Source organism: Smaragdicoccus niigatensis DSM 44881 = NBRC 103563 (assembly GCF_000380645.1).
In the GTDB taxonomy this organism is placed as follows: domain Bacteria; phylum Actinomycetota; class Actinomycetes; order Mycobacteriales; family Mycobacteriaceae; genus Smaragdicoccus; species Smaragdicoccus niigatensis.
The window spans coordinates 504,881-620,223 of the sequence record NZ_AQXZ01000018.1 but is presented as its reverse complement, the minus strand read 5'-3'; the positions used below and the strand labels follow the sequence as shown (position 1 = coordinate 620,223).

Below are 115,343 nucleotides of genomic sequence, written 5' to 3'. Positions count from 1 at the left end.
CATCGTCGGCGACCGCGATCCACACGCCCAGTTCGTCGAGGAGCCCGAGGATCTCTGGGCACAGGTGTACGCCGACGAGTATCTCGCCCGGTTTGCCTCCGCAGAACGCCAGCTCAACTGGGACAACACCACGAAGATGCTCCGCGTTGCCACGAAGGATTCGCAGTCTCCGATCGTCGACGCCGGCGGTGACGATCTCGAGGCGGGCCAGCGTTGGCGTCTCGCCGTCGCCGCGCGGGCGGAGATCGACCGACGCAAGCGACTCGGCGGAATTCGCGACTACTCGGATCTGCTGTCGCTGCTGGCGGAGACGCTTCGTGATGACGTTGCGGGCCCGATTGCGTGTGAACGCATTCGGGGAAAGTACGCCGTTGCGCTCATCGACGAATTCCAGGACACCGACCCGCTCCAATGGGAAATCGTGGAGCAGGTATTTCACGGGCACGTGACGTTACTGCTGGTGGGAGACCCGAAGCAGGCCATCTACGGGTTCCGTGGAGCCGATGTCTTCAGCTATCTGAACGCCAAGCACAAGGCACACAGCAGCTACCGCCTCGAGAAGAACTGGCGATCGGACGACCGGCTACTGAAGGCTCTGGATTTCATGTGGGGCGGCGCAGCGCTCGGTGACGAGGAAATCGTCGTGACGAGCGTCGAGGCCGAGCACCCAACGAGAATCACCACCGAACATCCCATCCGCGTGCGCTACCTGAGTCGGCTCGCCGCGGGGCCGGTCGTGGCGGGCCAATACACGGCACCTGAAGATGCGCTGCCCAAGGTGGACCAGGTTCGTCCGTTCATCGCGCGCGATGTGGCGGCGGACATTTTGCGGCTGTTGAATTCTGGGGCGACGATCAGCAACGAGCCTGTCACTCCCGGCGATATCGCCGTGCTCGTCCGCACGAACGAGCAGGCCGAGGACGTGGCGATCGAACTCGACCGACTCGGTGTGCCCTCGGTGCTGACCGGCAACTCGAGCATCTTCGCCACCGCTGCGGCGCGAAACTGGATGCGCGTCCTGCAGGCACTCGAATCGCCGTACCGCAGTGGTGTGGTTCGGCTGGCGGCGATGACGCCCCTACTCGGGTACACAGCGGAGAAGCTCGACACCGGGGGAGACGATCTCGCCGCCGATCTCGGCCTGGAGCTCCGAGTGCTCGCCGAACTCGTGACGACCAGCGGTTTCGCGGCGATGTTCGAGCGTCTCGTCACCACGTTCTCGCTCTTCGAACGACTCCTCGCAACCCAGTCCGGCGAACGTGACCTGACCGATCTACGGCACCTCGCCGAGACTCTCAACCGGGCCGTCGTCGAGGAGGCGCGCGGAATCACCTCGCTGATCCGGTGGCTGTCGGACCGCATGAACGACGTCAACACGAAGAAGACGATCCGCGACAAGAGTCGCCGCCTCGAGAGTGATGCCGCCGCAGTTCAGATCGGCACGATTCACGTCAGCAAGGGTCTCGAATATCCGATCGTCTATGTGCCCTTTGCATGGGACACCTACGTCGGGTCGAGCCCGGACACTCTGACCTTTCATCAGGACGGATCGCGATGGCTCGATGTGGGTGGTCCAAGCGGGAAGGGATACGACGCCCGCCGGGTCGTGCACCAAGCGGAGAGTGTCGGCGAGCAACTGCGGTTGTTCTATGTGGCGTTGACCCGCGCGAAATGCCAGTTGGTTCTCTGGTGGGCGCCGACCTTCAACACACCCCATTCACCGCTCCAGCGCATGACCTTCGGGCGCGCCAATGCCCCCACCGGAATTCCGCCGGAAGCGAGTGTTGTTCAGGACGACAAGGTTTCCTCGTTCTTCGAACACTGGGCCAGCAGGTCTGGCGGGCTGATCGGCGTCGAGCGGGTAGCTGGCGAACCGATTGATCTCGAACGGTGGCAGCGTGACGCCGGCGCCGGAGCCGACCTCACACGCCGTGAATTCACCCGCGACCTCGACGTCGCTTGGCGCCGCACGTCGTACTCGGCGTTGACCGCACAGGCGCATGAGCACGCCTATGTCGCGAGTGAACCTGACCTCGATGTCACCGAGGATGAGCCGAACGAGCGGGTCGAGGGCACCGGTGGACCACTCCCGATGAATGTCTTTGCCGGTGGTACCGCGTTCGGAACGCTCGTGCACGAGATCCTCGAGTACGCCGACACCGACAGCAAGGATCTGCGAGCAGAACTCGTCGAACGCTGCCGTGAGGCGGTGTCCCTCCGCGGCGCCGGTCTCGATGTGGAGACCCTGGCGAATTGCCTGTTCGCCGTGATGCAGACACCGCTCGGATTCGGTTCGCTCGCGAAGATTCCGACGAAGGATCGACTCGCGGAACTCGACTTCGAACTTCCGTTGCAGGGCGGCTCGATCGCGGCGATTGCCGACCTGTTCGCTCGGCATGCCGACGGACCGCTTGCCAACTACGCCGACCAGTTGCGAACCGTGGAGTCGAACCCGCTGCGCGGCTTCCTGACGGGAAGTATCGACGCCGTCATCCGCACGCCCGCGGGGAAGTTTCTCGTGGTCGATTACAAGACCAACCGCATCGGCAGCGGCGAACTGACGATCGACGACTATGCGCCGGGGCCGATGGCGACCGCGATGATGCAGTCGCACTACCCGCTGCAGGCAATCCTGTATTGCGTTGCGCTGCACCGCTATCTGCGATGGCGATTGCCCGGCTACTCGGCTCAGGAACATCTCGCGGGAGTCCAGTACCACTTCGTGCGCGGGATGATCGGGCCCGAGACGCCAGCTGGCCACGGCGTCTTCGAATGGCATCCACCGGCCCGAATGGTCGAGGAATTGTCGGAATTGCTGGGAGGTGTTCGATGATTGTCGCGACCCGATCGACGGGGCTGTTGCGGACGTTCAATGAGTCCGGCTTTCTCGATGTCGCCGACGTGCAGGCGGCGATGCGCTTCGGCAGACTTGGCGGAGAGTCCGACGAAGTCGCGTTGCTCGCCGTCGGCTTGTGCGTCGCCGCATTGCGTGCGGGTTCGGTGTGCCTTGAACTCGCCCGCATGCGAGAACTGCCGTGTGAGGACGAGATCGACGTCGATGCTCTGCCGTGGCCGTCCGTCGACGATCTGCTGGCGGCGATCAAGCGCAGTCCGCTCGTCCTCGGCAACGGCACCGATCCGTTGGCGCCCTTGCGATTGGTCGACGACGAACTGTTGTACCTCACGAAGTATTTCGATCAAGAACGGACGATTGCTCGGATTCTCGATGATCGGGCAGGCACGTCGATCGACGTCGGTGACTACTCCGAGGTGCTGGCCGAACTGTTCCCCACGCCGGCGCCGGACCGTCAACGGATCGCGGCCGGAGTGGCGGTCAGCAGTCTGGCCACGGTCGTCGCGGGCGGTCCGGGTACCGGCAAGACGCACACCGTGGCCCGAATTCTGGCGGCGCTGTATCGCGACAATCCAGGGCTGCGAGTCGCGTTGGCCGCGCCCACAGGTAAGGCGGCCGCCCAATTGGAGGACGCCGTACGCGGCCAGGCCAAAAAGGTTGGTCTGCCCGAACTGCCCGCGGTGACACTGCACCGACTGCTCGGGGGCACACCGTCGGCGGGATCGCGCTTCACGTTTGGTGCGGACAACCGGCTGCCCTACGACGTCGTGGTCGTGGACGAGTGTTCGATGGTCGCGATGACGATGATGTACCGACTCGTCGTCGCGCTGCGTCCGACGACGCGTCTGATCCTCGTCGGTGACCCGGAACAGCTCGCCTCGGTCGACGCCGGTGCTGTCCTGTCAGATCTCGTCGCGCGCGGGTTCGACGGCACGCTGCCGTCGTGGCTCGAGCGGGAGGTCAATGCCGCCGGAAATCCGGACGAATCTCCGCTCACCGAGCACGAACGTGCGCAGGTGGGCGGAGGCATCGTCCGACTGTCGGTGGGCCGTCGATTCAACGAGGACATCGCCGATCTGGCCGCCGCGGTGCGCGAAGGGGACGGCGATCGGACGATCGACATTCTGACCGCCGGCGGGAAGTCGATCAGCTTCGGAACTGACCGCGGCTCGGTCCAGGACGCCGTCCTCGACGTGTTCGCCCGAGCCCGTGCCGCCGCTGAGTCCGGCGATGCGGAAGAGGCGTTGCGTATCACCGACGAGCACCGAATCCTGTGCGCCCACCGTGACGGCGTGTTCGGTGTCGGCGGGTGGGAACGCGATGTGACCAGGTGGCTGGGTATCGGCCGGGATTGGGTGCCCGGTCAGCCGCTCATCGTCAACGCCAATGACTACGACGTGAACGTCTTCAACGGCGACACGGGCGTCATGGTGACTCACGAGGGAGTGCTCATGGCGGCGTTCACGCGGGCGTCTGGTTCGCAGCTCGTTCACCCGGCCCGGTTGGCGTCTGCGACCAGCGCGTTCGCGTTGACCATCCATCGCAGTCAGGGCAGTCAGTACGACACCGTGTCGGTGGTTCTCCCAGGGGAGAAGTCGTCACTTCTCACTCGAGAACTGCTCTACACAGCGATCACGCGAGCCAAGAAGCATGTCCGAATCATCGGCACCGAAGAGGGAGTCAAGACGGCGGTGAACAAGCGCGTTCTTCGCGCGAGTGGCCTGCGTCGAACCTAGGGCGTGTCTGGCAATTCCACGACCTACTGCGCGGCGGTCAGGCGCACGGCCTGCGGCGTTGTCCTCGTCGCATATAGCTCCGCTATGTGCTCCTCGTCCGCCTTGCACACCGCACACCTGACCACCGCTCGCTACGGCCAGGAATTGCCAGACACGCCCCGTTGTCAAATCCGTTGTCCCCGGAGTGATCCTTGTCCTGAATGGGTTACGAGATCCCACCTGGCTGGGTACTTTCGATGCATGGTCAATAAGATCCTGCTGGTCGGTCCGCCTGGCTCCGGGAAGGGCACCCAGGGTGTCCGGCTTTCGGAGATCCTCGGGCTCGAGCACGTGGCAATCGGTGATCTCCTGCGCGCGGAGATCAGCTCGGGTTCTGAGCTCGGCGAGACGATCAAGGCGAAGGTCGCAGCAGGTGAGCTGGTTGACGACGACCTCATCCTCGGACTCATCGAGACCCGGGTTGAGGAGGCCGCCGAAAAGGGGTACATCCTCGACGGATTCCCGCGCTCCGTGGACCAGGCCCAGAAGGGTCGCAAGCTCGCCGAGCCGGTGGGTGCCCGTCCGGAACTGGTGATCTACTTCGACGTACCCGACGACATCGTCGTCGACCGCTTGACTGCGCGCGCCGAGATCGAAGGCCGTGCCGACGATAACGAAGAGACCATTCGCCACCGTCTCGCGCTGTTCCACGAGACCACCAAGCCGCTGCTCGAGTTCTATGAGAAGCAGGGTAAGGCGCGGATGATCGACGCCACGGCGCCGGTCGACGAAGTCACCGAAAAGATCCTGGAGCTGATGCGCGGCTAGAACCGCCGCCCCGGCTTATCCATGTCGGTTGTGCACGTGCACAACCGAATCAGTGCCCGCAGCCGTATTGAGCTGCGTTTTTGATGGCAATGATCAGTGCTGTCGCCTAATCAATGAGGACGAGGCCGACACGTTCTGATCCGCCACCGAATTCTCGAGGCACACCATGAATCTCGCTTCCCTCCTTGTCCGCTCGGCTGCGGACCATCGCGACCGGCCCGCGATCCGGCTCGGCGATGCCATCACGACGTACCGCGAACTCGATGCGGCCAGTGCCCGGGTCGCCGCGCTGCTCAACAGTCGGGGAGTCGCACCGGGAGACCGGGTCGGCCTCATGCTGCCGAATGTCGCCGAGTTTCCGGCGGTCTATTACGGCATTCTTCGCGCCGGCGCGGTCGTGGTGCCGATGAATCCGCTGCTGAAGTCTCGTGAGGTCGGCTACTACCTGAGCGACTCCGGAGCCTCGGCACTCTTCGTCTGGGACACGGTCGCCGACGAAGCCACCGCTGGCGCGGACGGTGTCGAAACCTACACCGTTGCAGCGGGATTCACCGATGCGCTGCCGCCGGCCGACGGAACGCTTACCGAACGCGACGCCGACGACACGGCCGTCATCCTCTACACGTCGGGTACGACCGGCCGCCCGAAGGGTGCCGAACTCACGCATGACAACCTCATGCGCAACGTCGAGGTTGTTCTCTCCGATCTGATGGCCCTTACCCCGGAGGACGTCGTATTCGGCGGACTCCCGCTCTTCCACGCATTCGGGCAGACCGTCAGCCTCAACGCCTCGATTGCCGCCGGTGCATCGGTCAGCCTGATGACCCGATTTGAGCCAATTGCCGCACTCGAACAGTTGGCCACTCATAACGCAACCGTTTTCGCCGGTGTACCCACGATGTACAGCGCATTCCTCGCGGTGCCGAACGCACCGGAGCTTCCCGGCCTTCGCGTCTGCGTCTCCGGCGGTGCCGCCCTCCCGGTCGAGGTGCTCTACCAATTCGAGCGTGCGTTCGGCTGCATGATCCTCGAGGGCTACGGACTTTCCGAGACCTCGCCGGTGGCGTCGTTCAACATGCCAACCAAGGTGCGCAAGCCGGGCACGATCGGTACCCCGGTCACCGGCGTCGAGATGCGCGTCGTGGACGCTGACGGCCAACCCGTTGCGCAGGGTGAGATCGGCGAGATCGCGATCCGCGGCCACAACATCATGAAGGGCTACTACCAGCGCCCGGAGGCGACCGCGGAAGTGCTCGCCGCCGACGGCTGGTTCCGTACCGGAGACATGGGCCGGATGGATGCCGACGGCTACTTCGCGATCGTCGACCGCAAGAAGGACCTCATCATCCGGGGCGGCTTCAACATCTACCCGCGGGAGATCGAGGAAGTTCTCTACGAACACCCGGCGATCGCCGAGGCCGCCGTCGTCGGAGTGCCGCACGAGTCCCTCGGCGAGGAGGTCGGCGCTGCCGTTGCTCTCAAGGCGGGAGCGAACGCCACCCAAGACGAGCTCCGCGCCTACGTGAAAGCGCAGGTCGCGGCGTACAAGTACCCGCGCCACATCTGGATCGTCGACGCTCTGCCCAAGGGAGCCACCGGCAAGATCCTCAAGCGCGAGATCAGCATTCCCGACTTCATCGCAGCTCAGGCCAACTGACATGTTCGACAAGATCGGCCCTACGAGGGCACCTAAACAGCGTTTGTCCAAGAAGATTCTCCTGCTCGGAGCTCCCGGCTCCGGCAAGGGCACGCAGGGTGCGCGGCTCGCGCATCACCTGTCTGTCGAGCACCTCGCCGTCGGCGATCTGCTGCGGGCGGAGATCAGGTCCGGTTCCGAACTCGGCCAGACCATCAAGTCGAAGGTCGAGGCGGGGGAGTTGGTGTCCGACGATCTCGTGCTCGAACTCATCTCCGCGCGGGCCGCGCAGATGGGCGAACGGGGCTACATCCTCGACGGATTCCCGCGGTCGGTCGTGCAGGCCGAGCGCGGACGCGAGGTCGCGGAGTCGGCCGACGCGGTGCCCGATGTCGTCATCTACCTCGATGTTCCCGAGGACGTCGTGGTCGAGCGCCTGCTTGCCCGCGCCGAGATCGAAGGTCGGGCCGACGACAACGAGGAGACCATTCGGAACCGAATGCGGGTGTTCCGCGACAGCACGGCGCCGCTGCTCGCCCATTATGAGAAGCAGGGAAAGGTGCGAGTCGTCGACGCGGTCGGCAGTCCCGACGAAGTCACCATAGAGATCCTTCATATTGTGGGAATGAGTGACGGGAAATGACCACTCGGCTCCGGCGGCTCCCCGTTCTCGGGCACGACATCAGGGTTTCGGTTCGCTCGGGAACCAACGGTCGTCCCCTCCTGCTCTGCAACGGCATCGGTGCCAGCCTGGATCTGCTCGAGCCGTTCGTCGATGCGCTGGACCCGTCCATCGAAGTCGTGTCGTTCGACGTGCCTGGCGTCGGCGCGTCTGGTGATCCGAAGTTTCCCTACAACTTCGCGATGCTCGCGTACTTCGTGGGGAAGATGATGGACCAACTCGGCTACGAGGACTTCGACGTCCTCGGGATCTCGTGGGGTGGTGGGCTCGCACAGCAGTTGGCGTTCCAAAATCCCTGCCGGGTCAAAAGGTTGATCCTGGTGAGCACGGGCACCGGCATGCTCATGGTCCCGGCGCATCCCCGGGTGCTGTCGAAGATGGTCACTCCACGCCGATACCGGGACCCGGAGTACGCAAAGGCGATCGCGGCCGAGTTGTACGGCGGGCAGATGCGCGACCACCCGGAGTTGGCGAAGCCGTTGCTGCACAACCATTCCCGGGTCGGATCGAGACGTGGATACCTGTTCCAGCTGATGGCGGGTGCGGGTTGGACGAGCTTGCCGTTCCTGCCGTTCCTCCGGCAGAAGACGCTCATCCTGGCCGGCACCGATGACCCGATCATCCCGCTCGTCAACGCCAGGATCATGCATCGGTTGATTCCGAACAGTGCTCTGCATGTCTACGACGACGGGCATCTGGGCCTGGTGACGAAGGCCGACGAGCTGGCGCCGGTCGTCAGCCGATTCCTTCGGTAGAACGAAAATCCCCTGGAACCCGTCGGGTCCAGGGGATTTCACGGTCTGGTTGTCAGCTCAGTGAGGTGAGCAAATCGGTGAGTGCTTTCTGCTCATCCGCGGAGCTGGGACTGCTGGCACGCATCGCTTTGAGGACCGTGTCGATCTGACCATCGAGGAACGTCCACGCTGTCTCGTCCTTGGGTTCGAGGCTGTCTTGGTCGTCGTCCCACGCCGTCTCGAGATCCTTGATCCGCGCCGTTGCGCCCTTCTGATCTCCCGCCCGAAGCTTGTTCAAGGAGTCCTGGGCAATCATGCGGAACTTGGTGATCTCGGCGGGCGGGAAGTTTTTGGTGGCCTGTGCCGGCGTCAATTGCACCGATGACGACGAAGCGTTTTCGGACTCTCCAGCAGATTGCGCGTGTGGCTGGGCGTTGGCCCAGACCAGCACTCCGACGGTGACGGCAGCGACCACGGCGAAGTAGCCGAGTCCGATCCGTTCGCGCAGAAGGTTGGGTTGAACGGACGGAGCGGCGTGCGTCTTCTCGTACTCCTCGATGACGTCACGCCGCGACAGCGTCAGGTAGACCACTGTTACCAAGATGGCCCCGAGGAAGATGACGCTGGTCAGCGCGGTGCCCAGGTTGAGGCCGTGATCGCTGCTGGGTGAGGCGAACCAGTCGCCCAGGTTTGCGCCCAGCGGTCGGGTCAGGATGTACGCCAGCCAGAACGAAAGCACTGCGTTGGCACCCAGACGCCAGCCGAGGATGACCGCGACGATCAGACCGGCGGGCAACAGCACCGATACTCCGGCGCCCCACCCCGTCAATTCGAGCGTCCAGTCGCCAGTTGCGGTGCCGAGCGCGAAGGTCACCAACACGGCGAGCCAGTAGAAGGCTTCGCGGGGGAATGTGGTGATCGAGTGGATCGATAGCGTGCGTTCGCGGAAGTACCAGACCCCGAACACGGCAGCGAGCACGATGCTGAACGCGGTCGTGCTCAGCGCGAGCGGTACGCCGAGGCTGTCGGTCAGGATGTCGGTGTAGAGGGTCCCGGTGACGCTGACGACGACGACGGCCAACCAGTAGACGCCGGCTACATAGCGCGGCAGTCGCATCTGCCAGACGATCACGACCGCGAGGACCATCGTGAAGATGGCCGCCGTGGCTTCGAGTCCGACGCCGAGGGTCATATTTATCCAGTCGGCGAAGCTTTCGCCGACTGTCGTGCACAGGATCTTGATGATCCAGAACCAGATGGTGACTTCGGGGACTTTGTTGAGCGCGCTCGCTCCGGATCGTCGTGCATATTCAGCGGTCTGAACACTCGTCATAGCGTCGGAACCTAGCAATCTGATCCTTAAGGATCACTTAGTGCTGACGAGCAATCATTCAGACATATGTGGGTGAAACGGCGAATACGGACATTGCTTCAATTCGATTTCTTAATTCGGTCCCTCAGTTCAGAGACAGAAATAGACGGCGAGCGTCTGGAGCTGATTCCGTATCCCGTCCAACGGGTTGGCGATCCGGTCGCGAATAGTGTTCCCAATGCGGAGGTTTGTGGCCTCGGGCGTGGTTTCGGTCAAGGTGTCCATCTGGGCCAGGTACCTCTCGTGAGCGCAATTCTTGGTTTCGCGTAGTGTGCCGAACACACCCTGAAGGAACCCTGAAAGTTACGGGAACAGGAGCCTCCAAGCGTCTTTCCTCATGGCGCGATGATGTCCTCACGGAGGCGGTAGCCCGAGCCGCGGACGGTCATGATGGTCTCGACACCGAATGCTGCATCGACCTTTTTGCGCAGGTAGGCGATGTAGACCTCCACGACATTCTCATCGCCGTCGTAGTGGGCGTCCCAGACCGCACGCAGAATATCGCTTTTGCTGACCACGCTACCTTTGCTGCGGATGAGGCATTCCAGGACGCTGTACTCGCGAGGCGTCAACTGAATCTCGGTGCCACCGCGGGCGACTCGACGAAGTGCGGGGTCCATCGATAACGACCCCGCGGTCAAGACTGCGGGTCGTTCCGGCGCGGTGCGGCGCAGCAGGGCGCGTATCCGCGCCATGAGGATGACGTATGAAAACGGTTTGGTGAGGTAGTCGTCAGCACCGAGATCAAACGCGTCTGCCTGGTCGTATTCGCCGTCCTTGGCGGAAAGCATCAAAACGGGCGCCCACACTTGACGTCGACGCAATTCGCGAATGATTTCGTAGCCGTTCATTCCGGGTAGCATGATGTCGAGCACGATGGCGTCGAAAGCTCCGCTCGTCGCGTATTCCAGGCCAATATGACCATCGTGGGCAACCTCGACGACAAATCCCTCGGAGGTCAGGCCGCGTCGCAATGCCTCAGCAAGCCGAACTTCGTCGTCGATGACCAGAATGCGCACGGCCGGCCTCCTCGATGGACACTTCCTTCAAGTCGATTAGACGCCGTTGATCTCGCCGCTGCAGTTTCCTTCTCAGCGGTTTCAAAGCTGCGATGTCCCAATATCCACTACCTAGTGAAGGAGGACCCGTATGGGCCGCTGGCGGCGAGTCCCTCATCCCCGATTGTGGGGACTACGGGTGCGTGGTGCTCTGATTGTGGCGGTAACCTCAGCCGCCGCGGTGTTGCTCAGCGGACTCGCGCTCGGGTTCGCCCTCGATCATTCGCTGACGAACGCTTCCGATGCCGCAGCCGCCAAGCGACTTCGTGAGGTCATCGCGCAGTTGGCGCACGCTGCGCCGGGAGAGCTTGACCGCAGCGTCCTCGCCACGGGGCCCGGGCTGACAGCGGTGCAGGTCTTGGATCAGAGTGGACGTGTCGTGCACACCTCGTTCGAGGGGCCCAAAGAACCGCTGACGGACGTACGACCGGAACCCGAAGCAACGATTCATGACGCGCGTCCGGCGGTTCCGCCGGACCACGGGCTCAGACTCACCGCAGCAACAACAATCGCCGCAAGCGGTACGTACACGATTGTGGTTGCCACCAACCAGGACGCAATCGAGGACACGATCCGTCTGGTCGCCACACTCACTGCGGTCGGCGGGCTGTTCATCGTTGCGATCGCAACGTCGGTGACGTACCTGCTGATCGGCTGGTCGCTGCATTCGGTGGAACGTATCCGGCGGCGGGTTTCGGCCATTACGACCACCGATCTTGCCGAACACGTCCCAGTGCCGACACCGCGTGACGAAATCGCCTCTCTGGCCACCACGATGAATGACATGCTCGACCGAATCAGTGCTGGTCACGTCGCTCAGCAGCGGTTCGTTAGCAATGCGTCGCACGAACTTCGAAGCCCATTGACGACCATCACGACTTCGCTGGAGATGGGGGAGTTGCGTCCGGAACTGGTGACCGCCGACCTGATTTCGACGGTGCTGCTTCCAGAGGCGCAGCGCATGGGCCGACTGGTGGATGACCTGCTGCTCCTCGCGCGCGCCGACGAGTCCGGCATGACGCTGAGACTGACGGTCCTCGATCTCGACCACCTCATCGACGAGGAGGTGATCCGTGCCCGCAGCGGAACCGACAAGCGACTGGTGACGCAGGTTCGGCCAGTCCAAGTCACCGCAGATCGAGAAAAACTTGGGCGGGCCCTTCGGAACGTCATCGACAACGCGGTCCGGTACGCCGCCTCTCGGGTCACCATCGAGCTCAGCCAAACCCACGGAGAGATCGTGATCATCGTCCGGGACGATGGGCCCGGCATCGGGCTCGAACATCGGGAGAAGGTGTTCGACCGCTTCTACCGCATTGGTGATGACCGCTCCCGCGACAGTGGCGGATCCGGCCTCGGAATCCCGATCACGGCCGAGATCATCGGGGCCCATCATGGACGCATCCGCATCGCGGGGTCTGTCGGTACCGGAACAGCAGTCATCATCACCATTCCGGAAGATCCGAATCTGGCCTTGCCGTCGGATGACGGCAAGGCCAGCTAGATCACGCTGCTGCGTGCGCAGCCGAACTGTTCTCGAGCGCGTACTCAAGAATCTCGGCCACGTCGGCCACCGGACGAACGTCGAGTTGCTCGAGCACCTCAGCCGGCACGTCGTCGAGGTCGGGTTCATTGCGCTTCGGGATGAAGACGGTCTTGAGACCCGCCCGCTGCGCCGCGAGCAGCTTCTGCTTCACGCCGCCGATCGGCAGCACTCGCCCGTTCAGCGTGACCTCGCCCGTCATACCGACATCCGAGCGGACCGGTCGTCCGGTCGCGAGCGAGGCCAAAGCGGTGACCATCGTGACGCCCGCGGACGGCCCGTCCTTCGGCACCGCACCCGCCGGAACGTGCAGGTGGATCGCTCTATCCAGGGATGTGATGTCAAAGTCCGCATGCGCCCGGAGGTAGGAGAGCGCGATGTGCGCGGACTCCTTCATCACGTCGCCCAGTTGGCCGGTGAGGGTCAGGCTCCGATCGCCAGGTGACGCCGACGCTTCGATGAACAGGACATCTCCGCCCGCCCCGGTGACCGCGAGGCCGGTCGAGACGCCCGGCACGGCAGTACGTTCCGCCGACTCCGGAGTGAAGCGAGGTCGGCCGACGAAGTCGCGCAGGTTGTCGGCCGTCACCATGATCGGTCCGGGCTGCGTGGCCAGCTTCGTCGCCGCCTTTCTCAGCACCTTCGCCAGCAGACGTTCGAGCTGCCGAACTCCGGCCTCCCGCGTGTAATTGCCGGCGAGGAGGCGCAACGCGTCATCGCCGATCGTGACGTCATCCGCCGTGAGTGCGGCCCGATCGAGTTGGCGCTGCAGGAGGTGCGTGCGGGCGATCGCGATCTTGTCGTCCTCGGTGTAGCCGTCGAGGCTGACGACCTCCATCCGGTCGTACAACGCCGCCGGGATGGTGTCGGCGACGTTTGCCGTGGCGAGGAACACCACGTCGGACAGGTCGAGGTCCACCTCGAGGTAGTGGTCGCGGAACGTGTGGTTCTGCGCTGGATCAAGCACCTCGAGCAGGGCAGCCGCGGGGTCGCCGCGGTAATCCGAGCCGACCTTGTCGATCTCGTCGAGCAACACGACCGGGTTCATCGAACCGGCTTCGGAGATCGCGCGGACGATACGTCCGGGCAGGGCGCCGACATACGTGCGTCTGTGACCGCGGATCTCCGCCTCGTCACGCACGCCGCCGAGGGCAACCCGGACGAACTTCCGGTCGAGGGCCCGCGCGACGGACTCACCGAGGCTCGTCTTTCCGACTCCCGGCGGGCCGACGAGCGCGAGGACCGCGCCGGATCCACGTCCGCCGACGACTTCGAGTCCACGCTCGGCGCGGCGAGCACGCACCGCGAGGTACTCGACAATGCGGTCTTTGACGTCGTCGAGGCCGTGGTGGTCGGCGTCGAGAACGCGTCGCGCCTCGGTGACGTCGGTCGTGTCCGATGTCTTCACGTTCCATGGCAGATCCAGAACCGTGTCGAGCCATGTGCGAATCCAGCCGGCTTCGGGGCTTTGGTCGGATGCGCGTTCGAGCTTGCCGACCTCACGCAATGCGGCCTCCCGGACTTTGTCAGGCAAATTGGCCTGCTCGACGCGAGCTCGGTAATCCTCGGTGCCGTCGGGTTCGTCCTCGCCGAGTTCCTTCCGGATCGCCGCGAGCTGCTCGCGCAGCAGGAAGTCGCGCTGCCGCTTGTCCATGCCTTCGCGAACGTCGTCGCGGATCTTCTCCGTGACTTCGAGTTCAGCGAGTTGGCGACGGGCCCAGTCCGTCACGAGCGCCAGCCGGGCGACCAGATCCGGCGTCTCGAGAAGTTCACGCTTCTGCTCATTCGACAGGTACGAGGCATATCCGGCCAGGTCGGCGAGCTCAGAAGGATCGTTCACCCGCTGCACCGAATCGATGACCTGCCAGGCATTACGCCGCTGCAGGATCGCGATGACGAGTTGCTTGTATTCGGCTGCCTGAGCGCGAATCTCGCTCGTGACGGGCGTCGGTTCGATCAGTTCGGCTTCAACCCACAGTGCCGCCCCGGGCCCGGTGACGCCAGTACCGATGCGTGCTCGCCGACCGGCGCGCAGCACGACACCGCGAGCGCCGCCAGGGAGTTGGCCGATCTGCTCGACCGTCGCGACGACGCCGAACGTCGGGTATCGATCTGCGAGCCTGGGTGCCAGGAGCAGTTGATCGTCCGAACCGACGCGGGCCGCATCGACGACGGCCTGCGTGGCATCGTCGAGTTCGATCGGGACAACCATGCCCGGCAGCACCACGGCGTCGGGGAGCGACAGCATCGGCAGTTTCAAGGTCACGGACATGTGGCCACCTTTCTCTATGACTGGTAAAAGTCCGATGGCCGTGCCGATGTTCCGCCTGGGAGTTCGCCTATAGCGAACCGGTCGTGCGGTTGACAGCAGACCCACAGCGGGCTCGCGAGGAAACCAGGGGCAAGGCAGTGAGTCTGTAGTCATGCAAGCAGTGCTGAACCCTCCGATGCCGACCCTGGCGGTCGGCGGTTCCGCACTGCCTGCAGTCAACGTCCGGTCGAACACGGCGGCCGCTCAGTTCGTTCGATACGTTGTCATCGGGGTGGTCAGCAACGCGGTCTACTTCGCGGTCTTCGTGCTCGGCAGTGGTTCCGGAACGGCCGAAGCGGTCGTCGCGGCAGCCCTCTTGAGCACCGTGATCGCCAATGAATTGCATCGCCGGGTGACGTTCCGTGCCGCTGATCGCGTCAGTTGGTTCACGGCACAACGTGACGGTGGCGGGACCGCGCTGATTGGGCTTGCCGTCAACGAAGCCGTGGTGGAGATGTTGCAGAATCTGACGTCGCATCCGACCAGCGCAGCGCTCGCCGCGTGGTCCATCGCGATCAGCGCCGTGGTCGGTGGGCTGCGCTTCTTCGCGCTCCGCACCTGGGTGTTCGACTGGCCGTGAAATGCCGAAATCCCCTGCGACCGTTGGTCTCAGGGGATTTCGAAGAGTGCGCGAGGGGGGACTTGAACCCCCACGTCCGTTAGTAGGACACTAGCACCTCAAGCTAGCGCGTCTGCCATTCCGCCACTCGCGCATGCGCACTCTGTGCGGTTGAAAGAGTAACCGATGCGCGCCAGCTTTCCCTAATCCGCTGGTGGCGCGTCATCGCGATCACGCGGAAGCACAGTCAGGACGCGCACGATGTGGTCGCGGAACTCCTGCATGTAGTCCCGCAGAAAGGCTTTCGTGCCCTCGACGGTGACGTCGCCGTCGTCGGTCAGAAGATCCGGCTTGATCTGGATGTAAGCCTCGGGTGCCGTCATCTGGCGGGCGTTGCAGAAGCCCAAGACCCCGCGCAATGCCTGTTGCCCGAGGGCGGTGCCGATCCCGCCCGGGGAGCCGCCGATGACCGCGGCGGGGATGTGGTCGAACGAGTTCTGGCCCCACGGTCGGCTCGCCCAATCGATCGCGTTCTTGAGCGCGCCGGGGATCGAGCGGTTGTACTCGGGAGTGATGAAGAGGACGGCATCGCAGCAGGCGATCGCTTGTTTGAGCGCGCGACCTTCGGCCGGATAGTCGGCGTCGTAATCGGGCGAGTAGAGCGGCAGATCGCGGATGGGGATCTCGGTGAACTCGAGGTCCTTGGGTGCGAGCTTGATGAGTGCCTTGGACAGTTTCCGATTGATCGACGTCGACGACAGACTTCCGATGAAGTAGCCAACTTGGTACGCCATGTTTCCCCCTCATCTCCTACGGGAGACGTTAATTGCACGTTTGCTGCGCCGAAGCGCTTATCCGTGCGACGGGTACCCGCCGGTGGTAAGAAAGTCGCGTGTCGTCTGAAACCCGCGCAGTTGAATCTCGCGCTGAGGCTGAAGTCGTCGAGTTGGTCAGCAGTCTGATCCGGTTCGACACCAGCAATACCGGCGACCTCGCCACCACGAAGGGCGAACGGGAATGCGCCGAGTGGGTCGCGGAGCAACTCGCCGACGTCGGATACGAACCCGAGTACATCGAATCCGGTGCGCCCGGCCGCGGAAACGTATTCGTGCGACTTCCGGGCGCGGATTCGAGCCGCGGCGCGATGCTGCTGCACGGTCACCTCGACGTCGTTCCGGCCGAGCCTGCCGATTGGAGCGTGCACCCGTTCTCGGGCGCGGTGCAGGACGGTTATGTGTGGGGTCGCGGCGCCGTCGACATGAAAGACATGGACGGCATGATGTTGGCGCTCGCTCGCCAATACAAGGCCGAAGGCTATGTCCCGCCACGGGATCTCGTCTTCGCGTTCGTCGCCGATGAGGAGGCGGCCGGGGCCTATGGCGCGCAGTGGCTCGTCGACAATCGACCGGACCTGTTCGACGGTGTCACCGAAGCGGTTGGTGAGGTCGGGGGATTCAGCCTGACGGTACCGAGCACGGACGGCGGTGAGAAGCGCCTCTACCTCGTGGAAACCGCGGAGAAGGCCCTCGGCTGGATGCGCCTGACCGCAACAGCCAAAGCCGGACACGGCAGCTTTCTCCACGAGGACAACGCCGTCACGATCCTCAGCGAGGCGGTTGCGCGCGTCGGACGGCACGAATTCCCGCTCATTCTCACGGACACTCTCGAGCAGTTCCTGCAGGCGGTGTCAGAGGAGACCGGACTGCCCGCGAACGACGAACTCATCGCCAAGCTCGGAAGCATCGGACGGATCGTCGGCGCAACCGTCCGCGACACCGCAAACCCGACGATGCTCAGCGCGGGCTACAAAGCGAACGTCATTCCGCAGACCGCACACGCGACCATTGACTGTCGCTGGCTACCGGGCCGCAAGGACGCTTTCCTCGCGGAAATCGACCGTCTGCTCGGCCCGGACGTGCAGCGCGAGTGGATTGCCGAACTCGATGACTACGAAACGTCCTTCGATGGACATCTCGTCGACGCGATGAACGCCGCGATACTGTCCGAAGACCCCAACGCCCGAACCGTGCCCTACATGCTGTCCGGCGGCACGGACGCGAAAGCATTCAAGAAGCTCGGCATCCGCTGCTTCGGTTTTGCTCCGCTGAAGCTGCCGGCCGACCTGGATTTCGCCGCGCTGTTCCACGGCGTGGACGAACGAGTGCCCGTCGAGGCACTGAAATTCGGTACCCGCGTACTGGATCACTTCCTTCGACACTGCTGATTGATGAGGACACCCATGGCCCACAACCCATATGACCCGCCGATGAAGCAACTGCCGTCGTTCGAGCTGACGTCGACCGATATCAGCGATGGTCAGCCCGTTGCGCACGCACAGGTCGGCAGCCCGGCCGGTGGCGGCGATGTCTCTCCGCAGCTCAGCTGGTCCGGCTTTCCGGCGGAAACGAAGAGTTTCGTCGTGACGTGTTACGACCCGGACGCCCCGACGACGTCCGGCTTCTGGCACTGGCTCGTCATCAACATCCCGGCGTCGACCACATCGCTGGAATCGGGCGCCGGTGATCTGCCCGCCGAGGCACTCACCGTCAAGGCTGACACCTCAGCCGCCAAGTACGTCGGGCCGTTCCCGCCCGCCGGCCATGGCCCACATCGTTACTTCTATGCCGTCCATGCGCTCGACGTCGAGAAGCTCGACCTCAACGAGGACACTCCGCCGGCAGTTGTCGGATTCCACCTGTTCATGCACGCGATCGCGCGGGCGTACATCGTGGGTACGCACGAAGAGAACTGACCTAGTACGCGATCCCGATGGCGTGGCCGATGGTCGCGCCTTCGGAGATCGCGGCGAGCATGAACTGCGCGAGATCGGCACGCCCGATGCTTCGCCCGTGCCGGAGGTTGCGGTCGAACGCGGTGCGGTAAGTGCCGGTCAAGCGGTGGTTTGTGAGTCGCGGTGGACGAACGACGGTCCAATCGACCTGGGCTTCGCGCAGCACGGCCTCCATGTCCGCGGTGTCGCGGTAGACCTCGGCGAACGCGCGCTTGACGATCGGCATCATGAGGTACCGAGCAGTGAAGTCCTCCGCCGGAGCCAACGGGGCGGCGCTGATGCCGATGAAGCGGCGGACGCCCGCCTCCCACATCGCGCCGACGACGGTTTCGGCGGACCGGCCGAGGACCCCACGGTCCGATTTCGAGCGATGGCCGAGGGCGGACACGACGGCGTCGGTGCCGGCGACGGCAACAGCGAGTTCAGCGGAAGTGGCGATGCTGAGGTCGAGTCGGTGCGGGGTCACGGGCCAGCCCGTCGGGATTCGACGGACGTCTCGGCACACCACCGAGACGTCATGACCATTCGCGACTGCCTGCTCGACCAGATGGCGACCAACGCCGCCGGTTGCACCAAGAATGAGAATCTTCATGCTTGGACTGACGAGTTGGCGGCGAGAACTGTGACACCCAGCCCGGTCACACTTCGCGAGCGCAATTCGTCAGTAGAAACATGAGCACTCAATTCGAACAAGCCTGGAACGTCGAGCGTCGTCGGCTCATCGGGCTGGCCGAACATATCCTCGGTGATCCGGGGCAGGCCGAGGATGCCGTCCAGGAGGCATTCACGAGGCTCGCGCTGGCTCGTGACGTCGAGTCCCCCGCAGCGTGGCTGACCACCACGACGAGCCGAATCTGCTTCGACCACCTCAAGTCCGCAGCCACGCGGCGCGAGATTCCGGCCGCGGCGGACGTCCCCGAACGGTACGCGCCCGACCCCGCGGATCGGGTCACGTTGGACGAGTCCGTGCGGACGGCGCTGATCGTTCTCCTCGATCGACTCTCGCCCGAGGAACGGGTGAGCTTCCTCCTGCACGACGTCTTTGCGATGGGCTTCAAGGACATCGCCGAGGTCACCGGTCAGTCCCACGCCGCCGTGCGTCAGCTCGCGAGCCGCGGGCGACGACGGCTTGCGGCGGAGTCGCCCGTCATCGATCCAGGGGGCTCAGACGTCACCCGCGTCGTGGACTCGTTCCTCGCGGCATGTCGCACCGGAAACCTGCAGGCGCTGGTCACGACGCTGAATCCACAGGCCTGGGGAGCGGCGGTCTTCACCAACGGGCTCCCACCCATACGCAACAAGGGAGCCGATGACGTGGCTCGGACGCTGTTGCCGTTCCTCCGTGGTCAGTCGCTCATCGCCGCAGGTACGACGATCTTTGCGTTCCGCGATGGTCGCTGCTTTGCGACGTTGCGATTGACGATCATCGACGGTGGGGTGCAGTCGGTCGAGGCGACGGTGGAACCAGTCGGCTAGGACGCCGGCGCGTCGCCGACGCCGCCCGTTGTTCGGCTGAACCGCCGCAGCGGACCATTCGTCTCCGACAGTGCTCCAAGGAGCGTGACGACCAGACCCGGCACGATCACGACGGCAGCGGCCGCGGCGGTTTGGCCAATCGTGATGGACACGACGCCGAGCACGACGAGCAGAAGCCCGAAGACGATGACGACCGGCTTCCCCCACCGTTCGGCGCGGAAAAGCCCGAAGGCTCCGGCGATACCGATGACTCCGAGGATCACCCGAACAAAGCGCGACTCCGTCGTGGTGTCGTTCTCCGTGATGGAAAAGAGGAGGAGAAGCCCTAAGAACCCGGACGCGATTACCGCGCTCCATCGAATGATCTTCATCAGTAAGTCCTCTCGAGCTGGACGGCTGCTCAACTAAGAGGATTGCCCAACCCCGGCCGACTCAATCGTCGCGTTGATGAAGAATCAGGCGGGCACCCGCGCGCTGCCGACGGCCTCGCTGATGTTGGTGAAGCCGTGTTCCCGCAGCTTCGCTGCAATGCCACGGTGAATTCGGCGAGGCCAGAGCAGGCCGCCGTAGATCAGGCCGGTGTAGCCCTCGAGTAGGGAAGCGCCGTTGATGATCCGTTCCCATGCCTGGTCAGCGGTTTCGATACCGCCGACGGAGACCAGAACGAGCTTGTCGCCGACGCGGTCGAACAGGCGGCCGAGAACCTCGAGTGACCGATCATGCAACGGCGCTCCGGACAGCCCGCCCGCGCCGATCTCGGCAACCAGGACGGGGTCTGATGCGAGACCCGCGCGGCTGATCGTCGTGTTTGTCGCGACGATTCCGGCCAGCCCGAGTTCGACGGCGAGGTCGGCGACCGCGTCGATGTCGTCGTCGGTGAGGTCCGGCGCGATCTTGACGAGGACTGGCACGGCGACGACTTCCTGGATCGCCTGCAGAATCGGCCGCAGGCTTTCGACGGCCTGCAGGTCACGCAGGCCTGGCGTGTTCGGCGAGCTCACGTTGACGACGAGGAATTCACACAAGGGGCCGACCAGCACAGCCGACGCCCGATAGTCCGCGGCGGCGTCAGCCGGCTCGACGATCTTCGTCTTGCCGATATTCGCGGCGATCGGGATGTGCGTACCCCGACTGCGCAGATTGTTCGCCGCGTTGCCGGCGCCGTGGTTGTTGAAGCCCATGCGGTTGACGAGCGCGCGGTCGGCCGGCAGGCGGAACAGGCGCGGCTGCGGATTGCCTGGCTGCGCCTGGGCGGTGACCGTTCCAACTTCGGCGAAACCGAACCCGACTGCTTCCCAGGCGTCGACGCAGTGGGCGTCCTTGTCGAATCCCGCAGCCAGCCCCATCGGTGCCGGGAACTCGACGCCGAACACGGTGCTGTGCAGCTCGGGGGCATCGACACGACAGAGCTTCCCGACCGTCCAGCGGACCGGGGGAATCTTGGCCATGAGGAACAGCAGGGTCGACACCAGGTGATGAATTCGTTCCGCCGGGATGCGGAACATCAACCGCAGGAGCAGCTGGTACACCCGATCAATCCTCCTGTTCGAGCGCCGGCCGGACCGGCTTCTTCCTCTTTAAGAGCACCTTGCGGGTGCCGTCCGGATACCGCCGGACGCGGGAAATCTCCCAACCGCCGAATTCGGCCTGCAGCGCGAGGCGCAACGTTGCGCTCACTCGCGTGACGTCGGGCGGAAGCCGAAGCGGGAGCAGGTCGTACTCGCCGTCCCGGATCAGCTCGTCGGCGCTCTCGCGCCAACCTTCCGGAAGGCGTGCCAGCACTTCGCTCATACCGGCCTCCTTGCGTCACGCCGGAATGCGTTGAAGCCCTTCGCCCGCCACGAACAACTCGCCGGTTTTGGGGTCGACCGCAATCGCATTCGGCTGCCGAACCGTGGGGTAGCGGTGAACCTCGCGCGCCGTACCGGTCGAGAGGTCATAGCCGACTACCTCATTGGTTTCCGTCAAGGTTACCCACGCGATCTCGTGCACGTCGTCGTAGGTGACGGCATACGGCGCCGAACCGGTGGGGATTCGTTGCCGCATCATGAGCGGATTCGCGCTGTAGACGGTGAGTTCCCGCGTGCGGGGATCCGTAACGAGAACCCGGCCCCAATGGTCGGTCGCAAGCTGTGCGGCGCCCTGCCCCGTGCGCAAGGCGAGCCCGTGGGACTGGCTATCGACGTTGACTTCCACGAGCATCGACTGCCGGACGTCGAGGGCCAGCAGCGAATTCCCCACGGCAGCAAGCGCATCCACCGACGCGAAGCCGCCGATGCGAGCGACGACGCGGTCACCGTCGAACACCAGGACGCGGCCGTTTGCCGTTCCGACGGCCACGCGTCCGTTGGAAAGAACTGCTGCGGACAGCGCTGGGCCGTCTGCCGGATAGGTCGCGACCCGCTTCTCGGCCGCCAGGTCATACCGCTCGACCCGATCTCCGGTAGCGACGAAGATCTCACCCGGGTTGGCGGAAAACAGTGCCGTAACGCCGGAAATGGTGGCCTTGCCGAAGACGACGGTTCCGCCGGCGAGTGTAACGAGCTGGCCGGTCTTCGTACAGAACACCAGTTTGGTCGCCTGCGTCGCGGTCGGCTCGACGGTCCCCGCTGGTACGACTGCGGTGGCCGGTGAGACAGCAGCGGTGGCGGGTTCGACCGTTTGGATCCGGTCGGACGAGGCGTCCTTGGCGCAGCCGCTCGCAAGCGCCGCGGCGACCACCGCGATGACCAAGATCCGCTTCACACGTCCCCCTAGGACAACGACACGCGCTTTTCAGGTAGCAGCTTGACAGCTGTTACGCCACGGTTGGGTAGTGTCCAACTTGCCCACAGCTGCGCCACACAAGGCTACGGTTGTGTGCGTCCAAAGCTGTTCGTCGGGGTGGGGACGGCTGGGAACCTTCCGGGGGAGACTTTTGGTGACCACAGGAACACCTGAGTTCGCTGTCGACTACGTGACCGTTGGTCCGTACGCGAACGGCTTCGGCCACTTTGCCGGCAGTCGGTCCTTTGCGTTCCGCGTCGTGCGCCGCGACCTCATTGTCGAGCTGTATCGCGACGGACTCGCGTCTGCAGTGCCGACCGATGAAGACGTCGTTGCCCGCGCCCACACGCCGATCACCGACATCGATCTCGATGACGAGCGCAGCCTCGTCGCGACGGTTCGCGACCTCGTGAGCCACGCTGCGCCGGTCGTCGACCCTGCCGACCGCGGATTTCTCGGACGAATCAGCTCGGTGATCGGCTGACGTGACAGCGCCGCAGAAGGTTTTCACATCGATCGCCGCTGTGGCATTGGCCGCGGGACTAGCCGCGTGCGGCGGCCCGGACGTCACCTACAAGCCAAGCGGGACCTATACGACGAACCCGTCGTACGGAAAACTGCCGGCGCCGACGGCCCAGACGCTCGATCAGCGCTTCCATGCGGCCCTCGACCCGAAGGTGCCGGAGGCAGAACGTCTTGATCTGATTCAGGACGGCTACCTGTTCAAGGGTGACCTGCCCAGTTTCCAGGATGCGCGGAACAAGAACCCGAATGCCCAGTTCACGGTTGTCGATCCGGTTTTCGACAACCATGACGGCACGGTCACCGCGACCTTCCGGCTGGACAAGTCGGGCGATGGCCGTCAGGTCCACTCGATTCCGGTCCACTTCATTGCCATTGACGGCAAGTGGAAGCTCTCGCGCTCAGACTTGTGCGGAATCCTGACGAGCAACGACTACAAGTCCAAGGCGTGCGGGTGAAGAACCCGTTCGTCTGGCTCGCCGACACAGTCGTCCGATGGCCTTTCGTGGTCATCGCGCTGCTTGCGTCGGTCGCATTGTCGTTCGGCCTGTACGGCCACGATCTCGACAGCCGCCTGAGCCAAGAGGGCTGGTTCAACACCGCGAGTGACTCCGTGAAGGGCTCGCTGATTGCGGACAAGACGTTCGGGCGCGACACCGACGGCGACATCATCGCCCTGTACACGGCACCGCCCGGGCACACGGTCGACGAGCCGCAGTACCGCGACGCGGCGCAGAACCTTCTCGACAACCTCAAGCAGAAGTACCCCAAGCAGATTCTGAAGGTCGACAGCTACTGGGACTACGCCTTCTCAGCGCAATTCGCCGACCCGACCCGCCAGCACGCGTTCGCCAGCATCGGCCTCAACGGAGGCGGTGGAACGAAGACCCTCGAGTTCTTCCGTGACGTGCGTTCGGGCCTGGAAGTCCCGGGTCTGAAGGTTCAGCTGGCCGGCCTGCAACCGGTCGTCGATGCCCTCAACGTCGGCATGCAGGAGGACATCAAGCGCGCCGAGATGATCGCGATGCCGCTTGTCGCGATCCTGCTGTTCTTTGTCTTCGGCGGCGCAATCGCGGCGATCCTGCCGGTGATGGTCGGTGTGCTCACCGTTTTCGGAGCCCGCGGCATCATGCGGATCGCGACCGAGTTCACCGAGGTCAATGCGTTTGCCAATGCCGTTGTGACGCTCATCAGCATGGCCCTGGCGATCGACTACGGCCTCTTGATGGTCAGCCGATTCCGAGAGGAGATCGCCGAAGGCGCGACGCCCGCGGTGGCTGTTCAGCGGGCCGTGCGCGGCGCCGGCCGGACGATCCTGTTCTCCTCGTCGATCATCGCCGTGTGCATGGCCGGCCTGTTCATCTATCCGATGGGCGTCGCGCGTTCGATGCCCTACGGCACGATCAGCACCGTAGTTCTGGCTGCGATTTTCTCGGTGACGGTACTTCCGGCCGTGCTGTATCTCCTCGGGCCACGGATCGATTCGCTGAGCATCAAGAAGTTCTCTCGCACTCGGACGGCAGCCCAGATCGATGCCGGTATCTGGTCACGGATGGCTGTGTTCGCGATGAAGCGGCCGAAGTTGATGACTGTCGGACTCTCGGCGTTCCTGATCATCCTGGCCACACCGTTCTCCCATGTCACGTTCGGTGGCATCGGCGTGCAGTATCTGTCCGAGGGCAGTCCGACGCGCGTGGCGCAGGAGGACTTCGACCGGATCTTCCCGAACTTCCGAACCGAGCCGGTCAAGCTCGTCATTGTCGGCGCGAGTAACGAGCAGCTCAGCGAGATCCGTGCCGAAGCCAACGCCGTCGGCGGGATCTCCGGGGGATTCGAGGCGACCGAACCGACGAAGGATGGCGTCAACGTCCTGGCCGCCGGTCTCGTCGAGCGAGATGCAGCCGACTTTGTCGTACATGGACTTCGGGAGATTGCGGCTCCGCCTGGAGTGACGATCTACGTGGCCGGGGTGCCCACGCTCGAGCGCGACGCGATCAACGGACTCATCGACCGCCTGCCCTACCTCCTCGGGATCATGGTGCTCGCGTCGTTCGCGCTGATGATGGTGGCCTTCGGTTCGGTGTGGCTGGCGTTGCGCGCGATCATCATGAGTGGCTTGAGTCTGGGATCGGCGCTCGGCGTGCTGGCGTGGATATTCCACGACGGACATCTGTCCGGGCTCATCGGATTCACGCCTGGCCCATTGATGTTCCCCGTCGTCGTGATGATCGTGACGTGCGTGTTCGGTCTCTCGACGGACTACGAGCTGTTCCTGATGTCGCGGATGGTCGAGGCGCACGATGCCGGCGCGGACACTCGAGAAGCCATTCGGTACGGAACCGCGCACACCGGCGGGGTGATCGCGGCAGCTGCGGCGATCCTCATCGTCGTCACTGGCGCCTTCGCGTTCAGCGATCTCGTCATCATGAAGTGCATCGCGTATGGGCTTATTGCGGCACTGATTCTCGACGCGACGATCATCCGGATGCTGCTGGTCCCGGCGCTCATGATGGTGGTTGGTGACCGTACCTGGGGTAAGCGGCCGCTACCGGCTCACGTCGTCGAGGGCCGCGGCAATGGCCTTGGGCAGGTCGAGGGATTCGGCGGCGAGAGCGCCGGTGAGCTGGGCGGCATCCCGCGCCCCGACGATCGCGCTGGTGACACCACTGTGGTCGCGGGCCCAGGACAGAGCAACCGCTAGCGGCGAGGTCGCGAGACCGTCAGCTGCGGTGAGCACGGCATCGACCACTCGGTTGGTGCGTTCGTCGATGAGATCGATGTTCATCAGGGGGTCGACTGCGGCCCGGGCATCCTTCGGCACACCGGAGATGTATTTGCCGGTCAAAACGCCGCCGGCCAGCGGCATCGAGGCGAAGAAACCCAGTCCGAGGAACTCCGCGGCGGGTAGCAGGTCCGTCTCAGCACTGCGGTCGAGCAACGAAAACGGCTGCTGGGTGGCGGCCACTCCGCGCGAGCGGGCCTGGACGGTCGCCAGCTGCCAGCTGCGATGATCGCGCAGCGCGGCATAGCGGACGCGTCCCGAGGTGATCGCGTAGTCGAGCGTCTGGGCGAGTTCGTCGACGGGAGTGTGCGGATCCCAGCCCGCGACCTGCCAGATGTCGAGATAGTCGGTGCCCAGCGTCTCGAGCGTGTGATCGAGCTCGATGAGCAGTGCCCGCCGTGAGGAGTCCGGGTCGGCGTCGGTGAAGTCGCCCGAGCATGCGCTCAGGACGAGCGAGTCGCGCGGAACGACGTCGTCGAGGAGGTTCGCGAGGATCATTTGTGCCCGCCCACGGGCAAAAAGAGGGGAAGTGTCGACGAGATTGCCACCGGCCTCGGTGAACGCCGTCAACTGTGCGGAGGCTTCATCGGGGGAGGTCTCGCGGCCCCAGGTTTGCGTCCCGAGGCCCAGTCGGGAGACGCGAAGTCCGCTTCGTCCCAGTCGTCGCTGCTTCATGGTGCCTCGACCTTCACGCTGCCCACAGTAGTAGCGTGTGGCGACCTTGAACGGTGCCGCGCCGGTACAGTCATCGGGGTGCAGATGAGTTGGCTTGAAGCTGTCGTACTGGCTGTGGTGCAGGGTCTGACCGAATTCTTACCGGTGTCCTCTTCGGCGCATTTGCGCATTGTGTCGGCGGTTTTCTGGGACAACGACGCCGGTGCTTCGTTCACCGCGGTCACTCAGCTGGGCACCGAAACCGCCGTCTTGGTGTACTTCGCGAAGGACATTTTCCGGATCATCGCGTCGTGGTTCAAGGGCCTCGTGAATCCGGCGGAGCGCAACCTCGACTACCGCATCGGCTGGTCTGTCATCATCGCCACGATCCCGATCGGAGTGCTCGGTCTCCTGCTGTCGGACGTCATCGAATCGACGTTCCGGAATCTGTGGATCACCGGCACGACCTTGATCGTCTTCGCCCTCGTCATCGCCCTCGCTGAAAAGGTCGCGACGCAGGCCCGCCCGATCGAACAGTTCACGATGCGCGACGGCATCTTCATGGGTCTGGCGCAGTGCCTGGCGCTCATCCCCGGTGTCTCCCGTTCCGGTGCGACGTCGAGTGCTGGTCTGTTCATCGGTCTCACCCGTGAGACCGCGGTTCGGTTCTCGTTCCTGCTGGCGATCCCGGCCGTGACGGCGTCGGGTCTGTACGAACTCATGAAGGTCCTCAAGTCCGACGGCGAACTCGTCGGCAAGTCCGGTCAGGTCCTGGCGTCGGCCAGCCACGCGCAACTCGCGGTCGCGACCCTCATCGCGTTCTTCCTCGGCTATGCCGTCATCGCGTGGTTGCTGAAGTTCGTCATCGACCACTCGCTGAACTGGTTCGTGGGTTACCGCATCGCCCTGGGACTCGGTGTTTATGGCCTGTTGGCGGCCGGAGTGGTTCAGGCAGCGTGACAGTCGTTCTGCTGCGTCACGGCGAGTCCACCGCGAACGTGGGCGCGATCCTCGCCGGGCGCACCCCAGGTGTCGGGCTCACCGAGAAGGGGCAGATCCAAGCCGAGGCGGTGTCCGAGCGGCTGATGAAGGTGTCTGCCCTCGTGCGGTCGCCGATGCTGCGTTGCGAATTGACGCTGGCTCCACTCGTTGCCCGCACCGGTCTGACGCCGGTCGTCGAGGACGATCTGTCCGAGGTCGACTATGGCGATTGGACCGGCCGGCCACTGAGCGAACTCGTCCAAGAGCCGCTGTGGAAAGTGATTCAGCGACACCCGTCGGGCGCGGTGTTCCCGAATGGGGAATCGTTGCAATCGATGCAGCGTCGGGCCGTGGACGCAGTCAAACGGCTCGACCGGGAATTCGGTCGAGACACCGTGTGGGTCGCCTGTACGCATGCCGATGTCATCAAATCCATCCTCGCGGATGCACTCGGTTTGCACTTTGACGGGTACCAGCGTCTGCATGTCTCACCGGCCTCGATCAGCGTCATTCGATATTCCGAAGTCGGCCCACTTGTGTTGCGGATGAACGACGCCGGTGCTGATCTTGGATTCGGCAGCGATAATGGAACAGTTCGGCCTGGTGGATAGAACCGATAGGGAGGTGTGAAAGCTTGTCGCGATCGATTCACATTTTCCGCAACCCGGAAAGATTCATCGCTGGCACCGTGGGGGAGCCCGGAGACCGGATTTTCTACCTTCAGGCCATCCAACAGGCCCGAGTTGTCTCCGTTGTCTTGGAGAAGGCGCAGGTCAAGATCCTCGCCGACCGCATGGGTCTGTTGCTCGAAGAAGTTCGCCGCCGCTTCGGCGCCGAAGTCCCGGACGCCGAAGTCGAAGTCGGCGATTTGAATCCGCTGGTCACGCCGATCGATGCGGAATTCCGCGTGGGCACGATGGGGCTGGGTTGGGATGCCGAATCAGGCTCGGTGGTCGTCGAACTGCTCGAGCTCACCGAGGGCGAGCTCGATGAGTCCGTCGTGCTGGACGACACCGATGAGGGACCCGACGCGGTTCGCGTCTTCCTGACTCCGATCCAGGCCCGCCAGTTCGCCGCGCGTTCATCTCGGGTCGTCTCGGCTGGTCGCCCGCCGTGTCCGCTGTGCGGTGAGCCGCTCAGCCCCCAGGGTCATATGTGCGTGCGCCTCAACGGATACCGTCGCGGCCAGTTCGAGGTTCGAGTCGAACCCGAAGAAGACGACGACTCCGACGACGAATGATCTGCCGATGACCCAAGTGCTCGTCGCCGGCGAGCTCAATGTTCTGGGCCAGATCCGGACCGCCAGCAATGTCACGCTGGTGTGCGAAGCAGTGCTCGGCGACGAGCGAATGCGGTGTGTTTACAAGCCGATTCAGGGTGAGCAACCGCTGTGGGACTTCCCGGACGGGACACTCGCGGGTCGTGAGGTCGCGTCGTACCGCATCTCCGAGGCCCTTGGTTGGAACGCGATTCCCGAGACGATTCTGCGCGATGGCCCGTATGGCGAGGGAATGGTGCAGCGGTGGGTCACCTCGGCGGGACCCGAATTGGTCGACCTCACTCCGGTGGACGCGGTGCCCGACGGCTACCGCGAGGTACTGCGCGGCGAGGACACCGCCGGTAATCCGGTGTCCCTGAGTCACGCGGACGATCCGCGACTGTTTCGGCTGGCGGTTCTCGACATCGTCCTCAACAACGCCGACCGGAAGGGCGGTCATGCCCTGAACGGCGAGGACGGCTACGTCTACGGCGTCGATCATGGGATCTGCCTGCACTCGGAACCGAAGCTGCGCACGGTGCTGTGGGGTTGGGCGGGCGAGCGGATTCCCGAGGAATTGGTCGACGACCTCCGCCGGTTGATCAGTTCACCGCTCGAGTTGGGGGACTACCTCACGGCCACGGAGATTAGCGCACTGCGACAGCGTACGAAGCGACTGATCGATACGCCGGTGCTCCCTTTCCCGGGGACACGGCGGCCGATTCCGTGGCCGCCATTCTGATACCGGAACGACGAAAGCCGCAGGCGTACCTGCGGCTTTCGGGTCGGACCGGGACTACGGAGTTTCCGGAGCCTGGCTGTCCTTGGCGTTGGTGAGGCCGTACTCGAACGACGTGGTCACCGAGACGTTGTCGTTGATGTCGGTGGTGTGCGAGCCGTAGAGGCTCGAGCTGCCGTCGTTCGATGCGGTGACGCCGAGCGTGGTGTTCGCGTCCGGGTAGATCTCGCCGTAGACGCTGGCCTCACCGGTGGTGAGGTTCGCCTCGCCGCCGACGCTGTACTGGTCGGTCGTGTAGCTGGCGTTGACGGTCGTCTCGCCGGTCTTGAGGTCGTACGCGCCACCAAACGCGACCGTTCCGTCGTCGTAACCGGCGTAGACGCTCGCGTCGCCGGAGCTGTCGGCGGTGATGCCGACGGTGACGTTGTCCGCCGGGTACACCTCGGCGGTCACGGTGCTGAGGTTGTCTTCGACGTTGTACGTGTAGCCGAGGGAGTACGTGGGCTGCGTGTACGTCGCGTAGATGTTGGTTTCGGTTGCCGCTTCCGGGTCGTTCGAGAACACCGGGATCGAACCGTTGACGCCTGCCACGAAGCCGTTGCCGTCGTCATCCGTGTTGTCGATGACCGCGTAGTCGTAGTCGATGGTCGTGGTGACCAGAAGCTCACCGGCACTGACTGCGGTGGCCGGGCCGGCGGTCACGATCATCGCGGCGGCGACAGGAACGGAGAGGACAGCGGCAACGCGAGTAACTCGCTTCAAGGACTTCGTGTTCATGAGGGCAGCAACTTTCGAGCGCAACGACGATTCGGTAGGTTCATCCGATTTTGTGATCGGACTCACCGACCGTATCGACGCGCTGTGAGACGCGCGTTACTGCGACCTGGGGTTTGTGAGTTTGTCCTCATGCCCTTCTCAGGAACGAGAAAGTATGGTAAGCCAAGCCTAATCTTAAATCTGTGTACCGCCAGTGTAACCGGCATGTTGCCTGAGTGTGTGTGGCGCGAAAAAGCGCCGCAGGTGGGTTCTTCAAACCCGCCTGCGGCGCTCTGTGTCAGTTCTGAGCCGTCAGTCCTGAACTATCAGGGCTTGGTGTCGGCGATGACGTACGACGACTCGGTGGTCGGGGTCAGTGTGGCCGAGCCGGCCTCACCGGCGGTGCCGATCGTGTGGGTGTCGTCGACGTACTTGGTGTAAACGCTGACCTCACCGTTGGTGGTGTTGTACTGCACGCCGAGCTGGTCGCCAGCACGGTTCTGGTCCTGTGCGTACACGATGGTCTGCGGGGTGGTGTCGACGTTGGTCTGCTTGACGCCGACCTGGTACTGCTGGTCGGCCGGGTCGTTCTTGCCGGTCGGGCCGTTGACCTTGTTGTAGTCGGTCTTGTAGTAGAGCTCGTCACCGGTCACGGTGCCCTGGTCATTGGTGATGATGTTGCCACCGATGGCGGAACCGGTCGGCTTGCCCTTGTCGTCCTTGCCGAGGTTCAGCTCGCCGTAGTACTTGTTGGTGTCCTTGACGACGTCATGGGTGTAACCGATCTTGCCGTCGTTGCTCTTGCAGTAGCCGCCGACCTCTTCGGGCGGGGTCACGCTCTGGCCGTTCTTCGTCGCGTCGAGCGGAGCCTTGCCATTGAGGTCGCACTGGCTGCCGGTCGTCGCGTCCTTGTCGGTGAGTTCGTAGTCCCACGCGATGTAGGTCTTGGTGGTGTAGTCGCCAACCGCAGCGCTAGCAGGCGCCATGGAGGTTGCGATGGCGGCGGCAACCGGGATCGTCAGCACGGCAACGCGCTTGATGGACTTCAGATTCATATTCGTGAGCAACTTTCGAGCGAATTTCAAAAGGACGTGATCGGGTTGTGACTCCCGACTCACAGACGCTATCGGCCATTGCTGTGACCTGCGTTATCAGGAATTGCAGGTTGTGAATTTCCCCTCAGGGGCTATTTCCATTAGTGGCAATTGTGATATGAAATGCGTGTTGTTAACTTCCGTTCATCTTTAAGACGCTTTCGAGCTATCTAATTCAATCTTCAGTTACTAGGTGTGCACTAGAGCCCTCTGACGACTGTGAGACTTTGTCCGATTTCACTCCCGGGGCCCTCCGCTAGTCTCGAACCATGCAGTCGTGGTCGTGTGTCGATGTCCCTGTGATTCCGGGGCAAGGTCCCGCTTTACGGCTTTACGACACCTCCGATCGAGCCGTCCGTCCGGTCAGTCCCGGCAAGACCGCGACGATGTACGTCTGTGGAATCACTCCGTACGACGCAACGCACCTAGGACATGCCGCCACCTATGTGACGTTCGATCTCATCAACCGAGTTCTCCGGGACCAGGGCCACCAGGTTCATTACGTGCAGAACGTGACGGACGTCGACGATCCGTTGTTCGAGCGCGCCAACCGAGACAACGAAGACTGGGTCGTTCTCGGCCTTCGGGAGACCGCGCTCTTCCGCGAGGACATGGAGGCCCTCCGGGTGCTGCCTCCTCGCGACTACATCGGTGCGGTCGAGTCCATTCCGGAAGTTGTTGCGATGGCCGAAAAGCTCGTCGCTGCCGGCGCTGCCTATGTCGTCGACGACGCCGAGTTTCCGGACGTCTACTTCTCGATCGATGCGACCGAATCATTCGGCTACGAGTCCGGGTTCGATCGCTCGACCATGGAGCAGTTCTTCGCCGAGCGTGGGGGCGACCCCGACCGGCCGGGCAAGCGGGACCCGCTCGACGCGCTCATCTGGCGTGCGGCACGTCCGGGTGAGCCGTCGTGGCCGTCGCCGTTCGGCCCCGGCCGCCCCGGCTGGCACATTGAGTGCTCGGCTATCGCCGTGAACCGCATCGGCGTCGAATTCGACATCCAGGGTGGCGGTTCGGATCTCGTCTTCCCGCATCACGAATTCAGCGCCGCGCACGCGGAGGCGCTGCACCCGGGCGTCCGGTTCGCGCGCCACTATGTGCACACGGGGATGATCGGGCTCGACGGCGAGAAGATGTCGAAGAGCCGCGGCAATCTCGTGTTCGTTTCGAAGCTGCGGGGGACCGGCGTCGACCCCATGGCGGTCCGGCTCGGTTTGATGTCCCGTCACTACCGCGAGGACCGGGCATGGACGGCTACAGTCCTCTCTGATGCAGAGCAGAGACTCGCGTTGTGGCGCCGTGCGTGCGACCTTTCCGCCGGCCCGAACGCCGAAGATACGGTGGCCAGACTGCGCCAGCACCTCGCCGATGATCTTGATACGCCGAAAGCGCTTGCGGCCGTCGATGGTTGGTGCAAACACGCCCTTGACATCGGGGGCAACGACAGTGCTGCGCCCGACTTGGTGTTCCGCACAGTGGACGCCTTGCTGGGCATTTCCGTCTAAACCGTCATTTCGATACGGTGATCTTGGTCGCCGGGGCTTGGCATAATTTGCTGACCGGTTCCCGCTACTCGTCCGTGCCTGTCTACGCCCGATGGAGTCTTCTGCCCGTGTCTCGAGTGTTTTCGCGCATGCGCTGCGCGAGTTTTCTCGTCGCCGGCGCCGTCCTTCTTGCTGGCTGCTCGCAAACCGGCAGTGCGGCGGTTGTCGGCACGAGCGCTCCGACCGCTGATTCGTCGTCGATCCCGGCCGGGCCGGACCCGACGAAGTATCCGGGTGGGCGGGCGCTGCTCGAAGGACTGAATGTTCCCGCCCTGCCTCCGATCCCGTCGTTGGACAAGGTCGAGCAGGACTTCCCGCAGACCACGATCGACAAGGTGATCAGCGACTTCACCGAGTCCCAGATCAAGGTCGGCGTCTACGGTGATCGCCAGTCAAAGCGCACGATCGCGCTGGTCGGTGGCTCGCATGCCGAAATGTGGATCACAGCGCTCGACATTCTGGGCAAGCGCAACGGCTTCAAGGTCAAGACGTACCTGAAGATGGGCTGCCCGCTGTCGACTGATCCGAAGCCGCTCAAGACCGACTTCACGCCGTACCCCGAGTGCTACGACTGGGACCTGCGCGTGCTCGATCGGCTCAAGCACGAAAAGCCGTACGCGGTCTTCACGACGTCGACTCGGCCCGCGCCGAGCGGCATGGGGGACTGGCTGCCGCCGGGCTACGTCGATGCCTTCGATCAGCTCATGAGCGCCGGAATCACGGTCTACGGACTGCGGGATACGCCGTGGCCGCGCAGCACATCGGGGGACTGGGAGACGCCGACCTGTCTGTCGCAAGGCGGAGACGCGGATGCGTGCGGCAGCGTGCGTGACGTCGTCGTCGCGCCGGTGAACCCGGCGGTCGAATTCGCATCGTCGCGTCCGCTGTTCAAGTCGCTGGACCTGACTCCCGCGCTGTGCACGGCAACGGAATGCCCCGCCGTCGTCGGAAACATGATCGTCTACAAGGACTGGCACCACCTGAGCGCGACGTTCGTCCGCAGTCTCACCGATGAACTCGGTCGCCAGATGGGATTGGGCACGCCGGTCAAGGCGGCAAAGCCCAACTAAGGGCCGAACTACAGCCGACCCGGCCCGCGCCGGCGCAGGTAGCGTTCGAACTCGGCCGCGATCGCGTCGCCGTCGATCTTGCTGACCGCCTCCGAGAGATTGACCTCGGCGTCACCGCGCTCCTCGAGCGTGCGGACGTACTCGGTGATCTCCTCGTCGTCGGCGACCATCTCGTTGACGGTCTGCTCCCATTCCTCGGCCTGGGCCGGCAATTCGGCGAGCGGCACCTCGACGTCGAGAACCTCTTCCACGCGGTGCAGAAGCGCGAGCGTCGCCTTCGGGTTCGGCGGCTGCGAGACGTAATGCGGAACGGCCGCCCAGAAGGACAGCGCCGGTACGCCGGCCCGAACGCACGCATCCTGCAGAACACCGGCGATTCCGGTGGGGCCTTCGTACTTGGTCTGCTCGAGCGCGTACTGCTTGGCAGCCTCTTCGCTATACGCCGAGCCGGTGATCGGAACCGGGCGAGTGTGCGGAGTGTCCGCGAGCAGTGCGCCGAGGATGACGACCTTCGTGACGCCGAGTTCTTCGATGAAATCGAGGATGTCCGAGCAGAACGCACGCCAGCGCATGTTCGGCTCGATGCCGTGGAGAAGAACGACATCGCGGTTGGCGCCGGGCGGGGAAGCGATCGCGATGGTCGTCGAGGGCCACTGAATTTCGCGGGTCACACCGTCGACCTGGCGAACGGTCGGCCGATTCACCTGGTAGTCGTAGTAGTCCTCGGCGTCGAGTTCGGCGAGCGGTTCGGCGTCCCAGATGAGCTCGAGGTGTTCGAGAGCGGCACTGGCGGCATCACCGGCGTCGTTCCAACCTTCAAACGCCGCGACCAGCACCGGGTCTCGGAGAACCGGAATCTCGAGCTCGCTGTCGGACTGCTCGCTGGCGCTCATCTACCTACCTTCATCGGCGTCCGTGGACATTAGCTCGTGTCCGTTGGTTCTACTGCGACACTGCCGCGTGTCCTACGATCGGAGCACAACGTATTTGCAGGGACCACTAATGTGGAGTCTATGCCTCCCCTCCTGCAGTCGGCGTTCCTTGATGCCCTGAGCCAGCGCGTTCTCATCGGCGATGGCGCGATGGGCACGATGCTTCAGGCTGCAGATCTCACGTTGGACGACTTCGTCGGACTCGAGGGATGCAACGAAATCCTGAACGACACCCGTCCGGATGTCATCCGGAATATTCACCGCGCGTACTTCGAGGCCGGTGCGGACGCCGTCGAGACGAACACCTTCGGTTGCAATCTGCCCAACCTCGCGGACTACGACATTGCGGACCGCATTCGCGATCTGTCGGAGAAGGGCACGCGCCTCGCTCGTGAGGTCGCCGACGAATTCGGCGGTGGCCGTTTCGTTCTCGGATCTCTGGGACCGGGTACCAAGCTTCCGACGCTCGGCCATGCACCGTTCGCGTCGCTGCGGGATGCGTACACCGAGGCCGCGCTCGGCATGCTCGACGGTGGCGCCGACGCAATCCTCGTCGAGACGTGCCAGGACCTGCTGCAGGTCAAGGCCGCCGTCATCGGTAGCCAGCGGGCGATGGCGAAGGCGGGCCGCCGGATCCCGATCATCACCCACGTGACGGTCGAAACCACGGGCACGATGCTCGTCGGTTCGGAGATCGGCGCTGCCCTCACCGCGATCGAGCCGCTCGGTATCGACATGATCGGTCTCAACTGCGCGACCGGTCCCGCCGAGATGAGCGAGCACCTCCGCCACCTCTCGAAGCACGCCAAGATCCCGGTGTCGGTCATGCCGAATGCGGGTCTGCCGATTCTTGGCACACACGGCGCCGAATACCCGCTCGAGCCGGCCGAGCTTGCGGAGGCGTTGAGCGGTTTCGTCCGCGATTATGGACTCGCGTTCGTCGGTGGCTGCTGTGGAACGACGCCGGAACACATCCGCCAGGTCGCCGAAGCGATCCGCGAAACCGAGAAGAGCGCGCGCAAGCCGCTTCACGAGCCGTCGGTCGCCAGCCTTTACACGCAGGTTCCGTTCGCCCAGGACGCGAGCGTCATGATGATCGGCGAGCGCACGAACGCCAACGGCTCCAAGGCATTCCGCGATGCGATGCTCGCGCAGGACTGGGAGAAGTGCCTCGGCATCGCCAAGGAGCAGACGCGCGACGGCGCACACATGCTCGACCTCTGTGTTGACTACGTCGGCCGGGACGGCGCGGTGGACATGGCGGAACTGGCGTCTCGTCTGGCGACGGCGTCGACACTGCCGATCATGCTCGACTCGACCGAGACCCCGGTGCTCAAGGCCGGTCTCGAGCACCTCGGTGGTCGCTGCGCGATCAACTCCGTCAACTACGAAGACGGCGACGGTCCGGATTCGCGGTTCGTCAAGACGATGGAACTTGTCGCCGAGCACGGTGCCGCGGTCGTCGCGTTGACGATCGACGAGCACGGCCAGGCGCGTACGGCCCAGCACAAGATTCAGATCGCGGACCGGCTCATCAAGGACATCACCGAGAACTGGGGTGTCGACGAGAGCGACATCATCATCGACACCCTGACGTTCACCATCTGCACGGGTCAGGAGGAGAGCCGTCGCGACGGCCTCGAAACGATCGAGGCGATCCGGCTGCTCAAGGAGAAGCACCCGCGCGTCCAGACGACGCTCGGTCTGTCGAACATCTCCTTCGGTCTGAACCCGGCCGCTCGCCAGGTCCTGAACTCGGTGTTCCTGCATGAGTGCGTACAAGCCGGTCTGACGACTGCAATCGCGCACTCGTCGAAGATCCTGCCGATGGCGAAGATCCCGGACGATCGGCGCGAAGTCGCACTCGACCTCATCTACGACCGTCGCCGCGACGGGTACGACCCGCTGCAGAAGCTGCTCGAACTTTTCGACGGCGTGACGACGAGCGACGCCAAGCTGACTCGCCACAACGAGTTGCTCGCGCTGCCGCTCTTCGAGCGTCTGGCGCAGCGCATCGTCGATGGTGAAAAGGAAGGCCTGAGCGAGGACCTCGAAGAGGCCCTGACCCAGAAGCCGGCGCTCGAGATCATCAACGATGTGCTGCTCAACGGCATGAAGACTGTCGGTGAGCTGTTCGGTTCCGGAAAGATGCAGCTCCCGTTCGTACTGCAGTCGGCCGAGGTCATGAAGACCGCGGTCGCGTACCTCGAACCGCACATGCCCGTCACCGACGACAGTGGCAAGGGCCGCATTGTGCTTGCGACGGTCAAGGGCGACGTCCACGACATCGGCAAGAACCTCGTCGACATCATCCTCAGCAACAACGGCTACGAGGTCATCAACCTCGGGATCAAGCAGCCGATCTCGACGATTCTCGACGCCGCGATCGACAAGCGTGCCGACGTCATCGGCATGTCGGGTCTGCTCGTGAAGTCGACCGTGGTGATGAAGGAGAACCTGCAGGAACTCAACGCCCGCGGTGTGGCCGAGCAGTTCCCGGTCTTGCTCGGTGGCGCTGCCCTGACGCGCAAGTACGTCGAATTCGACTTGTCCGAGGTCTATGACGGCAAGGTGAGCTACGCCCGCGACGCGTTCGAGGGTCTCAAGCTCATGGACGTCATCATGTCCCGCAAGCGCGGCATCCTCGTCGAAGACGACGAAGAGGAGGAGCGTAAGCGCCAGGAACGGTTGGCCCGCCACCGGCGTTCGGAGGAGATCGCGGCCAAGCGGCGCGCGGCCGAGGTGCCGGTGGTGATTCCGGAGCGTTCCGATGTCGCCACCGATGTGCCGGTGCCGACGCCGCCCTTCTGGGGCACGCGGATCGTCAAGGGGATTCAGCTGCACGAATATTCGGCGTTGCTCGATGAGCGGGCACTGTTCCTCGGTCAGTGGGGACTGCGTGGTCAGCGTGGCGGCGAGGGTCCGTCGTACGAGGAGCTCGTCGAGACCGAGGGCCGGCCGCGGCTGCGCTACTGGCTCGACCGCTTCGCGACCGAGGGTGTCCTCCAGCAGGCCGCTGTCGTGTACGGCTACTTCCCAGTGGTGTCGGAGAAGGACGACGTCGTCGTGCTGGCGTCACCCGACCCGGATGCCGAAGAAGTTGCACGCTGGCACTTCCCGCGTCAGCACCGCGATCGATTCCTGTGCATCGCCGACTTCATCCGCTCGCGCGACATGGCTCGCGAGACCGGCAAGGTCGACGTGTGGCCGATGCAGCTCGTGACGATGGGCGCGAAGATCTCGGAGTTCGCCAACACGCTCTACGCGGCGAACAACTACCGCGACTACCTCGAGGTGCACGGATTGTCCGTGCAGCTCACCGAGGCGCTGGCCGAGTATTGGCACAAGCGCGTCCGTGAGGAAGTCGGCGTCGGCTCGGAGGACCCGTCGGACGTTCGGGACTACTTCGACCTGAAGTACCGCGGTGCGCGCTACTCGTTCGGCTACCCGGCGTGCCCGGACCTCGAGTCGCGTGTTCAGCTCGTCGAGTTGCTCAAGCCGGATCGCATCGGGGTCGAGCTTTCCGAGGAGTTGCAGCTGCACCCGGAGCAGTCGACCGACGCATTCGTGCTGTATCACCCGGAGGCCAAGTACTTCAGCGTCGGGCGCGATGAGGCCTAAGGCTGTCCTCTGGGACCTGGACGGCACTCTGCTCGACTCTGAAAAGCTCTGGACCATAGCGCTTTACGAGCTTGCCGAGCATCTCGGCGGCACGATGACGCATGAGGTCCGGGTGTCGCTGTACGGATCGTCGGGTGTCACGATGCAGCGCGTCGTGTTCGCGGCGCTCGGGCTCGAACCCGACCCTGAGGCGATGGCGACCTCGGACAAGTGGCTGAAGAACCGCATCGGCGAACTGTTCGACGCCGGTGCCGAGGCGCGCCCGGGCGCGTTCGAAGCGCTGCGACTTGTGCGCGAGGCGGGTTTTCCGACCGCCCTCGTGACGAACACCCAGCGTGCTCAGGTCGACCGGGTGATTCACAGCCTGCCCGGCGATTGGTTCGACGTCACGGTGTGCGGAGACGAAGTGGCGCACGGCAAGCCGGCTCCCGACCCGTACCTTCGGGGGGCGGAGTTGCTCGGTGTTGCCGCGACTGACTGCCTGGCGATCGAAGACTCACCGACGGGTGTGGCATCCGCCGAGGCCGCTGGCTGTCGGGTGCTCGTGATCCCGTGCGACGCTGTGGTTCCGGACAGTCCGTCACGTGTTTTCCGCGAGTCGTTGGTGGGGCTGGAGCTTAGCGATCTCGTCAACGCGATGCACTAATTCGTTTCCGGTATGAATGCCTGCGGCAATGGTCGTTCCGCGCCACAATTCGAGAATGACCTGGCTGCGGTTTGGCCGGCGGCTTCCGTCAATTGGCTTCGGCGCCTTCATTTCGTACAGCGGTGAACGTGACCGGGCGCTGATCGCCAAGCTGCAAAACGGAATCGAAAAGCTGGCCAAACGTTGGTATCGGCCGCCAGTCATGAAGGTATTCGTCGACAAAACGAGCATCGGCGCGGGTCCGAAACTGTGGGGCCGGATCGAAGGCGGTCTTCGTCAATCCACGTGGCTGATCCTGATGGCGTCGCCGGAGGCTGCGCAGTCCTGGTGGGTCGATCGAGAAGTCAGTTGGTGGATCCAAAACCGCCCGCTCGACAACCTCATCATCGTGAACACGGCGGGCGTCCTGAGATGGGACCGCGAAATCGGTGATTTCTCGTCTGATTCCAACGCGATCCCGCCGAGCCTGCGCGGGAAGTTCGCCGACGAACCTGTCTGGGTCAGCGTGCCACGGAGCGATCATGGGCCCAATGTCGATGCGGCCGTGTTGAGCATCGCGGCTGCGGTTCGGCAGATGCCCGTTCACGAACTGTCGTCCAAGGCTTACATCGAGCATCGCCGCACTTTGCGTTGGGCGGGCGGCGCGTTGGTGGGGCTCTCAGTTCTTCTTGTCGGGGCGCTGGTGGCCACCGTGGTCGCCGTGATTCAGAAGGGGCATGCAGACACACAGAGCCGAATTTCGCTGGCACGGCAGCTTGCGGCCACCTCGGTGACCGAACTGTCAACGAATCCGCGGGCGGCGATGCTCTTGGCTGTCAGTGCGTACAAGATCGATCCCAACCCGCAGACCCTGGCGGCGCTGATGCGGGTGAACACGGCGAATCCGTATCTCGTGCGCTACCTCGACGCAGGCGGGCGAATAGTTCAGCTCGTGGGAAGCAGCGACGGAACGGCGATCGTTGCGGGTCTCGCAGACGGCCGGGTGATGCGGTGGCACATCGGCGATCCAGCGCCGCGAACCCTGCTGAAGCTTCCCGATGCGGTGACGTCACTGGCGGTCAGCGCCGATGCGTCGGTTGTCGCGGCCGCGGGCCGGACCTCAGTTTTCCTGTGGCGATCCGGCGTACCCACGGCGAATCTGCCTGCTCTCCACGGCGACCGAATCAGCGCAGTTGCGGTGTCCCCGTCAGGTGAGTTTGTGGCCATAAATTCCTGTTGCACGTCGAGAACTAATGGAACCGTCGAAGTGCTGGACACCAGCCAGAAAACCCCGGAAGCGCAATTCTCGTATTCGTCCGAGGATATGAATTCAGGCCACCTCGTTGCGACCGATCACGATCTTCTGTCATTCGGAACGGGCGGCCGCTGGGAGCGTCGCCAGATCAGCGACGGGACTGTGATCGAAGCCGGCAGCCTCGGCTTGGGCGGCCACCAGATGGTGTCGCTTCCGTCTGGCAACGGTCAGTTTGTTGCCGCCACCCTGGGCTCGACGACGACCCAGGTGTGGCAGATGCGCGGACTCAATCTGCCGGACGGGTACAGATGGGACTTGGAGGCTCAGGTACCCACTCGCGGAACCTTCACCTCGGTCGTCTTGAGTTCGGATGGTACGACAGTCGCTATCGCGAACAATGGCTCGATATTCGTCGCCCCGGTTGTAGCAAGGGACAAAGAGAAAACTCTGTCGATGTCGGCGACCGAACAGTCGGTTGAGGTCTCCGGCGCTGAGAAAGTCACGTCGGGACTGCTCAGTTTCCTTGGAGACAACCATCATCTCGTGTCGGCGACGGGGAACCTCGTCGCACTGTGGGACTTGGACCAGGTCGACAGGCTTGCACACGCGGCCACCATCGGGTTTTCGTCGACGACGTGCTGGGCGTGCGGACCTGCGCTGGTCAGCGTGGCTCCAGACAGCAAGCGGATCGCAATATTCGGTGAAACGCCTGCAGCCGTGGAACCGCTTCCCAGTGCTGTCGATTCACCGCAATTGAAGACAAATGTGCCGGGCCAAGCGATGTGGCGAAAGAACGGCCGTTTGCTGATCGCCGCCACCAAGCCGACCCGCGCAGCGACAGGTATCGAAGAGAACCAACTCTTGATCGTGCCCGGGACCCGAGATCCTGTTGCGGCCGCTCTCGCCCCTGACAAGTCGACGGCGATCGTCGTCGGGGCGGACGGTGTCATCTTCGTTTACGACTCCGATACGGGTGAGATACGAGAGACCATTCCCAAACCCAGTCTGCCGGCGGATGAGGCTTCCCAAGTCCTGTACACAGATGCTGACGTCAGCTCTGCCGCCGACCTGGTCGCGATCGTTTCCAAGCCCTTCAGCAGCAGTGTGATCGCCGGGTCGGTGCAGATCTACGACCTCGCAAAACATCAGGTAGTGGGTGAAATTGCCGGTGAAGACGTGGTCTACGCCCGGTTCGCAGGCCCATTTCTGTTGATTCAGCGCGCTTCGGGAAAGCTCGAAGTCTGGGATAAACGCGGCTCCTCTCTGGTGCGCGTTATCGCCGGCGACGAGTCGTACTTCCGCGCGCCGGTCGCGGATGAGCAGGGGAACCTGGTTGTTCGGCGGCGAGACGAAAACACCTTGGACATCTTCGATCTGCGGACGGCGACCTTGCTGGGAACGTTGCCCGCTGTGCGAGACAGTGTGCTGACGGGGCCCGCCTTCTCGCCAGACGGCCGCCTGCTCGTCAACGACGTCGCCCGGTTGGCAGGCACCAACGACCTGGTCGTTACTCGGGAGATGGACCCGAACGTCTGGCTCGCGAAAGCGTGCGCAGCCGCAGGAACTGATCTCTCGGCCGAAGAATGGCGCGTTCTGACCGGAATCGCTCCCGACGGCATTCCCACCTGTCGATGAACGGCATCGGCGTTGCGACCGACCTAAACTGCAGCCATGGGTGACACGAGCGAGATTCGGATCGGGGACACCGAACGCGAGAAGGTGCTGAACGAACTCGGCGAGCACTTTGCCGCCGGGCGAATCGACATGTCAGAGTTCGAACAGCGTTCCTCCGCCGCGGGTGCGGCGCGATACCAGTCCGAACTCGACGCTCTGCTCACCGACCTGCCGCGTAAAGGCCAGCTCGTCCGCAAGGACGCCGTCGCGATTTGGCCGGCGAGTCAGGCGGATCTGGTGCCGGTTTCGAACCATCGGCCACTGATCCCGATCGCCTTGGTCGGAGTGGTGGCGGTCGTGATCGCGATTTTGCTGCTCCTGGCACTCTGATGGTCAACGGGACAACCGCGAATCAATCGTGGTTGTCCCGCGTCGGCGCGTCCTTCATCGCCGCGCTTCTCGGGATTGTGCTGATTCCGGGGTCGGTCATCGGTGTGTTCTGGAATGAAGGCCGTTCTGTCCAGACCGCGAAGTCGCTTGACGAAGGTGCGAGAGCGTTTGTCGCCGTGCCGGTTTCGGCGCTGGACGATCGCAACAACGGCAGACTCGTCTACTTCACCGGGCCGCTTCAGCTCGCCGGGGAAGCGTCCGATCCGGTGTTCGGAATCTCGGTCCCGATGGTTCAGCTGCGTCGAATCGTGCAGATGTACCAGTGGATCGAGGAGAGCCAGAGCAGTTCTCCGGGCTACGGCGACAACCGGGAGACGAGCGGCAAGTACGTCTATCGCACCGACTGGGACGACGACGTGCACGACTCGTCGCGCTTCCACGATCAGTGGGGGCATGAGAATCCAGCGAAACGGTTCGACAACGCGACCAACGTCGCGCCCCGTGGTGACGTCGGAGCCTTCCGGCTCGGACCCGAGGTACTGGGCAAGCTGGACGGCGCCCAAACCTTGCCTCTGGTGGACGAGTTTGCGGACAAGGTCATCGCGGTCACGGGTCCGCCCGCGCAGCGCCTGGGACAGGAGATCTACGTCGGTGCGAACCCGAACAATCCCGTTGTAGGCGACCTCCGTATTTCTTTCGAGGTCGTGGACGCCTCGTCCGTGAGCGTGATCGGTGAGCAATCCGCCGGTTCGGTCGCTGCCTATCAAACCGATGCGGGCGATCGCCTGCTCTTGATCGACAAAGGCACTCGACCACCCGCTGCGATGTTCGAGAAGGCACATGACGACAACCGCGTTCTCACCTGGATTCTCCGCGGCGTCGGGCTGCTGGTGATGTTCGTCGGATTCGTCATGCTGCTGTTTCCGCTGCCGACATTGGTCAGTTTCATCCCGATTGTGGGCAAAGCGGCGGGTTTCGGCGTCATGCTCATCGCGCTCGTGCTGACGGCTCTCCTGGGGGCCTCGGCGATCGCCCTTGCCTGGTTCTTCTACCGCCCGCTGCTCAGTGCCGGGCTGCTCACTGTGGTGGGAGCTGCTGTCGGCGGACTCATTTATCTACGTCGCCGCGCGGTGTAATACCGCAGGTAGTGGGGATATGAGGGTTAACGTAGAGGGATAGACAGTGCTGACCGGGAGTTGCGATGAAGATCGCAGACATTCTGAATCACAAGGGGACGGCCGTTGCGACCGTCACACCAGACGCGACGGTCGCCGAGCTGCTCGACGTCCTTTCTGACCAAAACATCGGTGCGGTCGTGGTCACCGATCGGTCCGGCGTCGTTGGCATCGTTTCGGAGCGCGACGTCGTGCGCAGGCTGCATGACCGCGGGGCTGCCATCCTCGACGCCAAGGTTGCCGAGATCATGACCACGTCCGTCGTCGTCTGTTCGAGCTTCGACACCGTCGACAGCCTGGCGGAGACGATGACTGAACGACACATTCGGCACATGCCGGTGGTGGACGACGGTGCGCTCGCGGGCATCGTCAGTATCGGCGACGTGGTCAAGAACCGCATCGCCCAACTCGAGGACGACCGGGGCTACCTGGAGGCGTACATCCAGCAGGGGTGACTAACCTTGATCGGGTGCGTATCGCTACGTGGAACGTGAATTCGATCAAGGTTCGACAGCCCCGGTTCCTGCCCTGGCTCGATCAGCGGCAGCCCGACGTCGTCTGTCTGCAGGAGCTGAAGGTCACGACGGACTGGTTCTGGAACTTCCTCGGCGATGAGCTGGAGTCGCGTGGTTACGAGCTCGCGGTCAACGGTGAGCCGCAGTGGAACGGCGTGGCGATCCTGTCGAAGGTCGGGCTCGAGAGTGTCGCTGTCGGGCTGCCTGACCAGCCCGGCTTCCCACACGTCGAGGCGCGAGCGATATCCGCGGTCTGCGGGGGCATCCGCGTTCATTCGCTGTATGTCCCGAACGGTCGAGAGCCAGATTCGGATCACTACAACTACAAGCTCGAATGGCTCGCGAAGCTGCGTGACGACGTCCAGGCCGGACCGGGGAACGCACTTGTTTGCGGCGACCTGAACATCGCGCCCACGGATGCCGACGTGTTCAATCCGAAGGCGTTCATCGGGCAGACGCACGTCACCGTGCCGGAGCGGAACGCGCTGCGTGATCTGCAGGCGCTCGGTCTGCATGACGTTGTTCGCGACCGGTGGCCGAATGAAAAAGTGTTCAGCTACTGGGACTACCGCGCCGGAATGTTTCACAAGAACCTCGGCATGCGGATTGACCTCATCCTCGCGAGTTCGCCGGTGGCGCAACGTGTCCAGGCCGCGTGGATCGACCGCGAAGCGCGCAAGGGGACCGGTCCGAGCGATCACGCACCCGTCATCGTCGACCTCGACACCGCACCCGACGGAGACATCGGACCGATGGTCCCGCCGCCGTCGGCCCCCGCCGCGCGAACCTCCGGCGTGAAGCTGCCGCAGTCCAAATAGCCCCGCGGTACTAACAGCTCAGGCGCCGTGCGCGGCGAGCCAGGGGATCGGGTCGACGGGGCCACTGCCGGCTGGTTCGACCTGGAAGTGCAGATGCGGGCCGGTGGACTCGCCACGGTTTCCGACCGTGCCGATCACCTGTCCTGCCGTGACGTGGTCGCCGACGGACACCAGGTTGGTGTCGTTGTGGCCGTAAGTCGTGATGGTGCCGTCCGCCGCCTTGACGCGAATCCACTCGCCGTAACCCTGTGCCGGGCCACTGTCGATGACTTCGCCTGACGTGGCGGCACGGATCGGACTGCCCTGATCAGCGCCGATGTCGATGCCCTGGTGGTTGCGTCCGTCGCCGAAGTCTGAGGTGATCGGGCCGTTCGCGGGCAGGTTGACGGCGCCGATCGACTGCCCGCCGAGAGATCCGCCGATGAGGCAGCCGACCGTGGACGTGAGGTTCGATGAGCCGAGCGACGAACCCATCGATGATCCGGTTCCGAGTACACAGCCGAGTAGTCCGCCCGCCTTGAGGACGGCCTGCTTGAGGGTCTGTTGCGTGCTTGGTTTCGCCAGGTTTGTGGCGACGGTCCCGGCGACAGCCCCGGCCGTGGACGTGACGGCGCCCGCTGCGTTCGTCACTGCGGAGATCGTGTCGGCACCGGCAGGTGCGGCGATGGCGAGGCACGAGACCACGCCGGCAGCCGCGCTGACCCCGATTCGGGTGAATGCACGCATTTCTTCCTCCTCGTTCAGGACACCGTTGGTAGAGCCGAGTTGACGTTCAGCCACGGGAACGGATCGATGGGGGTGACGCCGTCGGGTGCAGTGACGGCGAAGTGCAGGTGGGGGCCCGTGGATTCGCCGCGATTGCCGACCGTCGCGATTTCCTGCCCGGCCAGGACGTGGTCGCCGACCTTCACGAGGTTCGCGAGGTTGTGTCCATACGTCGTGACGGTGCCGTCGGTGTGCCGGATACGGACCCACAGGCCGAAGCCGGCAGCCGGCCCGGCATCGATGACATCGCCGTCCGCGACCGCGCGAATCGGGGTGCCCTCGTCGTTGGCGATGTCGATGCCCTTGTGCTCGCGGCCATCGCCCCACATCGAGCTGATGAAGCCCTTGGTCGGCGGTACGACGACACCGGGCAGCGCCTTTGGCTTCGGGGCCGGGGCGAGAGCCGCACGCGTGATGAGGACGTTGGCCGACGACGTCGGGACGGAGGAGACGCAGGCGTCGCCGGTCGCGCCCTTGGTAAGGCAGGAAATGACATCGCGGGCTTCGACGATCGCCGACGACAGTGAGTGTCCAACGCTGGGTTCCTCCGCCGCGTTGGCCGGGGAGATCGGAGCAAGCGCGAGTTCGGCCACGACGAAGCCGACGCTCATGGCGGTGCCTACCCAGGCCGCCCGGCGCAACTTAGACCGGCGAATCCGTCGCATCGAAGCCCTCCCGCGTCGCGAATGTCCTTGCAACGAGGGACGTTATTGGCGCACGGGTGGGCTTCGGGGGGCTTCAATCTGCCGGCTATGAGATCGTTAGCCCAGGTAGATGCATTTCGGGCCTGTTCGTTATGCACGAACAGGCCCGAAATCGGCATTTAGCCCGCGAAGGAGCGGGTCAGTTCGTCCGCGAGGAGCTTGGCGAACTGAGCAGGGTCGCGGAGTTCGCTGCCCTCGGCGAGCAACGCCATGCCGTAGATCAGCGCGGCCGTGTCCTTGAGCGCCTGGTCGTCCTTGCGGGTCGCGACGGCATCGCGAAGGCCCGTGACGAGCGGGTGCTTCGGGTTGAGTTCGAGCGTCCGCTTGGTGACCGGAAGCTCCTGTCCGGCGCTGCGGTACATCTTCTCGAGCATTGGCGTGAGGTCGAACGTTTCGCCGACGACGCACGCGGGGGAGGTCGTCAGGCGAGCCGACAGGCGCACGGATTTGACCTGCTCAGTGAGGGTTTCGGTCATCCAGGTGAGCAGCTCGGCGTACTGCTTTTCCTGCTCTTCGCGGTCAGCCTCGGCGGCCTTTCGCTCTTCCTCGCTGTCGAGATCGACGTCGCCCTTGGCGATCGACTGGAAGGTCTTGCCGTCGAACTCGGGAATCGATCCAGTCCACATTTCATCGACCGGGTCGGTGAGGATCAGGACTTCGAGACCGCGCGCGGTGAATGCCTCCAGGTGTGGCGAGTTCTCGACTGCTTCCCGCGTTTCACCGGTCATGTAGAAGATGCGGTCCTGGCCGTCCTTCATGCGGGCGATGTAGTCGCCCAAGGTCGTCAGGTCTTCTGCAGAATGCGTCGACTGGAACGACGAGACCTGCAGGATCGTCTTCTGGTTGTCGAAGTCGTTGACGAGACCCTCCTTGAGGACTCGCCCGAATTCACGCCAGAAGGTCTGGTACTTCTCGGCGTGGTTGTTCTGCAGGTCCTTGACCGTCGAGAGGACCTTCTTGACGAGACGCTTGCGAATCGCCTGGAGGTGCCGGTCCTGTTGCAGGATCTCGCGCGAGACGTTGAGTGACAGGTCCTGTGCGTCGACGATGCCTTTGACGAACCGCATGTACTCGGGCATGAGTTCTTCGCAGTCGTCCATGATGAAGACGCGCTTGACGTACAGGTCCACGCCGGCCTTGCGCTCGCGCATGAAGAGGTCGAACGGTGCCATCGTCGGGATGAAAAGCAGCGCTTGGTATTCGAACGAACCCTCAGCGCGGAATGGGATGACCTCGAGCGGCTCGTCCCAGGCGTGCGCCACGTGACGATAGAACTCGGTGTATTCCTCGTCGGAGACCTCGCTGCGCGGGCGGGTCCACAGTGCCTTCTGCGAGTTGATGACGTCGTCGCCGAGTCGGATCGGGAAGTTGATGAAGTCCGAATAGCGCTTGACGATCTCGCGGATCTTCGACTCGGACGTGTAGTCGAAGAGGTGGTTTTCGGCGTCCTCCGGCATGAGGTGCAGCGTGACCGCCGTCCCCTGCGGTGCTTCGTCGAGGTTTTCGATCGTGTACTTGCCGTCGCCTTCGGAGACCCAGCGTGTCGCGTGGGTCTCGCCGGCCTTGCGGGTCACGAGGGTGACCTTGTCGGCAACCATGAACGACGAGTAGAAGCCGATGCCGAACTGGCCGATCAGCTCCTCGGAGGCAGCGGAGTCCTTGGCCTCGCGCAGCTTGCGGCGAAGCTCACCGGTGCCGGACTTGGCCAGCGTGCCGATGAGATCGATGACTTCGTGGCGGGACATACCGATGCCGTTGTCGGCGATCGTGAGTGTGCGCGCTTCCGCGTCGACGGTCAGTTGAATGTGGAGGTCGGACGTGTCGGCGCCAAGGTCTTTGTCGATGTACGACTCGAGGCGCAGCTTGTCAAGGGCGTCGGAGGCATTCGAAACGAGTTCACGAAGGAACGTGTCCTTGTTCGAGTACACCGAATGAATCATCAGATCCAGTAGCTGGCGGGTTTCGGCCTGAAACTCCAGTTCGGTAACCTGACTCACTTGCACCAATCCTTCCCGGACGATTTTTCGACGCACGTGAGTCTAAAGCCGTGCCGCCCGGGGGTGTCACCTGGCCCAGACGGCAGCCTGCCTGACGTAAATGTCCGAAATCGGTGCATTATCACGTCTGCACAGTGATTGCACGCTGGGTTTGTGTATGTCCCGTTTCGTATTGCTATCGATGTGATCTCGAAATCTTTTCGCTGAAGTGGTCCAGATTACTGTCAGATTCGCCATCCGAAAGCGCGGGAATCTATCTCCGACATGGCAATTCATTCGGAAATCGCGCCGAGCCGGGCTCCCACAACCTGGTAGGAAAGAGAAGCGATATGAAGCTGCCACAAACGGCGGCAGGGATTGCGTCAACCTGGACCCTTGTATTTCTCGCTGGGATTCCCGGAGTTGGCGCGGCGACGGCGACACCAACACCAACACCACCGAAATATGTCGCAATGGGTGATTCTTTCGCGTCCGGCGAAGGGACCGGAGACTACTATCCCGGCACCGACACAGGTGCGGATACGTGCCATCGCAGTCCACATGCGTATGGTCCACAGGTCGCACAGACGAACGGTTTGGATCTCACATTCGTTGCCTGTAGTGGCGCGGCAACCTGGGACATCGTGCATCCCAATCAGTCCGATCCCGAGCCGGCGCAGATCAGTCAGCTGTCGTCCGACACCAAGTTGGTCACCCTGACTGTCGGCGGAAACGACGTCGGATTCACGCAGGTCCTGGGTGCGTGCCTGCACGGTACGGGCATTCCGAACTTCGACAAGAACGCCAACGGAACGGACTACGGATACGGCTGCAAAGGCAACCTGAAGTTGCGGGCGGTCGTGACGACCCGCGAACGCGCACTTGGCGGTGGGGCAGGCGCCAGCGCGCCCGGTCCGGTCACTCGGTCGATCGTCGCGCTGAAGAACGTGCTGGGCCAGATTCACGCGGCGGCGCCGTCGGCAAAGATCACCGTTGTCGGCTACCCGAAATTGTTTGGCACCTCGAAAAGCAATTACTTCACAAAGAAGTACAGCCCGGCACCGGGCGCGAGTGTCAGCGGAAGTTTCTGCGATGTCGGTAATACGCCCGGTGTGTGGAGTGTTCAGTACGAAGATGCCTTGTGGATGGACAGCGAAACGCAGAATGTGAACGCAATTCTCGCCAAGAGCGTTTCCGACGCCGGCCGGGCCGGCAATTTCTCGGCGGTATTCGCGGACCCGACACCGGTTTTCGATGGGCATTCTTTCTGTGGCGGTAAATCGAACTGGATAAATCCGATTCATCTCGACGGCTCGACGCCGTGGAGCGGAAGCTTCCACCCGACGATCGATGGCCAGTCGGCTTACGCCCAGCTGCTCACACCAACGGTCACGGGATAGAACGTCCCCGACACCGGGAGGTCCACGGGCCTCCCGGTGTCGAGCCGTCGAGGGGTGGAAGCACTCCACCCCTCGAAGGCATGAAAGAATCAGTCCCCGTGAAGAACTTCGAATCCCTGTTCGCCGAGCTCCTCGATCGTGCGCAGAACCGTCCCGAAGGCTCCGGGACCGTTGCTGCACTCGAAGCCGGCGTCCATTTCCAGGGCAAGAAGATTCTCGAAGAGGCGGGTGAGGTGTGGCTGGCCGCCGAGCATGAGGGCGATGACGCTCTCGCCGGCGAAATCTCACAGCTTCTCTACTGGGTGCAGGTTCTCATGGTGGGCCGCGGGCTGACGCTCGACGACGTCTACAAGTACCTCTGACCCGCCACCCCAGACCTTCCGAAGGGACAACCACATGCTGCGCGTAGCAGTGCCGAACAAGGGCGCGCTGTCCGAAGCCGCCGCGGAGATTCTCAACGAAGCGGGTTACCGCCGCCGGGGTGACGCCCGCGACCTCACCGTTCTCGACCCCGCGAACAACGTCGAGTTCTTCTTCCTGCGTCCGAAGGACATCGCGATCTACGTCGGCAACGGCGATCTCGACCTCGGAATCACCGGTCGCGACCTCGCCGTGGACTCCGGCGCATCGGTATCGGAGCGCGTCTCACTCGGCTTCGGCCGCTCGACCTTCCGGTACGCGGCGCCCGAAGGTAAGGAGTGGCAGGTCAGCGATCTGCAGGGCCTGCGGATCGCCACCTCATACCCGAACCTCGTGCGCACCGACCTCGCCCGGCGCGGCATCGAAGCTGATGTCATCCGCCTCGACGGCGCAGTCGAAATCTCGATCCAGCTTGGCGTTGCCGACGCGATCGCCGACGTCGTCGGTTCGGGCCGCACTCTCAAGCAGCACAACCTGGTCGCCTTCGGCGAATCGCTGTGCGACTCCGAAGGTGTCCTGATCGAGCGCACCGGATCGGACCGCTCGGATCGCGCGCGCAACCAGCTCATCGCTCGTATCCAAGGCGTCGTGTTCGCGCAGCAGTACCTCATGCTCGACTACGACTGCCCGCGTGATCTGCTCGACCGCGCAGTTCAGATCACGCCCGGCCTCGAGTCGCCGACCGTGTCGCCGCTCGCGGACGATCGTTGGGTTGCCGTCCGCGCGCTGGTACCGCGTCGCACGAGTAACGACGTGATGGACGAGCTCGCAGACCTTGGCGCCAAGGCGATTCTGGCCAGCGACATCCGGTCCTGCCGGGCGTTCTAACCCAGGTAGGTCGACTCGAGTACCAGGTCCTTGAGCACACCGACGTACTCGACGTGAGTGTCGTGTTCGATCGTGTTCCATGACGAGCCCTCCGCGGCCCGCATGTATGCGAGGTACTCGGGTGCTCCCGGCATCTTGACGTTGTCCGCCACCACGACCGATCCCGCGTGCAGCCAGCCCGATCCGATCATGGTCTCGAGGTCGGGCAGGTACGCGTCCTTCGCGTGATCGATGAAGGCGAAATCGAGCCGCCCGCCGGAAAGGACGGCATCAAGCCGTTCGACAGTCGCGGGGTCACCCAGCTTGCCGTCGACGACCGTCACGCGGTCGCCGACCCCGGCGTGCTCGAGCATCCGGCGCGTGATGTCGGCATTGGCGCGCGTGAGCTCGACGGAGTAGAGGTGCGCGCCTTCCGGCAGCACCCGCGCGGCGCGCAGAGCGCTGTAGCCGACGTAGGCACCCAGCTCGATCATGGTCGTGGGCTGGCAGCGTTCGATCGCGGCGTCCAAGAGAAGACCCTTCTCGTCGCCGACATTGACCAGGATCGACTTGTGCCCGAATTTGTCGATCGTTCGGATCACCGCGTCGAGATCCCCGGGCCGGGTGGTCTTGAGCACGAGGTCGAGAACCGCATCCTCGCGTCCGTCACCGACCTGCCACGATTTCGTGAACCGCGGCAGCGTGACGAGTAGACGGATCGTGGAAGGCCGAAGGAACGGTTTGATTTTCGCGATCACGCCAGTCATGGGCGCCAGGCTAGTCGCGTTCGGCGCCGTCGTCTGAAGGTTGGTCCGGCCAACCTGGATAGACCGGTACCGTGCCGCCGAACTCCGGGCAATGGGCCTTGAAATCGCACCAGCCGCAAAGCTTTCCGGGCTTCGGCCGGAAATCGCCGGATTTGAGCGCGGCTTACCTGAAGAATTCGATGTCGCGAAAGGTTGATTGAAGTCTGGCTAAAACCGTTCGAGCTTGCAAATTTGGGCTCGCGTCGCTTGCATCAGCGCCATGTGACGCATCTCTTCCAGAGATGCCCAAGTGCACTCCACTAGTTCATCGGAATCGGGCAGAGTCACATCATGGTCAACCCGAAGGTGAAAGAAGTAGACCCGTCCCCGGCCAATGTCTCTCGGTGCATCTCCGACAGCGACGAGGTCGTGTTCGGGGATGCTTATCGCTAGTTCTTCGGCAAGTTCGCGAACCGCAGTGAAACGGGGACTCGAATCTCGCCGCTCGGATCTACCTCCGATTGGAGTCCAAGTCAGCGGATCTCTCACGGAACGGACAAGGGCGAATTTTTTATCGGGGCGTTGAACAAACACAAAGGCCGCGGCCGTATCTTTTAGTGGATTCTCGGACTCGTAAACCTCGTCCGCGAAACTAAGCAGTTGCCTGAACTCGTCGGGCGAAACGTTAATTCGAGGGTATTCGATAGGACTATTCAGCTTCGCTGGAGCGATGATTTGGCTCTGCGATTCGGAAGCTACTTCCGTAGCAACCACACTCGCGGCCAATGACGTCATCCGATTTTGTGTCGAGTGGAAGGTTGATTTGTCAATTGTGTAAACGGGTGACTCGTGCATACGAGTGTGCTGGTTCGATAGCTGTGCGCGCACAGTCGTTTGAGTGGGCGTCATTCTGCTCGATCCCGGGCCGTAGTCGCTTGTCACATTGAGGAGGCGCTGAAATCCAGATTCATCGAAATCCACAGCATAGACCTCTTCAGTCAGACTTCCAATTAGCACCTTGGTATGAATGTCCCAGCCGTGCCTATGTATTGCTAGATCGGACGGCGCCAGGGAATTGGTATCCAGTGGAAGCCAAAGATGGACACGAATTTGCCAATTCGCAAAGAGGTTCACCCGCGTGCGGGCGACTACGAAATTGTAAGGATGACGGTAGACAGTTTCCGCAGCTTCCGCGTAGACACGGCAGTCTGGCCAACTTTGTGCGTCAAGCCACATTTTGATATCAGGTGTGATGATGCTTCTCCTGGACCTTGGCAAGCAATGCGGCTGCATCGGCTGGCGTGACTTCAATATTGAGGTCTGCGAACATCCTTACGATCGCCTCGACCGTGCTCGATTCCTCGTATGAGAAGATGTTGTCGATAGTCAACTCCTCCGCCAATTTTGGTTGTATTGACTCCAAATGACCAAATGACGCGTCGAAATCGTCGTCGAAATGTCGATAGAACTCGCTTGTGTTCGGTAATTTTATTGCTGTGTCACCATACGTTTGCCCGCAGACAAATATGGCTGCCTTAGAAATGTCATAACTAAGTATCCAAAAGCTTGAGTTTAAGCGTAGATCGACGTCTAAGCGTGGATATCGGTTCTTGAACAAACATATGACAAGAATCGAACAGCAAATTTCTTGCTTAACTCGTTCAGCCGACCACTTGGGCGCGTCGGCATGCGTCGCTCGAAAGTTCTTGTACAGCGTCATCAGGGATTGCTCGCGAGGATCGAGTAGTTCGAGTCGAATGTCCACCGCGCCGCTTTTGGCGAGAATTGGAAGAGTTTCCCGAACGAAATAGCTAGCAGTTCTGGCCCGTAACTTCCAACAGTCGGCACCTTTCGCCGCCGCGGCAATTTCGTCGGCAATCTGACGTGGTCTGACAGCGATCGTCTCGATCGCCTTGGCTCGATTCGAAAAGTAGACATACCCGATACCCACCAGAATTGCCGCAACCGCCGCGCTAATTAGGCCGTCGACTGTCTGCGACGCAGTTCCCTTCCATGTGGGCTGGTTAGCGTCGTTGGGAAAGAAGTGAAACCTCACCCCTAAAAGAATGACGACAGCGCCAGCAAGGCTGAGGAAGTACAGCCTTCGTGATTCCTTGTGGTCGCGAAGATCCATTGGTCCCTTCGATCTGGCTGAGATGTCACTTTATGGTAGGAGCGTAGATCTTGGTCGAGTCGTCGGCAGGCTGGGACTGTGGCTGACTAATCGTGCTCCGCGGGGTCGCGTTGGTCTGCAGCAAGCCCAACCGGCCAACCCGGATAGACCGGTACCGTGCCCCCGAACTCCGGGCAATGGGCCTTGAAATCGCACCATCCACACAGCTTGCCGGGCTTCGGCCGGAAATCACCGGTCTCACCGGATTTCAGAATGGCCTTCCAGATCGCCGACAGCGTCCGCTCGAACCGCAACAGCTCCGGTTCGTCGGGCCGGTAGACGAGGCGCTTTCCGTCCGCGAGATAGAGCAGTTCGAGCTGGGTCGGCACCGTGCCGCGCGTCCGGAAGACGACGAGCGCGTAGAACTTCATCTGGAAGAGGGCTTTGCCCTCGAACAATTCGCTGGGCGCACGCCCGGTCTTGTAGTCGACGACCCGCACCTGGCCGGTCGGTGCGATGTCGAGACGATCGATGTAGCCCCGTAGCAGGGCGCCGTCGGTGAGTTCATGTTCGACGAACAGCTCGCATGCCGTCGGATTGAAGCGCGTCGGGTCTTCGAGGTCGTAGTAGGACGTCACGAGTGTGCGGGCCTCGCCGAGGAAGGTCGCGACGTCGTTCGCGTCGATCAGGTCGGCGAGTTCAGGCGACTCTTCGATGAGACGCTGCCACGCCGGTTCGACGAGTTCGAGTGCTCGCGTATGAACACGCTCGGCGGCGGGCATCGAGTAGAGGGACTCCAACGCAGCATGGACGACCGTTCCGCGGAACGCGGCCTTTGTCGGGGCCTCGGGAAGCCGGTCGACCGCACGCAGCCGGTATTTCAGCGGGCATTGCTTGAAGTCGGACGCGCGGGAAGGGGAGAGGGCAAGCCGACGAGGAGGAGCTTCGGTCGTCATGGGGGAACCCTATCGGGAGGTACCGACAGGTTCGTTCAGCGTTGTGGGCGCGCCACTTCAGCGCCGCCCATTCAACGAACGAGACAACCCCGTCAAAGCGCCCATTGCGACGTCCTGCAAATGACCGACACCGCGGGTTCCGCTCGACAAGTTGAGGGGATCGACCCCACGATATGCCTGACATCTGCATCGTCGCGTGCCCACGGATTTCCGGGCTGGATTGATTTTCTGGAGGAGAAGACGTGGCGGCGGTCATGGGTAGGCCGGCGATAGCTCAGTCGATCAGAGTGCGCCGACTGTCGGAGTTCGTTGGCGGTGTGCGGACGACTCCGGGGCGGTTGCGCCTTTTGCGTGCGATAACGGTCGGTCTGGTTGTCCTGCTTGCCGTGGTCGGGACTCTGGCGGCCGCGCAGGCGACCGCGGGAACCAAGGCGGTCACCGGCACCTCCGAGCCGCTCGTGGTCGATGCGGTCGCGATCTACAGCTCGGTGGCGGATGCCAATACTGTGGCCGCCCAGGCGTTTCTGTCTGGCGGACTCGAGCCCGCACCGCAGGTGGCGCGTTATGACGCTGACCTACGAGAGGCCGGTCGGCGACTCGCCGACTCCGCAACACGGGTCTCGTCGAATAGTCGTCCAGCCGACGCGATCCGCACCTTGAGCGAGCAACTTCCGGTGTACGCAGGACTCATCCAGGCCGCGCGTGCGAACAACCGCCAGGGCCTCCCCGTGGGGTCGGCCTACCTGTCGGAAGCGGATCGACTCGCCCGCACGGTCATGCTGCCGGCCGCCGACCAGTTGCTCGCCGAGGAGCAGCAACAACTGGCCGACGACTACTCCACGGCGAAGGCCCGCCCGTTACTCGCGCTCACGGCGCTGCTGGCGCTCGCGTTGGCCGGTGTCCTCGGCGCCACGCAGATCTTCCTCTCGCAGCGAACTCGGCGGACGCTGAACAGGGGACTGGTCGCGTCATCGGCGGTTCTCGTCGTGCTCATACTCGTGGTCGGTGTGATCACGCTGCTGCAGAGCTTGAGCTTCGCCGACGCGCGTCGGGATGGCACCGATCCACTTGACCGTGCGGCCCATGCGCGGATCGCGGCCCTCGTCCAGGAAAGCGACGAAAGCCTGATCCTCGTCCGGCGCAGTTCGAGCGCGGACTTCGAAGCGGACTTCCAGGCCGAGCACGCAAAGCTGCTGGGGTCCGGCGGAGAACCGGCTCTGTTGGACCGCGGCAGTGATGCGGCGAAGGCAGAGGAGGCCTACGCCGCGACCCACGAACAGCTGATGAACACGCTCGCCGCGGGCGATTACAACGGGGCCGTGGCGCTCGAGTTGTCCACCGCGCCGATGGGGGGCGCGAGCGCGTTCGCGGCTCTCGACAGCGCGATCTCCACCGAGGTGTCGGATGCGCAGCAGCAGTTCACGGACGCGGTCGCTGATACCGAGACCATGATGTCGGCGCTCGTCGTGCTGATACCGATCGGATGCATCCTCATCGGGGTGCTGGCAGTGCTCGGTATTCGTCCCCGTCTGGAGGAGTACCGATGAGAATCAAACGCCTCGCGTTGAACATCGCGATGATCGTTGTGGTCGCCGGACTGGGTTCATGCAGTCAACAATCGCCACCGCAGAGCTCTCCGTCAGTGCCCTCGACGACTGCGCCCACCGCTGACGACTCCTCGTGTGGAGACGCGACGGCGTCCCTACGACCGCCAGACGCGCTTCCCGCGGTCGGCAACATGCCCGCGGGCTCCTTCATGGCAACGATCGCGGCGCGGGGCCGACTCGTGGTCGGGACCAGCCAGGACACGCTTCTGTTCTCGAGCCGAAATCCGTTCACCGGAAGCATCGAGGGCTTCGACATCGATGTCGCCCGGCTCATCGCGCAAGCGGTGTTCGGTGATCCGAACAAGATCCAGATCGTGGTCATCCCCAACAGCGACCGCATCAAGGATGTGCAGAACGGAACGGTTGATCTCGTCGCCGAAACCATGACGATCAACTGTCAGCGGCGGTCGGCGATCGACTTCTCGACGGTGTACTACCAGGCCGGGCAGAAGATTCTGGTACCGACGACATCGTCCGCCACCAGCCTTGACGATCTGGGTGGCAAGACAGTGTGCGCTGTCGCCGGGTCGACATCGATCAACGCGATCGTCTCCTCACCGGCACATCCGAAGCTCCTCACCGAACCGACATGGGGCGAGTGTCTCGTCGCGTTCCAGCAGAATCGGGCGGACGCGATCTCGACCGATGACACGATTCTCGCCGGTTTGGCTGCCCAGGACCCCTATGCGAAGGTCGTCGGGCCGCGTTTCACCGACGAACCTTATGGACTGGGTATCAGCCAGGCACATCCGGAATTCACGCGCTTCGTCAACGGTGTCCTCGCGCAGGCTCGAGCCGACGGGACACTCGGACAGATCGCTGACCGCTGGCTGAGCAGGTATTCCACGCCCGCACCGCTGCCCGAAGCACGGTACCGGGACTGACATGACTCAACCCGGGTACACCATCGAATTCTGCGATGCAGAACTGAACCGCCTCTCGTCAGCCGCAGAGTCCATCGCCTTGACTCTCGTCGAGTTGGATTCCGACGCGACCTGGCAGTTGCTGGCCTCCGGAGTCCTTCGCGGACCGACGTCCCAGGCTTGGACCGATATTCAGGCGATGACCAGCGAACTGTGGTCGGGACACCAACTTCTGACCGACTTCATCGCGCGTGCTCGCACGGCACGCGGATCGGGCCGTCGGTTCGGGCGGGACGAAATACTGGACCTGTCCCGCCTGCTGTTCGGAGAGTCAATAGAGCTGTCGTCGTCGAAGCTGGCAGTGACCGAACGGTCGTTGCTTGCTCCGCGGACGCAGACGATCCGCCTGACGCCGTCGGCGTTGCTCGCCCGGCTCGAAGTGGCCTTCGAGCAGGTCCGGAACATTCTGGCCAAGGTGGCCGGCGCGTGGCAGTGGCAGATGCCGCGGCTTGGCGTCGGTGAAGCCGAAGTCCGCGATCTTCGCTCAAAGGATCCGGAGGGTTCGGCCGCCGTGGCGCGTGCCGCAAACGCGTTCGGTGCCTTGGTCGAGAAGGTCGGCGCGGACCCGCTGGGCACCGCATTCAGTGACTTCGATGTGGTCGAGGAACTCCTGGCCCAGGCCCGCATGGTGGTTTCGACGGCCGCGGAACTTGCGGCCCGGCTCGCCGAGATCCGGTCGCAGGCCACGGGTCTGTTGGACGGCATCCGAGCCGTGCACAGCGAGGCCTTGACGGCACACGAAATGGCGACCGCGAAGATCGCCGGGTTCTGTCGGCCCATCCCCACCGCCCCGGACCCCGGTCTCGCCGACGAACTCGCGGCGGTCGGATCGGAATTGCAGACGCGATCGAGCGCCGGCGGCGCGCGGTTGCTGGCCTGGCAGAGCCGCGCGAAGTGCGCCTACGACCAAGCCGTTGCCGATCGAGACGCATCGATCGCACCGGTCCGGGAGCGGGCGGAGCTTCGCGGGCGGCTCGACGCCTACAAGGCCAAAGCTCATCGCTTTGGACTGGCGGAGTCACCGCAGCTCGCGCGGATGGCCGCCCGAGCGCAGAACTTGCTCTACACAGCGCCGTGTGACCTCGACGCTGCACGTTCCGCGGTGTCCGCTTACGTCGCCGCGGTGACATCGGCAACCGCATCCTCTGATGCTGTGGGAGGTGGACAGTGACCGCGTCAATGCCCTGCCAGACGACACCGGGTTGCGTGGGGGTTATCGAAGACGGTTATTGCTCCGAGTGTGGCCTGGCGCCGCGCGTGACACCGCCTGCGACTCCGCGCCCCGCGGCACCGCAATCGAGTGTTCCGCCGGATACCCGCGCGACGGCGGGTTTCGTGACCTCCGGAACCTCAACCGCCGCGACATCCGGCTCCGGCTCCACCCGCAGCGGAAAACAGCGGCACGCGACCAGTCGCCGCATCGGCGCGGGTCTCGTCAGCGTGCCGTTGGTTGCGCGTCGCGATCCGAGCACCGCCGTGCTCGTCGATCCCGCAGTGCCCGAGGAGAAGCGATTCTGCGGGAAATGCGGCGAGAAGGTTGGCCGGAAGCGCGACGACCGCCCCGGCCGCCCGGAGGGTTTCTGTCCCGCCTGCGGCCAGCGCTTTTCATTCACCCCGAAGCTCGTCGCCGGGGACCTGGTCGGCCAGTACGAGGTGGCCGGTTGCCTGGCCCACGGTGGGCTCGGTTGGGTCTACCTCGCCACCGACAAGCGAGTCAGCGATCGCTGGGTGGTGCTCAAAGGCCTGCTCGATTCCGGTGACGCGGGGGCCGCGGCCGTTGCGATGGCCGAGGCTCGGTTCCTTGCGGAGGTGGAACACCCCAACATCGTCCGGATCTACAACTTCGTCGAGCATCAGGGTGCGTCGTACATCGTCATGGAGTACGTCGGCGGACTGTCGCTGAAAGACCAGCTCAAAGCTCGACGGGAAGCGGCCGGTGGGGTGGTCGACCCCATGCCGCCGGAGATGGCGATCGCCTACATCCTCGAAGTGCTTCCGGCGTTCGGATATCTGCACGAACACAACCTGGTGTTCAACGATTTCAAGCCTGACAACGTGATCGAGACGCCCGAACAGGTGAAGTTGATCGATCTCGGTGCGGTGATCCGGATGGGTGACGACGATGCCGACATCTACGGCACCGTCGGTTATCAGGCACCCGAAGTAGCAACCGTCGGCTCCTCGGTGGAGTCCGACTTGTACACCGTCGCACGAACCCTCGCCGTTCTCGCGACCGACTTCCGTGGCTACCAGTCGACGTACGCCAAGAAGCTGCCCGACCGCAGTGACTTCGACGTGTACCAGCGGTTCGAGTCGTTGTACCTGCTGCTGACGCGTGCGACCGCTCTCGATCCCGATGACCGGTTCCACTCTGCCGACGAAATGGCCGAACAGCTCGTCGGCGTTCTGCGGGAAGTGCTCGCCGCCGGCGGTGATCCGCGGCCGGCACCGAGCCGACTGTTCGCCATGGAGCGACGATCTGAACTGACCCATCCCGACTGGCGTTCACTGCCGTCGCTCTTGAGTGACCCGGACGATCCCGCGGAGGCGTACCTGGCGGCTTTGGTCGGTACCGATCCGGAGCAACAACTGCGGCTGCTGGACCAAGCCCCCGAACGAAGCGTGGGCATCGAACTCGCGACGGTCCGCGCACTGATCTACGCCGCTGCGGCCAAACCGGAACCCGAATACGACGGAGCCCTGGAGTGCCTGAATCGGTCGACGGCCCTCCACGGCCGCAATTGGCGCTCCGATTGGTACCGCGGACTCATCCACCTGGCGACCGATACCCCAGCGGACGCCGCCGGGGTGTTCGAGTCCGTGCTCCGGTACTTGCCGGGGGAGCTGGCCCCGAAGCTCGCCTTGGCGACGGCGTTGGAGCTCGCTGGAAAGCTTGAACGGGCCGCCACCTACTACGACGTGGTTTCGCGAACCGATCCGTCGTTCACCACCGCGTGCGCCGGCCTGGCCCGCTGCCGTGTCGGCGCGGATGATCGTGGCGGCGCAGTGGAAGCGTTCGACCGCATTCCGGTGACCTCGGCGTCGTTCGTCGCCGGGCAGGTCGAGGCGATTCGGGTGCTCACCGACGAAGGTGCGACGCTGACCGACGTCGAGCGTTCGGTGCACCTGTTGGGTCAGATCCAATTGCCGACGGTCGAAGACGCGCGGCTGCGCATGTACATCCTCGAATACGCCCTCGCCGCGCTGGACGAGGGCAAGCAGCTGCCGGACGGGATCATCGGTTCGATCAAGAGCGTCGGGTCCGATCCGGAACATCGTGTTCGCCTCGACCTGGAGGCGGCGTATCGGGTCATCGGGCGTGCAAGTGAGGGCGCCGAGAAGATCGAATACATCGACGCGGCCAACGCAGTTCGCCCTCGGACGTGGACGTGACGGCGCCGACACCGCTGTGTTGCGGGGCATGTGGTGCCGAGTATCGAGCCGGTGATCGATTCTGCGAGGACTGTGGACACGCGCTCAGTTCGCCGACGCGCGCTTCCTGCGATTGCGGGGAGGGGAAGCCCGACGCCGACGGGTTCTGCGACAGCTGTGGTCGGCGGCTGAGCCCGCCGCCAGACCGGGAAGAGTCGGACCTGGGCGCGGCGGGAGCCTTCGTATCGGACCCGGGACTGCGACATGTGCGCAATGAGGATGCCGCGGCGATCGCAATTGTCGGGGACGGGTTGGCGGTGGCGGTTTCGGACGGAGTGTCGACCGGCCCGGATCCGCGCGCGGCGTCCCGGGCCGCCGCCACTGCCGCGGTGGCCAGCCTTGGGAACGTGGGCGATGTGTGGACCGCCGTCGAGGGCGCGGCCGCCGCGGTCGTCGCCGCAACGGACCGCCGGCTTCTCGATGCCCAAGGGGTCGCGTTGGCCGATGCCGAGGTCCCGGCCTGCACGCTGGTCGTGGCACACGTTTGCGGAGACCGGCTCGAAGTCGCCAGTGTTGGCGACAGTCGCTGCTACTGGCTGCCCGCGGACGGTCGACCAGAACAGGTGACCGTTGACGATTCCTGGGCCGCCGACGCGATCGCCGACGGGATGGATGAAAGCGCAGCGAACTCCGATCCGCGAGCCCACATGATCACCGCTTGGCTCGGTGCCGACGCCGACCCGCTGAACCGCCGCGTCGTCGAGCGGGTCATCGATGGCCCCGGTCTCGTGATCGTGTGCACCGACGGTTTGTGGAACTACGCCGCGTCCGTCGATTCCTTCGCCGCACTGATCGCCGAACACTGGGCATCGGCGGCCGGATCGCCGATCGCCGCCGCTCGCAGTCTGGTTGAGTTCGCCCGTCGATCGGGCGGCTCCGACAACATCACCGTCGCCGTCATCCCGGTCCACCATGAAGGAGCAGCACGTGCCTGACTACACGCTCGACACCTTTCAGAATGAGTACCTCCACGAGGGCGCGACTGAGGTCAATGCGATCGTCACCGTCACCGCGACCAACGGTGACGGTCCCGCTTTTGGTTCCGCCGCAGAGGCCACGGTTGTGATCATCATCGATACCTCTGGATCGATGGCCGGCGGTCGTATCCGGGCGGCGCGCGATGCGACAAATGCCGCCGTGAGCGTGCTCCGCGACGGCGTCCGGTTTGCGGTCGTGGCCGGTACTCACGTCGCCCTGAATGTCTACCCTCGTGCGGGCACGGCGGTGGCCAGCGCCCGGACACGCCAGGAAGCCTCGGTGGCCATCGCACAGCTGCGGTCGGACGGCGGTACTGCGATGAGCACGTGGCTCAACGCAGCTGGCACATTGTTCCGGGGAAGCACCGGCATCAACCAGGCGATCCTGCTTACCGACGGGGAAAACCGGGAAGACCCGCGTGCCCTGCCCGCGGCTTTGAAGACGTGGGCCGGCTCGTTCCAATGTCATTGCCGCGGTGTCGGAACCGATTGGCGGGTGGAGGAACTGCGCCCGATCGCGAATGCGATGCTCGGCACGGTCGACATCGTCGCCCAGCCAGCCGGACTCGTCGACGACTTCACCGCGATCGTGAGTGCCGCGATGAGTAAGACGCAGGCCGATGTTCGGCTTCGGCTGTGGATGCCGGCCGGCGCGCGGTTGAACTACCTCAAGCAGGTTGCGCCGGACATCTCGGACCTCACGGCCAAGCGCGTGGAGGTGAACGCTCGCAGCGGCGATTTCCCGACCGGGGCGTGGGGATCGGAGTCGCGGGACTACCACGTGAGCGTCGAAGTCGGTGCGGGCACGATCGGCGATGAGATGCTGGCGGCTCGAGTCAGTCTCGTGGTCGGTGGTCCCGATGGTGACAACATCGTCGGCCAGTCGCTCGTGCGGGCGGTCTGGACGGACGACCTCGCGCTGTCGACCCGGATCAACAAGGCCGTGGCCCACTACACCGGGCAGGCTGAGTTGGCGTCGGTCATCGCCGAGGGTCTCGAGGCGCGCAAGGCGGGGGACGTGGATACCGCGACGCAGCGGTTTGGTCGGGCTGCGCAGATCGCGACCGCGGCCGGGAATCAGGCGACCCTCGATCTTCTGGACAAGGTTGTCGACATCGAGGATCCGGCGACCGGCACGGTACGACTCAAGAAGAAGGTCGACGCGGCTGACGAAATGGCGCTCGACACCAGGTCGACGAGGACTGTTCGAGTGGGGAAGAAGCCGTGAGCGCCCATCTGTGTCCCAAGGGACACCTGTCCGGCGAACCGGACTACTGCGACACGTGCGGTGCTCCGATCGGAGGCGTTCCGACCGCGATCCTGCCGACTCTGCCGATGTCGAACAAAGTGGACGAGCAAGCCGGCGGAGATTCGGCGACCTGTCCGGTGTGCGGCGCGCCGCAGGTCGCGGGTGATCGGTTCTGTGAGAACGACGGTTTCGACTTCACCTCCGGCCGCCTCCCCGCCGGCTATACGGGACAGTCCCCGGCAGTGACCGCGCCGGCGCCCGTTGCGAAACCAGACGACGCGTCGCCGTGGATCGTTCGCGTAGAGGCCGACCATGCGTACTACCTGCGGTCCGGTGCGGATGAGATCGAATTTCCGGCGGTCTGTCCCGGGCGGGAGTTCGTGTTGCGGGGAGCTGAGGTTCGGATCGGCCGGCGGAGTCCGTCGCGCGGAATTTCGCCGGAAATCGATCTCACGGGTCCGCCGCTCGATCCCGGGATCAGTCACCTCCACGCCGTGTTGCGGGCGACCGCGGACGGTTGGGAGCTGACCGACGTCGGCTCGGCGAATGGAACAACCGTGAACGGCGCGAGCGCCGCGATTCCGTACTCGGTGCCGGTTCCCCTGTCGGACGGTGATCGCGTCCATGTGGGTGCGTGGACGACGTTGACCATCCACGCGCCCGCATGACCGCGAAGAAGGCGGGCATCTGATCAGATGCCCGCCTTCCTGCGTTGTGCGATCTAGTGCACCAGAACGGGTGCCGGCTCGCCCTCTTTCTTCACCGGAGCCTTGCTCGGAAGCAGGAACGACGGGATGAGCGTCAGGACGATCAGGATCAGTGCGATCAGGAACGTGAACGCGAACGCCGCGGCGGCCGCGTCGAACCCAGCCGCGATGATCTTGTCGATCCCCGGGATGCCCTGGATCATCGCGTAGAACTTGGCATCCCACGACGCGTAGGCCACGTCCACCGACGACATCGCGGTGCCGTCCGGCAGTTTGATGCCAGCGGGTGCGCTTGCGTACTTGACGGTCAGGATCATCGACATGATCGCGGTTCCGATGGAACCACCCGACTGGTTGACGATGTTCATGAGCGTCGAACCACGTGCCACCTGGTGGTGCGTCAGCGTGGCGATCGCCGCAGTCATGATCGGCATCATCGTGCAGCCCATGCCGAGGCCCATGATGAACAGCGCGACGAGGATCTGCCAGATCGCGGTGTCCGCGGTGATCTGGGTGAAGAAGGCCATCGTCAGGGCGATGAGGCCGACACCCGGGATGACGATCTTGCGGGGACCGATCTTGTCGGTCAGCGCGCCGGCGACGGGCATTGTCAGCATGGCGCCGAGGCCCTGCGGAGCGAGCATGAGCCCGGTGTCGAACGGCGTCTCGCCGCGCACCTGGATGAGGTAGGCGGGGAGCAGCAGCATCGCGCCGAAGAACGCAATCGTGAAGAACACGAAGCAGATGACCGAAACGGTGAGGTCGCGGTTCTTGAACAGCGTCAGGTCCACGAGCGGGTGCTCGGTCCGGAACGCGTGCGGGATGAACGCGATCATCAGGATCAGACCGAGGATCGCCGAGATCGCGACACGGCCCGTCGTCAGCGCGTCCAGGATGCCTCCACCCTGGGTGCGGAGTTCCTCGGGAATCGACGAGACACCGAAGAGGAACAGCGCCAGACCGGGGGACAGGAGCAGCATGCCGAGGAAGTCGAAGGACTCCGACGGCTCCGGACGGTCGGGCTTGAGTCCGAACACCGCAAGGGCGATCGCGACGATGCCGATCGGCAGGTTGATGAGGAAGATCCAGTGCCACGAAGCGTGGTCGAGCAGCCAGCCACCGATGATCGGTCCGCTGATCGGGCCGAGCAGCATCGGAACGCCCAGGACAGCCATGACACGACCGACTCGGTGCGGACCGGCAGCATGCGTCATGATTGTCATCGACAGCGGCATCAACATGCCGCCGCCGAGTCCCTGCAGTACGCGGAAGCCGATGAGCATCTCGATGCTCGTGGCGAAGCTACACAGGACGGAGCCTGCGACGAACAGCGTCAACGCCAGGATGTACAACCGCTTCGTGCCGAATCGGTCTGCGGCCCAACCGGTCAGCGGAATGACGGTCGCGAGGGCGAGCGTGTAACCGGTCATCGTCCAAGCGGCGACCGCGAAGCTGGTGTCGAACGTGTCTTTGAACGAAGGAACAGCGACGTTGACGATGGTCATGTCGAGGATGGCCATAATGACGCCGATGACGACGATTCCTGCGGTCTTCAGGACCGCGGCATCGAGCTTGTCGTCATCAGGATCGACCGCGTGGCGCGGTTGTGCCGGGTTCGTCAAGGCAGCGTCGACCTCGTCGTCGTCCGCTACGGCCGCATGTCGCGGATGTGGAGGAGTTGTCACCGGTTAAGCATTGCAGCAACCCCCAGCAACCTCAAAGAAATTCTGCTCACGGTGAAAATTAACACTGTGTAACCTCGGCCGGACGCCGGGAGACAGCTCGAAAGGAAACACATGGCAGTGCGACGGACGGGTCCGTTCGCCGAGGGCGATCGCGTTCAACTCACCGACGCCAAGAAGCGCAAGTTCACGGTCATTCTCGAGGCCGGCAAGGAGTTTCACACCCATCGCGGTGGGATCGCCCACGACAAAATGATCGGTCAGCCCGAAGGCATCGTCGTCACCTCGAACAATGGCACGCCCTACCTCGCGCTGCGTCCGCTGCTCGTCGATTACGTGCTGTCGATGCCGCGCGGCGCGCAGGTCATCTACCCCAAGGATGCGGCGCAGATCGTCCACGAGGGAGACGTTTTTCCGGGCGCGCGCGTCCTCGAAGCCGGTGCCGGATCAGGCGCTCTGACCTGTTCGCTGCTTCGGGCCGTCGGCTCGGAGGGGTCGGTCACGTCGTACGAAATCCGCGACGACCACCTCCCGCACGCCATTCGCAACGTCGAGACGTTCTTCGGCGAACGTCCGGCGAACTGGAATCCGGTGCTCGGGGACCTCGCCGAATTCGAGGGCGAGGTCGATCGGGTCGTGCTCGACATGGCCGAGCCATGGGCCGTGTTCCCAACGGTGGCAAAGTCGCTCGTGCCTGGTGGCGTGCTGATCGTGTACGTCGCAACGGTCACGCAGCTGTCTCGCGTCGTTGAAGGACTCCGCGAGCAGACGTGTTGGACCGAGCCTCGCTCGTGGGAGTCGATGAACCGCGACTGGCACGTCGTCGGCATGGCGGTACGCCCGGAGCACCGGATGCAGGCGCACACGGCGTTCTTGGTGAGCGCCCGCCGATTGAACGAGGGCACAGTCACCCCGCGGGTGGAACGTCGGCCGACGAAGGCGAACGCGCTCAAGACTCGCGCCCAGGAAGCCGCAGCCGCAGAGGCCGCGGCTGCCGAGGCAGTCGTCGACTAGAGGTCGTCGGGGGTGACGAGGCCGTCTTGGATCGCTCGCGCGACCAGGGCGGCCTTTGTCGGTGCCGGGCGTCCCACGGCCGCGTACTTGAGTCGGATGCGCGCGAGGTGGGTGTTGATCGTGCCCACGGTGATGAACAGGCTCTGCGCCACGAGTGCCTTCGATTCCGTCTGGAACCAGTTGAGCAGCACTTCCCGCTCGCGCTGCGAGAGGATCGGTCGCTTGAGGATGCCGTCCGAGCCGATGCCGGAGACGCTGTCCGTCGTCATGGCCTTCGCCATGGTCGGGCTGAGATAGGGAGAGTCCGTCGTCGCGGCATGCACGGCGGCGACGAGGTGCTCGCGGCCCTCGGACTTCGACAGATAGGTGACCGCGCCGACGTCGAGGCAGCTCAGCACCAGAGCCGGCTCGGTGTGCTGCGAGAAGACGATGACGCGCGATCCCTCTTCACAGATCGTGCGGAGCGAGCCCAGATCGGGGTCGCGCTGCTCGAACTGCAGGTCCAGCACCACCACGTCGATGCCGCCGCGCGTGGTGGACGCGAGAAATTCCGAAGGATCGGTGTACTTCTCGGCGATCGTGATCGGAGGATTCGCCATCGCACACCATGCCGCGATCCCGTCGTGGACGACCGCATGGTCGTCGATGATCGCGATTCGGACCTCTTCTGGTAACAGGGGCGAGCGGGGACTGCTTGGATCAGTCGGCTGCGACACTACTTACCGGCCCTTCTTTCTCACCTGCGAGCTTTAGGTAATCCAAAATAGTGGTTCGGAGGGAATTTCGCTGTCGTCGGTTGAATGACATGTCGGTTGAATGACATAGGGAACCGACTAGGGAATCGGGTAGTTCTTCTATGAAGTGACGTGCAAAACGGACGAGACGTGATCACGCTGAGACTCTGACGCCCGGCGTAAATCGCAAGTTCCCGGTAGCGTGAAAAGACCGGCAACGGGAGGAGTGGCGATGAGCCCGAACGAACACTCGGATTCGGCCGCAAGGCAAGAGCTCGAGTCTCTGCGTGTAGAGGCGGCTGCCCTGCGCCGCCAATTGCTCGAATCTCCTGGGCGCACAAGCGAACTTCAGGAACGTATCGACTCCCTGACGGCGCGCAATGGCAAGCTCCTCGACACGCTCAAGGACGCACGCTCGCAGCTTGTTGCGCTGCGCGAAGAGGTCGACCGACTGGGCCAGCCGCCGAGCGGTTACGGCGTTCTGCTCGGCATTCACGACGATGCGACCGTCGACGTGTTCACCTCTGGGCGTCGGATGCGTCTCAACACGTCTCCGAACGTCGACCTGGAGACGCTGCACCTCGGCCAAACCGTTCGCCTCAACGAAGCGCTGACGCTGGTCGACGCTGGGGAGTTCGAGTCGGTGGGGGAGATCTGCGCGCTTCGCGAGATCCTCTATGACGGAAAGCGTGCCCTCGTGGTCGGTCATGCCGACGAGGAGCGCGTGGTGTGGCTCGCGCAACCGCTGGCAGCCCTCGTCGACACAGACAACCTCGAAGACCCGAACGTCCCGATCCGTCGTCTGCGCCCGGGTGATTCGCTCCTGGTCGACACGAAGGCCGGCTTTGCGTTCGAACGGATTCCCAAGGCAGAGGTCGAAGACCTCGTCCTCGAAGAGGTCCCGGACGTCGACTACAACGACATCGGTGGCCTCGGACGCCAGATCGAGCAGATTCGCGACGCGGTCGAACTGCCGTTCCTGCACAAGGAACTGTTCCGGCAGTACTCGCTCCGTCCGCCCAAGGGCGTTCTGCTCTACGGCCCTCCCGGCTGCGGTAAAACGCTCATCGCGAAGGCTGTGGCCAACTCGCTGGCGAAGAAGATCGCCGAGGCGCGTGGCGAGGATGCCAAGGAAGTGAAGTCGTACTTCCTCAACATCAAGGGCCCGGAACTGCTGAACAAGTTCGTCGGTGAGACCGAGCGTCACATCCGGATCATCTTCCAGCGAGCTCGCGAGAAGGCGTCCGAAGGCACCCCGGTCATCGTGTTCTTCGACGAGATGGACTCGATCTTCCGTACGCGTGGATCGGGTGTCTCCTCGGACGTCGAGACGACGGTCGTCCCGCAGCTGCTCGCGGAGATCGACGGTGTTGAGGGCCTCGAGAACGTCATCGTTATCGGCGCATCGAACCGCGAGGACATGATCGACCCCGCAATTCTTCGTCCGGGCCGCCTGGACGTGAAAATCAAGATCGAGCGTCCGGATGCGGAGTCGGCTGGGGACATTTTCTCGAAGTATCTCGTCGAGGGCCTTCCGATCCACTCCGACGACCTCGCCGAATTCGGTGGCGACAAGCATCTCTGCATTCGCGCGATGATCGATCGAGTGGTCGAGCGGATGTACGCAGAAAGCGAAGACAACCGCTTCCTGGAAGTCACTTACGCAAATGGTGACAAAGAGGTTCTGTACTTCAAGGACTTCAACTCCGGCGCGATGATCCAAAACATCGTCGACCGTTCGAAGAAGTATGCGATCAAGGCGGTCCTCGATACTGGCGCACCGGGCCTTCGAATCCAGCATTTGTTCGACTCCATTGTCGACGAATTCGCGGAGAACGAAGATCTGCCGAACACCACGAATCCCGATGACTGGGCACGGATTTCGGGCAAGAAGGGAGAGCGGATCGTTTACATCCGCACCCTGGTGACCGGCAAGAATGCCAGTGCGAGCAGGGCGATCGACACCGAATCGAATACCGGACAGTACCTGTAACGGGAGCGTTAAGGCTGAAATCAGCCGGTGGATTCCTGATTCGGTCGTGATAGAGTCGGCCGAGTGTCGACCAGCTTCGAGATGGGTCGTGGGCGCGGTCGACGTTCGGTAATGGGGCTGTTCGTCTTGACCGCTGCCGGCGTGGCCGCAGCAACTTTGTTCGCATTTCTACTTCCGCGATATGAGCTCGTGCGATCTTTCATGATCGATGCGCAGTGCTATCGCATCAGTGGCCGATGGATTCTCAATGGGCATCCGTTGTATTCGGGATCGCTGTTCGGATTGAAGAACGGATTGGAATTCGTTTACCCGCCGATCGCGGCAATTCCGATGATCCCGTTGGCCATGGTGTCCGCGCACCGGTACGACGAGCTGATTCTGTTCGCCGAGCTCACCGCGGTCTTTGCGGCGTGCTGGTTGAGTCTCCGAATGCTCGGATACCGGGCGAGTAAGAAACTTGCGGTCGCGGCTGGCGCCACGACGGCATTGCTGCTGTGGATCGAGCCGATTTGGACGAGTGTCCATTTGGGCCAGATCAACATCTTCCTCATGGTGCTGGTGCTCGCCGGTTTCCATCTGCGTAATCGCTTCGCCCCGGGCCTGATCGGTGCCGCGGCAGCCATGAAGCTCACGCCGGGACTCTTCATCGCCGGTCTGTTCGGAGTGGGTGAGCGCGCGAAGTCGTACGTGGCGGGGGCATCATTCGTTGGCTTCACGCTCGTCGCCGCGGCGGCGATGCCGCGGAATTCGTTCGATTTCTGGACCGACGCGGTGTTCCACGCATCCCGGATCGCGCCCGCCGACAACGGCGCAAACTTCTCGATCATGGGACTCATCGCACGTGCTTTCGGAACACCGACGCCGCCGACGATCGTGTGGGTCGCCGTCGCGGGTACCTGCGCATTCGCGACGTTCATCATCATGCGTCGCCTGTATGCGCGCGGTGAGGTTCTCCTCGCCGTTTCCCTCTGCGGCATCGCAGCCTGCGCGATCTCACCGTTCTCCTGGGGACACCACTGGGTCTGGTTCCTGCCGCTGATCCTCGGTCTCGCCCAGCGTGCCTGGGACGACCCGCGCTGGCCGACGATCACGCCCGTCGCCCTGGTCACCGCTGCGGTGGCCTGCTGGCCTGTCCGCTTCCCGTCTGACCGTCCGGCCTTCCTCGGACTCACCGCGGTCAAGGGTGGCGGCCCGGCCGTGCACTGGCTGACGAACAACCTTTACGTGCTGGTGTTCTTCGCACTGCTGGCCTACCTGCTGGTCAACACCCGCGAGCGTGCGGACGAAGACCTCATGGCTGAGCTTGACGACGTCGAGGTCGGCGCGCGTGTCTAACATGCCGCGCCTGGAGAAGCTGGCGCTGAGCTTCCCCGAAGCTGAGCGCAAAGACATCGAAGCCTGGGACGGCGAACCCACGTTCCGTGTGCGCGGGAAGAACTTCGTGTTCACGTCGCCGGAAGCCTCCGGCATCACGGTGAAGTTGCCGCCGGAGGAAGCTGCCGCGCTGGTCGCCTCTCGCGAGTCCGTGACGCCCACGGGCTACGGCCTGGGACGCCACGGCTGGGTGAGCATCGAACTCGGTACTGAGGTCAGCGAGGCCCAGTGGGTCGAGGTCGAGGAATGGGTCGAGCAGTCGTATCGGCTCGTGGCGCCAAAAACGCTGGTCAAGCAGCTCGACGCTAAGTGACGAGCTTGGCCACAGCCGTGCCGGCCACGCCGAGTCCGTACGCGAACGCGAAGTAGTAGGTCACCGGTAGCGCACCCACCTTCTGGCGGCCGAACAGCAGAACCGCGAGAGCCGTCACGAGCAGCAGCGAGAAGTAGATGAGGTCGCGCCCGATCTCTTCGAAAGCCAGGTTCGCGAACACGCCCAATCCGATGACCAGCGCGTTGGCGCTCACTCCGACGAGGTTCTTCCGGCTGGCCTCAGGAGATCGTGGATTGCGGAGCTCGAAGAGCATGAGCGCCACATTGAGGGCGATGACGCCGAAGTAGTACACGTCGGTCGCGAAGCCGTCGTCGTTGGTGATGACGATCTGGCACAGCATCGAGCCCGGGTCCGGAGTGCAGAAGCGGTAATGCAGGTAGTTCGTGACCTCGTGATCGCCGGACGCGGCGCCGAGCAAGTAAACGCCCACGATGAACAGCAACGTCAACGCGACGTGCTCCCGGGTGAAGATCGATCGAGACCTGACAACGTCGCGCAGTAGCAGGACGTAGAGCACGATCGTCAACAGCGGAATCGGAATCATCGCGTTGAAGTCGAGCCACCGCAGGAACTCGTGGGGTGGCAGATGCCCCTGCGTAAGGTCCGTGAGCCGGTTGATCGACAGTAGGACGATCGTGAGTGTCAGCCCGGTCAGGAGAACATGAACACGCTTCATGTGAATCTCATACACCCTTGACGTTCGGATGCCGGGAATCAGTCCGGAAAGCCGCGGAAGACGCCGTCGGGATCGGCGCTGGACGCAAACGAGCTGAACGACATGTTGGCGATGGACAGATTCGATTCGATCCAGAACATCTGCCGCGGTACGACCCGCAGAGTGGGGTACTTGGCGAGTTCGGGGTCGAACTCGTCGTTGTTGAGCGCGAGGATCGGATGCTCCGGGTCGGTGATGGTGCGGCTGTCGGCAACGAAGGTCCAGCTGTAGTCCGTGACGAACGTCCGAAGGTCGTCAACCGGCATCGAATCAAATTGCGGATCGTCGACGAGGGTCAGGTTCGCCCACGCTTCGATTCCGCCGAGATCCAACGGTTCCATCGCGGCCTCGACCGTTTCCTCCCACGCGGCCTCATTGGTGAAGTCGGTTCGAATGAGAAGAGACTGCCCGGGTGGGAAGGGAGACTCCGGCTCGGCCGAGAGTGCGGCAATGCGCTCCGATTCGAGCCGAGCAATCTCAGCTTCGACGACGCGCAGATTCTCGGCCGCATCCTTGGTGGCGCGGTGCCATCGGTTGGCGGCCGCACTCGTTTGATTGACGATGACGTCTGGAGCGATCGGGGCTGGCCATAGCTGCAGTTGATAGGCATCCTGCACGGTGGGACTCGTGCTGCCAAAGCCGTTGACGCAGTAACGCACTCGGTAGGTGCGGCCGGATTCGAAACCGCCCATCAAGCCGAGCGGATACATCTCCGAGTCAGCCCCGACGAGTGACAGCGGGATCGACTGCGGCGTGAAGGAGACTTCCACGATGTCCTGCCACCGGGTGTCCATTTCCGGGGAGCTGTCGAGGACCTCGATACGCAGTCGGACGGGATCGTCCGATGTTGCGGTCGCGAGGAATAGTTGCCCGGCCACGGCTGCGCCGAGCAGGCCGTTGTGCTGTCCGATCAGGGTGGCGAGTGGATGGGCAACCGGGGCATCGGGATTCGTGAGACGGATGAGGTGATCGCGCGGGGTTATCTCTTGATTGAAGACGATCAGCGGAGGTCCGGACTGCGTCATGCGTTGCAGCAAACCACACGTCGGGGCTCTCGTCCAGGCTGAATCGCCGCTGCGACGCATCGTGACTGCGTGGCCAAGCTAGTGCCTTTACCTGTGTTTTTGCACAGGTTCTTCGAACCATCAGGCTGTTGAGCGCAAAGGTCTTGACGAGTCTGTCAGTCGTACAAATGTCTGAATATTGACTCGATCAGCAACTGATTCGCTAACCCCGTCGGTATCACCGCGTTGCGGATGGCTCCCTTGCCCTCCGAGGCCGGTCAGTGACACATTCCAGATTGGCTCGTTCCAATGACAGTGATGCTGCATAGACCGGTCGCGCTGGCACGGCTGTTGTCACCATGGACGGTTGCCGTTCCGCCATTGCGGGCGATGGCGCCGTTGCCGTTTCCGCCATCCGCCAGGGCTTCTGTTTTCTGAGTTGTGAGGGCCGTGCTGCTCGCGAAGGCGGTGTTCCCGTTGCCACTGGTCGGGTCGGCGCCGTTGCCGCCGGCGAGCGCAGCGGTGACGTCACTAGACGCGCCGACAGCGGTAGCGGTGTTGTTGTCACCGGCTCCAGCCGCAGCGACGGTCACTCCCGACCCCTTGTTCCAGGCAGTCGCGGTGTTGCCGCTACCGTTGGTCGGATCTGCGGCGTTTCCCTCCCCCGCGGATGCCAGTGAGACTGCAGAACTTAGATTTGTCCCGCTGCCAGTGTTGATGGCGGTGGCGGTGTTATTGCTGCCGCTGAAGGCATCTGCGACGGCGATGGCGTGGCTGCTGCCGCTGTTCGCGGCGATCGCGGTGTTGCTGTCGCCACCGGAAGCGAACGCGGTGGCGCCGGTCGTCACATCGTTGCTGCGGTTGACTGCGATGGCGGTATTAGAGTCGCCGTTTGTCGCGGTGGCCGAAGTGTTGGTGCCGCGGGCGATCGCGGTGTTGAAGTTGCCGCTGGTCCCGGGTGCTCCGGTTGCCCCCGCGATCGCGAGCGAGTTGGTGCCCCCGGCAGTCGCGGTGTTACCGCTGCCGGTGGTGCCCGGATCGATACCACCGGCTCGTGCGGTGCTGCCCGTCCCGCTGGCGGTGGCGGTGTTGTTATCGCCGTTACTGGCGGTCGCCGACGCGTTGGTCCCCGATGCGTTCGCCCGATTACCGGTGCCGTTGGTCGCAGTAGCGCTCGACCCCGCTCCGACCGCGTGCGCGATGTTGCCTGGATCAGCGGTACAGGTGGCGGTACCACTGTGAAAACCCATGGTTCCCGTGGACACGCACACACTTGGTGGCGAGACGGCCTGACCGACGCCGGCTGAGGCCATGCTCGCCGCCGCAGTGGAGGCAGCGACAGCAACAGCAATCCGTGCGGCGCGCCACGCTCGGTACTGAATGTGCATGGGGTGTGATCTCTTTCTTTCGGTCAAACGACTACGGTCTGCTGCGACGTCGCGGGCAGTTTCGTGCCGGGCGGGCTGGCAGAGCCATGCCGAGGCGGTGGCCGCCCCGGCTCGCCCTTTTCGTGTGGTTGATAGTTGCCAGGAATCCCGGGGCGTGGCCCGCGCAGACGGCAGCGGCTGCGCAGGTTACGGCCCACAGTCGGAAATTACGGGCAGGTGATGTTGACGGTGACGCAGGGTCCGGTGGACTTGGCAGTCGCTCCGCCGAGATTGGCGGTGGCAGACCCGTCTCCGGCCTTGCTGTTGGTAGCCGTTGCGGTGTTTCCATCGGAGGAGGTCATCGGGTCTCCGCCGGCGAGAGCAGACGCAGTGCCCCGCCCCGTGTTCTTCGCCGTGGCGTTGTTTCCGTCACCGAAGTTTGCATCCGCGATCGCCCCGGCGCGACTGGTTCTCGTGCCGCTTCCCGTGTTGGTGGCGGTGGCGGTGTTGTTGTTTCCGGAACCGCTAATCGCGTCGGCGAAGCTGTTGCTCCCCTTGTTGGTGGCGGTAGACGTGTTGTTGCTTCCTTCGGATGCGTCTGCGTAGGCGCCGCTGTTGACGCCGCCGTTGTTGGTGGCGGTCGCGCTGTTGTCGTCCCCCCCATATCCGGCGTAGGCGCTGGCGTTGCTGTTGACGCCGCCGTTGTTGGTGGCGGTTGCGGAGTTCCCGTCACCGCCTACGGCGTAGGCGTACGCGGAACTGTTCGTGCTGAAACTGTTGTTGCGGGCGGTGGCTGTGTTGTTGTTGCCGTCGCCGGCGACAGCGGTGGTGTTGGTGCCGCGGGCGGTGGCTGTGTTGTTGTCGCCGTCGCCGTTGAAGCCGCCGGCATAAGCTCCGGCGTTGGTGCCGCGAGCGGTGGCCGTGTTGCCGTCGCCGTTGTTGCCGTTGAAGCCGCCGGCCTTCGCAGTGCTGTCGGTGCCTGAGGCGTTGGCGGTGTTGTTGTTGCCCGAGCTGATGCCGTCGGTATCGCCGGCGGCGGCCGTGCTGTCAAGTCCGACTGCGGTGGCCTTATTGCCCGTGCCACCGGTGGCCGACGCGCTGGCGTCAGCACCTGCTGCGGCAGCGGCGTTACCAGTTGTTGCGGTGCAGTTGGCCGAACCGCTGTTGAAACTCGATGTCCCGTTGGAGGCACAGACGTTCGGTGCGGCGTTGCCCACTCCTGCGGCGGTGAGCGTGAATGCGGCGGCGGAAGCCGCTGCAGCGACTGTCATTCTGGCGGCCCGCCAGGCCTTGTGTTGTGTAGTCATGTGACGCGGATCCTTCCAAGCACGGGCGATAACGCTCGCTTCGCCCCGTTGCGCGGAGTTCCCCCTTGAAACGCCACGCAGTTAAATGTTCAACCTAAAAATCTCCCTTCGGTAGAGGAAATGGGGCGAAAAAGTTCGAAGTATATTGCTCGATGGACATTTCCCCAGTCCTCCTGAACGTTCTCCGTGCCCGCGGTGTCCGGTGGGTTTCCAAAAGCCGTTGAGGTCGACCTGTCGACCATTTTCCGTAGGCGCATTAGCGTAAAAGCGCACCTCATGCGTGACAATCTCGATCATTTGCAACGGGGCAACTCGAGTTGCCCGCATTCGCTGATCATGAAGTTACGTGTGTCCCGAAATATGTTGTGGCATAAAGTAATTAAACAATGCCTATGCTGCGATGATGGGCCGCAACCAGGTGGGGTTGAGCCTTTTTGACGGCTTTGTGGATGTGGTTTGTGGCGGGAATGTCGGCTTGTGTGACGTGGTCCGAACTATTCGACTGTATATTCATCGAATGATATTAGTATCCTAATCGATATACGAATATCCCCTATTTTGTTGATTAAGCAACCGTTGTGTTCGCGGGTGTTTGTAGAGCGATCAATATACATTGTTCGAATATGTTTGCCGCTGCTTGCCCGGCCTGGTTTGCTCAAGTTATTGAACGTAAACTCCGATCCGGAGGTGGGTGAAAATGGCCGCCGAAGTGGGACCTTCAGGTCCGGAGGGTTCAGGCTTCCCCGACCCGAAGCTCTCGCCCCGGGAGCGGGAGGTGCTCCGGGTGTGGCTTCAGTCTGGTTCGAAGTCGTCCGCAGCCAAAACGCTGTTTATGACCACTGGCACGGTGAGCACACACCTGACCCGGGTTCGTCTCAAGTACAAGCGAGTGAGCCGCAACGCGTCATCGAAGGAGGCGTTGCTGGCTCAGGCGCTTCGGGACGGAATCGTCACGCTCGACGAGATCTGAGCATGAAGTCCTAAATGAGCCCCTCGCGCATCGCATACGCAACGGCGTGCGATCGGTTGCGGAGTTGGAGACGGGTCGTGACGTCGTGGAGGACGTTCTTAACTGTGCGTTGGCTGTAGCTGAGCTCGGCCGCGATCTCGGAGGTGTCGTGCCCTTCGGCGACCAGTCGCAGCACCTTCACCTCGCGATCGGTGAGACCCGTGAAGCTGAGTCCGCGCGGCGTGAGGACTTGCCTCTGCAGGCGTCCGACCTGGTTCAGAAGTGTGCCCAAAAGGTCCGCCGGAATGACACCTTCACCGCGGTTGAGGCGCAGGATCGCGCGCGTCAGTGCGTCCGAGGTAGCTTCGTTGCGTCGCAAGACGCCGTTCACGCCGTCTTCGGCCGCGGAGATCAAGGCGGTCTCCTCGACATGCCGGAGAACGAGTAGTTTTCGGGAGCGCGAATTCCGTGCGAGGTCGGTCAAAACCTGCTTGACCTCGGCGTCCAAAACGTCTGCGACCAGCACTGACACGTTGGCGGCGTAACGCTGGGAGGTTTTGAGGATGGCAAGTTCCGCGCGCATCCGCAGCTGACTCTCAACGCCGGCGCGAAGGATCGGATCGGTCGAATACACGAAGGTGTTGACGCGTGCCTCCATGATCAGCTGCCTCCAGTGAAACGGTGCCTCTTCGGTTGCCCTTGAGTGTCAGTTCAAGTGCTCAACAAGTGCTCAACACAATGTCCTTCGGGGCGGGACTTCTCTGAGTACCGTGGGGTTCAGTCGATCTAGACAGATCGGTCATTGGCGATCATGACAGCGGCGTCATCTCATCTCACCGACGAGGAATGCCGTGCAGCCATTGGTCCTTCGCGAGAAGCTCCGCCCTCCCGACCCCATCGGCCTCGTCCGGCCACGTTTGGAGAACCAACTCTCGTTCGACTCCGCGGGCACGGTAGGGCTCGTCGTGGCGCCGGCCGGCTCCGGTAAGACGACGCTTCTCGCACAAATCGCAGCACACGCATCGCGGGAGCTCGGTTGGTATCGAGCGACTCCGGACGACGACACCGAAGCTGCGCTCGTCGCGAACCTCGCGCGGGCGGTTCCGGGATTCGCCGCGCCGGATTGCCCGCTTACCATGTCGGCTTTCCTCGCGGGGCTCGAGGATGCCGGCGGCGTCGAAGGACTGCTGATCTGCGACGATCTGCACGAAATCGCGGGTACTCCGGCCGAGCGCGCGCTCGAACGCTTCGTCGACCTCCGCCCGCGTGGTCTACGTCTGCTGTTCGGGAGTCGACGTGGTTCCTCGATCAATATGCCTCGGTTACGCGGATCGGGAGTGGCTGCAGAGGTCGATGGCTCGGCCCTTCGGTTCCGCCCGTGGGAGGTCGAGGAACTCTTCGAAAGGATCTATCGGGAGCCTCTGCGACCAGATGCTGCAGCACTGCTCACGCGCCGCATCGGGGGATGGGCGGCCGGACTCCAACTGTTCCACCTCGCCACCACCGGTAGAAGTACCGCCGCACGACATCAGGCTGTACTCGAACTCGGAGCCAGCTCACGACTGGTCCGCTCGTATCTGACGCGCCATGTTCTCGCCGATCTTCCCGACGAACATAGGCGCTTCTTATTGCGTACCTGCACCGTCGATCGCCTCACCGCGGATCTGTCCGACGAACTCCTCGACACGACCGGTAGTGCGCAGATCCTGTCTGAACTCGAACTTCGGCAACTCTTCGTGTCGACCGACGACGGCGTCGAATACCGGTATCACGAGGTCTTGCGGTCGCACCTCGAACAGGTCATCGTCGAGGAACTCGGTCACGCGGGCTCGCGGGCGTGGTACGTCCGGAGCGGCGAGGTTCTCTTGAGTCACGGTCGGATGCGCTCGGCCGCAAAAGCGTTCGCCAAGGCGGAGAACTGGGAGCGGGTCTCGCAGATTGTCCGCGAGCATTCGGTCGAAATCGGGGACGTGGTCGACGACCATGGCGGGATCTCTCCACCGAACAGTTGGCGGCGAGATCCGTGGCTCGCGCTCGCGATCGCTCGCCGACACGCTCGGCACGGCCAGCTTGCCGACGCGGTGCACGCCTACCAACTCGCGCACGACATGCACGATGAGCCGACCTATCGGCGGCAATGTCGTGCCGAATCGGATGCTGTGGTGGGATGGCTGCCCCACGCGCCGGCGATCTCGCAGCCACAGTCGGCACCGGGGCATTGGAGTGCTCGGGTTCGGGCTGCACTGTCTGGCCCCGTTCCACTGGTTGTCACCGGCCACATCGGAAATGACGCTCATCAGACGGTCAACGGTCTTCTGGCGTTGGTGGCCGGTGAACTTGGCCAAGTGGGGCAGTCGCTGGGAAGAATCCGATCGGGCCGCACAGTTACACCGCTGCTATCCGCACTCTCGGGAGTCGGGCTGGCGATCGCGGATGTGGCGAACTCTGCGGGCGAGGACGCGGCCGGCGTGCTCGGCGAACTCATTGTGGTAGCCGAAAGCGATGGATTTCCCTGGATCGCTCGAATAGCGCACGCCCTGCAGGAAGTCGTTCTTGTGGTCAGTCAGCAGGCAGTGTGGCGTCTTTCCATCTGCACGCAGATGAAGGACGACTCCGATCTGCGCGGCGATCGTTGGGGGTCGGCACTTCTGACACTGATGATCGGCGCTGCTCGGCTGCTGAACGGTGACCCGGCCGCCGCCGCCATCGACCTCAATGAGGCCCGCAAGCGGTTCCTCGAACTCGAAGCGCCCGTACTCGCTCTGTGGTGCCAGATTCTGGACCTTTACGCGGGCGGCGGGACTGTCGCCGTCGCCGCTGAACTCGCTGCGAGAGCTGATGAATTCCACCTGCGTGGCGCGCGGGCGCTCGCGCTCGGTGCCATTGAGTCGCGTGCCGAGGAGGCGGACTCGGTGGCACGTTCGTGCGGATTCCCCTTGGCTGCGTTCCGGGCAATCCAAACGCCCGCGCACGTCGATGCGATTCAGTCGGGTGGCGTCTTCTGTTTCGGCGGCCTGCGGATCGAGACGGCGGGCGCCTCTCTCGACGCCGGCGCTTTGCGTCCGCAGGCGCGGTCCCTGCTGGGGATTCTCGCGCTCAACGCGGGAAGGCCGTGTCGGCACGAGTTCCTCGAGGATGCGATCTGGCCCGACGTGGGGCACAAGGTGGCCAGCCACCGTCTGCAGGTGGCGGTGTCGAGCATTCGTGCGTTGCTGGCCGGGACGAACTATGCGGTGGAGCGAGCCGGCGACGCTTATCGATTACAGCTGCCGGACCATTGCTCGTCGGACGTCCGCACCTTCGAGGACAACGTCAACCGGGCGCATCGTTCGGTCGAACCCGGCGATCGGATCCGGTTTCGCGCCCGCGCCCTCGACGTCTATCGGGGCGAGTTGCTGCCTAGCGAGGGTCGGGTGGAGTTTATTGCCGCGGAACGGGAGCGACTTCGGACCGTGGCCGCCGGTACCGCACTGGACCAGGCTGCTGAACTGTGGCGCGCCGGTCAGCTCGCGCAGGCTCGGCAAGCCGCCGAATTGTCGCTCCGGTTGGAGCCATATCAAGACCGGCCCTGGGAGCTGCTCGCCCGCATTCACTCCGCGCTCGGCGATGACACTGCCGCCGAACGTGCGCGCCGAGACCGGGCGCGGGTCCGCGCGGCGATGGGCGTCAACTGAATCGTTTGGAGTCGCGTACGCGGGACCGTACGCGGACGGATACAGTCGGCCATATGCAGCGGATTATCGGCATCGAAGTCGAGTACGGGATTTCCTCGCCCAGCGACCCGACCGCGAACCCGATCCTCACCTCGACTCAGGCCGTTCTCGCCTACGCGGCCGCGGAGGGGATTCCCCGCGCGAAGCGGACGCGTTGGGATTACGAGGTCGAGTCGCCGCTGCGGGACGCCCGTGGTTTCGATCTGAGCCGCCACGGTGGACCGGCGCCGATCATCGACGCCGATGAGGTCGGCGCAGCGAACATGATCCTCACGAACGGTGCCCGGCTGTACGTCGACCACGCGCATCCGGAGTACTCCGCGCCGGAGGTGACCGATCCGCTCGACGCCGTGATCTGGGACAAGGCCGGTGAGCGAGTCATGGAGGCCGCCGCGCGGCACGCGTCGAGCGTCCCCGGATCGCCGCGACTCCAGCTCTACAAGAACAACGTCGATGGCAAGGGTGCGTCGTACGGGACGCACGAGAACTACCTGATGTCCCGAGACACGCCGTTCAACCAGATCATCGCTGGTCTGACGCCATTTTTCGTGTCTCGCCAGGTGTTCACCGGTTCCGGACGAGTCGGGATCGGGCAGCACGGTGACGAGGCCGGTTTCCAGATCAGTCAGCGTGCCGACTACATCGAAGTCGAGGTCGGGCTCGAGACCACCCTCAAGCGCGGCATCATCAACACGCGCGACGAACCCCACGCGGACGCCGACAAGTACCGCCGCCTGCACGTCATCATCGGGGACGCGAACCTCGCCGAGATGTCGACCTACCTCAAGGTGGGAACGACGGCGCTGGTACTCGATCTCGTCGAAGCGGGAGTCGACTTCAGCGACCTGCAGTTGGCCCGACCAGTGACGGCCGTGCACACCATCAGCCACGACCCGACCCTGCGGGCGACGGCGGCGCTCGCGGACGGACGCGAGATGACCGGCCTGGCGTTGCAGCGTGCGTACCTCGACCGAGTCAGCGCGTTCATGGACCGCCAGGGCCGCAACACCGACCGCGTCCGCGACATCATCGACAACTGGGCAATGGTGCTCGACCTGCTCGAACGTGACCCGATGGAATGCGCGGAACTGCTCGACTGGCCGGCGAAGCTGCGGATTCTCGAGGGCATGCGCAGTCGTGAGGGCCTGAGCTGGGCTGCACCGAAATTGCACCTCGTCGACCTGCAGTACTCGGACGTTCGCCTCGACAAGGGACTGTACAACCGCCTCGTTGCGCGCGGCTCGATGAAGCGTCTGGTGTCCGAGCAACAGGTGCTCGCCGCGATGCGCAACCCACCCACGGACACCCGGGCGTACTTCCGGGGTGAGTGCCTCCGCCGGTTCGGTGCGGACATCGCAGCGGCCAGTTGGGACTCGGTGATCTTCGACCTTGGCGGCGACGCGCTGGTCCGGATTCCGACTCTCGAACCGCTGCGGGGCAGCCGTGCACACGTCGGAAATCTGCTGGACGCAGTCAGTTCGGCGCGCGAACTCGTCGATCAGCTGACGACGTAGAAGATCAAATCCGGGACGTAAAACGCGTCTCGACCGGCAACGACGGCCTTCCGTCGGTACGGTGGAGTTCTAGGTAGAAGCGTAGGGGGTTGCCATGGCGCAGGAGCAGACCAAGCGGGTCGGCGGCGGCGACGAGGATGATGACGTCCCCGGTGAGACAGGCGCTGGCCAAGAGCGTCGCGAAAAGCTCGCCGCAGACACTGACGACCTGCTCGACGAGATCGACGACGTGCTCGAGGAGAACGCCGAAGACTTCGTCCGCGCTTACGTGCAAAAGGGCGGCCAGTGACCGAAGCGCGGGGAGGCTTTCTCCACTACGGTTCTCATCTTTCTTCGTTCAGTGAAATTCTCGAGACTCACGCACCGGACATGCTGCCGGGGCGTCGGGTGACGGGTCCCGCTGGCGATATCGCGCCCCACGGCACCACGATCGTCGCCGTGACCTTCTCCGGGGGTGTGATTCTCGCGGGTGACCGCCGCGCGACGATGGGCAATCTCATCGCCAGCCGCGATGTCCAGAAGGTCTACATCACGGACGACTACTCGGCTGCTGGTATCGCCGGCACCGCTGGCATCGCGATCGAACTCGTGCGTCTGTTCGCGGTCGAACTCGAGCATTACGAGAAGATCGAAGGCATTCCGCTGACCTTCGACGGCAAGGCCAACCGGCTGTCGACCATGGTTCGAAACAATCTGCCGGCCGCGATGCAGGGGCTCGTGGCGATTCCGCTGCTCGTGGGCTACGACCTCGATGAGGCGGATACCGCCAAGGCTGGGCGGATCGTGTCGTTCGACGCCGTCGGCGGCCGCAGCGAGGAACGCGACGGCTACCACGCGATCGGTTCCGGTTCGCTTTTCGCGAAGTCGTCGTTGAAGAAGCTCTACCGCTCGGGCCTCACGGCCGACGAAGCCCTGGCCATCGCGATCGAGGCGTTGTGGGATGCCGCCGACGACGATTCGGCCACTGGTGGCCCGGATCTGGCGCGCCGCATCTACCCGACCGCCGTGATCATCGACGTCAACGGTGCACTCGAGGTGGACCGGTCGAAGACTGAGCAAATGGCCCGGTTAGTGATCACTGCCCGGACGCAGACTGAGGGAGACGCGCGATGACCCTTCCTTACTATGCGTCTGCCGAGCAGATCATGCGCGATCGCTCGGAGCTCGCGCGCAAGGGTATTGCCCGCGGCCGCAGCGTCGTTGTGCTGACCTACGACTCGGGCGTGCTGTTCGTCGCGGAGAACCCGTCGACGGCGCTGCACAAGGTGAGCGAACTCTACGACCGCGTCGGCTTTGCCGCCGTCGGCAAGTACAACGAGTTCGAGAACCTTCGCCGCGGTGGCATCATGCAGGCTGACCTGCGCGGATACTCCTACGACCGCCGTGACGTGACGGGTCGTTCGCTCGCCAACGCCTATGCGCAGACGCTCGGCTCGATCTTCACCGATCAGCTCAAGCCGTACGAGGTCGAGATCTGTGTGGCCGAGGTCGGCCGTCCGGACTCGCCGAAGCAGCCGGTGATGTACCGCATCACCTACGACGGATCGATCGTCGATGAGCGGGAGTTCATCGTCATGGGCGGCACAACCGAACCGATCATCACGGTGCTCAAGTCGTCGTACGAATCCGGCATGGACATCAAGGCTGCGTTCAACGTCGCGGTGGCGGCGCTGCGGCGTCCGCCCGTCGAGGGGCAGCCCGCCGCTCCGGCATCGCCGCTCGAAGTTGCTGTGCTGGACCAGAATCGACCGCGTCGCGCGTTCAAGCGGATTACCGGACCGGCGCTCGAAGAGCTTTCGGCGAAGTAGTTGAAGCGGGCCCTCGCGGTCGTGGCGGCCGCGTTGATCGAATTGACGGCTGCATGTTCGCACCAGGCGGCGACCGTCGACGACGTGGCTCCGGCCGTTTCCTGCGATTCGCCGGCAGCCCACTGCAGCACGCAGCAACGCATCAACGCTGTCGAGGACTACCTGAAGACTCGACCGGGTCGTGTCGGTTTCGTCCTTCGTGACCGCACGACGGGCTACATCTATCGCAGCCCTGCCGCCGATCAGCTGGTCTGGACTGCGTCCACGATCAAGCTCGCCATGGCGGCCGACCTCTTGACCAAGGACCGCGCGGGCACGATCAAGCTGACGGCGTCAGATCGGGACCTGATCCAGAAAATGCTGCATTCCTCCGACGACGATGCGGCCGACGCCTTGTGGGAGAAGTACGCAGGCAAGGACAAGCAGCAGTTCAACCGCGACTTCGTCGCCTTTGGCATGACCGGTCTCGAACCCGAGGTTTCGTTCAGTAGCGGCAAGCCCTACTGGGGATTCCAGAAGTGCACTCCGGACGACCTCGACCACCTCATGCAGTACGTGTTGACGCAGCTCGACCCGACCGATCGCGCCTACATCGTCGATCAGATGCAGAATGTCGCACCGGACCAGCAGTGGGGTGTCTGGGCGGCGGGCCCGGATCAGCATCCCGGCAACAAGGACGGTTGGTCCGAGGAGGAGGGCGGCTGGGTGATCAACTCTGTCGGCTTCTCGGGAGCCGATCAGAGGTACACGCTCGCAATCATGAATGCCCTGCAAGGCGAGGGCGGTTACGACGAGGGCGTCGCCACCATCTCCCATGCGGCGAAATTGCTACTCGCCGGATTGTGACGCGAGGAGAGGCGCACCCACATCACAGTGTGAACAGTGCGCGACCTCCGCAGCTTTGGCCGATTTCTCCGGCTTTTCGATGAGTGTCGCTGCGAGCGCACCCGCAGCGAGGAGTCCGGCGCAGATCCACATGGCGGTCGTGAAACCCGCGTCGAACTTGTCCGCGTCGGAGAGACCGGCGCCCCGGAGCCCGACGACCGCTGGAAGCGCGGCGACGGCGATCAACCCCGAGGTTCGAGCGACGGCGTTGTTGACGCCCGATGCGATTCCGGCGTCGTCGGTGCTGACCGAGCCCAGAACCGTGCTGGTCAGGGGCGCTACGAGGACCGAGAGTCCGATACCGAACACGATGACGCCAGGGAGAACATCCAGGAGATAGTTCGCGTGCGGGCCGGTTCGGAGAAGAAGAAGCAGGCCCGCGGCGGCGATCAGCGGACCGAACACCATCGGGATCCGCGCGCCGTGATTCTGTGCCCAATCACCGGTTTTCGACGACAGCGCCAACATCAGGATGGTGATGGGCAAGGCCGCTGCGCCCGCGGCGAGCGGCGAGTAGCCGGCGACGACCTGAAGTTCGAGACTGAGCATGAAGAACACGCCACTGAGCGCGATGTACACGACGAACGTGACGGCGTTGGTGACTGAGAACAGTCTGGAGGCGAAGAGCCGCGGCGGAACGAGCGGCTCCGGGCTCCGCATTTCGACCAGCACGAACGCAACGATCAGTGCGATGCCTGCCGCGGTCACCCATGTCGAGGCGCGGATGAGCCCGAACGTCAGCGTGCCGAGGCCAATCGCGATGATCGCCGCTCCCGGGATGTCCAAACGGGTGACTCGCACCGCCGACCGACTCTCCGGAACGCTCGCGAGAGTGATCGCGACGACCAGAGCGGCGACCGGGATATTGAGGAGAAATACTGCGCGCCAACTGACGGCGTCGACGAGCCAGCCGCCGAGCAGGGGTCCCACGGCAGCGGCGATACCGCCGAATCCGGACCACGCGCCGACCGCAGCCCCACGGTCGCGCGGATCGATCGCCGCCGAGAGCAACGCGAGGCTGCCGGGCGTGAGCAGCGCGCCGGCGACCCCTTGCACGAGACGTGCTGCGACCAGCGTGGTGAGGTTCGGCGCGAATCCGCACGCCGCGGAGCTGATCGCGAAGGCAACGGTGCCGATGAGGAAGACCTCGCGTCGTCCATAGCGATCGCCCAGTGCACCGCCGAGCAGGATGAATGCCGCCAACGTGAGCGTGTATCCCGTGACGATCCACTGCAGGCCGTCGATACCCGCGTCGAAATCGCGGCCTATCTGCGGTAGCGCGACATTGACGACGGTGGCATCGAGCATGGCGATCGACGAGCCGAGAACCGTCGCGACCACGATCCAGCGGCCTCGCGGTGACGCTACGCGGATGGTTTCGGCGACCATGCTTTCGACGCTACGCGTCAGTGACTTTCCGAAGTCGAGTTCACGACTTAGTGCCCTTGGGACGGATGCCGCGCGCGACGAGTCTGGGTCTCACAGACTTCGACTGATGAGGTGGCACACCATGATGTGGGGATACGGAATGGGCTGGGGCAGCTGGCTCGGGATGACCGTGATGATGATCGTCTTCTACGGGGTCATCATTTTCGGGATCATCGCGGCCGTTCGAGCGTTCAGCGGAACGCGGCACAGCACCGCTGGCGGGCACGGCGTTTCCTCTGCGGAGCAGATTCTGGCGGCACGGTTCGCGAAAGGTGAACTGACCGAGGATGAGTACCGCCAGCGCCTGGCCACGATGCGTGAGATCCACGGCAGCTGGTGAGTGGCGATGCCCGTCAAGACTTCGCGCACTGTGCTCCTCGGATCCGCGGCCGCGGTCGCTTTGGGGGTTGCGACCACGGCTGGAATGGCTTTCACCGGCCCCAGCTTCGACCTGCCATGGGCGTCGGGAACATCATGTTCGATTCCTGACCTTCACGGCGCCGTCGTCGACGTGACCGTCACGGACATGGGCTCGATGATGGGTGGCCGAGGCTCGATGATGGGCGGCTACGGAAACAGTCGCTTCCAAGGGCCGATGGCGATCTACACCAGCCAGCGTTCCGTGCCGGCTGGCCAGGTCAGCCTGCGGGTTCGAAACAACGGCAGATTTCTCCATGAGGTGATCGTGATGCCGTTGGCGGGCGATGCCAGAGTCGGACAGCGCGCGATCGGAGCGACCGGCGAGGTCGATGAGACCGGAAGCCTCGGCGAAGCATCGAACACATGCGGCTCTGGAGAGGGAGACGGCATCGCTCCCGGCGCATCGGGTTGGGTGACACTGAATCTTCCCGCGGGTAGGTACGAGCTGTTGTGCAACATCGAGGGGCATTATGGGTCCGGAACGTTCACTGAGCTCGATGTGACCTAGCCCGGCAGCAGATACCCGGGTAGGGTATGTCTCGAGAAGATGGGTCCGCCTGGGAGGAACGTTGTCGACGCAGGTCACGAGTACACGGCCGTCGTTCCGTGGCGTGATCGCGGCGCTCGTGCTCGTGGGACTGTTCGCGATGCACGGACTGACTCATGCCGGTGCGTGCGCGGACTTCGACGGTTCCTCGTCGGCGGTCGACCACCATCATGCTGCGGAGGTCACCTCCATGGTGGCAGCCTCTGACCTGCTTCAGATGGGGCCGGTGCTTACGGTTTCGCTGTTGCACTGCGCGCACGCAAGCGAGTGTGTTGCGACGATTCCCCGCGGTCCGGTCACTTCACTGATCCTGGCGTTGGTGTCCTTCGCGTCGCTGTCCGTAGTGGCGCTTCTGGGACTTGCCGCGGTCCGCCGCAGTTCGGATTGGCTCCGCGGACCACCCGTCACGGGTGTGCGATTACTTCAACTGGTGTGTGTGTCGAGGACGTGAGGAGCCTCTGCGCGGGTGCGTGATTCCGGGCGGGATCGTGCGCTCCGCGCTGCGGACTCACGATTCCTTCCCGGACGCGGCTGATGGTGCGCGTCCGCCCACAGAAAGCACACTCTTGATGAACGCGTCACTTTCGACCTTCAAACTCGTCGCGGCAGCACTCGCGTCGGCGTCGCTGCTGACCCTCTCCGCGTGCGGCAACAGCGAACCGACCACCTCGATGCCGGGCATGAACATGACGACCACCATGCCGGGTGCGCATGACATGGCGACCGGTGACGGCTTGTCCGACACCGAGTACGGCCTCACGTTCAAACCCGGAGACGTGGTCCTGACCAGCGGTAAGCCGCAGACCTGGACCTTCCAGGTCATCGGTCCCGACGGCAAACCGGTCACCCGATTCACTCCGGAGCAGACGAAGCTCATGCATTTCTACGCGGTCCGCGACGACTTGACCGGCTATCAACACCTTCATCCCACCAGGGCAGCCGATGGCACCTGGACGGTGGATCTCGCGTCACTCGACCCCGGCAACCACCGCTTCTACATCCAGTTCACCGCCGACGGAACGGACGGCAGACCAGTCACGCCGATCCTGTCCGTGCCGGTGACGGTGCCGGGCGACTACGTCCACGCACCACTGCCCGCAGCGTCGCCGAGCACGGTCGCCGACGGCTACACCGTCACTCTCGACACCGGTTCGGGGATGATGGCCGGCCACGGGATGCCATTGACCGTGACGATCACGAAGGACGGCCAGCCGGTCAGCAACCTGCAGCCTTACCTCGAGAGCTACGCGCACCTCACGGCAATCCACGAGCGGGACCTGGCAATCGCCCACTTGCACCCAGAGAACCCGGTGACAGGCAACAGCGGCGGACCGGAACTCGACTTCGCGGCCAACTTCCCGAAGGCGGGCAACTGGAGGTTGTTCATTCAATTCCAGGTTGATGGCGTCCTGCACACCGCCGCGATCACGATGACGGTGTAAGGCCATGGACCACCACAGCCAGGGTCTTGCCACCGTCGTTCTCGACGTCAGTGGAGTGCACTGGGCAAGTCAACAAGCCACCACCAAAGCCGTTCTCGGACAACGCCCCGGCGTTGTCGACGTCTCGCCCAACCCGGTCGCTCAGTCCGCGACCGTCACGTACGACCCACAGCGCACGTCGGTCTCGGACTTGTCGAACTGGGTGCGCGAGTGCGGATTGCACTGTGCGGGGGAGTCGGTGCCCGCTCACCTGTGCGTCCCGATGGACGACCACGCGGCGATGGATCATGCCGCGATGGGGCACGGCGGCCACGGCGGGATGTCGATGGCGGCGATGGTCGCGGACATGCGGAACAGGTTCCTCGTAGCCGCGGTGTTCTCGATTCCGATCATGCTGTGGTCGCCGATGGGGGCCGAGATGATCGGCCGGGACCTGCCCACCCCGTTCGGTGTGCGTACAGACGTGTTCACGCTTCTGCTGAGTCTGCCGGTGATCTTCTACTCGAGCTGGATCTTCTTCGACGGTGCGTTCCGGGCGCTGCGTCGCAGAACTCTCGACATGATGGTTCTCGTGGCCGTCGCGATCGGCACCGGCTGGGGATATTCGCTGATCATCACGCTCACCGGCGGCGGCGACGTGTTCTACGAAGCCGCGACGATGCTCGCCTCGTTCGTGCTGCTCGGGCACTGGTTCGAGATGCGGGCGAGGGGCGGTGCGAACGACGCGATACGTGCCCTGCTCAACCTCGCGCCGCCTAAGGCCACCGTGGTGCGCGATGGTGCCGAGGTCGAGGTGCCGACCTCCGGAGTGCTGGTCGACGACCTGCTTGTCGTCCGGCCGGGTGCGAAGATCGCCGTCGACGGCCGGGTCGAGGAGGGCGCCGGTGAGGTCGACGAGTCGATGGTCACCGGGGAAAGCCTGCCGGTGCACAAGGAGCCCGGTGCCGAGGTCATCGGCGCGACGATCAACCTCAACGGGTCGTTGCGGGTGCGTGCCACGAAGGTCGGTTCGGACACTGCGCTCGCACAGATCGTCAAACTCGTCCAGGAAGCCCAGAACTCGAAGGCCCCAGGTCAGCGACTCGCCGATCGCGCAGCATTCTGGCTCGTCTTGGTGGCACTCGTCGGCGGTGGGCTCACCCTGGCCGCGTGGTTGCTGTTCTCCGACCGGCCGTTCTCCTCGGCGATCCTGTTCGCGATCACCGTCGTGGTCATCACCTGCCCGGATGCGTTGGGACTCGCGACTCCGACGGCGATCATGGTCGGGTCCGGACTCGGTGCCAAACGCGGTGTCCTGTTCAAATCCGCGGTGGCGATCGAGATGTCTGCGCGGATCGACACCGTGGTTTTCGACAAGACCGGCACGCTCACCAAGGGTGAACCGGAGGTCACCGAGATCGTCACGGTGCCGGCGTTTCCCGAGTCCGAATTGCTGAAGTTGGTCGCCGCAGTGGAACGAGAGTCCGAGCATCCGCTCGCCAAGGCGATCATTCGGCGGGCATCCGACGTCGAGGTCGTCCCGGCGGTCGACTTCGAGAACGTTTCCGGAGAGGGTGCGATCGCCAGCGTTGGTGGACGCCGCGTGGCAGTGGGAAACCGGCGGCTGCTCGAGCGAAAGGGGATCGCACTCGGGGAATTGGCGACCGCTCGCGAACGACTCGCCGCGACTGGACACACGGCTATCTTCGCCGCGGTCGACGGAACTGTCGTCGGAGTCATCGCGATCGCTGATGCACCGCGTCCGACGTCCGAAGCGGCCGTTACCGCGTTGCACGAGATGGGCGTCGAGGTCGTGGTGCTGACCGGCGACAATCGCGCCACCGGTGAGCGGATCGCCGCTGGTCTGGGCATCGACACCGTGATCGCCGATGTTCTTCCTGGGGACAAGGCGGCCAAAATCGCCGAGCTTCAAGGAGCGGGTCGCACGGTCGCCATGGTCGGGGACGGCGTGAACGATGCGCCCGCTCTCGCCCAGGCCGATCTCGGTATCGCCATCGGCGCGGGCACGGACGTGGCAATCGAAACTGCGGACATCGTGCTCATGCGTTCGGACCCGCTGGACGTGCCGACCGCACTGCGCATCGGTCGCGGAACTCTCCGCAAGATGCACCAGAATCTCGCGTGGGCAGTCGGCTACAACACGATCGCGCTGCCCATCGCGGCCGGCGTCTTCGCGCCGTCGTTCGGGTTGACGCTCCGTCCGGAGGTGGCGGCGATGTCGATGTCGGGGTCGAGCCTGATCGTCGCGGTGAATGCGTTGTCGCTCAAGAGGCTGAAACTGCCCCGTTAGCAACGGGAATCTCCTCACCGTGATGCCCCGGCACGGCGCCCTATACCGCTGTACTGTCGATATTGTGCAGAGACGGATCATGGGTATTGAGACTGAATTCGGTGTCACCTGCACCTTCCACGGACATCGACGTCTCAGCCCAGATGAGGTGGCGCGGTATCTCTTTCGCCGCGTCGTGTCGTGGGGGCGCTCGTCGAATGTGTTCCTCCGCAACGGTGCTCGGCTGTACTTGGACGTCGGTTCGCACCCCGAATACGCGACCGCGGAATGCGACAGCCTCGCCCAACTGGTAACGCACGACCGCGCCGGTGAGCGGGTCCTCGAAGACCTCTTGATCGACGCGGAGAACCGGCTGGCCGAAGAGGGGATCGGCGGCCAGATCTACCTCTTCAAGAACAACACCGACTCCGCCGGCAACTCGTACGGCTGCCACGAGAACTACCTCGTGGTGCGCCAGGGCGAGTTCACGCGGATCTCGGACGTGCTGCTTCCGTTCCTCGTCACGCGTCAGCTGATCTGCGGAGCGGGCAAGATTCTGCAAACTCCGAAGTCGGCCACGTTCTGTTTGTCGCAGCGCGCCGAGCACATCTGGGAGGGTGTCTCCTCCGCGACGACCCGCTCGCGCCCGATCATCAACACCCGCGATGAGCCGCATGCCGACGCCGAGAAGTACCGCCGACTGCATGTGATCGTCGGCGACTCGAACATGTCGGAAACGACCACGATGCTCAAGGTCGGTACGGCGGCGCTGGTGCTCGAGATGATCGAGGAAGGGGTCTCCTTCCGCGACTTCGCACTCGACAATCCGATCCGCGCGATCCGCGAGGTCAGCCACGACATGACCGGTCGAAAGCCCGTACGTCTCGCCGGTGGGCGTCAGGCCAGCGCGCTCGACATCCAGCGTGAGTACCACGCCCGCGCGATCGAACACCTCAAGAACCGTCCGCACGACGAAGCCGTCAACCAGGTCGTCGACCTGTGGGGACGCATGCTCGACGCGGTCGAGGCGCAGGATTTCGCGAAGGTGGACACCGAGATCGACTGGGTCATCAAGCGCAAGTTGTTCCAGCGCTACCAGGACAAGTACGACCTCGATCTCTCCGACCCGAAGATCGCACAGTTGGACCTCGCGTACCACGACATCAAACGCGGCCGCGGCGTGTTCGACCTCCTGCAGCGCAAGGGGCTGGCGAAGCGGGTGACCGAGGACGAGGCCGTCGACGAGGCGGTCAACACGCCACCGCAGACGACGCGCGCGAAGCTTCGCGGCGAGTTCATCGCTGCGGCTCAGGCTGCGAACCGTGATTTCACCGTCGACTGGGTGCACCTCAAGCTCAACGACCAGGCTCAGCGGACCGTGCTGTGCAAGGACCCGTTCCGGTCAGTCGATGAGCGAGTCGAACGTTTGATCGCATCGATGTAGCGTGCCTTCGTCACGTGCAGCGATGACACCTTCTAACCTGTGTGAGTGGCGACACAGAAGCACGCGCGGTTGATCAACCTCTACATCGCTCTGCTGTACACGAACACGTATCTGTCGGCGGAGAGCATCAAGAAGACGGTCGACGGCTATGACGAGACCACCTCGGATGAGGCATTCAAGCGGATGTTCGAGCGCGACAAGGCCGACCTTCGCGACATGGGCATTCCCATCGAGGTCGACAAGTCCATGTGGGACCTCACCGAGGGCTACAAGATCCGCCGCCGTCAGGCCGAACTCGCGCCGATCACGCTGACCTCTGAAGAGGCTGCCGCGGTCAACGTTGCCTCGCAACTGTGGGGTTCGCGCGAGCTGTCGACTGCGGTACAGGGTGCTGTGCTGAAGCTGCGCGCTTCCGGAGTCGAGATCTCGGACGACGTGCCGACGATCGTGTCGCCGCTGCCGGCGCGGAACACCGGTTCCGAGCAGGTGATCCGCTTGCTGAAGTCGGCGGTCGAATCGGGACAGACCGTCGCGTTCGAACACCGGACCGCCGGCGGCACGACGGTCACCACCCGCACCGTCGACCCGTGGGGTCTCGTGTCGTATGACGGGCGGTGGTATTTCGTCGGCCACGACCACGCTCGCAACGATGTGCGGACATTCCGCGTCTCGCGGATGGGTGACGACGTTCGAACCACGGGCACGGCAGAGGTGCCTATTCCGGCGGATACCGACGTTCGGCAGATCGTCCGCGACGCCGTCATGGGCGAAACCGTCGGAATGGCGCGCGTGTGGGTTGCCGAGGGTCGCGGCCGGGACATCCGGCTCATCGGCACGGTCACCGAGTCCCGCGAACTCGCGGGGCGGCCCGGCGACGTGATCGACCTTGAACTTCGCGGATCGGACTGGCTGGCGCGTTTACTCGCCGGGCTGGGTCCGGATGCGGTTGTGCTGGAACCGGAGTCGCTCCGGACGGAGATCATCGCTCGACTTCGCGGGGTGGCGGGGGCGAGCGAGGCAGCGGGGGTTACTCAGTGAGCTTGAACAACGCCGACCTCCGTAGCCGCCGGCTGCTGAACATGGTGCCGTACTTCCTTGCCCACCAAGGGGTCTCGAAGGACAAGGCGGCTAAGGACCTCGGCGTCACGATCAAGCAGCTCGAGAGCGACCTCAATCTCCTCTGGTACTGCAAGCTGCCGGGCCGCGAGGGTCTCGAGATCGACATCGTCTTCGACCGGGACACCGTGTCGGTCTATCGGTCGGCCGGCCTCGAACGTCCGCTGCGGCTCACGGCGGAGGAAGCCGGCGCGCTGACCCTCGCCCTGCGTGCACTCTCGGACGTCAAGGGCGTCGTCGACACGACCGCGGTCGAGTCGGCGCTGGCGAAGATCGAGTCGGCCGCCGGGGTGTCGTCGAGGGCGGCGGCTGCGGAGCCGGTTGTCTCGGGGGACTCGCCCGCGGTCGCGAACGTTCGTGCTGGTCTGCGCGACCACCGGGCGCTGCGTCTGAAGTACTACTCGGCGAGCCGCGATGCCGTGACCGAGCGGACCGTCGACCCGATCCAGCCGCGCCTCATCGACGGCCAGGGCTACCTGCAGGCGTGGTGTCGTCAGGCCGAGGACGTGCGGTTGTTCCGCTTCGACCGGATCGAATCGGCCGAGGTGCTCGACGAGCCGTCGACGCCGAAACAGCGCCCCGCTGCCGACGAAGGCCTCGAACTGTTCCACGGAGACGCCGACCTCCCGAAGGCGACACTTCGGATCGCTGCTGGGTGTGCCTGGGTCGTCGACCAATATCCGATGGACGTCATCGCGCGCGATAATGAAGGCAACGTCACGGCGTCGATGAGCTATGGCACGACGGAGTGGATGGTTCGCCTCGTTTTGGGGTTCGGTGCTGATGTCACAGTGATCGAGCCCACGTCCCTGGCGCACGCGGTCCGCCAGCGCGCGGCAGCTGCACTGGAGGCTTACAGGTAACGGGCCGGTTGAGACCAGCTGAGGGAACACTTGCTCGGGTAGCATCGGTGGGGTTCGAGAGCGGAGGAAAGAAGACATGGGCAGTTTGAGTATTTGGCACTGGCTTATCGTGCTGCTCGTTGTGGTGATCCTGTTCGGCTCGAAGAAGCTGCCAGACGCAGCTCGAGGACTTGGCCGGTCGATGCGGATTCTCAAGAGCGAGATGAAGGAAATGAACTCCGAGGGTGGTGCACCGCAGGCGGCACCGCAGGCGGCACCGCAGGCACAGCTTCCGTCGCCCGCGCCGGCACCAAGCCCGGTTCAGCCGAAGCCGCAGCCGGAGCAGCAGTCGGGCTACACCGAACACTAGATCGGGTACAGAGCACACGAAGTGCGCATTCCACTACGCCGTCGGCGCCGAGAGGTCAACCCAGACGGCACGATGTCGCTGGTCGAGCACCTCCATGAGCTGCGGACCAGACTGTTGGTCTGTGTCGCGGCCATCGCCGTGACCACCGCCTTCGGCTTCTGGTGGTATTCGCATTCGTTCTTCGCGCTGGAAAGTCTCGGTGACCTGCTGCGCGAACCCTATTGCTCGCTGCCGGCGTCGTACCGCGCGGAGTTGTCGAACACCGGCCAATGCCGGCTTCTGGCGATTCAGCCGTTTGAGCAGTTCATGCTGCGGTTCAAGGTCGCCTTCACCGCGGGCGTCGTTCTCGCGAGCCCGATGTGGCTCTATCAGTTGTGGGCCTTCATCACTCCGGGTCTGTACAAGAAAGAACGTCGCTACGCGATGTTCTTCGTGTTCTTCGGCAGCATCCTGTTCATGACGGGCGCTGTACTCGCGTACGTCGTCGTCAGCAAGGCCCTGAGCTTCCTGCTCAGCATTGGTGACAACGTGCAGGTCACCGCGTTGTCCGGTGGTGAGTACTTCGGATTCCTCATCAACGTGCTGATCATCTTCGGCGTGAGTTTCGAGATTCCGCTGCTCATCGTCGCGCTCAATGTGGCCGGCATCCTCCCGTACGCGCGGCTCAAGGAATGGCGTCGCGGTCTGATCTTCGGCTTGTTCGTGTTCGCGGCGATCGCGACACCAGGCCAGGACCCGTTCTCGATGCTCGCCCTCGCGCTCGCGCTGACGGTCCTGTTCGAATTCGCCGTCCAGTTCGCCCGGGTGCACGACCGGATCAAAGCGCGCAACGCCGCCAAGGCCGAACTCGCGCTGACTGACGACCAGGCCTCGGCGATCGAAGGCCCGTCGCAGGTCGAGGCATCCGGGGTGGTCGAGCCGTCGAACCGAGCTTTGGACTACTCGGACGAGACCTTATGACGCTGTTGGAGGACTACCAGGCCAGCCTGAAATTTCCTCTCGACGGGTTCCAGAAAGATGCGTGCGCAGCGCTCGAGGCGGGCCACGGCGTTCTCGTCTGTGCTCCCACCGGTGCCGGTAAGACCGTTCCCGGTGAATTCGCGGTGTTTCTCGCCCTGCGCTCGGGCACGAAGTGCTTCTACACCACGCCCATCAAGGCGCTGAGCAATCAGAAGTACGCGGATTTCGTCGCGAGCTACGGCGTCGAGAACGTCGGCCTGCTGACCGGCGACCAGAGCATCAACCCCGAGGCGTCGGTCGTCGTCATGACGACCGAAGTCCTGCGCAACATGCTGTACGCGAACTCCGACACCCTGCGGAGCCTGAGCTACGTCGTGATGGACGAGGTCCACTACCTCGCGGACCGCTTCCGCGGCGCGGTGTGGGAAGAGGTCATCCTCCACCTGCCCGAGGACGTGCGCCTCGTCGGACTCTCGGCGACGGTGAGCAACGCCGAGGAGTTCGGCGCGTGGATCCAGACGGTCCGCGGCGACACGACGGTCGTCGTCGACGAGGTTCGCCCGGTCCCGCTGTTTCAACACGTTCTCGTCGGCAAGCGATTGTTCGATCTGTTCGATCAGAAGGCCGGCGGGAAGGTCGTCGTCGACGAGGACCTCGTGCGCTACTTGCGCCACCGTGAGCTGTCCGAGGCGAACGACCCGTGGGCGCGGCGACGCGGCGGGATGAGCCGGCCGGTGTCGCGGCCGGATGTCATCGCCAAGCTCGACGAGGAAGGTCTGCTTCCGGCAATCACGTTCATCTTCAGTCGTGCGGGCTGCGATGCGGCTGTCAAGCAGTGCCTGGGTTCGCGGCTGCGGGTCAATCCGGAGAGCGCGGCCGAGCGCATCGACGAGATCATCAACAAGCACACCGGCGAACTGCCGCGCGCGGACCTCGAGGTGCTCGGATTCTGGGATTGGCGCGAGGCGCTGCACCGCGGGTTCGCCGCCCACCACGCGGGCATGCTCCCGGCGTTCCGGCACACGGTCGAGGAACTCTTCGTCAATGGGCTGGTCCGGGCCGTGTTCGCGACCGAGACCCTAGCGCTCGGCATCAACATGCCCGCGCGCACGGTCGTTCTCGAAAAGCTCATCAAGTACAACGGTGAGGCGCACGTCGAACTGACGCCGGGGGAGTACACGCAGCTCACGGGTCGTGCTGGCCGCCGCGGTATCGACGTCGAAGGCCATGCCGTCGTCCTCTGGTACCCGGAACTGAATGCCTCCGGAGTGGCGGGCCTCGCGTCGACGCGCACGTACCCGCTGAAGAGCTCATTCACGCCGGGCTACAACATGTCGATCAACCTGATCGGGCATCTCGGCGCCGACATGTCGCGAAAACTGCTCGAGCGTTCGTTTGCCCAGTTCCAAGCCGATCGCTCGGTCGTGGGTCTGGTTCGGGGAATCGAGAAGAACGACTTCCAACTCGCGCGGCTGCGCACTCAGCTCGAGCGGCCGGACGGCGACTTCCTGGAATACGTCGGACTCCGCGAGCGCATCAAGAATCGGGAACGCGAGCTCAACCGGCAGAAGCGGGAGACCTCGCGCGACTCCGCTGAGCGGGACTTGTTCACGCTGCGGCGGGGTGACGTCATCTCGATTCCGCGCGGTCGCCGGGCGGGAATCGCCGTCGTGATCGAGCCGGCTCGCGACGAGCGCGACCCACGCCCGATCGTCGTGACCGACGGTGCCTGGGCTGGCCGCATCACGATCGGCGATGTGCCGAACGGGGCTCCGGTCCTGGGCACGATGCGGCTACCGCGGCATCTGGAACGCAACACGGGGCCGGCGCGTCGCGACATCGCCTCGGGCTTGCGCTCGACGGGCATCCGTCCGCCGAGGGGCAAGCCGAAGCGAGCGCCGGAGGACGACGATCGCGACCTGAATCTGCTGCGCCGCGCGCTCCGATCGCACCCCAGCCACCGGGCTCCGGATGTCGAGGCGATGTGCCGGATCGGCGAGCAGTACCACCGGATTCTGCGCGAGACCGACGCGATGCGGATGAAGGTCGCGTCCACCACGAACTCACTCGTCCGCACCTTCGACCGCATCGTCGGTCTGCTGTCCGATCGCGGCTACCTCGTCGATGGTGAGGCGACCGAAGCCGGACACCGGCTGGCGCGGTTGTACTCCGAATCCGACCTTCTGGTCGCCGAGTGTCTACGGCACGGAACCTGGACCGGTCTGAGCCCCGTCGAACTGGCGGCCGTCGTTTCGACGATGGTGTACGAGTCTCGGGGTGACAAGGCGTACGACAGCGCGGCGAGCCTGAACTCCCGGGTCCGGAACGCACTGACCGAGACCATGAACATCTGGGCCGGACTGCGTGACGACGAGGCCCGGCACAAGCTGTCGGGCACTCGCGAACCGGACATGGGCTTCGCGCATGCGGCGTTCACCTGGGCCAGCGGCGGCAGTCTTGCGGACTCGCTCGCGGCGGGCGGGGATCGTGGCATTCCCCTCGCGGCAGGCGATTTCGTACGCTGGTGTCGGCAGGTGATCGACCTGCTCGATCAGCTGAAGCAGGGCGCCGACGACCCTCAGATCAGCACCACAGCGGCGCGCGCGATCAAGGCGATCCGCCGAGGTGTCGTTGCTGTGGATGCTGCGTAAAGTAAAAGCATTGGCGTTACGGTAGGGGCAGAAGTGCCGGACCAGCGAGCGGAGGGCAACGATGAGCGGTCCTGACAGACCCGAGTACCAGTGGGGCAACGAGGGCCAGAGCGACCCGACGCAGGCGTACCAGACACCGCCGCCTCCGCCGGCTCAGGGTCAGCCGGGATACACCCCGCAACCGTGGTCGCAGCAACCGACTCCGCCGCCGTCGCAGGGCGGGTGGGGTCAGCAGTCGAACCCGTCGACGCCCGCGTGGGGAATTCCCGGCCAGCAGCAACCTGCGCAGCCGACGTGGCAGCAGCCTCCGCCGCCGCAGCCCGGGCAGCAGTGGGGCCCGCCGGGACAGGCGTGGCAACAGCCTGGCCAGCCGGACTACGGCCAGTACGCGCAGCAGCCGACCGGCGGTAAGTCGAAGACGCCCCTGATCATCGGCTTGGTTGCCGCTGTGGTCGTCATCATCGCGCTCGCCGCGGGCGCGTACTTCATGTTCTTCCGCGCGAAGGTGCTCGACCAGGCCGCCGTTCAGAAGGGTGTCCAGTCGGTCCTGACCGACTCGTACGACCTCCAGAACGTCACCAACGTCAAGTGCCCGAAGGACGAGAAGGTCGAGGTCAACTCGTCGTTCACGTGCAATGTGACCGTTGACGGCGAGAGCCGCACCGTGACCATCAAGATCATCGACGAGGACGGAACCTACGAGGTTTCCAAGCCTCAGTAGATGTCAATCAGCTCTGTTGCCCGGCCATCGCTGCGATGAGCCGGGCAACGGCGTTTTCGGCGTTGTATTTCGTGCCCAGGTCCTTGAGTGCGACCTCGTCCGCCGGGGTGGCGGGCAGTTCGTCGGTCTTCGACATGATGACCTCGGCGTCGCGCGCCACCCGGACGACGGGCGTCGCGCGGTCGAGGTACTCGGCACCCGCCTCGAGCTTCGCGCGCATGCCCTTCGCGAGGCCGCTGGCCGGGTCGTCGACCGCCCTGCGGAGAGCGTCGAGTGAGCCGTAGCGCAGGAGCAGCGTCGACGCGGTCTTCTCGCCGACTCCCGCGACGCCCGGCAATCCGTCGGACGAATCGCCGCGAAGAGTGGCGAGTTCGGCGTAGCCCTCACCAGCGCGGTCGGCCGGCACACCGTAGCGTTCGGCGACCATCGCGGGGTCGTACAGCTCGGCCTTGGCCAATCCACGACCGACGTAGTACACCCGGATCGGATTCGGCTCATCGGCGACGAGTTGCAGGAGGTCACGGTCGCCGCTGACGACGACGACCTCGTCGACGCTTTCCTGGGTCGCGAGCGTGCCGAGGACGTCGTCGGCTTCGAAGCCCTTCGCGCCACCCGTGGCGATGCCGGCGGCGGCCAGCACGGCCATGATCTTGTCCACTTGCGGGGTGAGGTCGTCTGGGACCTCTTCTTCGCCGGGGAACGACGGCGCCGCCGCGAGCCGGTGCGTCTTGTAGGTGGGGACGAGGTCGACGCGCCACTGCGGACGCCAGTCGAGGTCGAGACACACGACCAGACGCGTCGGCCGATGCCGGTCGACGAGTGCCGCGACCATGTCGGTGAAGCCTCGGACCGCGTTCACGGGTCGGCCTTCGGAATCGCGAATGGAGTCGGGTACGGCGAAGAACGCACGAAACCACAAACTGGCACCGTCGAGGAGGAGAAGTCGTCCGGTCACCTGACGAGGCTACCGCGTAATAAGCTGCATCCGATGACTGAGCCAGCCCGTTTCCCCAGCAGCGTGTACGCCGATCGAATCGCCCGTGCCGCCCAACTTGCCGCTCGCGCAGGCATTTCCGCGTTGCTCATCACGCCCGGTCCGGACCTCCACTACTTGGTGGGTGTCCCGTCGGAGACGCACGAGCGATTGACCTGTTTGGTCATCCCGACGAATGGCACGCGCGCGTCGATCGTCGTGCCAACGCTGGAGATCGCCACGCTGCGCGATTCCGCGGCGGGCGAGCTCGGACTCGAGCTGCACACGTGGAACGACGGCGAGAATGCCTACGAGATCGTGCGCGGATTGATTCCGGAGGACGGCCACGTCGTCGTCACCGAAGCGATGCCCGCGTTGCATCTCATCCCGCTCGCGGCCGCGCTCGGTGAGCTGCCGCAGCTCGCGACGCCGATGATTCGCGAGCTGCGCATGATCAAGGATCAGGCCGAGATCGCCGCACTTCGGCGAGCGGGGGACGCGATCGACCGCGTCCACGCCCGGATGGGCGAATGGCTGCGCGCGGGCCGTACCGAAGCGGACGTCGCCGCGGATATCGAGGCCGCACTCATCGAGGAAGGCCACACGTCGGCGGCGTTCATCATCGTCGGCGCCGGGCCGAACGGCGCAGATCCGCACCATGAGGTGTCGGATCGCGTGATCGAACCGAACGACATCGTCGTCATCGATATCGGCGGCCCGGTGGCCCCCGGGTACAACTCGGACTCCACGCGCACCTACTGCGTGGGCACGCCGGCTCCGGAGATTGCCGAGCAGTACGCGCTCCTCGAGAAGGCCCAGGCAGCCGGGGTGGCAGCGGTACGACCGGGTGCGACGGCGGAGGAGATCGACGCGGTGACCCGTGATGTCCTCACCGAAGCGGGATTGGGCGAGTTCTTCCTGCACCGCACTGGCCACGGCATCGGTCTATCGGTTCACGAGGAGCCGTACATCGTCGCCGGAAACGACCTCGAATTGCGCCCGGGCATGACGTTCAGCGTGGAGCCCGGAATCTACTTCAGCGGCCGCTGGGGTGCCCGCATCGAGGACATCGTGCTCGTCACGCCCGAGGGCTGCGAGACGCTGAACAACCAGCCGCGGGGGCTGCGCTCACTTCAGTGACGCAGATCCGAGGAGTCGGCTCACGTCGATCTGCAGCACGACGCGCGTCGGGTTGATGCGCGGCGGGCGAAAGCGGACGGTGAACCGTTCTTCGGCGTCGCGGATCTCCGGTGCGGTGTCGATGATGGCTGCCGGCCCTTCGAGCGTCAGCCAGCGCGCGCCGTCGACCTGGCACACGGCCGCATATCCGTTGCGTCGAACATTGCGCACCTTCTGGGACGCGCCGTCGGTGATGATGCGTACCAATCCGGTCTCGGCCTCGTAGGTGAACGCCACCGCCACGACGTGCGGAGTTCCGTTGGGGCGCAAGGTGGTCAGGGTCCCGTGATGGCGTTCCGTGACGAACTCGAGCGCCGCGGCGGACAGGGGCACCGGGGGTGTTGGCATGGTTGTGACCGTAATGGGCAAGACTGGAGTTCGTGAAGACGGGACCAGCTCTTTTGAAGATCGGATCGGACAAGACCGCACCCGGAGCCGTGGTTCTTCTCGGCGGGCGTAGTGAAATCGGACTCGAGGTGGCCAAGCGTCTGGCTCCCGGCCGGACCGTCGTCCTCGCCGCGCGGCGCAGCGGAGATCTCGCCAGTCAAGTGGCGGAGATCAAGGCTGCGGGGGCGTCCGAGGTGCACACGGTCGAGTTCGATGCCGATGACGTGGAGAGCCACGCGCAGGTCCTCGATGAAATCGCCGCGAGTTTCCGCCGCTTGGGCGTCGTGATTCTGGCCTTCGGCGTGCTGGGTGATCAGTCGCGTGCCGAACATGATGCCGCCCATGCTGTTTCGGTGGTCCACACGGACTACGTTGCGCAGTTGAGCGTGCTGACCCACCTGGCGGTCCATCTGCGCGCGCAGGGTAGCGGCCAGATCGTCGTGTTCAGTTCAGTCGCCGGCACGCGGGTTCGCCGCGCGAACTACGTCTACGGCTCGGCCAAGGCCGGTCTCGACGGATTCGCCTCGGGCTTGTCGGACGCACTGCACGGCAGTGGTGTTCATTTGCTGCTGGTCCGACCGGGGTTCGTCATCGGCCGGATGACCGAGGGAATGAAGCCCGCGCCGTTCTCGAGCACGCCGGACCAGGTCGCCGATGCCGTCGTTCGAGGACTCGCGAACCGATCCGGTCCAGTCTGGGTACCGAAGACGTTGCGCCCGCTGTTTTTCACGATGCGCTTCGTGCCGCGTTTCGTTTGGAGGAAGATGCCGAGATGATTTCAGTGGTGGGGGTCGGCGCAGACGGCTGGGACGGACTGTCCGGCCGGGCGAAGCGCGCGATCGGTGAGGCCGAGGTTTTGTACGGTTCGGCTCGCCAGCTTGGACTCGTGGAATCCACCGCCGAGCGCGTCGAGTGGCCGACCCCGCTCCTGCCGCAACTTCCCACCTTGCTCGACCGCTACGAGGACAAGCGCCGCTGTGTCCTCGCGAGCGGCGACCCGATGTTCCACGGGATCGGCGTGATCCTGAGCCGCATCGTCGGCATCGGCAATCTCGATGTGATTCCGTCCCCGTCGTCGGCGTCGTTGGCGTGCGCGCGGCTGGGCTGGTCGCTGGCGGCGACCCGAGTCATCAGCTTGGTCACCGATCCGGTCGAAACGCTGCTGCCCGAACTCGCCGATCGTCGCCGGCTCCTCGTCCTGAGCCGCAACCAGTACACGCCCGCATGGGTCGCCGGACTGTTGAACGACAACGGTTTCGGTGCCTCGCAGATGTTCGTGCTCGGCCAGTTGGGTGGGCCGGAGGAAACGATGACGATCGGTACCGCGGCCCGCTGGACCACGGAAGAGGCTGATCCGCTCAACGTCATTGCGATCGAATGCTCGGGGACCGGCGGTCAATCGCGCGTTCCCGGGCTCCCCGATCACCTGTTCGGGACGCACGGACAGTTCACCAAGCAGGAGATCCGTGCGCTGACGGTGAGTGCGCTGGCACCGCGGCCGACGCAACTGTTGTGGGATGTCGGTGGCGGTTCGGGCAGCATCGCGATCGAGTGGCTGCGTGCCGAACGGACGTGTTCGGCGGTGGCCTTCGAACAGGACGCTGGACGCGCACTTCTCATTCCCCACAACGCGCAGCGCCTCGGTGTGCCGCGTATCGTCGTCCGCGGCAAGGCGCCCAACTCGTTCCTCGACGCGCCGGACCCGGATGCGATATTCCTCGGCGGCGGTTTGACTCAGCCCGGAATGTTCGAGGCGGCGTGGGAGCGGCTCAAGCCGGGCGGACGTTTCGTCGCCAACGCGGTGACCGCTGAGACCGAAGCGCAGATCATGTCGTGGTCGTCGAAATACGGCGGTCAACTTCGACGCTTCCAGATCTACCGCGGCGAGCCGCTCGGCGGGTTCACCGCCTTCCGGCCGATGCTCCCCGTGACGCAGTGGATCGTGACGAAGTGAGATTGCTGGTTCTCGGTGGCACTGGTGAAGCCCGAGAGCTAGCTGCCCGCGCGGACGGATTCGAGGTCATCACCTCACTGGCGGGCCGCGTCCAGAATCCCGTCCTGCCGGTGGGCGAGGTTCGAGTCGGGGGATTCGGCGGTGTCGAGGGTCTCGCGAACTGGTTGCAGGACAACGACATCGGTGCGGTTGTTGATGCCACCCACCCGTTCGCGGCAAACATCAGCGAGAACGCGGCGGCCGCTTGTCGCGAGGTTGGCCTATCGCAGCTGGTCCTCCGGAGAGCGGCGTGGACGGCAGGCCCGCTGGATCGGTGGATTCACGTGCCCTCCCTTGCCGAGGCAGCCGGACAGCTTCCCGGCGATCGAGTCTTCCTCGCGATCGGACGACAGGGCGTGCACCATTTCGCGGGCGACGAGTCGCGATGGTTCCTCATCCGCGCCATCGATCCACCTGATGGTGAGATTCCGCCGCAACACGAATTGCTGCTGCGCCGTGGGCCATTCACGCTCAAGGACGACCTCGAACTCATGCGCAGCTACGCGATCGACGCGGTGGTGTCGAAGAACAGCGGCGGGGACTTGGCGGAGGCGAAGCTCGAAGCTGCGCGAATTCTCGGGATCCCGGTGGTGATGGTCGATCGGCCGCCGCTACCTGCGGGAGTGCACGTGGCGGATTCGGTAGATGCGGCGCTGGCGTGGCTGGCCGCCACGCGAGAGTTGGAACAATTCCCCGGTTGACCGGAACGCGACGGCGAGTCACTGCGTCAACTCGTGCGTGATGAGAATTCTCAATAGGCGCCGGTACGCTGACGAGATGGGCCGGATGCTGGCGAAACATGACGCGCGGATTGCGGCGCTCGAAGCAGATCGCGCCGGACACAAGGCGATTCTCGCTGCGGTGAATGTGCTCAGTGTGCAGACGCGGGAACGCTTCGACGCGAGCAACGCTCGTGTCGCAGGGCTGGATGCTCGCGTCGATCGCCTCGAAGCAAAGGTTGACGACACCAACGCCCGCGTTCGATCCCTCGAAGAAGGCGTGGGAGAGATCAAGGACCTGCTGGTCCGCGCGCTCGATCGCTAGCCCGGGTACCGCCGGGGAGTGAACACGCGATCGCCGCTCCGGATCGTCTGCGACGAACCGATGATGAGCAGCGTGCGCATGTCGACCTGAGCCGGATCGAGATCGCCGAGCGCGACGATCTGCACGCTTTCGTCGTCGGAACCGACCGCGCGGCCCAGGATCACGGGCGTCTCGTGGGCTCGGTGCTCGAGGAGAAGGTCCCGCATCGCGGCGACTTGCCACGTCCGGGTCTTTGAGGCCGGGTTGTAGATCGCGATCGCGAGGTCTGCCGCCGCCGCCGCGCGAAGGCGTGATTCGACGACGTCCCAGGGCTTCAATCGGTCGGACAGCGAGATGACCGCGTAGTCGTGTCCGAGGGGAGCGCCAGCCCGCGAAGCGACGGCGTTCGCCGCCGTCATTCCGGGCAGTACGTCGACGGGCACGCCGCGCCAGGCCGCGTCGTCGGCGACCTCGAGAACCGCTGCCGCCATGGCGAATACGCCCGGATCGCCGGACGACACGACCACGACGTCGGCTCCCCCCTTGGCGAGATCGAGTGCGAAAGCCGCGCGTTCGGCCTCGACGCGATTGTCGCTCGCGTGTTTGCGCTGACCTGGTCGTCCGGGGACTCGGTTGAGGTAGGTCGTGTAGCCGACGAGGTCCGTCGCGCGGGCGAGTGCTGCGCTGACCTCTGGGGTCGTCCACGCGGTGTCCCCGGGGCCGAGGCCGACGACGGTGACGCGGCCGCGATGTTCGACCTGCCTGACCTGGTGACCGGCGGCGCCTTCACCCTTGGCCGACGGCACGATGATGATCGAGAAGTACGGCACGTCGGCGGGATCGACATCGGCGACCTTGAGTACCCGTTCGCGCCGGGTGCTCGCGCGTTCGACGTAGTGGGCCTCGTCGAGCCGCCCGGCATCAGCGAGCGCTTGGCGGACATTCGGGAACGTGCGTCCCAGCTTCATGATCGCCGCGGCCTCGGTATCCCGAAGGCGGCGCGCAAGTTCGGCCTCGGGCATGGTTCCGGGCAGAACTGTGAGCACTTCCTCGCCCTCGCAGAGGGGGACGTTCAACGCCGCGCTCGCGGCACTGACCGACGTGATGCCTGGGATGACCTCGGCCTCGAACTCGAGCGCGAGCCGCTTGTGCATGTGCATGTACGAGCTATAGAAAAGCGGGTCACCCGCGGCCAGCAGGGCCACCGATCGCCCCGAGCGCAGGTGGACCGCGAGGCGCTCGGCGGACTCGGCGTAGAAATCGTCGATCGCGCCTTCATAGCCGCCCGGATGGTCGGTCGTCTCGGTCGTGACGGGGTAGACGAGGTGCTCCTCGATGTGCCCTTCGCGCAGGTAGGGGGCAGCAGTCGAGCGCGAGATGCTGTGTCCGTGCCGCGCGCTATGAAACGCGACGACATCGGCTTCGGCGATGACGCGAGCCGCTTTGACGGTCACCAGCTCGGGGTCACCCGGGCCGAGGCCAACTCCCCAGAGCTTGCCCGTCATTCGGCGGCGCTCGCGAGTGCGTTGAGGGCGGCTGCGGTGATCGCGCTGCCTCCGCGCCGGCCCCGGACGGTGATGTATTCGAGTCCGGACGACGCGATCAGTGCTTCTTTGGACTCCATCGCACCGACGAAGCCGACCGGGCAGCCCACGATGGCCGCGGGCGGTTCGGCCCCGAGTTCGATCATCTCCAGCAGATGAAACAGTGCGGTGGGTGCATTTCCGATCGCGACGATCGATCCGGCGAGCTTGTCCCGCCAGAGTTCGAGGGCGGCTGCCGAGCGGGTTGTTCCGAGCGTTTCGGCGAGGACAGGAACCCGCGGGTCGCGCAGTGTGCACAACACTTTGTTGTCGGCCGGGAGACGCGTGCGCGTGACTCCAGAACTGACCATATGGGCGTCGCAGTAGATGGGAGCGCCGTTGGTGAGCGCTTCGCGGGCCGCGGACACGACGCCTGGGGTGAAGGCGACGTCGCTGGGCAGGTCGGTTTGACCGGCAGCGTGGATCATTCGCACGACGACACGGGAAACGTCGTCGGGGAATGCCGAGAGGTCCGATTCGGCCCGAATGGTGGCGAAGGACTGTGCGTAGATCGCGGCGCCATCCTTGAGGTATTCGAACACGCCGCTAACCATAGTTGGCTTCGTAACCGTCGGTCGTCGCGACCACGTCGCCGGCGGACTTGGGCTTACCGCAGCGCCGTTCACATCCGGACCAGTGCTGGGGACCGTCAAGGGGCAGAGTGCCGTTCTCGATGGCCGCCGCCGCATCGCCTCGCACGTCGGCGAGTGCCTTCGCGCAACCGGGGCGCCCGGCGCATGCCGTGACGTGGAGCCAGGGGGAGTGCGCGTCGAAGATCATGCCGAGCGGGGCGAGGACCCGAAGGACGGTGTCCGCGACGCCTTCGTCGAGGTCTGAGATGACAATGCTGCGCCACGGTGTGATCGTGATCGGAGCCTCGACCGCGGCGATGAACTGCGCAAGACGGCTGGACAGCGTGCCGAACTTCAGGCCGCCGGCGAGCGTGACGTGTCCGTCGGGTTGGTCGAACCAGCCGATGGGGTGGTCGGGGGCTTCCACCGTGCGCGGCACGGCAGTTCGGGTGAGCCGGAGGCGCCGGAGGACCTTGGTGGCGCCTTCCTCGACGTCCGACAGCCGCCACTCGTCGGTACGCACCTCACCAAACGCTCTGGCTGCGTTGACAATCGTGTCGACCGGGGCGTTCGTTCTAGCTCCCGAGTCCTGGCCCGCCAAAACGAGCGCAAATCCCGCGGCTGTCGCCTGAACGCCGAAATCGGGTGCCAGCGCCATGATGTCCCCGCGGCCGTCGTCGATTCCGAACAGCACGCGGCCTGGCAGACTTGCGAGTTCCGGTACCGCCTGAAGCGCGGAGTCGAGTTCGGCGATGAGTGGGCGGATGTCCGCCAGACCACCCGATCGTCCCGACAGCGGCGATGCCACGATGTTCCGAATTCGCTCGTGCGTGAGCGAGGGCAGGAGGCCGGCTTCCTGGAGTTCGTGCTGAAGCTGTCCGGCGTCCCGCACGGCGCGAAGTTGGATGTTCCCGCGGGAGGTCAGCTCCATCTCGCCGTTGCCGAGGCTCTCGGCCGCGTGGGCCAGCGCTTCGAGCTGTGCGGCGGTGACGACACCGCCGGGAATGCGGATGCGCGCCAGAGGGCCGTCAGCGGCGTCGTGCAGCTGAATCAGGCCGGGGCAGGCGTCGGGTTCACGAGTCATCGTCTCCGACGTTAGTGCGGATGAAGCTTCACGATCGAGGCGCCCTGGTTGGTCGAGCCATCAGCGATGCGGCGTTCCTGCGATTCCCGTCGCCGAAGCGCGGCATCGGACTCTTTACCGGCCTGAGTGAGCCGTTCATCGATGAGCCACGACATGACGGCTTCGTTGAACTGGCCCTTGCGGATGGAGACGTGAACATCGCCAAGTTCGACCTCCAGCTGCCGAATGAGTGCGTCCTTCTCGGCGATGATGCGTTCGAGATGGTCCAACTCGGCGCGGTGCTTGACCTGGTCTGCGTTCCGCTGCTTGGCCGCCTGGGTCAGTCGATTGAGGTAGAGCGCGGCATGTTCGCGTTGTTGTTGCCCGAGCTTGGCCGGCGTGCTGCCGTAGTGGGGTTTGCAGTATCCGCAGACGACGACGTCGGACTTGGACGTGAAGACGAAGCGCTGTGAAATGGCACAGCACTGGCACTTGAGCGTGTAGTCGGTGTGCAGGCGGTAGGCGTGCAAGGAGCCCTCCCCGGTGGGCGTCGATTAGCCGTGATTCTGCCGTCTTGCGGGGCAAACTCCTCGGATGTGATGGTCAACGTCCGCTAACGACTCGGAGCAGCTTTGGGCCAGCCGAACGTGGCCCCCAATCGGCGCACCCCTTCGGCGATCGTTTCCGGGGTGTTCGTGACGAACGACAGCCGCATCGTCGCCGGATTCGGGTCGCTCGCGTAGAACGCCGGGCCCGGAACGTAGGCGACGCCTTGCTCGACGGCGCGGTTGAGGTTGGCCGCGGTGTCGACCGACCCGCGGAGGTCGACCCAGAGGAACATGCCGCCCTCCGGGTTCGTCGTCGAGGCCGTGTCGGGCAGGACGGACCGCAGTCCCGTGTACATCGCGTCGCGGCGTTCGCGGTAGACCGCGGCAATCCGGCGGATGTGGTCGTCGAGATCGTTGGTGTCGAGATACCGGGCGACCGCGAGTTGGTCGGTGACCGCGGTCTGCAAACCGACGGCCTGCTTCGCGATCTCGATGGTGCGCAGGATCGGCCCCTCCGCCCGCAGCCAGCCGATTCGGACGCCGGGTGCCATGACCTTCGATGCGGAATTGAGCAGAATCGTCTGCGGTCCCAAGCCGGGCAACGCCGCGATGGGCGCGACACGTTCGCCGGAATAGCGCAGCTCACCATAGGGATCGTCTTCGACGAGGGGAGTGCCAGTGCGAACCAGCACGTCCGCGACAGCCTGACGCCGCGCCGCGTCCATCGTGCGGCCGGTCGGGTTCTGGAACGTCGGGATCAGGTACACGAATTTCGGCTGATGCTGCTCGATCGCTTCCTCGAGCGCGGCCGGAAGGACACCGTGATCGTCGGTCTTGACGGGGATCAGCTGAGCACCCGCGAGTGCGAATGCCTGAATCGCCGCAAGATACGTCGGCTGCTCGACCAAGACCACATCGCCCGGCTCGATGAGCACCTGACCGACGAGGTAGATGCCTTCCTGCGAGCCGCTCAGAACCTGCACGTGATCGGGAGTCGTTGGCAGATCGCGTGACAGCCGGGCCGCGATCTGATCGAGCAATTCGGGTTCGCCCTTGGTCGCCGAGTACTGCAGCGCGCGCCGACCGTTGTTCGTCAGGACGTGGTCGAATGCCGCATGAAAGGCGTCCCGATCGATCAGTTCGGCGTCGGGAATTCCGCCGGCGAAGGAGATCACATCGTTGCGGGACAGGATCTTCAGGATGTCGCGGACGGGTGAGGACGTCATGCCCTGTGATCGACGAGCCAAGCGGAAGCGGTCAGCCATTACGAAATTCTGTCAGCGCGACCGCGATGAGGTCTACCTAATTACGGCGCATAGGCTGCAGGGATGATCCTGCTTCTGTCGACGTCTGACACCGACCTCCTCAGTGCCCGGGCCAGTGGTGCGGACTATCGCTGGGCGAACCCGGCCCGGTTGAGTGTGATCGAACTTCCGGAGATGCTGACTGAGGTCGACCTCGTGGTCGTGCGAATCCTCGGCGGTCGCCGGGTGTGGGAAGAGGGACTTGCTGCCCTCATCGAGTCCGGTGTGCCGGTCGTGGCGCTGGGTGGTGAGTACGCGCCGGACGCCGACCTCATGGAGTGTTCGACCGTTCCCGTGGGTGTCGCCGCGCAGGCACACAACTACCTCGCCGAGGGTGGTCCGGAGAACCTCCGGCATCTGCACAACTTCCTGAGCGACACGATTCTGCTCACCGGACACGGCTTCGAAGGGCCCGCGCGCACGCCGACGTGGGGTGTCCTCGAACGCACGACCCGGGTGAACGCCGGCCCCACGGTTGCGGTCATCTACTACCGCGCGCAACATCTGGCGGGGAACACGGCCTACATCGACGCGCTCTGCGAAGCGCTCGAAGGTCAAGGTGCACAGGCGCTTCCGATCTACTGCGCGTCCTTGCGCACGGCCGAGCCGGCCCTCCTCGACACGTTGGCGAAGGCCGACGCGATTGTGGTGACAGTCCTCGCCGCGGGAGGCACGAAGCCGGCACTCGCGAGTGCCGGTGGCAACGACGAATCGTGGGACATCGGTGCACTTGCCGACCTCGACGTGCCGATCCTGCAGGGACTGTGCCTGACGACGGACCGGGCGTCGTGGCTTGCGAACGACGACGGCGTCACGCCGCTCGATGTCGCCACTCAGGTCGCAGTCCCCGAGTTCGACGGCCGCATCATCACGGTGCCGTTCTCGTTCAAAGAGTTCGATGCCGACGGTCTGTCCCGCTACGCGCCCGACCCCGAGCGCGCGAGGCGCGTCGCGGGAATTGCCTCGGCTTGGGCGCGCCTGCGGTACGTCTCGAACGCCGACAAACGAGTTGTGCTGATGCTGTCGGCGTATCCGACGAAGCACGCGCGGATCGGCAACGCCGTCGGCCTCGATACCCCGGCCAGCGTGGTTTTTCTCTTGCGCGCCATGCGCCAGGCCGGATACGACCTCGGCACCGAAGACATCCCCGGCGTCGACACCGACTCATCCGACGATCTCATCCACGCGCTCATCGCGGCCGGTGGCCAGGATCGCGACTGGCTGACGCAGGAACAATTGCGCGGCAACCCCATTCGCGTGGCAGGCGAGCTCTACAGCACGTGGCTGAAGGCGCTTCCCGACGATCTCGTCGCGGCCGTGGAGGAGCATTGGGGCCCGGCTCCCGGCGAACTGTTCGTGGACCAGGACGACATCGTTCTGGCGGCGCTGCGGTTCGGGAACGTGCTGTTGATGATTCAGCCGCCGCGTGGGTTCGGGGAGAACCCGGTTGCGATCTACCACGATCCCGACCTCCCGCCGAGCCATCACTACCTCGCTGCCTACCGCTGGATTGCCGAAGGCTTCGGAGCCCACGCGATGGTGCACGTTGGAAAGCACGGCAACCTCGAATGGCTGCCCGGTAAGACCCTGGGAATGAGCGCTTCGTGCGGTACCGATGCCGCGCTCGGCGATGTTCCGCTCATTTACCCATTCCTCGTCAACGACCCCGGTGAGGGAACGCAGGCCAAACGCCGTGCGCACGCCGTCCTCGTGGACCACCTCATCCCGCCGATGGCCCGGGCGGAGTCCTACGGAGACATCGCCCGACTCGAACAACTTCTCGACGAACACGCGAACGTCGCCGCTTTGGATCCGGCGAAGCTGCCGGCGGTTCGGCAACAGATCTGGACGTTGATGCGGGCCGCGAAGCTCGACCACGATCTCGGACTCGCTGAGCGCCCGGAAGAGGATGTCTTCGACGACATGCTGCTGCACGTCGATGGCTGGCTGTGCGAGATCAAGGACGTGCAGATCCGCGATGGATTGCACATCCTCGGGCAGGCGCCAAGTGGGGATGCCGAGCTTGATCTAGTCCACGCGATTCTGCGTGCTCGCCAGGTGTGGGGCGGCCAAGACCATGTGCCCGGTTTGCGGGAGGCATTGGGCCTCAAGGAATCCGACGACCGGGTTACGACTGACGACATCGATGCGCAGGCGCGGGAACTCCTGGCCGAATTGCAGCGCAATGACTGGAAGGCCGAACCGGCAACCGATGACGTCGGCCGGATTCTCGAGTTCGCCGCTTCTGAGGTCGTCCCGCGCCTGCGGCAGACGACGCTGGAAATCGACCGCATCCTGCACGCACTCAACGGCGGTTTCATCCCAGCCGGGCCGAGCGGGTCGCCGTTGCGCGGCCTGGTGAACGTGCTTCCGACCGGCCGCAACTTCTACTCGGTGGACCCGAAGGCGATTCCGTCGCGATTGGCGTGGGAGACCGGTCAGGCCATGGCCGACTCCCTGATCGACCGATATCTCTCGGATCACGGCGAATACCCACGGTCGGTCGGCTTGTCGGTGTGGGGCACGTCCGCGATGCGCACCGCCGGTGATGACATTGCGGAAGTGTTTGCGCTGTTGGGTGTTCGACCGGAGTGGGACGAGGCGAGCCGCCGCGTCACTGGACTGAAGGCCATTTCCCTGGCCGAACTCGGCCGCCCGCGGATCGACGTCACGGTGCGGATCAGCGGATTCTTCCGCGACGCATTCCCGCACGTACTCGTGATGCTCGACGACGCGGTGCAACTTGTTGCCGGTCTCGATGAAGCGCCGGCGGACAACTACGTCCGCGCGCACGTCGATGCGGACCTTGCCGAACACTCCGATCATCGTCGCGCCACCACCCGGATCTTCGGTAGCAAGCCGGGGACCTACGGTGCGGGCATCCTGCAGCTGATCGAGAGCACCGATTGGCGCTCGGATGCGGATCTGGCCGAGGTCTACACGACGTGGGGCGGATTCGCGTACGGGCGTGGCCTCGATGGCATCCCGGCCGCGGACGACATGCGCGGCGCATACCGCCGCATCGCCGTCGCCGCCAAGAACACGGACACCCGCGAACACGACATCGCCGACTCAGATGACTACTTCCAGTATCACGGCGGAATGGTCGCGACGGTTCGTGCCCTCACTGGCCGGGACCCGGAGGCGTACATCGGCGACTCGACGCGTCCAGAGGCGGTACGCACGCGCACGCTGGCGGAGGAGACGTCACGTGTGTTCCGGGCACGCGTGGTGAATCCGCGCTGGCTGTCGGCGATGCGCCGACATGGCTACAAGGGTGCGTTCGAGATGGCTGCGACGGTCGACTACCTCTTCGGCTACGACGCGACGACCAACGTCGTGGCGGACTGGATGTACGAAAAGCTCACGGAGTCGTATGTCGTCGATGCGGAGAACCAGGAGTTCCTGCGCCAGTCGAACCCGTGGGCGCTGCACGGAATCACCGGGCGACTGCTCGAGGCGGCACAACGAAAGATGTGGGAACAGCCGAGTCCGGAGATGTTGGCCGAATTGAGAACCCTTTATCTCGAAACCGAAGGCGATCTCGAAGGTCGCTGACCGGCCTGAAACGCCAAGAACCGGACCGGCATAATGCCTGGTCCGGTTCTTAAAGTACGGGAATTACTTGCTGCCGAGCAGTGCCTGGACGAGTCCGAGAAGCATTTCGATAAGGGCCTGCATGTCCGTCTCCATTCTTCGGGGGATTTCGCCGTGAATTCCCTGCCGAAGCAATTTGTACCCGTATTCGGAATTCGGCGAAATCGGTAGTTGAAACCGTTGCCAGTCCATGCTTATTCCGTGGCCAATTTGCGATATTGGATGGAGACGATTAGAGCCGTACTCCGAAATGGGATCGAGCGCAACGGGATCCGCAAGGCTCAGTTTCGTAACGACGCGAGAACCGTTCGCTATCGAAATCTCCGCTGATTATCCGTCAACCAGAAGACATGCCACAGTTTCTTACTGTCGGATGTTCGATTTCTAGGTTCGTCGAGCGGCCTCGCCGGTAGAGGGCGAAGGTTTTTGAAGGGAGCAAGAAGATGTCAATCAAGCCATCGAAGCGGATCGTCAAGGGCGCCGCTGGGCTTGCTATCGCCACGGCCATGGTCCTTCCGGGTGTCGCCAGTGCTGCGGACAGCCCGCAGTGCCTGTTGACGTCTGACGGCCAGCTCGCGGTCTGTGGTGTTCCGGACAAGTCGTCGCAGAGTTCAGGCCTGGCAGGCTCGCTCGGGCAGATTCCGTTGATCGGACCTCTGCTCGCATCGCTGTTCGCCAGCTAATACGTACCTCGGTCTGGCGTCAGCGTGAGCTGGCGCCAGACCGATTCGCATTCTTCGCACTTGGATTGGAGTAAGTGGTGCACGCCAAGGTTCGGAAGTACGCGGCAGTGTGTGCGGGGGCAGCCCTCGCCTCATTCGCGATTCCGTTCGTCGCTGAGTCGCCGGCATACGCCGAGGACGCAGCCGTCGCGGCGACCACGGCAGCTCCGATCGCCACGATCGTCAAGCAGGCCGGCGACAATCCCCGGTTCCCGGTCTACTTGGTGCACTCGCCGTCGATGAACCGCGACGTTGGACTGCAGGTGATCCGTGCTGCCGACACCTCTGTGCCGCGTCCCACGCTGTACCTGCTCAACGGTGCCGGCGGCGGCGAGGACAACGCCACCTGGTCGGCGCAGACCGATCTCGCACAGTTCTTCGCGGACAAGAACGTCAACGTGGTCATTCCCGTCGGCGGAAAGTTCAGCTACTACACGGACTGGAAGAACGACGACCCGGTCCTCGGCCGAAACATGTGGACGACGTTCCTGACCAAGGAACTTCCTCCGCTGGTCAACCAGACGCTCAGCACCAACGGCGAGAATGCCATCGCCGGCATCTCGATGGCCGGCGGTTCCGCGCTCGCGCTCGCTGAGTCGGCCCCCGGCTTGTACAAGTCGGTCGGTTCGTTCAGCGGTTGCGCCGAGACGAGCACGCCGATCGGCCGCGAATACGTGAAGATGGTCGTCGAAACCCGTGGGCACGCGAACACCGACAACTTGTGGGGGCCGGTTGGTGACCCGGCCTGGGTGGCGAACGACCCCGTCGTCAACGCCGAAAAGCTGCGTGGCACAACGCTGTACATCTCCAGTGGGACCGGAATACCGGGCGTCCACGACACGGCGTCGGACCCGCGCTTCAAGTCCGGTGACGAACTGGCGCTGGTCAATCAGGTGGTCCTCGGTGGCTTGATCGAATCGGCCGCGAACGGGTGCACCCAGCGCCTCGCGGCCCGCCTCAAGGAACTGAACATCCCGGCCACCTTCGACTTCCGGAAGACCGGATCGCACTCGTGGGGCTACTGGCAGGACGACCTCCACAACGCGTGGCCGACCATCGCAGCCTCGCTCGGGGTCAAGTAACGTGACGACTTTCGCTGAACTCGGCACCGGGAAATACATCCTGCTCACGTCGTTCCGGAAGAACGGCACCGGCGTCTGCACACCCGTCTGGTTCGCGCCGGATGGGGAAGCGTATGTCGTGTGGACGCCGACCGATTCGTGGAAGGTCAAGCGAATTCGCCGGGATTCCCGGGTCACCGTGGCGCGTTGCGACGGACGCGGTAAGCCGTCGGGGAAGACGTTCGAGGCGGTCGCCGAGATTCAAACCGGCGCGGACGCTGAGCGCACCAGGCAGCTGATTGCCAAGCATTACGGACTGCTTGGACGACTCGCGATCGCCGGCAGCAAGCTTCGTCGCGGAAACGACGGAACCGTCGGGATTCGAATCGTTTCGGCTTAGGGGCACCCCTCCCGACCCCGTGGCCTACTGCGCGATGCCCAGGCACCCGGTCTGCCGCGTTGTCCTCGTCGCATATAGCTCCGCTATGTGCTCCTCGTCCGCCTTGCATCCCGCCCACCTGACCACCGCTCGCGACGGCCGGGGGTCGGGAGCGGCGCCCTAGGTCGCGGCGCTGACCGACGACATGTGAAAGTCCGGAATGCGCATCGGCGGCATGGCGGTGCGCGTGAACCAGTCCTTCCATTCGCGGGGGAGCGTTCTCTCCGTGGTGCCGACGTCGGTTGCGCGACGCAGCAGGTCGATCGGGCTTTCGTTGAACCGGAAGTTGTTGACCTCTCCGGCGATCTGTCCGTTCTCGATGAGGTAGACCCCATCGCGGGTGAGCCCGGTGAGCAGCAGCGATGCCGGGTCGACCTCGCGGATGTACCAGAGCGTGGTGAGGAGCAATCCGCGCTCGGTGTTGGCGACCAGGTCGTCGATCGACGCGGACGATCCGACGTTCAAGATCAGGTTGTCCGCGGGGGCGGTGAACGTCGCGCCGAATTCGGCGGCGGTGGCGCGCGGGTAGATCAGATTGCTGATGACGCCGTCGTGGATCCAGTTGGTCCGCCCGACCGCGAGGCCGTTGTCGAACACGGACAGCATGTCCGAGGAGTTCGTCGTCGCGATGAACGGCTCGCACTCGAGGCCCGTGAAGGTGGGGTCCGAGAACAACGTGAGGGGAAGCGTCGACAGCCGTTCGCTGACCCTGGTCTTGCCATCGTGCGCGAACGCGCTGTGGCCCTCGTGGGCGCCCCGGCCCTCCATCGTCCAGTAGAGATAGATCATGAGGTCGGCGACGGCGGACGGCGGCAGGATTGTGTCGTAGCGGCCGGCGGGC

General features: G+C 64.1%; 103 protein-coding genes, 1 tRNA gene and 3 pseudogenes (2 of these 107 running past the window's edge). 69 read left to right on the top strand and 38 right to left on the bottom strand.

Annotated features, from left to right (window positions below):
- From F600_RS0119240 to phaZ, 6 genes are all read left to right on the top strand, one after another.
- Positions 1–2,833, top strand: partial view of a UvrD-helicase domain-containing protein gene (locus F600_RS0119240; RefSeq protein WP_018162277.1) — the 3' portion only. The gene continues 398 nt to the left of window position 1, outside the view; the window shows 2,833 of its 3,231 coding nt (coding positions 399–3,231); its start codon lies off the left edge, out of view; the stop codon is at positions 2,831–2,833.
- Complete coding sequence (gene recD, locus F600_RS0119235; RefSeq protein ID WP_018162276.1) at positions 2,830–4,590, top strand: exodeoxyribonuclease V subunit alpha; 1,761 nt, start codon at positions 2,830–2,832, stop codon at positions 4,588–4,590. The genes F600_RS0119240 and recD overlap by 4 nt, the downstream gene beginning before the upstream one ends.
- Positions 4,591–4,830: 240 nt before the next feature.
- Entirely contained in the window at positions 4,831–5,397 is a 567-nt protein-coding gene (locus F600_RS0119230; protein ID WP_018162275.1) for an adenylate kinase, read from the top strand.
- A gap of 166 nt (positions 5,398–5,563) precedes the next feature.
- On the top strand, positions 5,564–7,054 hold the full coding sequence (locus F600_RS0119225) for a long-chain-fatty-acid--CoA ligase (protein WP_018162274.1): 1,491 nt from the start codon (positions 5,564–5,566) through the stop codon (positions 7,052–7,054).
- 1 nt (position 7,055) lies between these two features.
- A complete protein-coding gene (locus F600_RS0119220; protein ID WP_245541572.1) occupies positions 7,056–7,676 on the top strand; it encodes an adenylate kinase in 621 nt (206 codons plus the stop codon).
- Positions 7,673–8,470, top strand: coding sequence for a poly(3-hydroxyalkanoate) depolymerase (gene phaZ / locus F600_RS0119215; RefSeq protein WP_018162272.1), 798 nt, complete (start codon positions 7,673–7,675; stop codon positions 8,468–8,470). The genes F600_RS0119220 and phaZ overlap by 4 nt, the downstream gene beginning before the upstream one ends.
- Positions 8,471–8,522: 52 nt before the next feature.
- On the opposite strand, the gene F600_RS0119210 is transcribed toward phaZ, so the two are convergent.
- Both F600_RS0119210 and F600_RS0119200 read right to left on the bottom strand, forming a co-directional pair.
- On the bottom strand, positions 8,523–9,782 hold the full coding sequence (locus F600_RS0119210) for a COG4705 family protein (protein WP_018162271.1): 1,260 nt from the start codon (positions 9,780–9,782) through the stop codon (positions 8,523–8,525).
- 374 nt (positions 9,783–10,156) lie between these two features.
- Positions 10,157–10,840 (bottom strand): response regulator transcription factor, encoded by a 684-nt coding sequence (locus tag F600_RS0119200; RefSeq protein ID WP_018162269.1) that lies wholly within the window; start codon positions 10,838–10,840, stop codon positions 10,157–10,159.
- 196 nt (positions 10,841–11,036) lie between these two features.
- On the opposite strand from F600_RS0119200, the gene F600_RS0119195 reads away from it, so the two are divergent.
- Positions 11,037–12,383 (top strand): sensor histidine kinase, encoded by a 1,347-nt coding sequence (locus F600_RS0119195; protein WP_162141451.1) that lies wholly within the window; start codon positions 11,037–11,039, stop codon positions 12,381–12,383.
- Between the two features lies 1 nt (position 12,384).
- Here F600_RS0119195 and lon read toward each other — a convergent pair whose 3' ends face one another.
- Entirely contained in the window at positions 12,385–14,694 is a 2,310-nt protein-coding gene (gene lon / locus F600_RS0119190) for an endopeptidase La (protein WP_018162267.1), read from the bottom strand.
- Positions 14,695–14,845: 151 nt separating this feature from the next.
- On the opposite strand from lon, the gene F600_RS0119185 reads away from it, so the two are divergent.
- A complete protein-coding gene (locus F600_RS0119185; protein WP_018162266.1) occupies positions 14,846–15,313 on the top strand; it encodes a GtrA family protein in 468 nt (155 codons plus the stop codon).
- A 47-nt stretch (positions 15,314–15,360) separates the two neighbouring features.
- Here the strand turns inward: F600_RS0119185 and F600_RS0119180 are convergent.
- Positions 15,361–15,446, bottom strand: a tRNA-Leu gene (locus tag F600_RS0119180).
- A gap of 49 nt (positions 15,447–15,495) precedes the next feature.
- On the bottom strand, positions 15,496–16,086 hold the full coding sequence (locus F600_RS0119175; RefSeq protein ID WP_018162265.1) for an NADPH-dependent FMN reductase: 591 nt from the start codon (positions 16,084–16,086) through the stop codon (positions 15,496–15,498).
- A 98-nt stretch (positions 16,087–16,184) separates the two neighbouring features.
- Here F600_RS0119175 and F600_RS0119170 point away from each other — a divergent pair, with 98 nt between their 5' ends.
- Positions 16,185–17,516 carry a M20/M25/M40 family metallo-hydrolase gene (locus tag F600_RS0119170; protein WP_018162264.1) on the top strand — a complete coding sequence of 444 codons (1,332 nt, stop codon included), beginning with the start codon at positions 16,185–16,187 and terminating at the stop codon, positions 17,514–17,516.
- Between the two features lie 15 nt (positions 17,517–17,531).
- Positions 17,532–18,044, top strand: coding sequence for a YbhB/YbcL family Raf kinase inhibitor-like protein (locus tag F600_RS0119165; RefSeq protein ID WP_018162263.1), 513 nt, complete (start codon positions 17,532–17,534; stop codon positions 18,042–18,044).
- A 1-nt stretch (position 18,045) separates the two neighbouring features.
- Here the strand turns inward: F600_RS0119165 and F600_RS0119160 are convergent, their stop codons facing one another.
- A complete protein-coding gene (locus F600_RS0119160; protein ID WP_018162262.1) occupies positions 18,046–18,675 on the bottom strand; it encodes an NAD(P)-dependent oxidoreductase in 630 nt (209 codons plus the stop codon).
- 80 nt (positions 18,676–18,755) lie between these two features.
- Between F600_RS0119160 and F600_RS0119155 the strand changes: the two genes are divergently transcribed.
- Positions 18,756–19,559: a sigma-70 family RNA polymerase sigma factor gene (locus F600_RS0119155; RefSeq protein WP_018162261.1), complete on the top strand. Its 804-nt coding sequence runs from the start codon at positions 18,756–18,758 to the stop codon at positions 19,557–19,559.
- On the opposite strand, the gene F600_RS0119150 is transcribed toward F600_RS0119155, so the two are convergent.
- The 4 genes from F600_RS0119150 to F600_RS0119135 form a co-directional block, all read right to left on the bottom strand.
- Positions 19,556–19,930 (bottom strand): hypothetical protein, encoded by a 375-nt coding sequence (locus tag F600_RS0119150; RefSeq protein WP_018162260.1) that lies wholly within the window; start codon positions 19,928–19,930, stop codon positions 19,556–19,558. The two genes, F600_RS0119155 and F600_RS0119150, sit on opposite strands and share 4 nt — an antisense overlap.
- 84 nt (positions 19,931–20,014) lie before the next feature.
- Positions 20,015–21,088: a quinone-dependent dihydroorotate dehydrogenase gene (locus F600_RS0119145; RefSeq protein WP_018162259.1), complete on the bottom strand. Its 1,074-nt coding sequence runs from the start codon at positions 21,086–21,088 to the stop codon at positions 20,015–20,017.
- A gap of 4 nt (positions 21,089–21,092) precedes the next feature.
- On the bottom strand, positions 21,093–21,350 hold the full coding sequence (locus F600_RS0119140) for a DUF5703 family protein (protein WP_018162258.1): 258 nt from the start codon (positions 21,348–21,350) through the stop codon (positions 21,093–21,095).
- 15 nt (positions 21,351–21,365) lie between these two features.
- Positions 21,366–22,304 carry a YncE family protein gene (locus F600_RS0119135; protein ID WP_018162257.1) on the bottom strand — a complete coding sequence of 313 codons (939 nt, stop codon included), beginning with the start codon at positions 22,302–22,304 and terminating at the stop codon, positions 21,366–21,368.
- 175 nt (positions 22,305–22,479) lie between these two features.
- On the opposite strand from F600_RS0119135, the gene F600_RS28990 reads away from it, so the two are divergent.
- The 3 genes and pseudogenes from F600_RS28990 to F600_RS28985 form a co-directional block, all read left to right on the top strand.
- Positions 22,480–22,809, top strand: a complete 330-nt coding sequence (locus F600_RS28990; RefSeq protein ID WP_245541571.1) for a hypothetical protein — start codon at positions 22,480–22,482, stop codon at positions 22,807–22,809.
- 1 nt (position 22,810) lies between these two features.
- Positions 22,811–23,305: a WKL family lipoprotein gene (locus F600_RS0119125; protein ID WP_018162255.1), complete on the top strand. Its 495-nt coding sequence runs from the start codon at positions 22,811–22,813 to the stop codon at positions 23,303–23,305.
- Positions 23,296–25,380, top strand: a pseudogene (locus F600_RS28985) (MMPL family transporter); the annotation flags it as partial. The gene F600_RS0119125 and the pseudogene F600_RS28985, both read left to right, overlap by 10 nt.
- Before the next feature lie 12 nt (positions 25,381–25,392).
- Here the strand turns inward: F600_RS28985 and F600_RS0119115 are convergent.
- Positions 25,393–26,304, bottom strand: a complete 912-nt coding sequence (locus F600_RS0119115; RefSeq protein ID WP_026306721.1) for an aldo/keto reductase — start codon at positions 26,302–26,304, stop codon at positions 25,393–25,395.
- Positions 26,305–26,376: 72 nt separating this feature from the next.
- Here F600_RS0119115 and F600_RS0119110 point away from each other — a divergent pair, with 72 nt between their 5' ends.
- From F600_RS0119110 to F600_RS0119095, 4 genes are read left to right on the top strand one after another with little or no spacing between them, the layout of a single operon-like run.
- The gene (locus F600_RS0119110) at positions 26,377–27,243 is read left to right on the top strand and encodes an undecaprenyl-diphosphate phosphatase (protein ID WP_156024735.1); all 867 of its coding nucleotides are present in this window, start codon (positions 26,377–26,379) and stop codon (positions 27,241–27,243) included.
- Positions 27,240–27,875 (top strand): MSMEG_4193 family putative phosphomutase, encoded by a 636-nt coding sequence (locus tag F600_RS0119105; RefSeq protein WP_018162251.1) that lies wholly within the window; start codon positions 27,240–27,242, stop codon positions 27,873–27,875. The genes F600_RS0119110 and F600_RS0119105 overlap by 4 nt, the downstream gene beginning before the upstream one ends.
- 23 nt (positions 27,876–27,898) lie before the next feature.
- Complete coding sequence (locus F600_RS0119100) at positions 27,899–28,504, top strand: DUF3090 domain-containing protein (RefSeq protein ID WP_018162250.1); 606 nt, start codon at positions 27,899–27,901, stop codon at positions 28,502–28,504.
- A 7-nt stretch (positions 28,505–28,511) separates the two neighbouring features.
- Positions 28,512–29,264 carry an SCO1664 family protein gene (locus F600_RS0119095; RefSeq protein ID WP_018162249.1) on the top strand — a complete coding sequence of 251 codons (753 nt, stop codon included), beginning with the start codon at positions 28,512–28,514 and terminating at the stop codon, positions 29,262–29,264.
- 54 nt (positions 29,265–29,318) lie between these two features.
- Here the strand turns inward: F600_RS0119095 and F600_RS0119090 are convergent, their stop codons facing one another.
- Positions 29,319–30,038, bottom strand: a complete 720-nt coding sequence (locus F600_RS0119090; RefSeq protein ID WP_018162248.1) for a hypothetical protein — start codon at positions 30,036–30,038, stop codon at positions 29,319–29,321.
- Between the two features lie 305 nt (positions 30,039–30,343).
- Positions 30,344–31,072, bottom strand: coding sequence for a hypothetical protein (locus F600_RS0119085; RefSeq protein WP_018162247.1), 729 nt, complete (start codon positions 31,070–31,072; stop codon positions 30,344–30,346).
- A gap of 308 nt (positions 31,073–31,380) precedes the next feature.
- Here F600_RS0119085 and mshC point away from each other — a divergent pair, with 308 nt between their 5' ends.
- Together mshC and F600_RS0119075 are read left to right on the top strand one after the other, a co-directional pair.
- Positions 31,381–32,619 carry a cysteine--1-D-myo-inosityl 2-amino-2-deoxy-alpha-D-glucopyranoside ligase gene (gene mshC, locus F600_RS0119080; protein WP_018162246.1) on the top strand — a complete coding sequence of 413 codons (1,239 nt, stop codon included), beginning with the start codon at positions 31,381–31,383 and terminating at the stop codon, positions 32,617–32,619.
- Between the two features lie 107 nt (positions 32,620–32,726).
- Positions 32,727–33,728 carry an SGNH hydrolase domain-containing protein gene (locus tag F600_RS0119075; RefSeq protein WP_156024678.1) on the top strand — a complete coding sequence of 334 codons (1,002 nt, stop codon included), beginning with the start codon at positions 32,727–32,729 and terminating at the stop codon, positions 33,726–33,728.
- Between the two features lie 8 nt (positions 33,729–33,736).
- Here F600_RS0119075 and F600_RS0119070 read toward each other — a convergent pair whose 3' ends face one another.
- Positions 33,737–34,621 (bottom strand): PAC2 family protein, encoded by an 885-nt coding sequence (locus F600_RS0119070; protein WP_018162244.1) that lies wholly within the window; start codon positions 34,619–34,621, stop codon positions 33,737–33,739.
- A 120-nt stretch (positions 34,622–34,741) separates the two neighbouring features.
- Here F600_RS0119070 and metH point away from each other — a divergent pair, with 120 nt between their 5' ends.
- The 7 genes from metH to F600_RS0119035 all read left to right on the top strand — a co-directional run bounded on the left by metH (position 34,742) and on the right by F600_RS0119035 (position 44,673).
- Positions 34,742–38,281, top strand: a complete 3,540-nt coding sequence (gene metH, locus F600_RS0119065; RefSeq protein WP_018162243.1) for a methionine synthase — start codon at positions 34,742–34,744, stop codon at positions 38,279–38,281.
- Positions 38,271–38,927 carry an HAD family hydrolase gene (locus F600_RS0119060; protein ID WP_018162242.1) on the top strand — a complete coding sequence of 219 codons (657 nt, stop codon included), beginning with the start codon at positions 38,271–38,273 and terminating at the stop codon, positions 38,925–38,927. Before metH ends, F600_RS0119060 begins: the two co-directional genes overlap by 11 nt.
- Positions 38,928–38,982: 55 nt before the next feature.
- Positions 38,983–41,796, top strand: a complete 2,814-nt coding sequence (locus F600_RS0119055; RefSeq protein ID WP_026306719.1) for a toll/interleukin-1 receptor domain-containing protein — start codon at positions 38,983–38,985, stop codon at positions 41,794–41,796.
- A gap of 36 nt (positions 41,797–41,832) precedes the next feature.
- Positions 41,833–42,165, top strand: coding sequence for a DUF1707 SHOCT-like domain-containing protein (locus F600_RS30680; protein WP_018162240.1), 333 nt, complete (start codon positions 41,833–41,835; stop codon positions 42,163–42,165).
- Entirely contained in the window at positions 42,165–43,301 is a 1,137-nt protein-coding gene (locus F600_RS0119045) for a TMEM43 family protein (protein WP_018162239.1), read from the top strand. The genes F600_RS30680 and F600_RS0119045 overlap by 1 nt, the downstream gene beginning before the upstream one ends.
- Positions 43,302–43,366: 65 nt before the next feature.
- A complete protein-coding gene (locus tag F600_RS0119040; protein ID WP_018162238.1) occupies positions 43,367–43,795 on the top strand; it encodes a CBS domain-containing protein in 429 nt (142 codons plus the stop codon).
- 14 nt (positions 43,796–43,809) lie between these two features.
- Positions 43,810–44,673, top strand: coding sequence for an exodeoxyribonuclease III (locus F600_RS0119035; protein ID WP_026306717.1), 864 nt, complete (start codon positions 43,810–43,812; stop codon positions 44,671–44,673).
- Positions 44,674–44,691: 18 nt separating this feature from the next.
- Here F600_RS0119035 and F600_RS32450 read toward each other — a convergent pair.
- From F600_RS32450 to htpG, 3 genes and pseudogenes are all read right to left on the bottom strand, one after another.
- A pseudogene (locus tag F600_RS32450) lies at positions 44,692–45,045 on the bottom strand (murein hydrolase activator EnvC family protein); the annotation flags it as partial.
- Between the two features lie 368 nt (positions 45,046–45,413).
- Positions 45,414–45,833: pseudogene (locus F600_RS32445) on the bottom strand (M23 family metallopeptidase); the annotation flags it as partial.
- 428 nt (positions 45,834–46,261) lie between these two features.
- Positions 46,262–48,139 (bottom strand): molecular chaperone HtpG, encoded by a 1,878-nt coding sequence (gene htpG / locus F600_RS0119020; protein ID WP_018162234.1) that lies wholly within the window; start codon positions 48,137–48,139, stop codon positions 46,262–46,264.
- Between the two features lie 329 nt (positions 48,140–48,468).
- Between htpG and F600_RS0119015 the strand changes: the two genes are divergently transcribed.
- From F600_RS0119015 to hisG, 3 genes are all read left to right on the top strand, one after another.
- A complete protein-coding gene (locus F600_RS0119015; protein WP_081628919.1) occupies positions 48,469–49,518 on the top strand; it encodes a GDSL-type esterase/lipase family protein in 1,050 nt (349 codons plus the stop codon).
- Positions 49,519–49,598: 80 nt separating this feature from the next.
- Complete coding sequence (locus tag F600_RS0119010) at positions 49,599–49,880, top strand: phosphoribosyl-ATP diphosphatase (protein ID WP_174523556.1); 282 nt, start codon at positions 49,599–49,601, stop codon at positions 49,878–49,880.
- A gap of 34 nt (positions 49,881–49,914) precedes the next feature.
- Positions 49,915–50,766 (top strand): ATP phosphoribosyltransferase, encoded by an 852-nt coding sequence (gene hisG / locus F600_RS0119005; protein WP_018162231.1) that lies wholly within the window; start codon positions 49,915–49,917, stop codon positions 50,764–50,766.
- Here the strand turns inward: hisG and F600_RS0119000 are convergent.
- The 4 genes from F600_RS0119000 to F600_RS0118985 all read right to left on the bottom strand — a co-directional run bounded on the left by F600_RS0119000 (position 50,763) and on the right by F600_RS0118985 (position 54,560).
- Positions 50,763–51,512, bottom strand: a complete 750-nt coding sequence (locus F600_RS0119000; RefSeq protein WP_018162230.1) for an O-methyltransferase — start codon at positions 51,510–51,512, stop codon at positions 50,763–50,765. The two genes, hisG and F600_RS0119000, sit on opposite strands and share 4 nt — an antisense overlap.
- A 207-nt stretch (positions 51,513–51,719) precedes the next feature.
- Positions 51,720–52,286, bottom strand: coding sequence for an NUDIX hydrolase (locus F600_RS32730; RefSeq protein ID WP_018162229.1), 567 nt, complete (start codon positions 52,284–52,286; stop codon positions 51,720–51,722).
- Positions 52,287–52,734: 448 nt separating this feature from the next.
- Positions 52,735–53,625 (bottom strand): hypothetical protein, encoded by an 891-nt coding sequence (locus F600_RS0118990; protein WP_018162228.1) that lies wholly within the window; start codon positions 53,623–53,625, stop codon positions 52,735–52,737.
- An 86-nt stretch (positions 53,626–53,711) separates the two neighbouring features.
- A complete protein-coding gene (locus F600_RS0118985) occupies positions 53,712–54,560 on the bottom strand; it encodes a RecB family exonuclease (RefSeq protein WP_018162227.1) in 849 nt (282 codons plus the stop codon).
- A 242-nt stretch (positions 54,561–54,802) separates the two neighbouring features.
- Between F600_RS0118985 and F600_RS0118980 the strand changes: the two genes are divergently transcribed.
- From F600_RS0118980 to F600_RS0118950, 7 genes are all read left to right on the top strand, one after another.
- Positions 54,803–56,107: a hypothetical protein gene (locus F600_RS0118980; RefSeq protein ID WP_156024675.1), complete on the top strand. Its 1,305-nt coding sequence runs from the start codon at positions 54,803–54,805 to the stop codon at positions 56,105–56,107.
- A complete protein-coding gene (locus tag F600_RS0118975; RefSeq protein ID WP_018162225.1) occupies positions 56,104–57,051 on the top strand; it encodes a glutamate ABC transporter substrate-binding protein in 948 nt (315 codons plus the stop codon). Before F600_RS0118980 ends, F600_RS0118975 begins: the two co-directional genes overlap by 4 nt.
- Before the next feature lies 1 nt (position 57,052).
- Positions 57,053–58,261, top strand: coding sequence for a hypothetical protein (locus tag F600_RS0118970; RefSeq protein ID WP_018162224.1), 1,209 nt, complete (start codon positions 57,053–57,055; stop codon positions 58,259–58,261).
- 86 nt (positions 58,262–58,347) lie between these two features.
- On the top strand, positions 58,348–60,483 hold the full coding sequence (locus tag F600_RS0118965; protein ID WP_211220090.1) for a serine/threonine-protein kinase: 2,136 nt from the start codon (positions 58,348–58,350) through the stop codon (positions 60,481–60,483).
- The gene (locus F600_RS28965) at positions 60,480–61,457 is read left to right on the top strand and encodes a protein phosphatase 2C domain-containing protein (protein WP_162141449.1); all 978 of its coding nucleotides are present in this window, start codon (positions 60,480–60,482) and stop codon (positions 61,455–61,457) included. The genes F600_RS0118965 and F600_RS28965 overlap by 4 nt, the downstream gene beginning before the upstream one ends.
- The gene (locus F600_RS0118955; protein ID WP_245541570.1) at positions 61,450–62,727 is read left to right on the top strand and encodes a vWA domain-containing protein; all 1,278 of its coding nucleotides are present in this window, start codon (positions 61,450–61,452) and stop codon (positions 62,725–62,727) included. The genes F600_RS28965 and F600_RS0118955 overlap by 8 nt, the downstream gene beginning before the upstream one ends.
- Complete coding sequence (locus F600_RS0118950; RefSeq protein WP_018162220.1) at positions 62,724–63,416, top strand: FHA domain-containing protein; 693 nt, start codon at positions 62,724–62,726, stop codon at positions 63,414–63,416. Before F600_RS0118955 ends, F600_RS0118950 begins: the two co-directional genes overlap by 4 nt.
- Before the next feature lie 53 nt (positions 63,417–63,469).
- Here the strand turns inward: F600_RS0118950 and F600_RS0118945 are convergent, their stop codons facing one another.
- Positions 63,470–65,077 (bottom strand): DHA2 family efflux MFS transporter permease subunit, encoded by a 1,608-nt coding sequence (locus F600_RS0118945; protein WP_051090876.1) that lies wholly within the window; start codon positions 65,075–65,077, stop codon positions 63,470–63,472.
- Positions 65,078–65,251: 174 nt separating this feature from the next.
- Between F600_RS0118945 and F600_RS0118940 the strand changes: the two genes are divergently transcribed.
- A complete protein-coding gene (locus F600_RS0118940) occupies positions 65,252–66,151 on the top strand; it encodes a tRNA (adenine-N1)-methyltransferase (RefSeq protein ID WP_018162218.1) in 900 nt (299 codons plus the stop codon).
- On the opposite strand, the gene F600_RS0118935 is transcribed toward F600_RS0118940, so the two are convergent.
- On the bottom strand, positions 66,148–66,867 hold the full coding sequence (locus F600_RS0118935; protein ID WP_018162217.1) for a response regulator transcription factor: 720 nt from the start codon (positions 66,865–66,867) through the stop codon (positions 66,148–66,150). The two genes, F600_RS0118940 and F600_RS0118935, sit on opposite strands and share 4 nt — an antisense overlap.
- 250 nt (positions 66,868–67,117) lie before the next feature.
- Between F600_RS0118935 and arc the strand changes: the two genes are divergently transcribed.
- The 3 genes from arc to F600_RS0118920 all read left to right on the top strand — a co-directional run bounded on the left by arc (position 67,118) and on the right by F600_RS0118920 (position 70,565).
- Positions 67,118–68,878, top strand: a complete 1,761-nt coding sequence (arc, locus tag F600_RS0118930) for a proteasome ATPase (protein WP_018162216.1) — start codon at positions 67,118–67,120, stop codon at positions 68,876–68,878.
- Between the two features lie 63 nt (positions 68,879–68,941).
- Complete coding sequence (locus tag F600_RS0118925) at positions 68,942–70,213, top strand: glycosyltransferase 87 family protein (protein ID WP_081628916.1); 1,272 nt, start codon at positions 68,942–68,944, stop codon at positions 70,211–70,213.
- A gap of 1 nt (position 70,214) precedes the next feature.
- Positions 70,215–70,565, top strand: coding sequence for an MmcQ/YjbR family DNA-binding protein (locus F600_RS0118920; protein ID WP_018162214.1), 351 nt, complete (start codon positions 70,215–70,217; stop codon positions 70,563–70,565).
- Here F600_RS0118920 and F600_RS30665 read toward each other — a convergent pair.
- The 4 genes from F600_RS30665 to F600_RS0118895 form a co-directional block, all read right to left on the bottom strand.
- Complete coding sequence (locus tag F600_RS30665) at positions 70,558–71,262, bottom strand: hypothetical protein (protein WP_018162213.1); 705 nt, start codon at positions 71,260–71,262, stop codon at positions 70,558–70,560. The two genes, F600_RS0118920 and F600_RS30665, sit on opposite strands and share 8 nt — an antisense overlap.
- Positions 71,263–71,300: 38 nt before the next feature.
- The gene (locus F600_RS30660) at positions 71,301–72,326 is read right to left on the bottom strand and encodes a DUF6924 domain-containing protein (protein ID WP_018162212.1); all 1,026 of its coding nucleotides are present in this window, start codon (positions 72,324–72,326) and stop codon (positions 71,301–71,303) included.
- A gap of 257 nt (positions 72,327–72,583) precedes the next feature.
- The gene (locus F600_RS0118900; RefSeq protein WP_026306710.1) at positions 72,584–73,693 is read right to left on the bottom strand and encodes a beta strand repeat-containing protein; all 1,110 of its coding nucleotides are present in this window, start codon (positions 73,691–73,693) and stop codon (positions 72,584–72,586) included.
- A 206-nt stretch (positions 73,694–73,899) separates the two neighbouring features.
- A complete protein-coding gene (locus tag F600_RS0118895) occupies positions 73,900–74,979 on the bottom strand; it encodes a hypothetical protein (RefSeq protein WP_156024674.1) in 1,080 nt (359 codons plus the stop codon).
- A 697-nt stretch (positions 74,980–75,676) separates the two neighbouring features.
- Here F600_RS0118895 and F600_RS0118890 point away from each other — a divergent pair.
- On the top strand, positions 75,677–75,949 hold the full coding sequence (locus F600_RS0118890; protein ID WP_051090852.1) for a helix-turn-helix transcriptional regulator: 273 nt from the start codon (positions 75,677–75,679) through the stop codon (positions 75,947–75,949).
- A gap of 10 nt (positions 75,950–75,959) precedes the next feature.
- Here F600_RS0118890 and F600_RS0118885 read toward each other — a convergent pair whose 3' ends face one another.
- A complete protein-coding gene (locus F600_RS0118885; RefSeq protein WP_018162210.1) occupies positions 75,960–76,586 on the bottom strand; it encodes a helix-turn-helix transcriptional regulator in 627 nt (208 codons plus the stop codon).
- A gap of 193 nt (positions 76,587–76,779) precedes the next feature.
- Here F600_RS0118885 and F600_RS0118880 point away from each other — a divergent pair, with 193 nt between their 5' ends.
- The 6 genes from F600_RS0118880 to F600_RS0118855 all read left to right on the top strand — a co-directional run bounded on the left by F600_RS0118880 (position 76,780) and on the right by F600_RS0118855 (position 83,809).
- A complete protein-coding gene (locus F600_RS0118880; RefSeq protein WP_018162209.1) occupies positions 76,780–79,602 on the top strand; it encodes an AfsR/SARP family transcriptional regulator in 2,823 nt (940 codons plus the stop codon).
- Between the two features lie 53 nt (positions 79,603–79,655).
- Complete coding sequence (gene dop / locus F600_RS0118875; protein WP_018162208.1) at positions 79,656–81,155, top strand: depupylase/deamidase Dop; 1,500 nt, start codon at positions 79,656–79,658, stop codon at positions 81,153–81,155.
- 94 nt (positions 81,156–81,249) lie between these two features.
- Positions 81,250–81,444: a ubiquitin-like protein Pup gene (locus tag F600_RS0118870; protein ID WP_018162207.1), complete on the top strand. Its 195-nt coding sequence runs from the start codon at positions 81,250–81,252 to the stop codon at positions 81,442–81,444.
- Between the two features lie 80 nt (positions 81,445–81,524).
- Entirely contained in the window at positions 81,525–82,268 is a 744-nt protein-coding gene (gene prcB / locus F600_RS0118865; protein ID WP_081628953.1) for a proteasome subunit beta, read from the top strand.
- Positions 82,265–82,963 (top strand): proteasome subunit alpha, encoded by a 699-nt coding sequence (gene prcA, locus F600_RS0118860; protein WP_018162205.1) that lies wholly within the window; start codon positions 82,265–82,267, stop codon positions 82,961–82,963. Before prcB ends, prcA begins: the two co-directional genes overlap by 4 nt.
- Positions 82,964–83,809 carry a serine hydrolase gene (locus F600_RS0118855; protein WP_018162204.1) on the top strand — a complete coding sequence of 282 codons (846 nt, stop codon included), beginning with the start codon at positions 82,964–82,966 and terminating at the stop codon, positions 83,807–83,809.
- Here F600_RS0118855 and F600_RS0118850 read toward each other — a convergent pair.
- Entirely contained in the window at positions 83,792–85,237 is a 1,446-nt protein-coding gene (locus tag F600_RS0118850; RefSeq protein ID WP_018162203.1) for an MFS transporter, read from the bottom strand. The genes F600_RS0118855 and F600_RS0118850 overlap by 18 nt on opposite strands.
- 106 nt (positions 85,238–85,343) lie before the next feature.
- Between F600_RS0118850 and F600_RS0118845 the strand changes: the two genes are divergently transcribed.
- From F600_RS0118845 to F600_RS0118790, 12 genes are all read left to right on the top strand, one after another.
- The gene (locus F600_RS0118845) at positions 85,344–85,616 is read left to right on the top strand and encodes an SHOCT domain-containing protein (protein ID WP_081628915.1); all 273 of its coding nucleotides are present in this window, start codon (positions 85,344–85,346) and stop codon (positions 85,614–85,616) included.
- 6 nt (positions 85,617–85,622) lie between these two features.
- Positions 85,623–86,204 carry a hypothetical protein gene (locus F600_RS0118840; protein ID WP_040632070.1) on the top strand — a complete coding sequence of 194 codons (582 nt, stop codon included), beginning with the start codon at positions 85,623–85,625 and terminating at the stop codon, positions 86,202–86,204.
- A gap of 61 nt (positions 86,205–86,265) precedes the next feature.
- Positions 86,266–86,694 (top strand): hypothetical protein, encoded by a 429-nt coding sequence (locus tag F600_RS0118835; protein ID WP_026306706.1) that lies wholly within the window; start codon positions 86,266–86,268, stop codon positions 86,692–86,694.
- Positions 86,695–86,812: 118 nt separating this feature from the next.
- Positions 86,813–87,685: a hypothetical protein gene (locus tag F600_RS0118830; protein ID WP_040632069.1), complete on the top strand. Its 873-nt coding sequence runs from the start codon at positions 86,813–86,815 to the stop codon at positions 87,683–87,685.
- A 4-nt stretch (positions 87,686–87,689) separates the two neighbouring features.
- Positions 87,690–89,975 carry a heavy metal translocating P-type ATPase gene (locus tag F600_RS0118825; protein WP_018162198.1) on the top strand — a complete coding sequence of 762 codons (2,286 nt, stop codon included), beginning with the start codon at positions 87,690–87,692 and terminating at the stop codon, positions 89,973–89,975.
- Between the two features lie 64 nt (positions 89,976–90,039).
- The gene (gene pafA / locus F600_RS0118820; RefSeq protein ID WP_026306704.1) at positions 90,040–91,398 is read left to right on the top strand and encodes a Pup--protein ligase; all 1,359 of its coding nucleotides are present in this window, start codon (positions 90,040–90,042) and stop codon (positions 91,396–91,398) included.
- 45 nt (positions 91,399–91,443) lie between these two features.
- Positions 91,444–92,436 carry a helix-turn-helix transcriptional regulator gene (locus tag F600_RS0118815; protein WP_018162196.1) on the top strand — a complete coding sequence of 331 codons (993 nt, stop codon included), beginning with the start codon at positions 91,444–91,446 and terminating at the stop codon, positions 92,434–92,436.
- Positions 92,433–93,377 carry a helix-turn-helix transcriptional regulator gene (locus tag F600_RS0118810; protein ID WP_018162195.1) on the top strand — a complete coding sequence of 315 codons (945 nt, stop codon included), beginning with the start codon at positions 92,433–92,435 and terminating at the stop codon, positions 93,375–93,377. Before F600_RS0118815 ends, F600_RS0118810 begins: the two co-directional genes overlap by 4 nt.
- A 76-nt stretch (positions 93,378–93,453) precedes the next feature.
- Complete coding sequence (tatA, locus tag F600_RS0118805; RefSeq protein WP_026306703.1) at positions 93,454–93,726, top strand: Sec-independent protein translocase subunit TatA; 273 nt, start codon at positions 93,454–93,456, stop codon at positions 93,724–93,726.
- A gap of 21 nt (positions 93,727–93,747) precedes the next feature.
- Positions 93,748–94,686 (top strand): twin-arginine translocase subunit TatC, encoded by a 939-nt coding sequence (gene tatC / locus F600_RS0118800; RefSeq protein ID WP_026306702.1) that lies wholly within the window; start codon positions 93,748–93,750, stop codon positions 94,684–94,686.
- A complete protein-coding gene (locus F600_RS0118795; protein ID WP_018162192.1) occupies positions 94,683–97,337 on the top strand; it encodes a DEAD/DEAH box helicase in 2,655 nt (884 codons plus the stop codon). The genes tatC and F600_RS0118795 overlap by 4 nt, the downstream gene beginning before the upstream one ends.
- Positions 97,338–97,398: 61 nt before the next feature.
- Positions 97,399–98,058 carry a DUF4333 domain-containing protein gene (locus F600_RS0118790; protein WP_018162191.1) on the top strand — a complete coding sequence of 220 codons (660 nt, stop codon included), beginning with the start codon at positions 97,399–97,401 and terminating at the stop codon, positions 98,056–98,058.
- Between the two features lie 7 nt (positions 98,059–98,065).
- Here F600_RS0118790 and F600_RS0118785 read toward each other — a convergent pair whose 3' ends face one another.
- Positions 98,066–99,013: a 5'-3' exonuclease gene (locus F600_RS0118785; RefSeq protein ID WP_018162190.1), complete on the bottom strand. Its 948-nt coding sequence runs from the start codon at positions 99,011–99,013 to the stop codon at positions 98,066–98,068.
- Between the two features lie 33 nt (positions 99,014–99,046).
- On the opposite strand from F600_RS0118785, the gene F600_RS0118780 reads away from it, so the two are divergent.
- The gene (locus F600_RS0118780; protein ID WP_026306701.1) at positions 99,047–100,171 is read left to right on the top strand and encodes a M24 family metallopeptidase; all 1,125 of its coding nucleotides are present in this window, start codon (positions 99,047–99,049) and stop codon (positions 100,169–100,171) included.
- Here the strand turns inward: F600_RS0118780 and F600_RS0118775 are convergent.
- Complete coding sequence (locus F600_RS0118775; protein WP_026306700.1) at positions 100,160–100,558, bottom strand: PPOX class F420-dependent oxidoreductase; 399 nt, start codon at positions 100,556–100,558, stop codon at positions 100,160–100,162. The two genes, F600_RS0118780 and F600_RS0118775, sit on opposite strands and share 12 nt — an antisense overlap.
- 53 nt (positions 100,559–100,611) lie before the next feature.
- Between F600_RS0118775 and dprE2 the strand changes: the two genes are divergently transcribed.
- The 4 genes from dprE2 to F600_RS0118755 all read left to right on the top strand — a co-directional run bounded on the left by dprE2 (position 100,612) and on the right by F600_RS0118755 (position 103,634).
- On the top strand, positions 100,612–101,373 hold the full coding sequence (gene dprE2, locus F600_RS0118770; protein ID WP_018162187.1) for a decaprenylphospho-beta-D-erythro-pentofuranosid-2-ulose 2-reductase: 762 nt from the start codon (positions 100,612–100,614) through the stop codon (positions 101,371–101,373).
- Entirely contained in the window at positions 101,370–102,551 is a 1,182-nt protein-coding gene (cbiE, locus tag F600_RS0118765; protein WP_018162186.1) for a precorrin-6y C5,15-methyltransferase (decarboxylating) subunit CbiE, read from the top strand. Before dprE2 ends, cbiE begins: the two co-directional genes overlap by 4 nt.
- Positions 102,548–103,291 (top strand): cobalt-precorrin-6A reductase, encoded by a 744-nt coding sequence (locus F600_RS0118760; protein WP_040632064.1) that lies wholly within the window; start codon positions 102,548–102,550, stop codon positions 103,289–103,291. Before cbiE ends, F600_RS0118760 begins: the two co-directional genes overlap by 4 nt.
- 76 nt (positions 103,292–103,367) lie before the next feature.
- Positions 103,368–103,634, top strand: a complete 267-nt coding sequence (locus F600_RS0118755) for a hypothetical protein (protein WP_018162184.1) — start codon at positions 103,368–103,370, stop codon at positions 103,632–103,634.
- Here F600_RS0118755 and cobJ read toward each other — a convergent pair.
- The 5 genes from cobJ to F600_RS28950 form a co-directional block, all read right to left on the bottom strand.
- The gene (cobJ, locus tag F600_RS0118750) at positions 103,631–105,118 is read right to left on the bottom strand and encodes a precorrin-3B C(17)-methyltransferase (protein WP_018162183.1); all 1,488 of its coding nucleotides are present in this window, start codon (positions 105,116–105,118) and stop codon (positions 103,631–103,633) included. The two genes, F600_RS0118755 and cobJ, sit on opposite strands and share 4 nt — an antisense overlap.
- Entirely contained in the window at positions 105,115–105,738 is a 624-nt protein-coding gene (locus F600_RS0118745) for a precorrin-8X methylmutase (protein WP_018162182.1), read from the bottom strand. The genes cobJ and F600_RS0118745 overlap by 4 nt, the downstream gene beginning before the upstream one ends.
- Positions 105,739–105,742: 4 nt before the next feature.
- Complete coding sequence (gene cobG, locus F600_RS0118740; RefSeq protein ID WP_018162181.1) at positions 105,743–106,852, bottom strand: precorrin-3B synthase; 1,110 nt, start codon at positions 106,850–106,852, stop codon at positions 105,743–105,745.
- An 11-nt stretch (positions 106,853–106,863) separates the two neighbouring features.
- Positions 106,864–107,361 (bottom strand): hypothetical protein, encoded by a 498-nt coding sequence (locus F600_RS0118735; RefSeq protein WP_018162180.1) that lies wholly within the window; start codon positions 107,359–107,361, stop codon positions 106,864–106,866.
- Between the two features lie 83 nt (positions 107,362–107,444).
- Positions 107,445–108,644 (bottom strand): aminotransferase-like domain-containing protein, encoded by a 1,200-nt coding sequence (locus F600_RS28950; protein WP_051090851.1) that lies wholly within the window; start codon positions 108,642–108,644, stop codon positions 107,445–107,447.
- Between the two features lie 63 nt (positions 108,645–108,707).
- Between F600_RS28950 and cobN the strand changes: the two genes are divergently transcribed.
- Positions 108,708–112,241 (top strand): cobaltochelatase subunit CobN, encoded by a 3,534-nt coding sequence (gene cobN / locus F600_RS0118725; RefSeq protein ID WP_018162178.1) that lies wholly within the window; start codon positions 108,708–108,710, stop codon positions 112,239–112,241.
- 63 nt (positions 112,242–112,304) lie between these two features.
- Here cobN and F600_RS31715 read toward each other — a convergent pair whose 3' ends face one another.
- Positions 112,305–112,472, bottom strand: a complete 168-nt coding sequence (locus tag F600_RS31715) for a hypothetical protein (RefSeq protein ID WP_018162177.1) — start codon at positions 112,470–112,472, stop codon at positions 112,305–112,307.
- Between the two features lie 251 nt (positions 112,473–112,723).
- On the opposite strand from F600_RS31715, the gene F600_RS0118715 reads away from it, so the two are divergent.
- From F600_RS0118715 to F600_RS0118705, 3 genes are all read left to right on the top strand, one after another.
- On the top strand, positions 112,724–112,963 hold the full coding sequence (locus F600_RS0118715) for a hypothetical protein (protein ID WP_018162176.1): 240 nt from the start codon (positions 112,724–112,726) through the stop codon (positions 112,961–112,963).
- A 74-nt stretch (positions 112,964–113,037) separates the two neighbouring features.
- Positions 113,038–114,084: an alpha/beta hydrolase gene (locus tag F600_RS0118710; RefSeq protein WP_018162175.1), complete on the top strand. Its 1,047-nt coding sequence runs from the start codon at positions 113,038–113,040 to the stop codon at positions 114,082–114,084.
- Position 114,085: 1 nt separating this feature from the next.
- On the top strand, positions 114,086–114,463 hold the full coding sequence (locus F600_RS0118705; RefSeq protein WP_018162174.1) for a PPOX class F420-dependent oxidoreductase: 378 nt from the start codon (positions 114,086–114,088) through the stop codon (positions 114,461–114,463).
- A 159-nt stretch (positions 114,464–114,622) separates the two neighbouring features.
- Here F600_RS0118705 and F600_RS0118700 read toward each other — a convergent pair whose 3' ends face one another.
- Positions 114,623–115,343, bottom strand: partial view of a metallopeptidase TldD-related protein gene (locus tag F600_RS0118700; RefSeq protein WP_018162173.1) — the 3' portion only. It continues 626 nt past the right edge of the window; 721 of the gene's 1,347 nt are visible here — the last part of the coding sequence; the start codon falls outside the window, past its right edge — the gene reads right to left on this strand; it ends in the stop codon at positions 114,623–114,625.

Coding starts and splice junctions, on each gene's coding strand:
- F600_RS0118755 (WP_018162184.1), top strand. CDS start 103,368: ATGGGCCGGATGCTGGCGAAACATGACGCGCGGATTGCGGCGCTCGAA.
- F600_RS0119045 (WP_018162239.1), top strand. CDS start 42,165: ATGGTCAACGGGACAACCGCGAATCAATCGTGGTTGTCCCGCGTCGGC.
- F600_RS0118795 (WP_018162192.1), top strand. CDS start 94,683: ATGACGCTGTTGGAGGACTACCAGGCCAGCCTGAAATTTCCTCTCGAC.
- F600_RS0118940 (WP_018162218.1), top strand. CDS start 65,252: ATGGCAGTGCGACGGACGGGTCCGTTCGCCGAGGGCGATCGCGTTCAA.
- F600_RS30660 (WP_018162212.1), bottom strand. CDS start 72,326: ATGACGCAGTCCGGACCTCCGCTGATCGTCTTCAATCAAGAGATAACC.
- F600_RS0118890 (WP_051090852.1), top strand. CDS start 75,677: ATGGCCGCCGAAGTGGGACCTTCAGGTCCGGAGGGTTCAGGCTTCCCC.
- F600_RS0118985 (WP_018162227.1), bottom strand. CDS start 54,560: ATGACGACCGAAGCTCCTCCTCGTCGGCTTGCCCTCTCCCCTTCCCGC.
- F600_RS0118870 (WP_018162207.1), top strand. CDS start 81,250: ATGGCGCAGGAGCAGACCAAGCGGGTCGGCGGCGGCGACGAGGATGAT.
- F600_RS0118825 (WP_018162198.1), top strand. CDS start 87,690: ATGGACCACCACAGCCAGGGTCTTGCCACCGTCGTTCTCGACGTCAGT.
- F600_RS0119220 (WP_245541572.1), top strand. CDS start 7,056: ATGTTCGACAAGATCGGCCCTACGAGGGCACCTAAACAGCGTTTGTCC.
- F600_RS30680 (WP_018162240.1), top strand. CDS start 41,833: ATGGGTGACACGAGCGAGATTCGGATCGGGGACACCGAACGCGAGAAG.
- F600_RS0118850 (WP_018162203.1), bottom strand. CDS start 85,237: ATGGTCGCCGAAACCATCCGCGTAGCGTCACCGCGAGGCCGCTGGATC.
- F600_RS0118715 (WP_018162176.1), top strand. CDS start 112,724: ATGTCAATCAAGCCATCGAAGCGGATCGTCAAGGGCGCCGCTGGGCTT.
- F600_RS0118790 (WP_018162191.1), top strand. CDS start 97,399: ATGAGCGGTCCTGACAGACCCGAGTACCAGTGGGGCAACGAGGGCCAG.
- mshC (WP_018162246.1), top strand. CDS start 31,381: ATGCAGTCGTGGTCGTGTGTCGATGTCCCTGTGATTCCGGGGCAAGGT.
- F600_RS0118970 (WP_018162224.1), top strand. CDS start 57,053: ATGACTCAACCCGGGTACACCATCGAATTCTGCGATGCAGAACTGAAC.
- cobG (WP_018162181.1), bottom strand. CDS start 106,852: ATGACTCGTGAACCCGACGCCTGCCCCGGCCTGATTCAGCTGCACGAC.
- F600_RS0119155 (WP_018162261.1), top strand. CDS start 18,756: ATGAGCACTCAATTCGAACAAGCCTGGAACGTCGAGCGTCGTCGGCTC.
- F600_RS0119060 (WP_018162242.1), top strand. CDS start 38,271: ATGAGGCCTAAGGCTGTCCTCTGGGACCTGGACGGCACTCTGCTCGAC.
- F600_RS31715 (WP_018162177.1), bottom strand. CDS start 112,472: ATGGACTGGCAACGGTTTCAACTACCGATTTCGCCGAATTCCGAATAC.
- F600_RS0119230 (WP_018162275.1), top strand. CDS start 4,831: ATGGTCAATAAGATCCTGCTGGTCGGTCCGCCTGGCTCCGGGAAGGGC.
- F600_RS0119160 (WP_018162262.1), bottom strand. CDS start 18,675: ATGAAGATTCTCATTCTTGGTGCAACCGGCGGCGTTGGTCGCCATCTG.
- F600_RS0119095 (WP_018162249.1), top strand. CDS start 28,512: ATGACCCAAGTGCTCGTCGCCGGCGAGCTCAATGTTCTGGGCCAGATC.
- F600_RS0119090 (WP_018162248.1), bottom strand. CDS start 30,038: ATGAACACGAAGTCCTTGAAGCGAGTTACTCGCGTTGCCGCTGTCCTC.
- F600_RS0119225 (WP_018162274.1), top strand. CDS start 5,564: ATGAATCTCGCTTCCCTCCTTGTCCGCTCGGCTGCGGACCATCGCGAC.
- metH (WP_018162243.1), top strand. CDS start 34,742: ATGCCTCCCCTCCTGCAGTCGGCGTTCCTTGATGCCCTGAGCCAGCGC.
- F600_RS28950 (WP_051090851.1), bottom strand. CDS start 108,644: ATGGCTGACCGCTTCCGCTTGGCTCGTCGATCACAGGGCATGACGTCC.
- F600_RS0119185 (WP_018162266.1), top strand. CDS start 14,846: ATGCAAGCAGTGCTGAACCCTCCGATGCCGACCCTGGCGGTCGGCGGT.
- F600_RS0119055 (WP_026306719.1), top strand. CDS start 38,983: ATGACCTGGCTGCGGTTTGGCCGGCGGCTTCCGTCAATTGGCTTCGGC.
- tatA (WP_026306703.1), top strand. CDS start 93,454: ATGGGCAGTTTGAGTATTTGGCACTGGCTTATCGTGCTGCTCGTTGTG.
- F600_RS0119070 (WP_018162244.1), bottom strand. CDS start 34,621: ATGAGCGCCAGCGAGCAGTCCGACAGCGAGCTCGAGATTCCGGTTCTC.
- F600_RS0118840 (WP_040632070.1), top strand. CDS start 85,623: ATGCCCGTCAAGACTTCGCGCACTGTGCTCCTCGGATCCGCGGCCGCG.
- recD (WP_018162276.1), top strand. CDS start 2,830: ATGATTGTCGCGACCCGATCGACGGGGCTGTTGCGGACGTTCAATGAG.
- F600_RS0118830 (WP_040632069.1), top strand. CDS start 86,813: ATGAACGCGTCACTTTCGACCTTCAAACTCGTCGCGGCAGCACTCGCG.
- lon (WP_018162267.1), bottom strand. CDS start 14,694: ATGTCCGTGACCTTGAAACTGCCGATGCTGTCGCTCCCCGACGCCGTG.
- cobJ (WP_018162183.1), bottom strand. CDS start 105,118: ATGACGGGCAAGCTCTGGGGAGTTGGCCTCGGCCCGGGTGACCCCGAG.
- prcA (WP_018162205.1), top strand. CDS start 82,265: ATGACCCTTCCTTACTATGCGTCTGCCGAGCAGATCATGCGCGATCGC.
- F600_RS0119210 (WP_018162271.1), bottom strand. CDS start 9,782: ATGACGAGTGTTCAGACCGCTGAATATGCACGACGATCCGGAGCGAGC.
- F600_RS0118775 (WP_026306700.1), bottom strand. CDS start 100,558: ATGCCAACACCCCCGGTGCCCCTGTCCGCCGCGGCGCTCGAGTTCGTC.
- F600_RS32730 (WP_018162229.1), bottom strand. CDS start 52,286: ATGACGTCATTGGCCGCGAGTGTGGTTGCTACGGAAGTAGCTTCCGAA.
- F600_RS0118920 (WP_018162214.1), top strand. CDS start 70,215: ATGCCGCGCCTGGAGAAGCTGGCGCTGAGCTTCCCCGAAGCTGAGCGC.
- F600_RS0118990 (WP_018162228.1), bottom strand. CDS start 53,625: ATGGATCTTCGCGACCACAAGGAATCACGAAGGCTGTACTTCCTCAGC.
- F600_RS0118975 (WP_018162225.1), top strand. CDS start 56,104: ATGAGAATCAAACGCCTCGCGTTGAACATCGCGATGATCGTTGTGGTC.
- F600_RS0119040 (WP_018162238.1), top strand. CDS start 43,367: ATGAAGATCGCAGACATTCTGAATCACAAGGGGACGGCCGTTGCGACC.
- cbiE (WP_018162186.1), top strand. CDS start 101,370: ATGATTTCAGTGGTGGGGGTCGGCGCAGACGGCTGGGACGGACTGTCC.
- prcB (WP_081628953.1), top strand. CDS start 81,525: ATGCTGCCGGGGCGTCGGGTGACGGGTCCCGCTGGCGATATCGCGCCC.
- hisG (WP_018162231.1), top strand. CDS start 49,915: ATGCTGCGCGTAGCAGTGCCGAACAAGGGCGCGCTGTCCGAAGCCGCC.
- F600_RS30665 (WP_018162213.1), bottom strand. CDS start 71,262: ATGAAGCGTGTTCATGTTCTCCTGACCGGGCTGACACTCACGATCGTC.
- F600_RS0119165 (WP_018162263.1), top strand. CDS start 17,532: ATGGCCCACAACCCATATGACCCGCCGATGAAGCAACTGCCGTCGTTC.
- F600_RS0118900 (WP_026306710.1), bottom strand. CDS start 73,693: ATGCACATTCAGTACCGAGCGTGGCGCGCCGCACGGATTGCTGTTGCT.
- F600_RS0119015 (WP_081628919.1), top strand. CDS start 48,469: ATGAAGCTGCCACAAACGGCGGCAGGGATTGCGTCAACCTGGACCCTT.
- phaZ (WP_018162272.1), top strand. CDS start 7,673: ATGACCACTCGGCTCCGGCGGCTCCCCGTTCTCGGGCACGACATCAGG.
- F600_RS0119085 (WP_018162247.1), bottom strand. CDS start 31,072: ATGAATCTGAAGTCCATCAAGCGCGTTGCCGTGCTGACGATCCCGGTT.
- F600_RS0119175 (WP_018162265.1), bottom strand. CDS start 16,086: ATGGCGTACCAAGTTGGCTACTTCATCGGAAGTCTGTCGTCGACGTCG.
- arc (WP_018162216.1), top strand. CDS start 67,118: ATGAGCCCGAACGAACACTCGGATTCGGCCGCAAGGCAAGAGCTCGAG.
- F600_RS0119010 (WP_174523556.1), top strand. CDS start 49,599: ATGAAAGAATCAGTCCCCGTGAAGAACTTCGAATCCCTGTTCGCCGAG.
- F600_RS0119000 (WP_018162230.1), bottom strand. CDS start 51,512: ATGACTGGCGTGATCGCGAAAATCAAACCGTTCCTTCGGCCTTCCACG.
- F600_RS0118845 (WP_081628915.1), top strand. CDS start 85,344: ATGAGGTGGCACACCATGATGTGGGGATACGGAATGGGCTGGGGCAGC.
- F600_RS0119150 (WP_018162260.1), bottom strand. CDS start 19,930: ATGAAGATCATTCGATGGAGCGCGGTAATCGCGTCCGGGTTCTTAGGG.
- F600_RS0118885 (WP_018162210.1), bottom strand. CDS start 76,586: ATGGAGGCACGCGTCAACACCTTCGTGTATTCGACCGATCCGATCCTT.
- F600_RS0119115 (WP_026306721.1), bottom strand. CDS start 26,304: ATGAAGCAGCGACGACTGGGACGAAGCGGACTTCGCGTCTCCCGACTG.
- F600_RS0119140 (WP_018162258.1), bottom strand. CDS start 21,350: ATGAGCGAAGTGCTGGCACGCCTTCCGGAAGGTTGGCGCGAGAGCGCC.
- dop (WP_018162208.1), top strand. CDS start 79,656: ATGCAGCGGATTATCGGCATCGAAGTCGAGTACGGGATTTCCTCGCCC.
- F600_RS0118780 (WP_026306701.1), top strand. CDS start 99,047: ATGACTGAGCCAGCCCGTTTCCCCAGCAGCGTGTACGCCGATCGAATC.
- cobN (WP_018162178.1), top strand. CDS start 108,708: ATGATCCTGCTTCTGTCGACGTCTGACACCGACCTCCTCAGTGCCCGG.
- F600_RS0118895 (WP_156024674.1), bottom strand. CDS start 74,979: ATGACTACACAACACAAGGCCTGGCGGGCCGCCAGAATGACAGTCGCT.